This window comes from Chryseobacterium sp. FR048, from assembly GCF_056844665.1.
This window is the reverse complement of sequence record NZ_JBXDSE010000002.1, coordinates 576,714-692,056: the sequence shown is the minus strand read 5'-3', so window position 1 is coordinate 692,056 and position 115,343 is coordinate 576,714. Positions and strand designations below refer to the sequence as shown.

The following is a 115,343-nucleotide window of genomic DNA, read 5'->3' as shown; positions in this document are numbered from 1 at the left end:
AAATTTTATGCCGTACCGGAAAAAACAAAAAATCTCAGCAAGGAAGAACTGCAGTACATTAAAAGTGATCAGGCTGAAAAAGCAGAAGAGAAAACGAAAATTCCTTTATCGGAATTACTCAAATATAAAGTAACATGGTCGTTTGCCATCGGTAAAATGTTAACCGATCCTATCTGGTATTTCTTCATGTTCTGGCTGCCGGCCTATTTCTCGGATGTATTTAAAATGGATTTAACAAAACCATCCCTTCCATTGATTATTATTTATAGTGGAACTACCATAGGGAGTATCGGCGGAGGCTATCTTTCATCATTTCTGATTAAAAAAGGCTGGGCCATCGGAAGAGCCAGAAGCATTACCATGTTATTGTTTGCTTTGATGGTAGTTCCGGTCATGTTCTCAAAATATGTAGATAATATGTGGATGATCACGATCATCATTGCCTTTGCAACAGCTGCACATCAAGGATGGGGAGCCAATCTTATGACTACGGTCGGAGATCAGTTACCCAACAATTATGTCAGTTCTGTCATTGGTTTTGGCGGAATGTTGGGCTCAGCAGCAGGAATCATTTTTCCCCTTTTTATCGGAATTGTTCTCGATGCCTTTAAAAAATCAGGAAATATCAACGGAGGCTACAATATTATATTTTTCATAGCCGGAATATCCTATGTTACAGCCTGGGGATTAATTAAAATAGTCAACCGGAAGAAAACCGCTTAAAATATATAACGATCGGTAAACGATTATAATGATAAATATAAATGCCATTTGCTGAGTATAACGCCTTGGCGAACCTCAAAAAGATAGTCGTTAAAAAATTTGCGGACTTAGCGTTAAAAACAACAACACCTATTCAAAAATATACATTTTAAAAACTATAAAAAAAGAATAACAATGAAACAGAATATAATGAATTTAGCTTTTTTCAGGAATAAAACGAATATACTTGCAGCAGCATTGCTCTCGGTGACTACTATTTCTGCCCAGACTTTCTCAGACTTCAATTACCGTGGAAATGATAAAATATACAATGATAATCCTCTTAAACCAGACGAATTTTATTCCCCGATCCTTCAAGGCTGTTATCCCGATCCCAGTATTACCAGAAAAGGCGAAGATTACTATATCGTAAACTCTTCATTTTCAATGTTTCCAGGAGTTCCTATTTTTACTTCTAGAGATCTTGTGAACTGGAAACAGGTAGGGCACGTTCTGGACAGACCTTCACAGCTTAAGGTTGAAAAATCAGGCGTTTCCCATGGAATTTATGCCCCGGACATCAAATACAATAAGCACAACGATACTTTTTATATGATCACTACCCAGTTTGCAGGTGGGATTGGAAATATGGTCGTAAAAACCAAAGATCCGGCAAAAGGATGGAGCGAAGTTCAGAAACTCAATTTTGAAGGTATTGATCCTGCTATTTTTTTTGATGATGACGGAAAAGCATATATCGTTCATAATGATGCTCCACCACAAGGTACCGAGCAGTACAACGGCCACCGTGTGATTAAGATGTGGGATTATGATCTGGAAAAAGACCAGGTAGTTCCGGGTTCGGATAAAATTATTGTAAACGGAGGGGTAGACCTTTCCCAAAAACCCATCTGGATTGAAGGGCCTCATATTTACAAAAAGAATGGCAAATATTACCTGATGTGTGCAGAAGGAGGGACCGGTGGGAATCACAGTGAAGTTATTTTTATGTCCGATTCTCCCAAAGGACCTTACGTTCCGGCTGATAATAATCCGATCCTGACGCAGCGCTATTTCCCGAAAGACCGAAAAGAAAAAGTAGACTGGGCAGGTCATGCAGATCTGGTAGAAACACCGGAAGGCCAATATTATGGAGTATTTCTGGCAATACGTCCGAACGAGAAAAACAGAGTCAACAAAGGCCGTGAAACATTCATCCTTCCAGTTGACTGGAGCGGAAAATACCCGGTTTTCCAAAACGGGCTGGTTCCGATGAAACCAAAACTGAAATTACCTGCTGGAGTTCAGAATCAAAACGGACAAAACGGATTTTTACCCAATGGAAACTTTACTTATGCTGATAAGCTGACCGATAAAAACCTTGACTACCGATGGATTGCCATGCGCGGACCCCGCGAAAGCTTTATTACGGTTACAAAAAACGGGGTGAAAGTAAACCCTTTTGCAACCAATATCAAAGCATTGGCTCCGGTTTCTGCATTGTTCCACAGATTGCAGCATGAATCTTTTGAAACTTCTGTAACCCTGGATTTTAAGCCTAAATCAGAAAAAGAGCTGGCAGGAATTACCTGTTATCAAAGTGAAACATTCAATTATGTTTTCGGAATTACGAAAAAAGATAAAGATTTCTACATCGTATTGGAAAGAACAGAAAAAGGACAATCAAAGCTGATTGCCAGCGAAAAGATTTCATTATCCAATCCGGTTAAACTGCAGGTTGTTGCCGATAAAGATGAACATAACTTTAATTATTCACTGGATGGCAGGAACTATAAAAACCTTGGCGGACCGGTTTCAGGAGATATACTTTCTACCGATGTAGCGGGAGGTTTTACAGGAAGCCTTATCGGGCTTTACAGCACCTCTTCCAATGATATTGTACCGCAATAGTATAATAGTTTGAAAGAACTGTCATTCTCAATGGAATGAAGTGAAATGAAGAATCTCTTCTTTTACTGACAGTAGAGAAAAAATATTTAGTGACAGCAATTAAGTATTTTAAATTGAAAAACTAAGCGTAAAAACCAAACATCACAGACATTTTGAAAATCAAAAAATCTTATATAGTTTCTTTATTGGGATTTATCGGGCTGAATCTTCTTTCAGCCCAGGTAAATCCTTCCGGAAAACAAAGTACAGCATTTACCAATCCTATCATTTGGGCAGATGCACCGGATTTATCCATTACCAGAAACGGAAACGATTTTTACCTGATCAGTACCACCATGCACCTGATGCCGGGAGCTCCGGTGATGCATTCCAGGGATCTGGTCCATTGGGAAATGTCCGGGTATGTTTTCGATACTTTGAATGACAACTCAAAATATGATTTATTGAACGGAACCGTTTACGGCAGAGGCCAATGGGCTTCTTCAATCCGTTATCATAAAGGGAAATATTACGTTTTATTCTCTCCGAATGATGAACCTTTCAAATCCTATTTCTATGTGACTGATGAACCTGAAAAAGGAAAATGGAAGCTGATCACCAGAACACGGCATTTTCATGATGCTTCACTGTTTTTTGATGACGATAACAGAATATATGTTTTCACTTCCAACAAAGTTTTTGAACTGAGCCCCAATTTTAAAGAAGTGATCGGAAATCCGGATGGAACTGAGGTATTTCAGAAAGATGCTTCGGAAACCGGACTTCTGGAAGGTAACCAGATCATCAAAAGAAACGGGAAATATTATATGATGATGATATCATGGCCCAAAAACGGAAAACGCCGTCAGGTAGTCTACAGGGCAGATAAAGTGACAGGTCCTTACGAGAAAAAAGTCGTTCTGGAAGACAATTTTTTAGGATTTTCTTACGCAGGTCAGGGCGCTTTGATTGATGATAAAAACGAAAACTGGTATTCTCTTATTTTTCAGGACAGAAATGGAGTGGGACGTGTTCCGCTGCTGCTTCCCGTACAATGGGAAAACGACTGGCCGGTACTGGGAGAGAACGGAAAAGTTCCTCTGAAAGGAGAAGTTCCTCTTCCGCCATTCAAAGCCAAAAATTATCTCGTGGAAAGCGATGAGTTCTCTGATAAAAAAATGAAAATTCAATGGCAATGGAATCATAATCCTGTGAATGAAGCGTGGTCTTTATCTGAAAGAAAAGGCTTTCTGAGACTGAAAACCAGCAGAGTGGTAGACAATCTGTACGCGGCTCCCAACACTTTGACCCAGAGAATGGAGGGTCCGACTTCTTCAGCAGTTATAGCAATGGACCTTAAAGGAATGAAAGATGGAGATGTAGCAGGTTTCAGTGCCTTCAACGGGGATTCCGGGATTTTGTCAGTAGTAAAAGAAGGTAAAGAAAAATTCATTGTTTTTTCAACCAATGAAGTAAGCCTGGACAGTAAAACCAAAGCGATTACAGGAGTTAAAAATGAAGAGAAAAAACGGATTCCTCTCAATTCGGATAAGGTTTTTCTCCGTATTGATGCCAATTTCAACCTCGGGAAAGATCTTGCAGACTTTTATTACAGTACCGATCAGAAGAAATGGACCGAAATGGCAAAAGACTACAAAATGATCTTTGATTACCATAGATTTTTTATGGGATCCAAATTCGCAGTTTTCAATTATGCCACTAAAAATAACGGAGGTTTCGTAGATGTTGATTTTTTTAGGATTAATGAAACAGGAAAATAATAATAGAAGCACGGAAAATCTGTGATAAATAAGTAAAAAAATAATACACACTTATTTTTTTTACTGAAATAATAAGTGTTGAAACTACAAATAAAAAATCATGAATAAGTCAGTTGTATTAGCAGTAGGTTTCATGCTGTCAGGAGTTTTTATTTCTGCACAGGCTTTTGAGAAAAAAGTACCACAGGATTTTGATATAGAAAAAAAGGAAATTCCACACGGAAAAATTGATACTATACAGTATTCTTCGGCAACGGTTCGAACTACACGTAAAGCTTTGGTATATACGCCTCCCGGATATAAAAAAGGCGCTCAATATCCCGTTCTATATCTGCTACATGGTATTGGAGGAGATGAAAAAGAGTGGTTTAAAAATGGAACTCCTCAAATTATTTTAGATAATCTGTATGCCAAAGGAAAACTTTCTCCCATGATCGTTGTACTTCCCAACGGCCGGGCGATGAAGGACGACAGGGCAACCGGAGACATCATGGCAAAGGATAAAGTAGAAGCTTTTGCAACCTTTGAAAAAGACTTGCTGAATGATCTGATCCCCTTTGTAGAAAAAAAATATCCGGTTAAAAAAAACAGAACTGACAGAGCAATTGCCGGACTTTCCATGGGTGGTGGACAGACCCTGAATTTCGGACTGGGAAATATCGATAAGTTCGCATGGGTGGGAGCCTTTTCCGCAGCTCCAAATACCAAAGAACCTCAAGTTCTTCTCCCGGATCCATCCAAAGCTAAAGATTTAAAACTTCTCTGGATCTCATGCGGAGACCAGGACAGGCTAATGCCTTTCAGTAAAATAACGAGTGACTATCTTACAGACAATAAAATTCCCCATATTTTTTATGTAGAACCGGGCGGTCACTATTTCAAAGTGTGGAAAAATGATCTGTATCTTTTCTCACAGTTGCTTTTCAAACCTGTCAATCAGGAAGAAGTTAATCGTATTCTGAAGTCACAATAAATACTGGATTAAAGTTTTAAATCCAAATTTCTATGAATATCCGTACAATCCATATAAGTTTCATTGCGCTGATAGGTTTATTTTCAATGGGAACTGCGCAGAACCCTATTATTCAGACCAATTATACTGCAGACCCGGCACCAATGGTGTACAATGACAGGCTGTATGTGTACACGACACACGATGAGGATGATTCCACCTGGTTTACCATGAACGACTGGAAAGTGTATTCCACCAATGATATGGTCAACTGGACAGATCACGGAACAATTCTCTCGTATAAAGATTTCGACTGGGCAAAACGTGATGCCTGGGCCGCACAATGTGTAGAAAGAAACGGAAAGTTTTTTTTATACGTTCCAATGTGGTCCAAAACCAATAACAAAGGCGCTGTAGGGGTTGCCGTTGGCGACAGTCCGTTTGGACCTTTTCATGATCCGCTGGGAAAACCTCTTGTTCAGAGCGAATGGGGAGATATTGATCCAACCGTTTTTGTGGATGATGACGGACAGGCTCATATGTACTGGGGAAATCCTAAATTAAAATACGTAAAGCTGAATGAAGATATGATCTCCTATTCCGGAAATATTACAGAAGTTCCGATGACAGAAGAATCATTTGGCAAAAGGGACGGAAAGCCTAACCCGGAAAGACCCACAAAATACGAGGAAGGCCCGTGGCTGTACAAAAGGAAAAACCTGTATTATCTTTTCTGGCCGGGTGGTCCGCTTCCTGAATTCATAGGATATTCTACAGGTAAAACAGCACAGGGACCATGGAAATATGGAGGAATTGTAATGCCTACTGAAGGGAAATCATTCACCAATCATCCCGGTGTTATTGATTTCCGGGGGAAAACGTATTTCTTTTATCATAATGGTGCATTGCCGGGCGGAAGCGGGTTTACAAGATCAGTAAGTCTTGAAGAGCTTACATTTAATAAAGACGGCTCCATTTCACCATTTAAAATGACTAATGGAATTACAAAAGCTATCGCAGCAGTTAACCCTTATTCGTTCAATCAGGCAGAAATGATTGCCTGGTCGGAAAATGTAAAATCCTATCAGAATAAAGAGTCTGGTGTTTTCATCAAAGCCAAGAAAAAGGGTGCCTATACCAGTGTAAAGAATGTAGATTTCCGGAAAAAAGGAGCCGCTGCCTTCTCTGCAAGAGTAGGAACTACCCATAACAGTGACGTAACAATGACCATTCATCTGGATGCTGTGAACGGCCCGGTTGCTGCAACGGTAAAGGTTCCGATGACGGGTGGAGATGACCGCTGGGAAACCGTAAAAGTTCAGCTTACTGAAAAAATTATCGGTATTCATGATGTGTACTTTGTATTCAATGGAAAAGCCTCAACAGACATTATGTATTTCGATTACTGGACCTTTCTTGAAAATAATTGAGTTATGAGAAAAAAAGTTTTATATATCGTATTCAGCCTGTTTCTGATCAGCAAAAGCTTTGCGCAGGTAGCAGAGATTGCAAGTCCGGACGGACAACTGAAGCTTCATGTTTTTTCAGAGGACGGAAAAGCATCATATAGTGTTATCCTTCAGGGAAAAGGAATGCTTGAAAAATCCCCGCTGGGCCTGGTAACCAATGAGTCCGATTTTTCAAAGGATCTGAAATTTGTGGACAGCAAAAAAGATTTCGTTTCTAAGAAATATACTAACGAAAAAATCAAAAAATCTGAGGTTCATTACAATGCGAATACTTTAACCGTTAATTTCATCAATACAGACCAGCATCAGATCAGCATCGAATTTCAGGTGAGCAACAACAATATTGCTTTTCGCTACAATATTCCACCGATGAAAGAACGGCTGAGTGTTGTGATACAGTCAGAATCCACTGGGTACAGATTTCCGTCACACACGACTACTTTTCTTTCACCTATGATGAAGCCGATGACGGGATTTGCCCGCACAGCGCCAAGTTATGAAATTGGTTATAAAGCTGATGCTGAGCTGGGAATACCATCCGATTATGGATACGTTTTCCCGGGTCTGTTCCATATCGGAAATGAAGGCTGGGTATTACTTTCCGAGACAGGAGTGAATAGTTCGTATTGTGCTTCACACCTTGAAACCACAGCAGAAAAAAGCCTATATAAAGTAGCCTATCCAAATACTGCTGAAAATAATGGTTTCGGAAGTACCGGAGCAGCTGTTTCTCTTCCCGGAAAGACGCCGTGGAGAACAATTACAGTAGGCAGCTCCCTGAAACCCATCGTAGAAACTACCATTCCTTTTGATGTGGTAGATCCGATGTATGAGCCGTCACAGGATTATCAGTTCGGAAAATCTACCTGGAGCTGGATTCTTTGGCAGGATAACAGTATGAACTATGATGATCAGGTGAAATTCATAGACCTTGCTGCTGCGCTGAATTATCAGTTTATTCTTATGGATGCGCTTTGGGATAAGAACATAGGGAAAGACCGCATGAAAGAGCTTATTCAATATGCAAAATCTAAAAATGTCGGGGTATTACTCTGGTATAATTCCAATGGGGCAGCCAATGACGCACCGATGGGACCGAGAAATAAAATGAGCTCATCCGTTGAACTGAAAAAAGAAATGAAATGGCTGAAGGAAGCAGGCGTAAAAGGGCTAAAAGTGGATTTCTTCGGAGGAGACAAACAGGAAACCATGCGTCTTTATGAAGATATTCTTTCGGATGCCAACGATTTTGGACTAACCATTATTTTCCATGGAGCTACTTTACCGAGAGGCTGGGAAGTAATGTACCCTAATTATGCAGGAAGCGAAGCCGTTCTTGCCTCAGAAATGCTCTACTTCTCAGAAGATGTACGGAAAGAGGAAGCTTTTTTTGCCACACTTCATCCTTTCATCAGAAATACGGTGGGCAGTATGGAGTTTGGGGGAACTTTCCTCAACAAATATTTAACAAAATCCAACAGGGATAAAAATAAAAGACATACCACAGATAGCTTTCAGCTGGCTACAGCAGTTCTGTTTCAGAATCCCGTTCAGATGTTTGGTGTAATGCCAAATAACCTGACCGATGCTCCGGAATTTCAGGTCAGGTTGATGAAAGAAGTTCCGACACTTTGGAATGAAACAGTTTTCATAGACGGCTATCCCGGGAAATATGCTGTAGTTGCGAGAAGACATGCGGATCAATGGTATGTGGCTGGTGTAAATGCTGAGAAGCAATCCCAAAAACTGAAAATAAAGCTTCCGATGTTTGCAGGGAAAACAGTTAGATTCATTAATGATGATGCACAGGGAAATTCATCAGAGAAAGAAGTGAAAGTGAATGCAAAAGGTGATTTTACGATTGAAATTCAGCCGAACGGAGGATTTGTATTGAAAAATTAAGGATTGATCAATATCCGGAGAGTTTGAGAAAAAACGAAAAACAGAAAAAATGGGCTTCAAAAACTTATACATCTTTATCATTTCGGGATTTTTGGTTTCCTGCTCTTCCTCACAGAGTCTGCAAAAGCAGTCTTCCAAAGGCCAATGGCTCACTACCTGGGCAACGGCTCCCCAATTGGTGGAACCTAAAAACCTTCCTCCGGAACCGGGGCTTTCAGGAAATACCCTGCGTCAGATTGTCCGTGTATCAGTGGGTGGAAAAAAATTACGGTTACGTTTTTCCAATAAATATTCTGTAGACAGCCTTTTAGTAAAAGCCGTTTCTATTGCTGTGCCGTCAGATAGCAGCAATGTGGATGCAGCCACTATCAGGACATTAACGTTTGAGAATAAAAACAGTTTTAAAATTGCTCCCGGATCTGATATTTATTCTGATGAAGTGAACTTTAATCTCAAATCTAATTCGTTGCTGGCCATTACCATTTCCTATGGAAAAGTAACCCAATCTGTCACCGGACATCCGGGTTCAAGAACAACCTCTTTTATTGTTAAAGGTGAACAGGCCAATGCTGCGATATTTAAAAATCCTGTAAAAACAGATCATTGGTATTCGCTTTTTAACATTGATGTAAAGACCGGTGAACCCTCACATGCGGTGGCTATTATGGGAAATTCCATTACCGACGGAAGAGGTTCAGGAACCAACAGGCAGAATCGCTGGCCGGATATTTTTTCGCAGCGGTTACTGGCAGATCCTTCTACCAGGAATGTAAGTGTTCTTAATTTCGGAATTGGTGGGAATTGCGTAGTGCGTGGCGGTTTGGGGCCTACAGCATTAGACCGTTTTGATTATAACATTCTCAATCAGCAGGGCGTAAAATGGCTGATCATTCTGGAAGGAGTGAATGATCTGGGAGGAATAAGAGATCCTGATGATGCTTCCAAAAGAACAGAAGAACTGATTGCCGCTTACCAGGTGATGATTGATAAGGCACATGCTAACGGAATCAAAGTGTACGGAGCAACTATTCTTCCTTTTGCAAAGTCATTCTACGACAAACCTTTCCGTATCGAGGCCTGGAAAAAAGTAAACGACTGGATCAGGAACAGCGGGAAGTTTGATGCCGTCATCGATTTTGCAAAACAAATGCAAAGTGAAAATCCGGAAGTCATCTTAAACGATATGCACGATCATGATTTTCTTCACCCCAATGAGGCCGGCTACAGGAGAATGGGAGAATTTGTGGATCTGAACTTATTTAAAAATTAAAATCAAAAAGATATAGTATGAATTTTACAAAAAACATTTCGCTGTTTCTTACGTTGTTGTTTATATTTTTTGTAAAAGCAACCGAACCATTTATTTCTTTTGCCAAGACAGAAAGTTCGATGGTATTGAAAGAGCATAATTCAGGTTTGACACTGTTTTCAGATAGCGATTCGGACAAAGGAATTCTGCGTGCCGTTGCGAATCTTCAATCTGATTTTCAAAAAGTAACCGGTGTTCAGCCTAATCTGGTTTCCCAAAACTCCGGAGTAAACGGAATGATCATCATTATTGGTGAAGCAGGTAAAAGCAAAACCATTGATCATTTAATTCGTCAAAAAAAACTGGATGGAAAAGCATTAACAGAGAAAAGAGAAAAATATATCATTCAGAATGTCAGTGATCCATTTCCGGGTGTTTCTGAAGCCATTGTGATTGCAGGAAGTGATAAAAGAGGAACCATTTACGGAGTTTATGAAATGTCTCAGCAGATAGGTGTTTCACCATGGTATTATTGGGCTGACGTTCCGGTTAATAAAAAAGATAATGTATACTTTAAAAAAGGAATATATACTGATGGTGAGCCTGCTGTAGAGTATCGCGGTATTTTCCTTAACGATGAAGAGCCTTCGTTGGGAGGCTGGGCAAGAGCAACTTTTGGCGGAGTTAATTCTAAATTTTACGAAAAAGTTTTTGAACTGATTCTGCGGCTTAAAGGAAACTATATCTGGCCGGCAATGTGGGGGAAAGCATTCTATGACGACGATCCTCTGAGCGGGCCGTTAGCAAATGAAATGGGTATTGTGATGGGAACTTCTCATCATGAGCCTATGGCTTTGGCACAAACCGACTGGCACAGGTATATCAAAAAAAACAACCTCCCGAATGTTTGGGATTATGCTAAAAATGCGGAAGTTTTACAGAAATTCTGGAAATCCGGACTGGAGAGAAGTAAAAACTGGGAAAAACTCGTAACAGTAGGAATGCGGGGTGATGGTGATGAAGCAATGGGAGAAGAAACCAATATTTCCTTGCTCGAGAAAATTGTAAAAGATCAGCGTAAAATCATTACAGATGTTACGGGGAGAAAAGCAGAGAAAACACCGCAGGTCTGGGCATTGTATAAAGAAGTTCAGGACTACTATGATAAAGGAATGAGGGTTCCGGATGACGTGATCTTGCTGTTCTGTGATGATAACTGGGGAAATGTAAGAAAGCTTCCGGACCTCTCAAAACCTTTGCATAAAGGCGGCTATGGAATCTATTACCATTTTGATTATGTAGGAGGTCCGAGAAATTCCAAATGGATCAACATAAGCCCTATCCAGAGAGTATGGGAACAGATGAATCTTTCCTATGAACATAAAGTAGATAAGCTTTGGGTCGTGAATGTAGGAGATTTAAAACCCATGGAGTTTCCGATCAGTTTTTTCCTGGAAATGGCCTGGAATCCGAAGCAGTTTAATGCTAAAAACCTTTTGGAATGTACTGAGAAATGGGCTGCTCAGCAGTTTGGAGAAAAACACGCCAAAGAAATTGCCAGGATGATTAATCTGTATTCCAAATACAACAGGAGAGTAACTCCTGAAACCCTTGACAGCAAAACATACAGCCTTGAAAATTACCATGAATTTGAAACGGTTTTAAATGATTACAGGGCATTAGCCGTAGAAGCTTTACGCTTAAAAGAGCAGATTCCAGCTGAGTACCAGGATGCATATTATCAGCTGGTTTTGTATCCTATCGATGCATGCAGCAATTTGTATGAAATGTACTACGCGGTGGCAAAAAACAGGAAACTCGCAGCTCAATATGACTTAAAAGCAAATTATTACGCTGATAAGGTAAAAGAGTGTTTTGAAAGAAATGCCTATCTGGATCATAAATACAATAATGAGATTGCCGGCGGGAAGTGGCAGCATATGATGGACCAGATGAGAATAGGATACAAAAGCTGGGCAGACGGAAAAGAAAATATAATGCCTGATGTTACCTATGTTTCTGATTCTGAGGTTTCCAAAGAAAAGATATTTCAGGAGAAAAATGGCTATGTTTCCATTGAAGCAGAAAATTTTGCAAGAATGAACGGTTCAGACAGAATCCATTGGGAAGTGATTCCTGATTTCGGAAAAACAAAATCCGGCGTGACAACCTTTCCGCAGAATGCATATCCTAAAAGCGATGAAAATATCTGGCTGGAATATGATAGCAATTTTGAATCAAAAGGGGAGTTTGAAGTCCAGTTATTATTAGCTCCGACTTTAAATTTTAATCATAATAAAGGATTGCGTTACGAAATTTCTTTTGACAACGAAACTCCGCAAATTGTCAACTTCAATGGCCATTACAAAGGAGAATTGGGAAGATGGCAGTCAGAACATATTATTAAATCCGTTACAAAACATTCGGTTCAGCAGGCTGGAAAACATACATTACGTTTCAGAGTGCTGGAACCCGGTATTGTCCTTGAAAAGATACTGATCAACACCGGAGGACTAAAACCCTCTTACCTGGGCGCTCCCGAAAGCGAAATGCTTCACTGATTGGCCCAATACTCATCACAAACAACACTTTAATTATGAAACACTAATCTTAATTCACATTCCAATCTGAAATACAGTCCTCTCACAGAGAATGAAGATAAAGCACAGCGAATGATTTTGTAAGCAACTTTATTTAACAGATCGCTGCCTGATATCATTCAGGGTATTTTCCTGACGGTTTTTGAAAACCAACCGTCTTGATGGGGAATCTATTGCCCTTACATTAATTGTCTTCAACCAAAATCACGACTATCTAAAACTAAACCATTATGAAAAAAAATTTAAGTCTTGTAACCATTCATTCTATAGCTCTGTTTTGCAGCCTGATGCTTCATGGACAGCTTACAACCGTAAAAATTGATAAGAATATTCCTTATCAGAAAATAAAAGGATTCGGAGGATTTGTATGCAGTCCCCAGTTTGCGTATAACCATATGTCTGCATCAGAGATTCAGACGCTTTGGGGAGCTTCCAGTGAAGGTGGATATAATATTATGAGATTATATATTCCCGAAAACAGCAGCAACTGGAGCTCAGTACTGGCCACAGCACAGCTCGCCAAATCTATGGGGCTTACCATTTTTGCTTCGCCCTGGACCATGCCGGCAGCCTGGAAAACCAATAATCATGTCAATGCTGTTTACACTGACACTAACGGAGTACAGCAGGTAGGATATTTAAAGCCGGAAAATTATCAGGATTACGCCCTTTATCTTAACAGCTTTGTTACCTATCTCCAGAACAATGGAGTAGATCTTGATTATATCTCCATTCAAAATGAACCGGATGAAATGGCTCAGTATCAGGGATGCATCTGGACTCCTGCGCAAATTACGACTTTCATCAAGAATTACGGACAGCTTATCAATTGTAAAGTGATTGCCCCGGAAAGTGTGGGATTTACAGATAATTTTGCCAGTGCTTTGCTGGATCCTTCGGCAATGGCTAATTTTGAAGTGTATGGAGGGCATCAATACGGGCTTATGCAGTCTACCTACAAACAATTCCAGAATTACAACAAAGAAATCTGGCAGACTGAATATCTGATCAACTGGAACTCTTCATCCACACAGCCGGCAAGAGATTTCAGCTGGAATACAGATGCATTTACCTTTGCCAGCAGTGTCAACAATGCATTATTGGGTAATGTCAATGCCTGGATTCATTATTCTGCCAAGCGTTATTATGGCTTAATGGGTGACGGAACTTACGGAACTCCTGCAGGTGTAATGACTAAAAGGGGGTATATCCTTTCACATTATGCCAAGTACACAACAGGAAAGACGAGAATAGAAGCCAAATGGGATGACAAAACCGGAGTATTGCAAGGCTCTTCCTATATTTCCCAGGATGGAAATCAGGTTGTTCTTATGGTGATTAATCCTTCTCAGAATACTTATAGTCTGAAGGTTGATCTTCCTTTTTACACGACTTCAGGAACAAAAGTACTGACCAATACGCAATCCAATATGGTCAGCACACCTATCACTATGAGTACGGCAACATTTCGGCCTACTGCTGATATCAGTCCTTCCAGTGTCATGACTTTTGTTTTTAATAAAAGTGGTGACAGGCCTGCTTCTCTCATGACAGGCGGTGATATCCATTATAATAAAATTGAAACTCAGACTGCTACCAGTACAGCTTTTGGGGCAGGATTCAATATCAGCAATACAACGGTGACGTTCTCCAATCCAAGTCCTCTTATCAGCAATAACATGACTGCTACTAACGGATATCTTCAGCTTAATGACCGATACAATAAACTGATTCTGCATGTAAACAGCTATACAACAGCGGGACAAAGCTATTCGGACAATACTACTTTATACTATATCAACAGTCAGGGCATAACAAAATCATATAATTATGGCAAGATTAATTTTCCGCAGGGAGGAAATTTCGATATCACATTCGATATTTCACGACAGGTTCTTACAGACGGATGCAAAGGTATTTTAGGACTGAGAAATTCCAATTACAGCTCTGTGCTTACGCTTAATCTGGGAGATGTTTATTTCAATGTAGGTAATGAAATTGCTTCAAAATTCGGAAGTACCTATTCCGCAAGCGACAGCTATCTGATGGATGCCCTGGAAAATGGCTACTACACTTCTGTAGACTTCAGAAATGCAGCAGGAGTTACTTCCTCCAATAACTGGCAGCCTATGAGCGCTAATTCTAACAGCATTTATTATGTGAATCCAACCGTAAGTTCATCTGCCAATAATGTGATTTCAGGTACAGTTTGTTCAAATCTTGTCCTTTCCGGTCAGGGTATGGATTTTCAGGTACCATTTAACTTTACAGCTAATACAGCTTCTTACAGCCGTACATTTAATGGTTATGATGTGCTGATCTTGCCATTCCAGGCTAATATACCTTCCGGAGTTACTGCTTATCTGATATCTCCGGATGCAGGTAATATCAATTGTACCGCAATTTCAAACGGGATCATTCCTGCAAACACTCCGGTAATCCTCAATGCTACAGGAAATATTACTTTCAACGGCTCAGGAAATGTTTCCACACCCAAAGCAATCACTGTGAATCAGATGAACGGGGTTTATCAGAGCATCAAAGTTCCGGCGAGTGCTTATGTGCTGAAAACAGAAAACGGAGTAACAGGTTTCTATAAAGTAACGGCCGGAAGTGAGCCTGTAATAGGATCTTTCAAAGCATATCTTACAGAAGAAAATGCCTATTCTGCCAACGTTCTTCCTTTAAATTTCGGATCGTTAAGTATCAGAAACATTTCTGCTGAAGCTAGAAAAGAGGGAATAAAAATATATCCTAATCCGGTAAAAGCAGACCTTTTTATTGATTCTGATCTGTCAGAAGCAGCTGCCACCATTTTTGACGGAAGAGGAAGTGTCATCAGTTTCGGATTGAAAATAAACTCAGGAAAAAACCAAATTAATGTAGGAGATTTCCCGGCTGGTATTTACTTTATTGAGGTTACTCAAAAAAATAATACAATAGTGAAACAAAAATTTATCAAAGAGTAAATTGAGTCCAAAGCCATCATGAGCACTGCTTATGGTGGCTTTATTTCTACAATTTGGTTGATGAAAACCAAAAGTAAGTAGGATTTACTATTAATTTAAGTGTATTATTTACATTTATTTAAAATAGAACGTTATATTTGTTTTTCATTGTATTGCTGCTGAATAATACTGGCAATTTGTATAAAATAAGAATGAAAACATAATTATCCGTGAAAATCTGTGAAATCAGTGGGCAGAGAATTGTTAATCACAAAATCAACAGCCATTTTTCGGACTTTATTGAAACCATACTACCTATGAAAAGAATTGTATTAATCCTATGTGCAACACTGGCAGCCCCTTTATTTTTTGCTCAGAATTATTATAAATACCCATTCAGAAACCCGGATCTTCCGGTTAATGAAAGAATAGAGAACCTTCTTTCTTTATTGACCACAGAAGAAAAGATAGGAATGATGATGGATAACTCCCAGGCAGTTCCGCGTCTGGAAATTCCAGCCTACGGATGGTGGAATGAAGCACTTCACGGGGTGGCAAGAGCAGGTACGGCTACTGTTTTTCCTCAGGCAATCGGGATGGCAGCCACATGGGATGTTCCGGAGCATTTTAAAACTTTTAAAATGATTTCCGATGAAGCACGGGCAAAATACAACAGGTCTTTTGATGAAGCTCTGAAAACAGGACGATATGAAGGGTTAACCTTCTGGACACCCAATATCAATATTTTTCGTGATCCAAGATGGGGAAGAGGCCAGGAAACCTATGGTGAAGATCCTTATCTTACCTCCGTTCTTGGGATTGCAGCAGTAAAAGGCCTGCAGGGAAATGACCCGAAATTTTTTAAAACCCACGCCTGCGCCAAACATTTTGCGGTACACAGCGGACCGGAATGGAACCGCCACTCTTATAACGCAGAAATTTCAAAAAGAGATCTGTATGAGACGTATCTGCCCGCTTTCAAAGCATTGGTTCAGGAGGGAAATGTAAGAGAAGTAATGTGTGCTTACAATGCTTTTGACGGACAGCCATGTTGTGCCAATAATACTTTGCTTACTGAAATTCTCCGTGGAAAATGGAAGTATGATGGAATGGTAGTCTCAGATTGCTGGGCACTGGCCGATTTCTTTCAGAAAAAATACCATGGCACTCATCCTGACGAAAAAACAACCGCAGCAGATGCCTTGAAACATTCCACAGATCTGGAATGTGGAGATACCTATAACAATCTGAATAAATCTCTGACAAGCGGACTGATTACCGAAAAAGATATTGATGATTCGATGCGCAGAATCCTGAAGGGATGGTTTGAGCTGGGAATGCTTGATCCGAAATCTTCTGTTCACTGGAATACCATTCCGTATTCTGTAGTAGATTCTGAAGAACATAAAAAGCAGGCACTGAAAATGGCACAAAAGTCTATTGTGCTGATGAAAAACGAAAAGAATGTTCTGCCTCTCAGCAGAAATATTAAAAAAATTGCCGTTGTAGGCCCGAATGCTGATGACGGATTGATGCAGTTAGGAAACTATAACGGAACCCCTTCATCCATTATAACGATTTTAGAAGGAATCAAAACCAAATTTCCAAATGCTGAAATTATCTACGAAAAAGGAAGCGAAGTAACAGATCCTTCGTCCAGAACCTCACTCTATCAGAATTTTATCAGTCAGAAAAACGGCGCGAAAGGAATGAAAGTAGCGTTTTTTAATAACAATGAATTCAAAGGCCAGCCGGCAAACATTTCCGTAAATTCCACTGCAATCAGCTACAACAGCTTTGGAGGTACCCAGCTTGCACCCAATGTAGGAAGAGAAAATACCTCAGCCATCATTTCAGGGATTTTCAAAAGTACCTATACAGGAGAAGTTGTGTTTTCTGCTTCCACTTCCGATATCTATACCCTTTTCGTGGACGGAAAAGAAATCGCAACAAGAAAGGGACCTGATGCAAGACATCCTTCAGAGTTTCCTGTAAAAATGGAAAAAGGAAAAGAATACCAGATAGAACTGCGTCATACACAAAAAGGAAAATATGTGAGCATAACCTTTGAAGTGTACAGAAAAGACCCAGTTAATTTTGCTTCGGTGAGAGAAAAGGTGAAAAGTGCAGACGTCATTATCTTTGCGGGTGGACTTTCTCCAAGCCTGGAAGGTGAAGAGATGATGGTGAATGCAGAAGGCTTCAAAGGAGGTGACAAAACTTCGATTGCCCTTCCTAAAGTCCAGAGGGGCCTGTTGGCGGAGCTTAGAAAAACCGGAAAACCTGTTGTTTTTGTTTTTTGTACCGGAAGCGCTCTGGGATTGGAACAGGATGAAAAAAATTATGATGCCCTGTTGAACGCCTGGTATGGCGGACAGTCCGGAGGAACGGCTGTAGCAGATGTTTTGGCAGGAGATTATAACCCTTCCGGAAAATTACCTATTACCTTTTACAAAAATCTTGAACAGCTGGATAACGCTCTTTCGAAGACAAGCAAACATGAAGGATTTGAAAATTATGATATGCAGGGGAGAACGTACCGTTATATGACGGAAAAACCTCTTTATCCTTTCGGGCATGGCTTGAGCTATTCAAAATTTGTTTACGGTGATTTAAAACTGAGCAAAAATACAATCAGTACCAGCGAAAATGTGACGATCACAATTCCGGTAACCAATGTTTCAGAAAGGGATGGAGAAGAAGTCGTTCAGGTATATATTAAAAGAAATAATGATGCCCAAGCACCGGTAAAAACGCTAAGGGCTTTTGAAAGGACTTTGATCAAATCAAAAGAAACAAAAAATATTCAGCTCAACCTTTCCAAAGATTCATTTACCTTCTATGATGAAAAAGCAGATGATCTGATTTCAAAACCCGGCGATTATACCATTTTTTACGGCGGAACTTCTGATGATGCAGGATTAAAAAACGTTCCGTTAAAAGTAAAATAAAAAACTGATCCGGAACAATTGTAACCATTGCAACGCAACCTTAGCTTTCAAAATATACGATCTATGACAACAAAAAATAAAATATTCTCCATCGCGATTTCCCTTAGTGCTGCTTTTTTTTCGGCTCAGAATAATACGGTCCGTACCTTTAACCTGGATCTGAAAGAAACCTCTGCTCCTGTTAAAATACAGCCCACCATGTATGGGATTTTCTTTGAAGACATCAATTTTGCCGCTGATGGTGGATTGTATGCGGAACTGATTAAAAACCGGAGCTTTGAATTTGATGAACCTTTCACAGGCTGGAAACAGCCCAACACAAAAACGCTTTCTCCTAATCTGGATTCCGGGTTTCTGACCATTTATTCTGATCCTGCCAAAACCAATAAAAATTACGCACGAATTACCGTTCTGAATGATAAAAATTATATTCTGGAGAATGAAGGATTCAGAGGAATAGGTATTCATCAGGGAGAACAATATGATTTCAGTTTTGATCTGGAAAATGTTTCAGGAAATGTTGCTGCGGTAAATGCAAGTCTTGTTGATGAAAACGGGAAGGAAATTTCTTCAGTCTCCACACTCATCAAAGGAAAGGGTTGGCAGAAGTATACAGCCGTTTTCAAAGTACCTCAAACTGTAGAAAAAGCAAAACTGCGGATTACATTTACCGGAAACGGCATCGTGAACATGGATATGATTTCCCTTTTCCCGCAAGACACCTGGAAAGGCAGAAAAGGAGGATTACGAAAAGATCTGGTTCAGAAACTATATGATTTGCAACCTGGATTTTTGAGGTTTCCTGGAGGCTGTATTGTAGAAGGAAGAACATTGGCAGAACGCTATCAGTGGAAAAAAACAATAGGAAATGTGGCAGACCGCGAATATCTTATCAATAAATGGAGTACTGGATTTCCACATAGGCTTACACCGGATTACGGGCAGTCTTTCGGGTTAGGATTTTATGAATATTTCCAGCTTTCCGAAGATCTGGCTGCAGAACCTGTTCCTATTCTGAGCTGCGGAATGGCATGCCAATTCAATACCGCAGAGCTGGTGAAAATGGAAAATCTGGATCCTTATGTTCAGGATGCCCTGGACCTAATTGAATTTGCCAACGGAGATTCCAGCACAAAATGGGGGAGAGTCCGTACTGAAATGGGGCATCCAAAGCCTTTTAATTTAAAATTTATCGGAGTAGGAAATGAGCAGTGGGGAGCGGATTATATTGAACGCTATAAAGTATTTGAAAAAGCCATTCACACAAAATATCCTGACATAAAAATCGTTTCCGGAAGCGGACCGTCACCCGACGGCGAGTTTTTCGAATATGGATGGAAAGAGTTGAAGCAGCTTAACGCACTGATTGTAGATGAACATTATTACAACTCTCCCGAATGGTTTATGAAAAATGCAGGCAGATATGACCAGTATGACCGTTCCGGGCCAAAAGTTTTTGCAGGAGAATATGCAGCCCAGTCTGTAGGCGTGGTAAAACCTGATAATAAAAATAACTGGCTGACGGCCCTTTCAGAAGCTGCTTTTATGACCGGTCTTGAAAGAAATGCAGATGTGGTTTATATGACTTCCTACGCACCGCTTTTTGCCCATGCTGACGGCTGGCAGTGGACGCCCGATCTCATCTGGTTCAATAATCTGAAATCTTACGCGACACCGAATTATTATGTTCAGAAATTATTCTCCAACAATAAAGGAACGGATGTACTGAAAATAGAAAGCAACGGAAAAGCAGTATCCGGACAGGAGAAGTTATATGCTACAGCAGTAAAAGATACCAAAACTCATGACATTATTATTAAAATCGTCAATGCTGATAATCAGGCTAAAACAGTAAATATCAACCCCGGAACTCTGAAAATCGGTAAAAAAGTAACCAAAATTCTTCTGTCTGCGCCGCAGCTTTCCAGTGAAAATAATTTCGATGCTGAACCTGTGAAACCCCAAGAGGAGAATTCAGAAGCTAAAAAAGGTAAAATTTCAACAAAAATTCCGGCCAATTCTTTGGTTGTTTTAAAGGTGAAAATGATTTAACAAACTGTTTTGTAGTATTTTATAAAAAATAAGTGTGTTTTTTACATTTATTTAAAATAGAATCTTATATTTGTTTTTATCTCATCAGGAGAATTTAAAATCTCATAATCAAAAACGTTTCACCACCATGAAAAAATATGTTATCGGGCTGGACTACGGTACAGATTCCGTACGGGCCGTCCTTATTGATACTGAAAACGGTTCCGAAATAACTTCTTCAGTCAGCTACTACCAGAGATGGAAGGAAGGCCGATTCTGTAATCCTTCAACCAACAGTTTCAGACAGCATCCTTCAGATCATATTGAAGGTCTGGAAAAAACCATTTCGGAAGTAGTAAAAAAAAGCGGGGTAGCACCAGGGCAGATCGTCAGTATTTGTATTGATACTACAGGCTCTTCACCGCTTCCGGTTACAAGTGACGGAACAGCCCTGGCGCTGGTTCCGGGATTTGAAGAAAATCCCAATGCCATGATGGTTTTATGGAAAGACCATACCGCTATCCGTGAAGCCGAAGAAATCAATACCCTTGCAAGAACCTGGGGTGGTGAAGATTATACAAAATATGAAGGCGGTATTTACTCTTCAGAATGGTTCTGGGCTAAAATACTGCACATCAGCAGAGAAGATGCAAAAGTAAAAAATGCTGCGTACACCTGGATGGAGCACTGTGATTATCTGACCTATCTTTTATCAGATCATAAAGACCTGACCAGCTTCAAAAGAAGCCGTTGTGCTGCCGGCCACAAAGCCATGTGGCATGAATCATGGGATGGTCTGCCTTCGGAAGAATTCCTCAACAGGCTTGATCCTTCTCTGGGAGCGCTCAGAGCAAGATTATACCGTGAAACCTATACTTCAGATGAAATTGCAGGCTGCCTGAATGAAGAATGGGCCGCGAAAACAGGTCTTACCACCCAAACGATTATTACGGTAGGAACTTTTGATGCCCATTCAGGCGCAGTAGGAGCAAGAGTGGAAGAAAATACACTGATCAGGATCATGGGAACTTCCACCTGTGATATTATGGTAGCCTCACAGGAAGCCATTGGGGATGCAACCGTAAAAGGAATCTGCGGACAGGTTGACGGCTCCGTAATTCCAGGACTGATAGGGCTTGAAGCAGGACAGTCAGCCTTTGGAGATGTGCTGGCATGGTATAAAGATATTCTGATGTGGCCGGTTCATCAGGTGATGATGCATTCCGAAAGTATTTCAGAGGAGCAGAAAATAAAGCTCGCTGAAGAAATGGAGGACGGACTTATCAGAAAATTAACCCTTGAAGCAGAAAAAGTTCCTCTCTCAGATAGTGTTCCGATTGCATTGGACTGGGTAAACGGAAGAAGAACACCGGATGCAGACCAGGAACTTAAGGCGGCGATCAGCCAGCTTTCTCTGGGAACAAAAGCTCCTCATATTTTCAAAGCTTTGGTGAATGCCATTTGTTTCGGAGCTAAAAAGATCGTTGACCGTTTTGAAGAGGAAGGTGTGAAAATCAATAAAGTGATCGGAATCGGAGGAGTCGCAAGGAAATCGCCGTTTATCATGCAGACCCTTGCTAATGTTCTGGATATGCCGATTGTTGTTGCCGCTTCAGACCAGACTCCTGCTTTGGGAGCTGCTGTTTATGCGGCCGTGTCAGCAGGAATTTATCCGACCGTTCAGGAAGCAAGCATGAAAATGGGCTCCGCATTTGAAGCGGAATATCAGCCGAAAGCCGAAGATGTACAGCACTACAGAGAATTAATGCAGCAATACCAGAAGCTCGCTGATTTTGTAGAATACAATACCAAACTGAAAAACAACAGGAAAGAACTTCAGAACTCCTGATTTTCCATTTTAACCTTTGAATGATACTCAAAATGAATACCTATAAAGAACTCCAAAGAGAATGTTATGAAGCGAATATGCAGCTGGATGCCCTGAAGCTGGTGGTCTATACTTTCGGGAATGTAAGTGCTGTAGACCGTGATAAAGGCATTTTTGCCATTAAACCAAGCGGTGTTCCCTATGGAATTTTAAAGCCGGAAGATATGGTGATTTTAGACTTTGATGCCAATGTCATTGAAGGCAGACTCAGACCTTCTTCCGATACCAAGACCCATGCTTATCTGTATAAAAACTGGGAAAATATCGGTGGAATTGCGCATACTCATGCGATCTATTCCGTAGCGTGGGCACAGGCACAAATGGACATTCCTGTTTTCGGGACCACCCATGCAGACCATCTTACAACAGATATTCCCTGCGCTCCGCCTATGCGGGATGAACTGATTGAAGGAAACTATGAATACAATACAGGAATACAGATTCTGGAATGCTTTAAAGAAAAACAGCTCTCTCCGGAAGAAGTAGAAATGGTTCTTATCGGCAATCACGGTCCGTTTACCTGGGGGAAAAACGCAGAGAAGGCAGTTTACAACAGCAAAGTACTGGAGACCATTGCCGAAATGGCTTATCTCACCAGGCAGATAAACCCTGATGCGGAACGACTGAAAGACTCACTCATCAAAAAACATTATGAACGTAAGCACGGCAAAAATGCTTATTACGGACAGGAATTTAAACACTAAACACTTTAAGATAAACAACTATTAACGATCAACAAAACTATGTTAACACCTCTCAATACCAAAGAAGTCTGGTTCATCACAGGAAGTCAGCATTTATACGGACCTGAAACACTTGCCCAGGTGGCAGAACATTCACAGAAAATTGTGGCAGAACTTGAAAAATCTTCTTTCATTCCGGTAAAAGTCATTGTAAAGCCAACGATAAAAACTACCGAAGAGATATTTGAAACCATTGCTGCAGCTAATCATGCAGAAAACTGTATAGGAGTAATTACGTGGATGCATACTTTTTCACCCGCTAAAATGTGGATCAGAGGATTAAAAATTTTACAGAAACCTCTTCTGCATCTGCATACCCAATTCAACAGAGATATTCCGTGGTCTACCATGGATATGGATTTTATGAATCTCAATCAGGCGGCTCATGGAGACCGTGAATTTGGTTTTATGGTAAGCAGGCTCCGAAAGAACAGAAAAGTTGTGGTAGGACACTGGTCAGAAGAAAGAGTTCAGAAGCAGATCGGTGACTGGAGCCGTGTTGCTGCAGGCTGGGACGACTGGCAGGGAGCTAAATTTGCACGTTTCGGAGATAATATGCGGTTTGTAGCCGTAACAGATGGAGATAAAGTGGAAGCTGAAACCCAGTTTGGCTTTTCAGTCAATACCTGGGGAATCGGTGATCTTGTAGGCGTTATCAATTCTGTAAGTGAAGGAGAAATAAAAAGTCTGATGGAAGAATATGAATCTTCTTATCACATGGCAGCATCCCTTTTGCAAGGAGGAGCCAACAGAAGTTCACTTCATACCGCTGCAAAAATTGAATTAGGACTTGAAAAATTTTTAAAAGACGGAGGATTTAAAGGATTTTCAGATACCTTTGAAGACCTTCACGGCCTGGAACAGCTGCCGGGAATTGCCGTTCAGCGCTTGATGCAGAAAGGATACGGATTTGCCGGGGAAGGAGACTGGAAAACAGCAGCACTCGTACGTGCCATGAAAACAATGGGGCAGGGCCTTGAAGGTGGAAATGCTTTTATGGAAGATTATACCTATCATTTAGACCCTTCCAACCCTTCTATTCTGGGCTCTCATATGCTTGAAGTAGATCCTGTGCTGGCTGCCGGGAAACCATCATGTGAGATCCATCCGTTGGGAATCGGAGGAAAAGCAGATCCTGTTCGTCTTGTTTTTAACTCCAGAGGAAATATTGATTCTCTGAACGCCGCTCTGATGGACTTTGGAAACCATTTCAGACTGCTGATCAACAGAACCAGAGCATTGGAAATTACAGAAGAGCTGCCAAAACTTCCGGTAGCAAGAGTCTTATGGAAACCTCTTCCTGATTTATATACCGCCGCAGAAGCCTGGATACTCGCAGGTGGTGCGCACCATACATGTTACAGTGAAAATATTTCAGCAGAACAGCTGGAGGATTTTGCTGAGATAGCAGGAATTGAATCATTAGTCATTAATGAAGATACCAGAATGCGTGATTTTAAAAATACACTTCGTTGGAATGAAATGTATTATCGTTAATTAATTTAAAAAAATATGTAAATAATTATGAAAAAAACAACATATAATGGCATTTTTATTTTGTTATTTTTAATTATTTTCGGCTGTAAAAAAGAAAATAATAAACAGGATATTTCAGGAAAAATGGAGAATGTTCATACTTCAGACTACGGAGTGACGCCCAAAGGCGATTCTATTAAAAAATACACATTAAGCAATAAAAACGGGATGAAAGTTGAGGTCATCAACTTCGGCGGGATTATCACTTCTTTAACCGCTCCTGATAAGAACGGGAAATATGAGGATGTAGTCCTTGGCTTTACAAAACCTGAAGGATATTTCGATGGTAATCCTTATTATTTCGGGGCTTTGATCGGAAGATACGGCAACAGAATTGCCAACGCTAAATTCACACTGGATGGTAAAGCATACGAAATCGATAAAAATGATGGACCCAATAGCCTTCACGGAGGAAAAGAAGGGTTTCATACCAGATTCTGGAATATTGAGGCAGTAAAAGATGCAAAATTTCCTACATTGAAATTGTCCTACACCAGCGAACACGGTGAAGAAGGATACCCGGGAAAACTGACAACAACTGTTTTCTACACCCTTACAGACGACGATGCTTTGGAAATTTCGTATGAAGCTGAAACCGATAAGCCTACAGTGGTGAATCTTACCCAGCATTCCTATTTTAACCTGTCAGGGAATTTCACTAAAACAATTACTGATCATGAACTGCAGATTAATGCAGATCAATTCCTTCCGGTCAATGAAACTCTGATTCCTACGGGTGAACGGAAAGCTGTAAAAGGAACTCCTTTTGATTTCATGGTTTCAAAACTGATTGGAAAAGATATTAGTGCAGACGACGATCAGCTGAAAAAAGGAAAAGGATATGACCATAACTGGATCCTGAATGGAAAAGGTTTGAGAAGTATCGCCAAAGTGTATCACCAGGGAACAGGAAGATTAATGGAAGTCTTCACAGATGAACCCGGTGTGCAGTTTTATTCCGGAAATTTTCTTGACGGAAAGTTTGATACCAAAACAGGAGGTAAAAATGAATTCAGAACAGGGTTCTGCTTAGAGACACAACACTTCCCGGATTCACCGAATCAGCCTTCTTTTCCTTCCACAGAACTGAAGCCCGGACAGAAATACCAGTCGAAAACCATCTATAAATTCTCCGTAAAAAAGTAAACTATGGGAAAATTAGCAACTATTGATATCATTATATTCCTGATCTATTTTGTAGTGGTAGCTTCTTACGGATTATGGATCTATAAAAAGAAAAAATCTGAATCCACAGGAAGTAAGGACTATTTCCTTGCGGAAGGATCTTTGACCTGGTGGGCGATCGGAGCCAGCTTAATTGCCTCCAATATTTCTGCTGAACAGTTTATCGGAATGAGCGGTGAAGGTTTCTTTGTCGGAATCGCTGTTGCCGCTTACGAATGGATCGCTGCCGTTGCGCTGATCATCATTGCGGTCTGGTTTATTCCGATCTATCTTAAAAATAAGATCTATACCATGCCCCAGTTTCTGGAAAGAAGGTATAACAAGTCTGTTTCGCTGATTATGGCAGTATTCTGGCTGTTTCTGTATGTTATTGTGAATCTTACTTCCATTCTTTACCTTGGTGCTCTTGCCATCGATACTTTACTGGGAGGAGAACATCTTCACGGTATTATGATCGCTCTTCTGCTTATGGCCCTTCTGATTGGTCTCGGAGGAATGAAAGTAATTGGATATACAGACGTTATACAGGTGGCAGTCCTTATTATCGGAGGTTTTGCAACAGTGTATATGGCGTTGCAGATTGTAGACCAGAGAATCAACGGAGCCGCTGTAGGAAATGCGCTGGCAGGATTCAATACCTTGATCAATGAAGCTCCGCAGCACTTTAAGCTGATTCTTCAAAAACCAACCACAACCACAACTACGCTGGCAATGCCTCAGAACCTTGATGTACAGAAGTATGTTGTGCTACCAGGTTTGGCCATGTATTTTGCCGGTCAGTGGATTGTTAACCTGAACTATTGGGGCTGTAATCAGTACATCACCCAAAGAGCTTTGGGAGCAGATCTGAAAACAGCAAGAACAGGAATTCTGTTTGCAGGTTTTCTGAAATTATTCATGCCTGTGATCGTAATGCTTCCGGGAATCGCTGCTTATGTTTTATATTCCAAAGGACACCTTCCTGGATTCAATGGAGTGAAGGACGGAGCATACTCTGCAATATTGGGGTTTTTACCTGTTGGACTTAAAGGATTGGCCATTGCAGCGTTGACAGCAGCAATTGTAGCTTCACTGGCAGGAAAAGTAAACAGTATCTCAACCATTTTTACGCTGGATATCTATAAAAAATACCTTAAAACAGACGCCACCGAAATCCAGATGGTGAGAACAGGCCGCTGGGTAATCATTATTGCGATGATGGCTGCATTAGCCTTTACCTGGACCGATGTATTAGGAATTGGTGGTGAAGGAGGTTTCACATTTATCCAGAAATATACAGGCTTTATCAGTCCGGGAGTTTTTGCCATGTTCCTTCTGGGAATGTTCTGGAAAAGAACGACTGGTACAGCCGCTTTGGTAGGAGTGATTTTAGGATTTGTCCTGGCAATCTTCTTCAACAGCTTTGCCGTTGAAATTTTTGGGAAAGAGACGTGGATGTATACCGCATTCACTTATGAAAAGCTGGAGAATGGTGTAGTTCATACCATTACCGAGATTCCTTTCCTGATCAATATGGGATGGTCATTCTTTATCACCATCATCGCCATGATCCTGATCAGTATTGCAGGTCCGAAAATTAATCCTAAAGCCTTCGCTATTGATGTAGCAATGTTTAAAGTAGACAACAGGACATTAGTTTTGATCGTGATGACACTGCTTTTACTGACCGCCTTGTATGTAAGATTTTGGTAAGTGAATGGTCAATAGTGAATTCGTTTCACTGTCAATTTTAAAAATTCACCATTGACTTGCAAAGCAAATTGACTTTTCACATAAAAAAATAGGATGCTGGAAAAAGCATCCTATTTTTTTATTTCAGAATTAATTATATGCACTTTATGCATCTGTATGGCACTTAGTTTAATCGTTTGATATTGTTTTTAAGACTATTCTATACGTAAGTTTTTGTAAACGTTGATTATATGAAAAAAGTGAAAGGTCAATAATGAATTCGCTTTATTGTCAATTTTTAAAAATTCACCATTGACTTACGAAGCAAAATTGACTTTTCACATACAATAAAAAAACAGGATGCTTTTTAAGCATCCTATTTTTTTATTGATATCAGTTCATCCCAATATATTTGAACTTGAACAATTGACATGAAGTACCGTAATAATCCCAAAGGTGTAAGTTTGAATTGCCATCCATGGTACAGTTGGGAATATCCCAGCCACGTGTAGGGTTCACCTTGGACAGGATTTTATAATAACCATTGGAGACAGCAACTACCTGCCAGGCTTGTGCATCATTACCATAGTTCTGCCAAAGCCTGATCGAGGTTCCCAGTGTATTGCTGTTACTGTCTAAGTCAATGCAGCGATTGGTTGCACTCGCTTTGGATACAAAACGCCAGTAACCATTGCCGGCGTCAATTGCAACCCAGCGCTGTGCAGCAGCACCATTCCTTGTCCATGGTCTTAATACTGCGCCATTGGCATCCTCGCCGGATTTTAGATCAACTACTTTATTGGCATCGGTCTGAAACTCGATCTCATAAATGCCATTATTAACCAGGCTGCTGGTTGTATTACAGTTTCCAACAGGATAATTGGAGGATGCATATTGCTGGAACCACTGTTTAACTGGTGCGGCGCAGGCTTCCCAATCGTTGTTGTAGGCTGTTCCTGCATTAGGATCGCCTTTGTGGAGGAGATTATCCGGGGCAAGAACATTCCAGCTTACATTGCCTGACTGATCCACGATATATTTTAAATTGGCGCCAAATCCGCTTCCGCCTGCGGTACCTGTTGTACCGATGCCAAAGGTACCATAGCCCTGAGGTGCCCAGTCGGTCTCGGTAATGGCAATTGGTGCAATGTCTGCGATTGGTTTAACATTGATATTCCATGCGTTCTGAAAGGATTGATAGTTGCTGAGACCACCCCAGTAACCTGGATAGATATGAACAGCATAACCAATATTACCACCCGTAATCTGGTTATTGACATAGCCTTGATAATGGGATTGCCATCCTGTGCCCGGTATCCAGCAAACATTATTGGCTCCATTGTTGCGAATGATGTTAACCAGTGGCTGGAAGAAGTTTTTAAGTGCTGCAAAGTGCTCGTTTCCTGTCGATCCCCATGTGCCATTTGTGCCCAGAATCTCAACAGGTTCGTTGGCTAATTCGAACATCACATTGTCAGCGTTCTTTAGCCCCGGGTGTTGTGACAAAAAGGTCCATACGGTTTTAAGATAGCTATGATAGGCATCGTTCACAGCAATACGATTTGGACATACACCTGGCGGACGTAGGATGACATACATTCCCAGGCTGCGGGCATGGTTAATCAGAGGGATTATCACCTGATCTGTATAAGTTACCAGGCGGTTATAATTGAATCTTGAGATATCGTTTTCAGGGATAGCCGGTCCGGGATCATTGGTCCAATACGGATCAATATAGAGGCGGATGTAATTGAGATACCAGCCATCAGCAGCGCTGGTGAGCTTGTTCATGACAGCTTTATTATAGTTCAGAGCGCCCTGTACATTGTAATTATCCCAGGTACAGTAGCCGGAATTAGCCCCATACTGACAACCATTGAACCAGGGGCTGGGAGTTATGGCGACACCATGTAAGACAACATTATTGTCACAGGGATCTTTAAGGTATCTTCCTCCAACATGCAGCATTGGTGTTGCTGCCAACGCTCTTGCGCTAACGACGGCACTTAAGTTGGTGTCAGGGTCTTCTAGTAAATTTTTTTCATCCATCGTAGAACAGCTGGAAAGAATGATTAACAGAAAGGCCAGAAAAAGCCACATTTTGTTTGTTTTCATAATGATATATTTAAAGGTTTGGTCTTATTTTTTAGCCGTCAATATTTTGATTCTTCATACTGCGCAGGATAATTACGCAGATAAGTAAAACTTCTTAATTTTTATTAACGGGGGATTTGAATAAGGATTGATTTCAGATTACTAAACTGTTTAACCTGTTTGTCCCCATATTTCCTTACCTGATTTTTCAATACTGGTTTCGAAAACTGGAATTATTTCTATTCAGTTTGCAATTTGAAAATCTTTTTCTCTATTTTTTCTGGTTCCCACGAAGTTAAGTTCGGGGTTTGTGAAAATTTGAGTCTTTAATAAATATGGTTATTAGTTTTTTATAAAAATACATATAATATTAAATATAAATCAATATTTTATTAAAAATTAACAAAAAAATTACATATCATAAATGAGATTATAAACCATATAATTATAATGCATTGTGTGGTAGGAGAAAAGAAAAAACCTTATCATAAATTTTTGATATGATCATTCTGAAAAAAAGACAAAATAGCTTTTTGGCTTGCTTGAAATTTCCGCAGGAACACAAAAAAAATGAGGCTGTCTCAAAAGGTAAACTAATGCTCTGAGAATCTCCTAAATGACAAAATTTGTCAGACAGGAGTCCGAGAGAGGGGGCACTTTTGAGACAGCCTCATTTTAATAAGAGTATGCTGAATTTTCTATCATTCTAAATTGTTAATTTCCGGAATACTTTTTCCAAAATTAAACAGATTGATATATCAGATTTTAAACATAAATCCCTGTGAGATTTTTTTATTGTATTTTTTTTCGTCAAACCGGTAAAGAAAAGACCCTTTTCTGGATGAAGTCATATCCTTTTTATTCGTATTCACAAGGATATCCATACTGTTGATCTTGCTGGTAAAATTCCGCTTGTCAAATTTTTCATTAAAAATAGCTTCATAAAGATTCTGAAGATCTTTCATTGTGAACTTTTCAGGAAGAAGCTCAAATCCTATAGGTCCTGTGGAAGCTCTTCTCCTCAGCCTGGCTACAGCATCCTTTACCATTTCGTTATGATCGAAAATAAGGTCAGGAGCTTTCTGAAGTTCCACCCATTTTGCACTGTACTGCTCATTGATCTGGATATCTTTCTCAATATTGATCAGTGCATAATAGGAGATAGACATGATTCTGGCCGTCGGCTCACGGTTAATTTCCGTATAACATTTCAGCTGTTCAAGATAAATATTTTCAAGACCGGTCAATGTATACAGAACTCTGTTAGCCGCCTCATCAGAGGTTTCCTCACTGCCAACGAAGCCACCCATCAATGACCATTCGCCCATTTGAGGTTCAAAATTTCTTTTTACCAAAAGGATTTTAAGATTTTCGCCGTCAAAACCGAAAATGATACAGTCAACAGCAACAAGGTGTTTGGGATATTGGGAGTAATCCTCAGTCATCTTTTATATTTTACTACAAAGGTAAAGCTTTTATGAATATGATAATATAAATGTGATTCATACACTTTTTTAATCCGGATGATTTATTTCATTAAAATTATTCTTAAAGCATATTTTGGGAGCCTGATCAGTCAGCAAAACTTAAAATTATCACTGAAATCAGGTTAATCATGCATGAATTGAATGTTAAAATTATGTTAAAATACAAATTAATATTGATAATAATTAATAAACAGGACTTAACGTTAAAAATACGATAAGGTATTTGCTGTATTGTTGAATTTTCTGCCAAAACATATCCTGAAGTCATTTTCATAGGGAATCGCATAATTTCAGCGCTTTGTTTTTTTGGGATCTGATTATCTTATTTTTTATGATAAGGTAATGTGTTTTCTGTTATTTTTAGGGCTTTACCGGAAGTTTTAAATGAAAAAATAATGGATTCAGTCTCCGGATATGTTTCGTATATAGATTCTTTCTGTTATTTTAGAAATGTTGAATTAACATTTATCCATGACCCCAAAACTTTCGGTTATTTTATTGTGTTTTGCTTCATTTGCCTCCGCGCAGATGAATAAGAAAATTCATTATTTCCCTTTGGAAACTGTAAAGTTATCAGAGAGTGTTTTCAATAAAGCTATGATGGCAGACCGTCAATATCTCATGGCTATGGAACCTGACAGGCTGCTGGCTCCTTATCTTAAAGAAGCGGGGCTGAAACCCAAGGCAGATAATTATCCCAATTGGGAAAATACAGGGTTGGACGGCCACATAGGAGGACATTACATTTCAGCATTATCCCTTATGTATGCTTCTACAGGAGATCCTGCAATACAACAGAGGATTGATTATATGATCAGTGAACTGGAACAGTGCCAGAAAACCTCTCCGGACGGATACATTTCAGGAATTCCCAACGGAAAAAGAATCTGGAAAGAAATAAAACAGAGAAATATTCGTGCTTCAGGCTTCGGTTTGAACGACCGATGGGTACCTTTATATAATATTCATAAGCTGTACTCAGGATTATGCGATGCATATTGGTATGCCAAAAATGAAAAAGCAAAAACAATACTGATCAGACTTACGGATTGGATGATGAATGAAGTATCAGTCCTTTCCGATGAGCAGATACAGGATATGCTGCGCAGTGAACATGGAGGGCTCAACGAAGTTTTTGCAGATGTTTACGATATCACTCATGACCGGAAATATCTGAAACTGGCCCACCGATTTTCCCATCAGGCTATTCTTACACCGCTTTTATCAAGGGAAGATAAGCTTACAGGGCTTCATGCCAATACACAGATTCCAAAAGTAATCGGATACAAACGGATTGCTGATCTTGAAAATAACGAGTCATGGAGTAATGCCGCTGATTTTTTCTGGCATAACGTTACCGAGAAAAGATCATCGGTTATTGGAGGGAACAGTGTCAGTGAGCACTTTAACCCTGTCAATGATTTCAGCAGCATGATCAAAAGTATTGAAGGTCCCGAAACCTGCAATACCTATAATATGCTGAAGCTGACCAAAGAGCTTTATGCAACGCAGCCTGAATCTTACTATATCGATTATTACGAAAAAGCACTATACAATCATATCCTTTCCACAGAAAATCATGACAAAGGGGGCTTTGTTTACTTTACGCCAATGCGTCCCGGACATTACCGTGTGTATTCACAGCCTCAGACCAGCTTCTGGTGTTGTGTAGGATCCGGAATGGAAAATCATGCCAAATATGGGGAAATGATTTATGCCCGGTCGGATAAGGATTTATATGTAAACCTTTTTATCCCTTCAACATTGACATGGAAAGAGCAAAATGTAGTTATCCGTCAGGTAAACAATTTCCCGGAAGTTCCTGAAACGAAATTGATCTTTGATGCTGCAGGAAAATCAGAATTTGATGTAAAACTAAGATGCCCGGAATGGACGACACCTTCGGAAGTAAAAATTCTGGTCAACGGAAAACAGGAAAAAGCACAGCGTGGTTCCGACGGCTATTTTACACTGACTAAAAAATGGAAAAAAGGTGATGTTGTGAAAATGACCTTGCCGATGCAACTTTCTGCAGAACAACTTCCTGACCATTCCAATTATTATGCATTTAAATACGGACCTGTAGTGCTTGCCGCAAAATACGGTACCGAAAACCAACAGGGACTTCTTGCGGACGATAGCAGAGGCGGCCATATTGCTCATGGTCCGCAGATCCCTTTAAACGAAATTCCCGTTATCCTCGGAAATTCTTCAGAAGTTGTCAGTCATGTTGTGCCTTTGAACAATAAACCGCTCAACTTTGCCGTTACAGGGCTTTATCCGTCTGAAAAATTCGGGAAAGGTTTAGATCTTGTGCCGTTTTACACTATTCAGGCAGAAAGATATATTCTGTACTGGCCTCAGGCTGACAAAAACGAAATAGAGAATACATTGAAGCAAAGGGCAAAAGAAGAAGCAGAAACCAGAAAGCTGGATATGATCACCGCAGATAAGATCCAGCTGGGCGAACAACAGCCGGAATCAGATCATTTTATAGAAAGCAAAGACTCTGGTACAGGATATATGGAAGACCGCCATTTCCGTGATGCCAAAGGCTGGTTCAGTTACCAGATGAAAAATAACGGCAAAAATGCTTCATACCTTTACCTGCTTTATTTTGATGCGAATGCCAACCGCACGCTGAATATTGAGATCAACGGAAAAAAAATAATAACTCAAAATCTGGAAGGAAAGTCCGGAAGTTTACCTCAATATCTGATTGTTCCGATTCCGGATTCAGAAAAGAATAAAGAAAATCTTAGTGTAAAATTCCTTGCAGATGAAAAACTCATGACTGCTAAAGTCATTGAAGTCCGGTTACTGATAGAAAATTACGAAAAGAAATAAAGCTGAACCAACATTAAAAACAGATTTTTTCCATGAAGAACAGAACTCTATATTTATTATTTTTTCTTGCAGCTATTTGCAGTTTTCATGCAAAGGTAAGGCTTCCCGCATTGGTTTCAGACGGAATGATCCTTCAGAGAAATCAGGATCTTAAAATCTGGGGATATGCAGATGCAGGAGAAAAAATTACAATTAAGTTTATCAATAAAACGTATCGTGCCACAGCAGACCAAAGTGGAAACTGGGCTCTTGTGCTTCCAAAGCTTAATGCCGGAGGCCCATATACCATGATGATTAATGAGATCACCCTTAAAGATATTCTTATTGGTGATGTGTGGGTAGCTTCAGGACAATCCAATATGGAACTTCCGATGCGCAGGCTGACACCTTTGTATGAAAATGAAATTAAAAACGCCAATAATCAGAATATAAGATTCTTCACCGTTCCGCAGAAATACAATTTTAAAGCTCCGCAAAATGATCTTGACGGAGGGAAGTGGGAAAGTACCAATCCTCAGACTATTCTTGATTTTTCGGGAGTTGCTTATTTTTTTGCGAAAGAACTGAATGAAAAAAATAAAGTTCCTGTAGGAATCATTCATACAAGTCTGGGAGGCTCTCCGGTTCAAGCCTGGATGGATAAAAAATCACTGAAAAAATATCCGGAATATCTCGCTGAAGCAGAAAAATGGAAAAATGATGACTTGATACAATCTACAGAATCCCAGGAAAGATCATTAAGCAAAGCATGGTATGCAGAGCTGGATCAGAGTGATATTGGGTTCAATCAGCACTGGGAAAAAGATAACGGAAATGATGAAGGATGGAAAACCATAATGCTGCCTGGATCATGGGAAGATCAGGAAGGCTCGTTTGACGGTTCGGTATGGTTCCGCAAAGAAATTATTCTTCCAAAAGGAGTGGATCAGAAAGCAGCATTTTTAAATCTGGGAAGAATAAAAGATGCTGATGTTACTTACATCAACGGAATCAAAGTAGGAAATGTAACCTATGAATATCCGCCACGCTGGTATGACATTCCCAAAGGCGTTTTAAAAGAAGGAAAGAATATCATTACCGTTAGAGTCATCAATGGCAGCGGAAAAGGACAGTTTATTGCTGATAAACCGTATTACTTAGAAATTGACGGACAAAAAACAGACCTTAAAGGCGAGTGGAAATATAAAATAGGAGCAAAAATGGAAAAAATGGCTCCCGGACAGACATTTATCCGCTGGAAGCCGGTAGGGCTTTACAATGCCATGATTAATCCGCTGATCAATTATAAAATCAAAGGATTTATCTGGTACCAGGGCGAAAGCAATACCGGAAAACCAAAAGAATACGGAGATTTATTGTCAACCATGATCTCAGACTGGCGTGCAAAATGGAACAAGAAAGATCTGCCGTTCTTCATTGTACAGCTGGCTAATTTCATGGAGAAAAAAGATGAACCAATTGAAAGTAACTGGGCTGAGCTGAGAGAACAGCAGAGACAGGTTTCTCTCAATGTTCCTTATTCAGGACTTGCGGTAACGATTGATGTGGGAGAATGGAATGATATTCATCCGCTCAATAAAAAAGCAGTAGGTGACAGACTGGCTTTACAGGCCCTGAAAATCGGGGAAGGCAAAAAAATCATAGCTGATGGACCTGTTTATCAGTCGATGAAGACAGAAGGCAATACCATCATTCTATCATTTAAAACCGGAACAGATGATCTTGTACAGGGAGAACTGAAAGGATTTGCCATACAGCAGAAAGACGGCCGCTACCAATGGGCAAAAGCAGAAGCAAAAGGAAATAAAGTTAGGGTATGGAGTGATCAGGTCACCAGTCCTGTTAATGTACGTTACGACTGGGCAGACAACCCGGACGGCAATCTTAAAAATAAAAGCGGACTTCCGGCTTCACCTTTTACAACAGAAAAAAATTAATTTAACATAGAAAACCTTATTACAATCAATGGATCATCAGCCACAAAAAATATCGGTAATAGAAAAAGTAGGGTATAGCATGGGAGATCTTGCAGCCAACCTTGTTTTTCAGACCTTAGTCACCTACCTGACCTATTTTTATACAGATATTTACGGACTCAAAGCAGAAGATGCTTCTGTTATCACCCTTACGGTAGGATTAATTGCCGGGTTTGGTTTTAACCCGCTTATCGGAGCGCTGGCAGACCGTACAAGCTCACGATGGGGGAAATTCCGTCCATGGATTTTATTTACCGCTGTACCGCTTGGTATTGCAGCCTTGTTAGCCTTCAGTACGCCTCACTTTTCCTATCAGGGTAAAATGATCTATGCTGCAGTTACTTATTCATTATTATTGTTATTATATGCATCCAATAACTTACCATATGCTGCTCTGAGCGGTGTTATCACGGGAGATATGGGAGAAAGAAACAGTATTTCTTCATACCGTTTTGTAGCAGTAATGTTTGCACAGTTCTTTGTACAGGTATTCATGCTTCCTATCATTCTGTATGTAGGACACGGAGATAAAGCACAGGGAATTGAGACCGTTATGGCTTGGCTGGCAGTGATCGGATCCATCATGCTTTTGATTACTTTTTTTACGACCAAAGAAAGAATTATTCCCAAGCCGGAGCAGAAATCTAGTCTGAAAGAGGATTTAAAAGATTTATTCCAGAACAGACCGTGGATTATTATGCTTACCGTGACTGCATTTATATTTATCACGCTGGCCATGAAAGGAGGATCTTATGTCTATTATTTTAACAACTATGTAGACGAGAGTGCTCTCAAAAGTTTTATTTCACCCATTACTGCATTTTTTAATTCTGCCGGGATGAATTTCTTCGGAGAAGATCCAAAGTCTGCAGGATTCGGATTATTTAATGCAGGAGGAATTGTGATGATGATTGTAGGGATTACCTTCTCTAAAAAACTGGCAGACAGATTTGGAAAAAGAGATACTTTTATTGCGTCATTATTCATTTCCACACTGTTTATCCTCGCTTTTATATTTTATCCTCCGAAAGCAGTGGGAATTATGTTCCTGTCGCAGATTGTACACGGATTCTTTTACGGAATCAGCACTCCGCTTTTGTGGGCTATGATTGCTGATGTAGCCGATTATTCGGAATGGAAGAACAACCGCAGAGCTACGGCTATTATCTTTTCTGCCATGATGGTAGGATTGAAAGTTGGTCTCAGCATCGGAAGCTCTCTGGTAGCTTTGATCATTGGAAAATACGGATACATTTCCGTACACGGAAGTGAGCAGGTTATTCAGCCTGAAACAGTGGCAGCAGGAGCGAAGATGCTCGTGAGTATATTCCCGTCCATTCCGTTTTTCATTGCGTGCGGACTGCTTTTATTTTACAAAATCAATAAAAAAATGGAAGTTCAGATTGAAAAAGATCTGGCTGAAAGAAGAAAATAAAAAAATTACTATGAAACGTATTTTAATTGGTTTGGCGGCTCTTACCGCTTCCGGGCTGTCGGCGCAGAAATCCTATGGTACTTTAAAAAAAGCATTTCAGGATAAATTCTACATCGGAACGGCGATGAGTCTTCCTCAGATTGACGGGACAGATCAGAAAGCAGCAGCGATTATCAAAAAACAATTCAGCTCTGTTGTTGCTGAAAACTGTATGAAATCGATGTTTTTGCAGCCTCAGGAAGGCAAGTTCTTCTTTGATGATGCCGATAAATTTGTTGATTTCGGACTGAAAAATAATATGTTCATCATCGGGCATACATTAATCTGGCATTCACAGCTTCCAAAATGGTTCTTTTTAGACAGTAACGGAAAGGATGTTTCTCCGGAACTGTTGAAACAACGCATGAAAAACCACATTACAACCGTAGTTTCCCGCTACAAAGGAAAAGTAAAAGGATGGGATGTGGTGAATGAAGCCATTCTTGAAGACGGAACCTACAGAAAAAGTAAATTTTACGAAATCCTGGGTGAAGATTTTATTCCTTTGGCATTTCAGTATGCACAGGAAGCCGATCCCAATGCAGAATTATATTACAACGATTATAATGAATGGTATCCTGAAAAGGTAAAAACAGTCATTGCAATGGTTGAAAAACTTAAATCAAGAGGAATCCGTATTGATGGAGTAGGAATGCAGGCCCATGTCGGAATGGATATCCCTTCTATCGATGAATATGAAAAAGCAATTCTGGCCTATTCCAATGCCGGAGTTAAGGTCAATATCACAGAACTGGAAATCAGTGCACTGCCTTCTCCATGGGGAAGCTCTGCCAATGTTTCGGATACGGTTGCCTATCAGAAAGAAATGAATCCTTATACCAAAGGACTTCCCAGGGAAGTAGAAGCGAAATGGGAAAAGCGTTACCTCGATTTCTTTAGCTTGTTTTTAAAACATAAAGATAAAATAAGAAGAGTAACCTTATGGGGAGTTACTGATAAACAATCATGGAAAAACGATTTCCCGGTAAAAGGAAGAACAGATTACCCGTTATTGTTTGACAGGAAAGATCAGGAGAAACCTGTGGTACAAAAAATAATAAAATTGGCAGAAAAAAATTAAAATCAATAGAATTTTTACTTAATGAAAAAATCAAAATATTTATTCCCGGAAGATTATATGGCAGACCCTTCCGTTCACGTTTTTGAAGATAAAATCTATATCTATCCCTCTCACGACCGCGAAAGCGGAATTGAAGAAAACGATAACGGAGACCATTTTGATATGAATGATTACCATGTTTTTTCAATGGATGATGTGGACGGCGGAGAAATTAAAGATCATGGCGTAGTCCTTTCGGTAAAAGATATTCCATGGGCTGGAAGACAGCTTTGGGATTGCGATGTTGCCTTCAAAGACGGGAAGTATTATATGTACTTTCCCCTGAAAGACCAAAATGATATCTTCAGAATCGGTGTTGCAGTAAGTGATAAACCTTACGGACCTTTCATTCCTGAAAAACATCCGATGATGGGAAGTTACAGCATCGATCCCTGCATTTTTGAAGATAAAGGAAAATATTATATGTATTTCGGAGGAATCTGGGGCGGACAATTGCAACGTTATAGAGATAATAAAGCACTTGAATCCGCTGTAATTCCTGAAAATAATGAACCCGCAATCCATTCAAAGGTAGCTTTGCTAAGCGATAATATGCTTCAGTTTGCGGAAGCTCCTAAAGACGTTGTCATCATTGATGAAAACGGAAAACCACTGCTTCATGGTGATAAGCACCGCTTTTTTGAAGCATCATGGATGCATCAGTACAACGGTACATATTATTTTTCTTATTCAACAGGAGACACCCACCTGATTTGCTATGCAACCGGAGATAATCCTTACGGTCCGTTTACTTTTCAGGGGGAAATTCTTACTCCGGTGGTAGGATGGACAACCCATCATAGTATTGTGGAATTCAAAGGGAAGTGGTATCTGTTTTTCCATGATTCTGTTCCGAGTGGTGGTAAAACATGGCTGAGAAGTATGAAAGTCATTGAACTGGAATACGATCATGAAGGTAAAATCAAGACGATTGAAGGTCTGGAAGACCAGTCATAGTCATCTTTAACAAATTAAAATTTTTCAATGCGATATCTGAGATTCAATATTCTATTTTTTCTGATCATTCCGTTACTGGCCTTCGCGGAGGACGGAAGTCAGCTATGGCTTCGGTTTCCTGCAAAAAATGGGATATCGGCAGATAAAATTATTTCCAAAGGCAGCAGCCCAACCCTTAACATCGCCAGAAAAGAGCTGAGCAGCCACTGGCAGGGACAGGCGGTGGAACTTCGTACAGAAAACAAAGAGAAAAATCTGAAAGACGGCTACAAAATTGTTTCTACCCCTGAAAAAATTGTTATTTCTGCAGGTAAAGAAATAGGACTGTTGTATGGAGTCTATCATATCTTACGATTACAGCAGACAAAAGCCAATCAGTCTCATTTAAATACTGTAGAAAAACCATCATACGATGTAAGAGTTCTGGACCATTGGGATAATCTGGATGGAAGTATTGAAAGAGGATATGCCGGAAGATCACTCTGGAAATGGGAAGATCTGCCGGGGAGAATTTCTCCGCGTTATGAAGAATATGCAAGAGCAAATGCTTCTGTAGGAATCAATTCTGTTGTTTTAAATAATGTGAATGCATCGCCCAATATGCTTAGAGAAGACTATCTTAAAAAAGTAAAGGTTTTGGCCGATATTTTCAGACCTTATGGCATTAAGGTATATCTTTCCGTGAATTTTTCTTCACCTAAAGTGCTGGGCGGATTACAAAATTCAGATCCATTGAATAAGGATGTACAAAAATGGTGGAAGGATAAAGCGGCTGAAATTTACAGATTAATTCCTGATTTTGGTGGATTTTTGGTGAAAGCCAATTCCGAAGGGCAACCGGGACCTCAGGATTACGGAAGAACCCATGCAGACGGAGCCAATATGATGGCCGATGCCTTGAAACCTTACAACGGAATTGTCATGTGGAGAGCCTTTGTCTACAGCCCGAGCAAAGACGACAGAGCCAAACAGGCTTATCTCGAATTTGTTCCTCTGGATGGTAAATTCAGGGATAACGTAATTATTCAGATCAAAAACGGACCTGTTGATTTCCAGCCGCGAGAAGCTTTTAATCCTCTTTTCGGTGCTTTAAGAAAAACTTCCGAAATGGTAGAATTTCAGATTACACAGGAATATCTGGGCTTTTCAAATCATTTGGTTTTTCTGGCCCCATTATTCAAGGAAACATTGGATAGTGATACTTATTCTGACGGTAAGGGATCTACGATTGCTAAAATAACAGACGGTACTTTAAGACCTGCAAAATTGACAGCCATTTCTGCCGTTGCCAATATCGGGGAAGATACCAACTGGACGGGGCATCATTTTGCACAGGCCAATTGGTATGCATTCGGGAGATTAGCATGGAATCATCAGCTGAGTTCAGAGCAGATTGCCGATGAATGGATAAAAATGACCTTCACAGACGATCATAACTTCCTGAATCCGGTAAAAGAGATCATGCTTTCTTCCAGAGAAACCGCTGTGGATTATATGATGCCATTAGGGTTACACCATATCTTTGCGGGAGGGCATCACTATGGACCTGAGCCATGGGGCGATTATAAAGGCGGAAGACCGGACTGGTCACCTGTTTATTACCACCAGGCTGATGCTCAAGGATTGGGCTTTAACAGAACAAAAACAGGAAGTAACGCTGTTTCACAATATTTTCCACCATTGAATGAAAGATATGGGAATATCTCAACCTGCCCGGAAAATCTTATCCTGTGGTTTTATCATGTTGCGTGGGATTATACAATGAAAGACGGGAAAACTCTGTGGGATGAGCTGTGCTATACGTATGATTTCGGGGTGAAAAAGGTAAGGGATTATCAGAAAACCTGGGATAAAATGGAACCTTATATAGACAAACAGAGGTTTGCAGATGTTCAGTCAAAGCTCAGAATTCAGTCAAAAGATGCGGTATGGTGGAAAGATGCCTGTTTGCTGTATTTCCAGACTTTTTCCAAAAAGCCGATTCCTTATGATATAGAACGTCCTGTTCATGAACTGGAAGATCTGAAGAAGATTAAACTGGACATGGGGCATCACAATTAAAAAATGAGGCAGCTCTTTTTCCTGATCGGAAATGGAGCTGCCTCAAAACAATAAACTGTAAGTAAAATTTTAATCCAAATAATTTGGAATGATCGATATGTCAATCTATCTGTATATATTCCTGTTTATCGGATAGAAATTATCTTATTAAAAACATTTCCATTCTCTTCAACCTGGATGATGTATTGGTCTGCGGTTTTAGGATCAAGATCAAAAGTGATATCCACTTTGCCGTCAGCATATTTTTTGTTTGAAGTATAATACATTGTATTGGAAAGATCATATACTGAAATGCTTACAGATCCTTTCGCATCAGACATGTGAAGCTTTGCCATATGTCCTGAAATAGTATATTCAGGCTTATGCACAGCGCTTACAGGTGTTTTTTCCACCTCCATTACATTATCAGCATTGATTTTGATTTTGTATTTCTCTATCTTCATTTCTGATTCTGCTACCAGATAATAGGTTCCTGGCGTAAAACTCTGAAAATCATAAGACTTTATGAGGTGATCTCCATCTGCAAGATTTTCGGAAAACAGCTCGTCATGTGCAGTGTTATAAACAAAAACAGAAACACTTTTAGCATTTGAAAGCTCAAAGTTCAAAGTTTTGTTTTGTACGTTTCCAAAGGAAAGGGAAAAATCTCTGTCCTTACTCATTACATTTGCTGAGAACAATAAGGCTCCTGCAAAAAATACGGCTTTTAACAATGTGCTCATGGGTTAAGGTTTTTTAGAATTATTATTGCAAAGCTATGACAACAATACTTCTCAGGCTATAATTAAATTTTCATGTTTGTGTACTATATTAACTTTGTTTGATCTTATTGATGTATTATTTGTTAATTTTGCATATGAAATTATTTGTTTTTGATCTATGAAACATGTAAATCCTTCTTTTGAAGCAATAAGGCCAACGATAGGGAGTAGTTTTACCAGTCTGAAATTTCTCACTAATGAGAATATAAAATCCCATGTCTGGCATTACCATCCTGAGGTTGAGCTTATTTTTGTGTGCAAAGGTTCCGGGAAAAGGCAGATCGGAAGCAGTATCTCTTATTTTTCAGATGGTGATCTTGTCCTGATAGGAAGTAATCTTCCGCATTGCGGACTGACCAATGAAAATACACGTAATGCGTATGAAATGGTGATTCAGTTCAAGCCTGATTTCTTGGGAGAACCTATTTGGGACCTACCGGAGATGCAAAGGATTTCTGCTCTGCTTGAAAAATCAAAAGCAGGAATCGTGTTCGGGGAAGAGGTGAAGAAAACAATCGGGAAAGAGATTGTTGAGATGCACGAAGCTTCTTCTTTGGACAAGCTGTGCAGATTTCTGAAAATATTGGATGAACTGTCTGTGACTCATGATTACAGGATTTTAAATGCAGGAAAATATTACCTTCAGACGCAGATTGAAGACAATGAAAGAATCAATCTTATATTTAATTACGTTAAAGATCATTTCAAAGAAGCCATAACCCTCGAAGAAATGGCTGATCTTGCCAATATGAAAGTACCGTCTTTTTGCCGTTACTTTAAAAAAATCACCAATAAAACTTTTACGCAGTTTGTTAACGAGTACAGAATTACTCATGCCCTCAAACTACTTGCGGAACAGCCTTTAAGCATCACAGAAGTTTGCTTTGAATCAGGGTTTAATAACTTCAGCTACTTTAACAGGACTTTTAAAGAATACATCCAAAAGAGCCCTTCTCAATACCGGAAAGAATTTAATTACTTTATGGAATAATTTTTATAGAAATCTGAAAATTCTCCTCCGGATTATGATTTATTAAAATATAAGTGTAAATTTAACACTTATAAATAAAAGTCATAACTATGAAATTTTTTATTGATACTGCCAATCTGGCGATGATAGAGGAAGCCAGTGCCTTAGGAGTTCTGGACGGAGTAACCACCAATCCTTCGCTGATGGCGAAAGAAGGTATTTCGGGAAAGCATAATATCCATAATCACTATTTGGATATCTGTAAAATTGCTGATGGAGATATAAGCGCGGAAGTACTCGGAATTACTTTTGAAGAAATGATTAGAGAAGGGGAAGAGCTTGCTGCATTACACCCGCGGATTGTCGTAAAAGTTCCTGTAACCAAGGACGGAATTAAAGCGATCAGGTACTTTTCTGAAAAGGGAATAAAAACCAACTGTACTCTTGTTTTCTCAGCCGGTCAGGCCTTGTTGGCAGCAAAAGCTGGGGCTACTTATGTTTCTCCGTTTCTGGGAAGACTCGATGATGTTTCTACAGATGGTCTTCATCTGATCTCAGAAATCACAGAGATTTATGACAATTATGCTTTTGATACTCAGATACTGGCTGCCTCAGTCCGACACAGTATGCATATTATCAATTGTGCAAAATTGGGAGCTGATGTCGTGACCTGTCCGCTGGCTCCGATACTATCTTTACTCAAACATCCGCTGACAGATTCAGGATTAGACCAGTTTATTAAAGATTCACAAAAAATGAAATAAGATTGGGCAGAAAAGTATAACTTCTCTGTTATAAATTCAGTAGTTTTATACTTTAGATGACCCCAGATTTATTGATCAGATAAGATTGATATGCAGGAACAGTTAATCAACCCAATCATACAAAAGTTTAGGACCGAATTCAAAGCAGAACCTGAACACATCTTCCTTTCTCCCGGGAGAATTAATATTATCGGTGAGCATGTAGACTATAGCGACGGTTTTGTATTGCCTGCTGCTATAGACAAATACATTTGTTTTGCTGTACGCAAGCTGCCACAGTCTAATTTTTGTACCATCGTAGCCAAAGACCTCGGAGAAGAATATACATTTGATGTCACAATTGAGGTAAAACCCGTTCAGCAGATGTGGATGAACTATATTCTGGGCGTTTTCAGCCAGTTGCAAAAGCCTGAAACTCACTTTTGCGGAATGGAAATTGTTTTCAGCAGTAGCATTCCGATGGGATCCGGGCTTTCTTCTTCGGCAGCCCTTGAATGTGGTTTTGCGTATATCCTCAATGAACTTTTTGACCTTCATCTCACCAAAAAAGAAATTGTGGTGATCGGGCAAAAATCAGAACATGCTTTTGCAGGAGTTCAGTGCGGAATTATGGATCAGTTTGCCTCCGTTTTCGGAAAGGAAAATAAGGTAATGATGCTCGACTGTAATTCTCTGGAGCATCAATATTTTGATGCTGACCTTAAAGGATACAGCCTGCTGCTTTTTGACAGCTGTGTAAAGCATAGTCATCTGACATCCGGCTATAACGAAAGACGGAGAGATGTAGAATATGGTAAAAAAGTCTTATGGAAAAATTTTCCTGAAATTGAAAAATTCCGGGATTTTACATTGCCTATGCTTGATCATACAAAGGAAGAAATGGGAGATATTTCATTCAAAAGATGTCTCTATCTGTTGAAAGAAATCCAAAGAGTAGAAATGGCGGCCAAAGCTATTTCAGAAGGTAATATTGAATACCTGGGAACACTTCTCACGGAAACCCATGCCGGGTTGTCCACTGAATTTGAGGTCAGTTGCAATGAGCTTGATTTTTTGGTTGAAAACACATTGCTGCAGGAAGGGGTGCTGGGAGCAAGAATCATGGGAGGTGGCTTTGGAGGCTGCAGCATCAATCTGATTCAGGAAAACAGAGCTGAAGAAGTGATTAAAGCTATTAGTGAAAAATATCTTGAACATTTTAATATTCGGATGAAAGTTTACCAGGTTAAAATTTCAGACGGGATAAAAGAATACACCAATGAATACATCATTTGACCCTAAAAAACATCCCCACAGAAGATACAATCCTCTTTTGGATGAATGGTTATTGGTTTCTCCACAACGGGCAAACCGCCCATGGCAGGGGCAGAGAGAAGAAACAGCAGAAGAAGACCGTCCCGAATACGATCCGGACTGCTATCTCTGTTCAGGAAATATTCGTGCTAACGGAGACCGAAACCCTGCATACCAGGGAACCTATGTCTTTAACAATGACTTTGGAGCATTGTTGAATGAAGAAGTTGAATTTTCCGAGAAACAGTCAGGATTTTTTACCCTTTTTCCGGAACGCGGAATCAACAGGGTGGTTTGTTTTTCTGAAAATCACAGCCTTACCTTACCGGAAATGTCTGTGGAACACATCAAAAATGTAGTGGATGTATGGCAGGAGCAGTTCAATGAGCTGGCGGCTCTGGACCCTATCAATTATGTTCAGATTTTTGAAAATAAAGGAAGCATCATGGGCTGCAGCAACCCTCATCCGCACGGCCAGATTTGGGCACAATCGTCCATTCCGGCAATGGTTCAGAAAACCCAGGATCAGCTGAAATTGTATTTTGAAAAAATAAAAGAACATTGGTGGAAGACTATCTTGAGCAGGAAATCACGGCTGGTGAGCGCATCGTCACAGAAAATGAACACTTTGCCGCATTGGTGCCGTTTTGGGCGTCGTGGCCTTATGAAACAATGATTATCAGTAAACAGAAAAGAGAAAATATTGCGGGATTTTCTGAAGAGGAAAAAAAATCTTTTGCAGCTGTACTCAAGGATCTGACCACAATATATGACAATCTTTTTGAAACGTCATTTCCTTATTCTGCGGGAATTCATCAATCGCCTACAGATGGCAAAGAACATCCGGAATGGCATTTTCATATGCACTTTTATCCGCCGTTACTCAGAAGTGCTGACGTTAAAAAATTTATGGTAGGATACGAAATGCTGGCCGAGCCTCAGCGGGATATTACCCCGGAACAAAGTGCAGCAATATTAAGAAATCTTCCCACCATTCATTACAAGAAAAAATAATAAATCAATATCTTTGAAAAGAATAAGCAAATGATGATTCTGCTGCAAACAGAATATTGCTTTTCCCAATAAAATTATGGAACAGATTAAATTAATTGTGACGGACATGGATGGGACATTTCTCAATTCCAGCCATGAAATGAGCCCTGAGTTTTCGGATGTTTACCAGGAACTGAAAAAAAGAAATATTGTTTTTGTGCCTGCAAGCGGAAGACAGATGCCGGGCATTACCCATTATTTCGGAGAAATAGAAAGTGAGATTGGTTTTATAGCTGAAAACGGCGGCTATGTTATCTATAAAGACCAGGAACTTTTTGCTGATATACTGGAATACAGATATATTGTTGAGATCATCAAAGCTGTTCGTGAAATACCGGGAGCCAAGGCTGTACTGTCTGCTAAAAAGATGGCTTATTACGAAACCGATGATCAGCAGTTTGTAGATTTTTTTTCCAAATACTATACTGAAAATATGAAGAAGGATGATCTGACAGAACAAATTGATGATACCACCTTTAAAATAGCAGTATATCATCCTGAAGGTTCCGAAAAATATCTTTATCCGGCCCTTAAAAGATTTGAAGAATTCGGTCTTGAAGTGGTCGTTTCCGGGGAGTATTGGCTGGACGTTATGAATAAGGATATCAATAAAGGAAACGCTTTGAAAATCCTTCAGAAATCATTGGGGATTTCTCCAGAAAATACGATGGCTTTCGGAGATTATATGAACGATATAGAAATGCTGAAGAATGCAAGATATTCCTACGCCATGAAAAATGCCCATCCGAATGTAAAAGAGGTAGCTAATTTTGAAGCATGTACCAATGACAGCTTTGGAGTTCTTAAAACGATTAAGGACTATCTGAATTTGAATTAATTCATCCGTACACCAAAATTTCATTATACTTTGAATACCAATTAAAACTAATAATATGAAAACATCAACCGATAGAAAGCCAGCCAAAACATGCTATGAGCATATCGGCGGAAAATTAGGTCAGCTTCTTTTAGAACAATTTGTAGAGAAAGGCTGGATTGCTAAGGATAGTCCTGCTGACCGTAACTATTATATTACAGATAAAGGACAGGAAGAGTTTACAAAACTAGGCATTGATCTGTCACAAATAAAAGCAGAATAGAGCCCGTCCCAATCGCTTTTCAATCCATTTTTCAGTCCACTGCTGACCCTTTCTTTCATCTTATAAATGCTTGTGTTATCTAAATGATATCTGTAATAGAAAAAACGTATCACTATATTTTACTTTAAGAACTCTTTAAAAATAAATTTGCATTCCTTTTTTCACCTTTGAACATAAGACAACTAAAAGCAATAAAATAATTTATGATTAATAACCAGTTTATTACTGAAAAGTTTGGGTTTCTTGGACTGGATTTTATACGTGAACTTGAAAAATGCTGCATAATCACTGATATAAATCTAAAATGGAGATTGTGAGTCCCGGACAGAGAATTCATTCTGTACCTATCCTCATTAAAGGGTCTGTAAAAGTTTTTACTTTTAATGAAGGAAGAGAACTTTTATACTATTATATGAAACCTGGTGAAAGCTGTATCATGACTTTTGCTTCCATATTTAAAAACTGTATAAGTTCTGTATATGCCTGTGCTGAGGAATCATCCAAAGCTTTGCTGATTCCTGTTTCCAGCCTGCTTAAGCTGATGAACAGCTTTCCGGGGATGAATAATTTTTTCTACAATGAATATGACAGCCGGTTTACTGCATTGATGAATATGGTAAATGATGCTGTTTTTAATAAACTGGATACCAGAGTGCTTAATTATATCAATCAACGTGCTGTTGTTACCGGAAATAATCCTGTAAAAATCACCCATAAAGATATTGCATCAGCTTTGGGAACATCCAGAGAAGTGATAAGCCGTGTTCTTAAAAAGCTCGTTAATGAAGGCCGGATTATCCAACACAAAACGGCTATTGAGATAATAGCCGGGACCAACGTAAGTGAACCATTGTTTAATTAGTTTTTCAAATGCTTCTTTAAAAAAGCAAGACTGCCTTCAGCCAGCTCCTGAGCATCATAAGGCGATTTTTGCCATAATGAAACCTTTTCCTGCATTCCGGGAATTGAGGAGCTGAAATTTTCAAGAACCAGATTCCCTTCAAAATTGATTTTTTTCAATGCTGAAAAAAACTCTTCCCAATTGATTGTTCCTTCTCCCAGCATACCGCGGTGAGATTCTGTAACATGAATATGCTTAAGCATTTTCCCGGAATTGATGATCGGGTCATAAAAATTATTTTCTTCAATATTCATATGAAAGGTATCAAGATGAAGGAAGAGATTATTTTTGCCTGTTTTTTTTATAAGCTCCAGGACATTTTCTGCGGTATTGCAAACATACGATTCATAGCGGTTTATAGGTTCTATGGCGATATCTATACTTCTGTTCTGGGCGTAATCTGCCACATTGCACCATACTTCAGCAATGATTTCTTTTTCATTTTCTGTGAGTGGTTTTCCGGTAAAGACACCTATCCCGCTGTGTAAAACTCCTGCCAGCAGGTTGATCTCCAGCTCAGCAGTTTTATCAATTGCTTTTTTGATAAGCTTTTCTGCGGCTTCAGGATAAAACGCAATATGGGCATCTTTGGGAAGGTTCAGCGAGCATACAACCTCCAGATGATTTTCTTTCAGCTGTTTTTTTACTGTTCCGGCATGAAAATCCATTGAGCCCGGAAGCAGTATTTCGATGAGATCAAACCCTGCCTGAGCGGTTTTTTCTATAGCATATTTTCCTGATTCTGCATTCCATAACGGAGTAATCCAGGAGAGTAGGGAAGCTCCAAACTTTATATTCATTATATTTTATTTATTTAATTTTAAAAAATCCACCATTCTGTGCGTATTCCGAAATATGTACCGAATCTTTTGGCTCCTGACTGTTGTAAAAATGGTGAATAAAGACTATTCATAGCCTGATCATTATATCTTGATATTTCAGCAATAAAGCGGATGTGAGGTCTTGCCCAGACACTGCGTTCCGCTGTAGGAACAATGGTGGGAGCCAAAACCAGTTTCATCATTGATGCTGCATCCTGGGTTCCGTTTTTTCTTGTTGCATAATGGAATTCAGAAAGAATATGAAACCAGTTGTTAAAATAGTAAGTGGCTCTGATTCCTGTATTAAATTCTGTTTTCCTGTTGAAAATTTCACGGCTATAATAATCCGGAGCTTTATCATTACTGGCTGATCCTCCCTTACTCTTGGTGAAGACGGCATAAGGATTAAGCGACCAACGGTTTGAGATATTCCAGAGGAAATGTTCAACAACAGTAAAAGAGTATGCTCCTTTGTATGTTTTTGTAGTTTCATCAGGTGCTCCATAGGTACGCCAGGTCTGTGTATTCCCATTATCGCCTCCATTAGCAATTCCGGTCCCGTATCTTACAGAAAACTGATTGAATGAACCCGGAATTTTTGTTGCAATATCTGTATTTAATTTAGCCCCAAAAACCCAACCCTGATCTGACGGATATTGCTCTACGGAATTTTCTCCCGATTTTTCTACATAATGAAATTCTGCTAGTAATTTGAGTTTATGTTTTGTATTTTTAAATGGCAGTGCCTGTTCCAGAACAAAAACTTCTCTTTGCCTGTAGATAAGGTTTTTTGATCCGCTGATGACATTGGTGTATGAGTATGGAGTGGAGTTGCTAGCCGCAGTATCAATAGCTGCCGGGAAAAACATTGAAAACCTGGTGTTTTTATGTCTCAGTCCCCAACCGGTTGCCGAATGGTCATCAAAATAAAAGTAATCTGCAATGTGAATATCATCATATCTCAGCCATCTTGATCCGGCCCAGACATCCCAGTCACTTCCCATAATATTTCTGGCCTCAACAAATGCTTCAGGTAAGGCCACAATCATTCCCTGATTGGATTTTGAATCTACATTTCCCAGAAAAGTTCCGCCTGAATAAAAGCTCAGTCTTGCCTGCATATCGATCCTTGTACTTTTTGTACTGTCACCGTTTACCACCGGACTAAAGTGAAAAGCTGGCAAGAAATCAACATAATCTCCCTGATCCATTCTGCCTCCTAAAGATCCCTGATTGTTCAGATTCAGTTGTCTCCCGGTTTTGCCGTCCGCATTAGGAGAATACCCAGCTCCGATTCTGCCGGTTGTACCAAAGGAGAATTTTTTATTGGTTATTACGATCTGGGCATAAATTCCACTGCCGGCGCATACAAGTAAAATGCACCAAGCTAATAAAAGCTTTGTTTTCATAGGAATTATTTAAGTGTTTTGGGCTTATAGAATTTTAATGCAAATAATAAAATAACTACATAGCATAGAATAGGAAGGAGATAAGCATGGGCAATATCTTTTTCAGCAATTCTCCCCATGATCGGAGGGAAAACAGCGCCTCCAAACATTGCCATAACCAGAAATGATGAAGCCTGCTGAACTTTTGATCCTAATCTTTTAAGCCCAAGACTGAAGATGGTAGGATACATCACACTCAGGAACAGGTTGAGCAAAATAAGGCTGATAAATGAAGCCCATCCGAAACTCTGGGAAATAATCAGGCACAGAATGATATTACATGAGGTAAAGATAGCCAGCAGTTTGTTGGGAGCAATGAATCTCATCAGGAAAGTGCCGATAAATCTTCCAATCATCATCATTGCCATGCTCAAAGAAAAATAGTAGGAAGCCTGTATCTCCGGAAGATGCATTTTCTCGACACCGTAATTGATAAAATAAGCCCATGTTCCGCCCTGCGCGGCAATATTGAAAAACTGGGCAATCACTGCAAATATAAAATGCCTCTGCTTGTAGAGCGGTGCGTGTGGATCTGATACAGACTGGTCTTCTCCTTTTTCATTTTCTGAAATAATGATATCTTCTGCATGAGGATCTTTGAGATCCGGGACTTTGATAAAGCTGAAAATAATGGTAATTGCCAGAATGACAATCCCAATCCATGTATAAAGATTTTTTACAGAATCCAGAGATCCTGTTCCTGAATCAGGGGCTCCAAAAATGAAATATCCACCAAGCAGAGGACCGATGATAGCCCCTAAACCATTAAATGACTGAGCAAAGTTGACCCTCTGATCACTCGTTCTTTCATCACCAAGAGCTGCTACAAAAGGATGGGCTACCGTTTCAAGAGTTGCCATTCCCATAGCAAGTACAAAAAGAGCCAACCTGAAAAAGTCAAATGAAGAAGTATTAGCTGCCGGAATGAACAAGAAGGATCCCAGTGCAAATAGTGAAAGTCCCAGAATTACCCCCAATTTATAACCAAATCTTTTCATAAAAAGCCCGGCCGGAATTCCCATAAGTGCGTATGCACCAAAAATGGAAAGCTGTACCAGCCCGGATTTGGATTTTGAAATATGAAGAACGTTCTGGAAATGTTTATTCAATACATCACCCATGGTAAGCGCAATGGCCCAGAAGAAAAATAATGACGTAACAAAAGACAGGATGATATAATATTTCTTATCTGTAAATTTTGGAGTATTCATATAGTATATTTTTAAGAGGTTTTACAGCTGTTTTTTTCTCTGAATGTCTTGAATTCTTCATAGGTATAATCCGGACATGCTCCAGCTTTCGATGTGATAAAAGCTCCCAATGACGTTGCTTGTTTCATAATCTCTTCCGGGGATCTGCCCTGAATTCTTTTAGACAGGAACCCGGCAAGAAAAGAATCCCCGCTTCCCACAGTATCTGCAATTTCAATATGAACCGCCGGGAAATTATAAGCAGTATCACCTGTAAAGTATCTTGCACCTTTGCTTCCTTTGGTAAGAACAATTTCATTCAAATTGAAATATGCCTGAAGATGTCTGATACTGGTATCTTCATCAATATAATCTTCACCGAGATATTCAAGAATGGTTCTGAGTTCTGCCTTGTTCATTTTAACAAGGTCAGCCTTATGCAATAACTTTTTGATGAATTGAAAATCAATAAAAGGAGGACGGAAATTGACATCAAAAACCCTGAATTTTGAATATTCCAAAAGTTCTAGCAGAGTAGCTTGGGATGTTTTGTTCCTTGTAATCAGGCTTCCAAAAACGAAAGCTTCTGCGTTCTCAATCAATTTCTTATGTTCTGGCAGCGGTTGAATAAAATCCCATGCTGCTTCCTGCACAATTTCATATATAGCCTCTCCGTGTTGATCAAAATCAGCAAGCACTGTTCCTGTGGCCTTTTCCTGGTCTACCTGTATGAAATCTGTTGTTATTCCCCAGTTCTGAATTTGATTAAGAAGATGGTGTCCTAGTTCATCGTTTCCAATTCTGCTTAGCATTTTGGTATCGATTCCCATTTTGAAAAGGTTATAGGCAACATTAAATGGTGCACCGCCAGCTCTGGATCCGCTAGGGAAGATGTCCCACAGAACCTCTCCAAAACAAACGACATGGTTTAATTTATTTTTTATCATAATAGGTTAAACGTTTAAGTTATTGTTTAAAAAAAATGTTTTATGTTACATTAAATTATTTTAAAGAGGCTTTGTCAACCAGTTTTGCAGATAATGTAACCCTTTTTCCTGTCGCTGCATAATCATTGATCTGTCCGTCCAGTAGCTTGATAGCCTCTTCAGCCATTTCTTCAATAGGCTGCTGGATGTAGGTGATCTCCGTAGGGAACAGATCATAGGAATCGGTTTCATCAAATGCAACTACAGAAACCTGCTCCGGAACTTTTATATTGTTTTTAACGAGGTAGGAAAGTCCCGCTACCGCAAGTTTATTACTGGAAAAATATAATGCTGTATTTTGAGGGTTTTTTCCAAAGCTATTTTCAAGCTGACAATGTACCTCTTGTGCTATATTTTCCAATCCCACCAGAATATATTGTATTTCAGCTGTTTTGTTGGAAGAGTTTATTGCTTTTTCAAAACCATGCTGTCGGTCCAGCAGATGTGGAAGTTCAGTTTTGTAACCAATGTAGATTATTTTATCAAAATCCTTATTAAGAAGCAGGCTGGTTGTACTTTCGGCTATCTCCTGATTATCAATGGTAATTCCAGGAACAGAAACTCCTTTAAGATACCTGTCAATAGTTACAAAAGGGTATTTAATGTTGATAAGATTTTCAAGTGTCTTTTCTGACCCTGCTACCGGAGCAACGATCATTCCGTCAACCTGCTGCTGTGAAAATAGTTCGGTAAGTTTTTTAAATTTTTCTGCATTTTCGTCAGAACTGCCAATAATCAGGGTATAGCCTAATTTTAAAGCTTTATCTTCCAGATTCCTTGCCATATGAGAATAGAAGTCATTGGAGATGTCTGCAACGATCAATCCCAGAAGCTTTGTTTTATTAGTTTTAAGGCTTTTTGCTATCTTATTGGGAGTATAGTTAATCGTTTCAGCGATTTCAAAAATTTTTTTCCGGGTCTCCTCGCTGATCCGCTGTCCTTCCTTTCTGTTGAGAACATAAGATACTGTGGCTACAGAAACTCCTGCCAGTTTAGCAATATCTTTTATAGAAGACCTTTTCATTTTATTTTATTAATGCACAAAAATATTTCATAAAATAGTAAAAAAACAATAGCTGTCTTTTTTGGCAGTTTCAGAAAAAAGTGTAATTTCGTGCATTTTTTTGAAAATATAATAAGTATTTAACTTTCAGTATTTTAAGTAATAAGGGTTTATTTTAATATGAACAAATTGTTAACTTATTTATTACGATGATTAAATTTGGTTAAACGTTTATCCAGTAATTTTTTTAAAATTCATATTTTCTGTATGCTATCAACAGAAGTTTTCAAAATGGCAATACAAATCTTTTCACAGAGCTGCAAAACTTTCGACAGTTATGGAGAAGCATTAGTCCTTAATAATAATGAAACTGAAGCTGTAAAAATGTATCAAAAATCGGTGGAATTTAATCCTGAAAATGAAAATGGAAAGAAAGTTTTAAAAAGTTATTAAGTCATAACAAATAGTAATTTATATGGAACCTGTTTAAACTTTTATTTTTCTTAGAAACAAAATAGAGAAAGCTAAATAATGTAGATTTATCCACGTTACATTTAGTGTTTCAAACCTTATTAATAAAGCTTTGAAACTATCCAGCCATGCATTTGCTTTTTCTATTTTGAATCTTCTTTTATATAACTCATTATCAAAGTACTTTTCATTCTTTGTATCCCCGTTACGGGGATTTTCCTTGATATTTCCGATAATTTCTTTTTTATACAGAATATCTCTAAGTTTTTTACTGTCAAAACCGGAGTCTGCATTGAGAAATAATCCTTTAACCTCTATATCAGCAGCATCCAAAAGACCGACAATCTCTTCTAAAGTTTCTTCAATATTATAAAGATCATGATGGTCTCCACTTATTGGCTTTCCCATTGAAAGCATTTGTCCTCGATTGTCACAGAGAAAAATACAATTAGTCGTATTGGATGATTTTCTTCCCTGATAACCTACCGATTCTCCTCCTGTTTTACTTCGGGTATGGCTTCCATCCAGCTGGATACTGGAGAGATCTAATTTGCTTTTATTATTTTGGAGAAGAGAGATCTAAATTCGTATGAAAGAACCATCTTTACTCCATTTACTGAAATAATAATAGATAAGTTGCCAGCTTATTGCTTCTTTTGAAAAGTATTCTTTAAGGCTTAATTCTCGCCATTGGCAGCCCGTTTTTAATCGTTTTATAATGAGTTTAAAGATTTTTCCTAAATCAAATCTCGTAGAAAATCCTCGTTTGCCTTTGCTTAAATGAGGTAAAATCCATTTTTCCAATTTATCTTTGCTTATGAGTTCCAGATTTTAGTTCTTTTTTTTTTGCAACTCTAAATTGCTAATTTTCTGGAAACTCTTTTTCTAATAAAGTTTAAACAGGCTTATAATATAGATTTTCTTTATTTTTAAGAAAGAGGCTGTCTCAAAAGGTAAACTAATGCTCTGAGAATCTCCTAAATGACAAAATTTGTCAGACAGGAGTCCGAGAGTGGGGGTACTATTGAGACAGCCTCTTTCATATATCATATGAAAATATTCTCAATAGAAAACGGGTAAAAAGGCAGCTAAGGTATTGTTGTCAGCCATTTCTTAAGCCACCAAAAGACTACGGCATAAACGGATTCCTTCCTAAAAGGTACCTTCCAATTATTCCGTTTCCTTTTGGTATTGTGTCGTTGTCAACCCTTCATATCTGCTTTCTTTTTTCCTGTTTTTCTTTTGAAAAATATTTAGCGAAGCTTTGATAGGTTTTGGAGATTCGGAGGAAGAGAAGCTATGTAAATGTATAGTCACAATATGGTACGGGAAATATAAGTCTCTGCCGTATACAGAGCAAACAAAATGAATTATAATATTGTTAATGAAATAAAACTGAGTTATTCACGAAAAGGGAATTGTGAGCGAGTTATTGAAAACTCGATGGATGCAGTGCAGGTTTTTCGTGAGCATTTTGATAGTGATGTAATAGACTACCGGGAATCATTTTTCACATTATATCTGAATCAGGCTCATAAAGTTTTGGGAATAAAAAAGATTTCAGAATCAGGTATTTCCTGCACTATCGTTGATGTAAGAATTATTATGCAAACAGCACTTTTATGTAATGCATCAGCCATAATTCTTGCGCATAATCATCCGTCAGGGAATTTAAAGCCTTCTGCGGAAGATTTGAGAATTACACAGAATATTAAGGAAGCAGCAAAGTTTTTGAATATCCAATTGTTGGATCACTTTATTTTAACATCTGAAAGTTATCTGTCCTTAGGAGAAGAAGGTAAAATGTAATAGTAAGTAATTAATAAAACGGTAATTGTAGTTGCCGTTTTATTAGTTTTTGGTCAAAAAGACAAACCCGATCTGATCGGGATCATCTTTTTGACAGTCTAAATTGCTGCAGCAATTTTGTTTGAAATTAGAAGCCTGCTTTGCATTTCATCAAAAGTGTTGCGATTGATAAGCGGGGCGGTATCATACCGCCCATAAGTGAGATACATCAAAGGCTATTTCTTATGAAATAGCCTGATATATGGTTTTATTGTAAAACTCTTTATGGTACTCCAGCATTTTGAGGGTTAAATTGAAAACTGAGTTTTTGCTGGTTGCCCATATTATCAGCAACCCAAATATCGAAACTTTGAGATACTGTTGATTCTGAAGTGTAATATAGTCTGAATTCTTTTTCCTGTAATGGATACAGATCATTTGGCTTCATGGCCGGATCATTAAAGATCCGTAAACTGCCTTTTCCGTCAGACTGAAAATATCGGATCGAATACGAGGTACCACTATAACTTCCGCTGGTGGTGATATGGCACCTGATTTCTACTGTTTCTCCGTTTGCAATATCTTTTTGAACTGGCATTACTATAATTTCAAAAGGGAAGTTCTGTGTAATTGCCAGTTCGTCTTCTGAACATGACGATAAACATAATTCGATTAAAAATAGGGTTGCAAATGCATAAAAAATGCTTAACCCCCGTTTGGTGATATTGATTAGTTTTTTCATAATTTTTGTTTAAAGATTAATACGTAGTCCAATTCCTATAGAACTCACCAGTTGATCTTGTGAATTTTTGAATAAGAGTCTTGCTCTGGTTGAAGCAATGATGGCAATATGGTCTGAAAGATAGGTCTCAAGACTGAGTTTGGCACTCATACCATAGATAAACGAAGATTTATTCAGTAATTTTGCTCCATCATAAAGTAGATCTTCTCCCTGATTAATATACTCGTAGCCACCCATTGCTGATAGGTTTGTATTGACCATAAAACTTTTCGTCCGGTTTGCGAGTATATTGAAGCTGTAACCAACTTCAGCAGTATAATTTTCAACAGGAATTTTTATGGACTTATAGGGCACTAAAGTTTTACTATATTCCAAACTGTAAAGCATGTAATTTCCTTTTTTGGAGAAAATGACTAGGCCAGTGTTGATAAAATAGCTTTCTGAATCCTTTTTAATAAAAAGCCCTGAATTAATTTCTATACTTTTTTGCTTAGGGATCATTCTTTGACCATAAACACTGTAACTGAGATAAAAAATCATTATAGTTATTAATATACTTTTCATCTTATTCTAATTTTAAATGTATATCGTCAACTGTTTTCGCATGAACCAGATCAGGATTCTCAATCTGAATCTTCTGATGACGCGCACTATCTTTTTCGATTAACTCAATTTCCAAAACCTGATCTTCTAAAAGGGTAAACTGATTCAGGAGGAATAGAAATTCACCGGTAGATTGATAATTTACTGGCGAAAGCATGGGATAGGTTCTAAGAGGTGACAGTATTTTGTCCTGGATAACCGTACGTTTAAGATTCTTTTTATCTACGATCTTAAAGTTGACAAAATCGATATGGTAAGAAAGGTTGCTTTTATTTTTTATATGTATTATAAAATAAAACTTTCCTTCATTTACATACAGAGATTTTAACAGAAACTGAATTCCCAAACTTTTTGAACCAATATGCCTGATCGTTCTTTTGGGAATTTCATACAGCGTTTTTATCATTAATTCAGTCAATGATGAAGATTCTCCCTTAAGTTCTTCAAACAGGACATCTGTAGAGTATTCTTTTTCCTGATTTCGTTGTAATTTCATAAGGTCATAATTCAGAGTGTCTGGGTAAGAACTGTAAAAAACATCAAAATTGTAAAATTTACCATCCTCAGTAATGACCGAAAAGTTTGTTTCTTCTTCGAAATCTCTTACTGAGGATTTTATTCTGAGAACATTCGCTATATCTTCCGCTTTATTGGCAATCAAATTTTCGCTTCCCAGATCCACGTATCGTATGGGAGATGGAAATAATAAATGTGTTGTTTTATTGTAGGTAACTTCCATCTTGTAAGCTTCCAGTTTGGCCTGAGAAAGAGATGCGAAACCTGAATTTTCCTGAGCTGCTAATCTGTAGACACCGAAGAGTATCAACAGAACAGAGAAAAATATATTAAGTCGTATTTTCATTAATTTTAATTTAAAGATTAATTATTTTTTTGAAACTAAAAGCACCTGATGCCCTGCCTTAACAGTAACTTTAGGCTGTCTTACTTTCTTTTGAAAGTATCCTGAAAATCCCTGAACCAAACCTCTGGTGAGATCGGCAGCAACCTGTTGTCCTGCAGATGGGGTCATCATAATATTGGTGCCGGAATTCTGGCTCATGTTGGATGCTATATCCTTAATAGCGGTCTGTTCTGAAGAATAGGGAATGTAAAGCCCCAACTGCCCATCATTGTCATGAATATTAATCTCGACAGGGGTTATAGTGCCTTTGTATTCAATGCTTGAAATTGCGAGTAACAGTCTTCCTCCCTGAAATTTTCCTGCTGCTTTTAACACCGTACCTGAAGGAATGGTTGTCTTTCCAAGGAGCAAACCTTGTGTTAGTCGTAAGGGCACCATACTTTCATTTACCAATGTCATGGTTTCATGTATTACTGCATGGATACTGTTGTTATTTTGGGATACAGTATTTTCCTGTTCATTCTGTAACCCCGCAAATCGATTATGACTGATGGATGCTGAAAACGTACTGTCTGAAGGTTCTCGGTACAAACTGGATACGACGTTGCGTTTTTGAAGTTGTACTGCCGTTATTTTAACTTGGTTTTCTTCAGGCTTTGCCTCAGAGGTTTTCTTTGGTTCAGGTTCTTCCTGCTGTTTTGGCGCAGGTAGATATTTTGCAGCCATCTGATAAGACTTTTCCATCAATTCTAACTGATCATTAATTCCTACAGTACTTGGAACTGCATCCTTCTGTGAAATTTCATTCTTAAGCCTGTTAATTTCCCTTTTTAATTGAGTAACCTCATGGTCGTCTTTGCTGTAAAATGAGCTTAATGTTTGTTGTGCATTACGGTAGCTGTTTAAAGCATTCTGATCTGCGTTCGTATTGTTATAAGATTCTGGAGATAGAGCGGTCAGCTGATTCGAGCCGTTTGATTCACTCCAATAATCTGAGAGGCTTGTCATAGCATTTCTTTTTTCTTCATTTTTCTGCTCCAACAATTCTAGCTCATACGCCTTCTGCTTATCTGCTTGTAATTTGTCATCCGCGGCTTGTGGCACTTCAGCATTTAAACCTACCTCTTGATTAGTTGTTTTATGATCTTTTGGTTTAAAAATAAGATACAAGGATCCTATACAAGCAATGAACATTAAAAAGTAAACGATCGGCTTTTTAAATTTTTCCCACCTTGGCTTACGATCCAAAGGTTTATTTTCGTCTGAGGAATGTATACTTCCCTCAGTGATTCTGATTTGACTTGTCTCTTTCATGGGGATGTTTTATGGGGTGAATAATTAGCTGGGTTTTCAAGCGGCTGATGTTGCATCTTTATCTCCTTTGGAATGTTATTGATATGTCCAACTGAAAGAATGGTTCGGCTTTTTGAATCTTTTGACCATAGATGAATAACCGTTAAAATCGTCATTATCGCATACGCTGCAAAAAATATCTTGGTCAAAGAGCGTTGTCGTTTAGTAGATAAGGATTTCCATTTCAGTTCTGCTTTTTTAACGAATTCCTCTATTTTTAATCTTATTTTTTTCATATAACTGTTTTTATCGGTTAACAGTTTCAACATCTTTGTTCTCAATGACATTGAATTTTTCAATCGTAAACCCCTGAGGGTTGCTGTCTGACCTCACGGAATTGACCAGTTGACAATTCGTAACAAGATTTCGGATCGTTAAATTACTTGAACGGATAATGAATTGCTTCCCATAAGTCTTTACAGCATAGGGATAGTTGTTAAAATCTGCTACTACACTGTCAATTTCAACGCGTTGTTGAATATTTCCGCTGATGATCCTGTTGTAATACCCTTTCTCAGAGAGATCCTTATAGTAATTGAATGCAGATTGGTCGGCCATATTAAAAGCTCTTTTTACATTGCTCTCAATAGCACTTTTATCAGGAGCTACTGTAAAAAAGAGTTCGTGAAAACGTCTTACATGTTCTCTGGCTTCTACAGGCCTGTTGATAGACATGTCCTGGGATAGGGCAACCATCAGTGATTTACCATTGTCAAGGACATATATCTTTTGTCTTTGTTCTTCTGCAAAACTGTACGATTTGTACACAACAATGCCGACAACTCCAAAACAAAGGATGGCAAAAACAAAGGTGAACAATCTGATTTGCTTAAAACTGTTCTCTATATTTCTTAAGGTTTTAAATTCCATTTTTTTGTTTTTTGATTATTTAAGGAGTTGTCCTGATATATTACCTGCCGCTGCGCCAGCAGTAGCACCCGCGACATTTCCTGACTTTTGTGCCATCTGGGTAACATTACGCATAAAGTTTCCGGCTCCGCCCGCCTGAATGATCCAGCCTGTAACGGTAGGCACAGTGAAATATCCAATGATTCCAATAATCATGTAGATAATGTAGACCGTATTGGAAGTATCTGGAATAAAGTTGGGATCTGCCAGCATTTCAATATCCCTTTCTATAATAAGGGATTGAATCTTTGCCAGGATAGCACTGAACATATCAGCCACCGGTAACCATAGGTATACACTAATGTATCTGGTCAGCCATTGGGTAAGCGTAGACTGAAAACCATCCCAAACCGATATGGCAAATGCAATAGGACCAAGGATCGAAAGCACAATGAGAAAGAAAGTTCTGATTGTATCAATCACCAATGCCGCTGACTGAAAGAGTATTTCCAGAAACTCTCTGAAACCGTCTCTGATATCTTTTTTAATGGCAAACATTTCGCGCTCTATATACATTCCAGACATCGTCATCAAATCAGAAGGTGACCATCCCAGTTCTTCCAATTTTTTGTCAAATTCTTCATCAGAAATGAGATATGCCATTTCAGGATTTCGAAGCATAGCCTCCCTTTCCAGCAGATCTTTTTTCTGGTGGAGTTCATTAAGATCTAATACCTGACCCTCCAGCATGGAGTGGCTGCCCTGAACGACCGGACTTAATACTCCGTTGATGCTGCCCAAGACAATTGTTGAAAAGAACATAATGCAGATTCCGATGGCAAATGGTCTGAGCATAGGAAACAGATCAATCGGTTCGGCACGACTTAATGCCTGCCAAACCTTTACGGCCACATAGAATAATGCTCCCAGTCCTGCAACTCCTTTTGCTACTGCTGCCATGTCAGCACACATCGGCATCATCTCTTCATACACGGAACGAAGCACCTCATGTAAATTAGTAGGTTCCATTTTACCAGTATTTTTGATTAACAGTACCATACAGGTTGAGAACTCTCTGCGCGTTGTTCTGCTTTTTAGCTCTCAGATAACTGACAGAGATATTCTTATTGGTGTAATATCTTACCAGATTATGATAATCTTTCACCTCTTTATATACTCTGTCAATAATTTCCATTCTTTCCTTATCATTCAATGATAGATTGGTAGAAGTGACAATCTGCTTTAGTTCTTTAAGCAGTTCAGTGCTTTCGTTCAATAGTGTTGAATAACCGTTAGCGATAGCGGTCAACTCCTGAGCATTGAAATTGGGATCATTCAGCATCTTTCCGAAATTATTGACATACATTTCGGAAACATCACCCACCAATAAAACAGTCTGCTGAACTTTACGGGCATCTTTTACTAAATTGTTTACTGCTTTCAGTTTGTCATAATATTCCTTACCCTGCTCATACACCTTTTTAACTTCATTGAAGTTCTTAACTACATTCGAAACAGTCGATGAGGTCTGTACAATTTCATTGGCGGAGTTGAGTATTCCTGAAGCCAGATTAGCCGGATCCGTAACCACAAATTGTGCTTTTGCAAATGATGTTATAGCTAATACAATAACCATAACTGTTGTAATGATTGAATTTTTCATTGTTGTAAAATTTTAATGATTTAAGTTTCTTTTGTATTCGATTTGATTCTCTTAAGAGAAATCCTCTTGATGGCATGCTCTACATTGCCATCAACAGAGGCTAGCTGCATAACTTCCATTTTCTCCGTTTCTTCTGTGGTATAAGCCAGATATTCTTCTGTAGAAACTTCTGTAGCATATACTGCGGAATGTGTTCCTCCCAATCCAATCCAGACCTCCTTATAAAGCCTTTTAGAATAATTATTCATATTGATGGACAGAACCTGTGCTTTTTCTTTGTCTGTAAGACCCAGCATTGCCTGAATGTCATCAAACTTGTTCATGTATTTTCGCTGATCCAACAGGATCTTACAGTCTGAATTGTTGATGATGCTTTCCTTAACGATAGGAGACTGAATAATGTCATCAACCTCCTGTGTGACGACGATGGCTTCTCCAAAGAATTTTCTGACAGTCTTGAAGAGATATTTAATGTATTCAGCCATTCCTTCTTTCGCAATTGCTTTCCAGGCTTCTTCGATCAGGATCAGTTTTCTGATTCCTTTCAGTCTTCGCATTTTGTTGATGAAAACCTCCATAATGATTATCGTTACAATGGGAAAAAGGATTTTATGATCCTTGATTGCGTCAATTTCGAAAACAATAAACCTCTTGGACAAAAGATCAAGCTGTTGATCAGAATTTAGCAGGTAATCATATTCACCTCCTTTGTAGTAAGGTTCCAGTACATTCAGGAAGTTGGCAATATCAAAGTCTTTTTCCCTGACTTTTTTTTGCTCTAATACTTTTTGATAATCATTTTTTACATATTCATAGAATCCGTTGAAAGAGGGATTTTGATTATTATTTTTGATCTTCTCAATATACCCACTGACCGCATTCGATAAGGCAACTTCCTCAGAGCGGGTCGGGGGCTCGTCATCTCTTTTCCAAAGTGTTAGGATGAGTGTTTTAATGCTCTCTCTTTTTTCTATATCAAAAACTCCATCATCAGTATAGAATGGATTGAAAGCAATCGGATTGTCTTCTGTATAAGTAAAGTAAACTCCATCTTCACCCTTTGTTTTACCTTTGATCAGTTCGCATAACCCCTGATAGGAATTTCCGGTGTCGACTAACAGAACATGGGCTCCCTGCTCATAATACTGCCTCACCATATGGTTGGTGAAAAAAGACTTCCCACTCCCCGAAGGTCCCAAAATGAACTTGTTTCGATTGGTAATGATTCCCTGTTTCATCGGAAGATCTGAAATATCCAGATGGATAGGTTTTCCCGTCAATCGGTCTGCCATCTTTATCCCAAAAGGTGAAGGGGAATCCTGATAATTGGTTTCTTCAGTGAATAAACATAAGGCAGGTTCTATAAACGTGTAGAAACTTTCTTCACTCGGAAAATCTCCTGCATTCCCGGGAATTCCTGCCCAGTACAATGTTGCAGTATCTGTTGTGTTATGACGGGGTTTACACTCCATCAATGCCAAGGCACTTCCGGTATCATTTTTTAGCTGTTTAAGCTCAGCAGGATTATCAGACCAACACATAATATTGAAATGGGCACGAATCGACTGCAGTCCGAAAGAATGTGCTTGATTGAGATATTTCTCAATCCATTCTTTGTTGATTTGATTGGCTCTACTGTATCTCGACAACGAATGCATATTCCTGGCTGATTTTTCAAACTTAGTAAGGTTGTCATCGCTATTGTCAATAAACAGATATTGATTGTAGATGTGATTACAGCTTAGAAGCAATCCAACCGGAGATGCAAATGAAAGCAGGCAGTCACTTCTGTCAGTACTTAACTTTTCGTATCTGCTGTGTGAAGAAACTGTGCCCGGAAGATCATCCGTATCTGACAGGGTATGCATGCTGATGCGGTTGTTACCAATACGCATTTCCTCTGCTCCTAAGTTGAGATCCTGAAGTGATGGATTGGTTTCTCTGGACAAAGTAAGATACTGCTCTAATAATCCCGACTGTTCTGCTGTCCCCGTAATCTCATCAGACGTCATTTTTTCTAAGAAAATAAATCCACTGTCGTTCATAATCCTTTCAAACTGATCAACGGCTTCCATGAATTTGCCGATCAATTCTTTATCCCTGATCTCTTTGGGAATCAAAACTCCTTTACAGAGTGATGAGAAATTACTCTGCATCCTCATCCTTTCCTTCGTAGTTTTGGTAAGAAACAGATAGCAATAATGAGTAAGGAAAGGTCTTTCGTTAAAGTGTCTTTCAAAAGACTTGGACAGAAAACTTTGACCTTCTTTCAATAAATCCGGACTGTAATTTTCCTTGATAAACCAATCCTGTTTGTGAACGATGCTGTAATCCGGTAGCGTTTTAATTGCTTTGAACCATGCCGAATGAATGGCATCATATTCTGCAGATGCAACGGTAAACAGTTCGGGAAGCCTTACCTTAAAACAAACAGTAACATCTGCATCTTTTGAAACAATACAGTTCTCTTCAACGCCAATCAGTGGAAACTTGCTTTCCAATGTTGCTGCTTTTGATTGATTTCTCATGATACAGCATTTTTGACGTTCGATTTTAGATACCTATAGATTGACTTTCTGCTGATGATATATTTAGGATGCTTCTTTCTGGCACCTAGTTTCATCAGACCATGCTCGCCATATTTATTGTTCAATGAGAAGGTCTGCCAGATCAGAAGACCCGAACCTGTCCCACCAAGAAATAAGCAGAGATAGGTATTGACTTCTGCCATGTACATGATCATTATGAATATCAATATTCCCAATAATCCGCCTGCAAATATGAACAGATAATGTGCTTTCAATCCTTTGAACTCTACCGTTCTTCCGATTCCTTTGTTGATATGATAGCTAACCATAACCGATGTTTTAAAGGAAGAATGAACGCAGGATTGTTGCGGCAACAATTAAGAAGATACACGCTCCAAACCAGCTGGCAGCAGTTTTACTGGTATCAGGATCACCACTGCTGAACTTGTTGTACACCTTGACCCCTCCAATAAGACCTACAACAGCTCCGATGGCATAAATAAGCTTAGTAGCAGGATCAAAATACGAGGTGACCATCTGCGTAGCTTCAGTGATTCCGGCGGAACCATTTCCTTGGGCATTCATACTCAATTCGATTAACAGAAGCAATGTTGTTAATACGATTTTTTTTCTTTGTCTTTTCATAGTGAATAGATTTTAATGATTATGAAAACCCGCGCTTTACGGGCTTTGAGACAAAGGTGTAGAGATGGAGAGTGCTTTCCGGGAATTATGTGTTTTCAGGAATTGTTTGGCTCTGTTATGCTTCAGAGAGAATATTTTTATTACTCTACAAAAAAATTACTTAAGCTTGAAAGAGTAATCAAAAAGAGGTCATCAAATACTAAAGAGTTTGGTAGATTATAAAAAAGAATAGAGGATTTTACATAAAATCCTCTATTTCTAAATCGCTGAGATTGCTTTTCCGCATAATGGAAGAACCGGTATTTTCTGCATGATCAAAACTCTTATCTAACAGTTGTGTGATTTCATAGGAAGCATTTTCCATAGAATTTTCAAGTAAGGTATATAATTCAGTTCCATATGTTTTCTGAACGATTGCTGCTGCTGTTTCCTTTTGAGATGGGGTAAAACTATTTTGTTTCGCAAACATCTCCACAGTTCTTAGTTCTTCAAAGGTAACCCCTTGGGCAAAACTGTTATCCTCACCAATGATTCTATATTTTTTCCATTCTTCTTCCTCGTCAATAAAATCAGGGATACTATTAAAACCACCCGGTTCTTCCTGCGGATTTGATAGATTGACATTTTCGCTGATGTCATATTCTATCTCTAAATTAGAGGGATTAAAATCAAGTTCATTTTCTTGTCTTTCGGAGGACGTGATTGTCATAGAATGGAATGAGGTTTTTGCTTCTCCCATAATATTGGCTTGTCTTTTATCATCTGTTTGTTTCTCAGTTTTATGATAAGGAACTTGTTTTTGGATAATTTTGTCATGAAATAATAACAAGATTATAATCAGGAGACATATAATAATGAGATTTTCCATAGTTTATAAGATTGGTTTAAAGTGATTGTTAAAGTATTCAGTAATCTCGCTTCCGTATTCCTGAAAATGCTGTTCAAGTATATTGTCGATATAGGAATACAGGGTTGTCCTTTCTTCTCTGGAAAGTTGTACTAATCGTAATAATCTTTCATGGTACTCTGGACGTATGTAAACCACCTTACCATTACGTCCTGAAGGAAAACGATTCGTTAAAAAGGTGTCTTCATAGTGTAGCTTTTTAGAAGTATTTGTTTTTGTTTTTTCTTTAGACTTTTGAACGGCTTGCTGGGCTGTATGATTTTGTTTATCAAGAACCGTTTGTTCACCACTGATTACCTGCATTAAATATTCTTCATCAATAGTAGGCTTTTCTAAATCGTTATTATCATTCTTTGTAGCCATCTTTCTGGTTTTATAGATTTGTGATTCTTAGAAACTCTTCAATAAATAGATTCATTCTTGTCGCTTTTAAAAGCGGATATTCTGCTGGTAACAGTGTCGATCTGAAAATATTATTTCCGATGTGATCGGATTCCTTACGAAATCGCTTACTGTCCATGATTCGCGTATCCATTATATTCATCTGAAGAGTCACAATCGCTTTTTCGTAGATCTCGTATAACCCAGTCTTTTCCCGGCCATCAATCTGATTCCAGAATAGCCACAACGCTTGTTTTGTAAGATCATGCTCACCGGAAGGAAGAGCTATAAAAGCCTTGGTAAATCCTAATGTACTTTCTACAACTAAACGGTCAGCAGTCATTGGGGCAAAAATAAAATCCATGGATTTCAAAGTCGTCAGAACCCCTTTGGTATTGGCGGTACCAGGCAGATCAAAAAAGATAATGTCCGGGACTGTGGTAGTTTGGTTACAATATTGGATTGATTCCTCTATTGCATTTTCAGCCTTACAGCGTATGATCGGATATGCTTTTTTGCTAATCAGTTGGAATTGTTTCATAGCAGCCTTTTTATGGTACTCATTCAACATGATTGCTTTTTTATCACGTTCCCTCATATTGCTTATACTATATTGTGGAAAATCACAATCCATGATTAAAACATTATATCCCAATCGGTAATGCAATACGCTGGCAAGTAATGTCGTAATGGTCGATTTTCCCACACCTCCTTTTTGAGTGGAGAAACTAACTTTTAAAGTTTTTTTTGTTGCTTTCATGATGTATGTATTTATTGTTGTTTTATAATTCCTATTGGTAAGAATCTGTATAGGTTGATTTATATATCGGAGTACTCCTATATTATCTTAAATATCTAAAGCTGTATACATTTACATCATTTTTACAGGGCATATCTGTAACTGCTCTTCTGCTTTTGCGCTTTTATAGTTTTAAAACTTTACATTTTTATGATTTACCCGTTTCATCATCAACTTTATATGTTGCTGTAAAGGAAACAATCTTCAAAACGAGTGTGGATTTTCAGGTAATTGCTGGTGTTATTTGGCTGCAATTGGAAGGGGGTAGAATTGTATATATCTGGTTGTTTCTGTTTACATTGTTGTATTGATTTTTTAGAGAGAGTTGGCTGTTTAGTACAACATCTGAAATATATTGTCGCTTGTTACGATAGTTTTTTTAATGCGGTAAATAGTGTATTCACCAGAACACGGCAAGTTGTGTTTTGAGTGCCTCATAACTGTTTTTTGTGCCTCAAAACAACTTGCCTTGCCGGGAGCTTTGAAACACTCTCCGAAGTCGAGGTTTATAATTTTAAATGGATACCTAATGAGTGATCATAAAAATAATTATAGAAATAAAGGAGGGCGAAAACCAAAATCAGACCCATGTGTTCACCGTTATGTTTTTCGGTTGAATGAAGAAGACAATAGCAAATTTTTGTCTCTGTTTGAAGTCTCAGGGATGGACAATAAAGCTAAATTTATAACGTCAGTATTGTTTTCAAAAGAAATAAAAACAGTAAAAATAGATAAAGGAACAGTTGATTTCTATATGAGACTGACTTCATTTTATTCCCAGTTCAGAGCAGTGGGCGTAAATTACAATCAGGTAGTTAAATTATTATATACCCATTTTACCGAGAAAAAAGCTGCTGCATTTCTGTATAAGCTGGAGAAACATACCGCTGAACTTTCAGTTTTATGCCGGAAAATTATTGAATTGGCTAATACGTTTAATAATGGAAATGTTGAAAAATAATAATCCGATGATTGCAAAAATTGGTAGAAGCAGTAATTTATATAGTGCCTTAGCCTATAATCATCATAAAGTTGAAAAGGGGCAAGGACAAATTTTGTTGATGAATAAAATGGTGCAATCTTCAGACGGGATGTATACAATACCCCAACTAATGAAATCTTTCGATCCTTATCTGGCTTCCAATCTAAAGACGGAAAAGCATACTTTACATATATCGCTTAATCCCGATCCGAATGATAAAGTAAGTGATGAAGGATTTGTAAAGATAGCAGAAGACTATATGAATGGGATGGGCTATGAAGAGCAGCCCTATATGGTATTTAAACACACTGATATCGATCGTACCCATATTCATATTGTTTCAGTATGTGTTGATGAAAATGGCAGGAAAATATCAGATCAATTTGAGAAAAGGCGGTCGATGAATATATGCAGACAACTCGAAAATACCTATAATTTATTGCCAGCCGCAAAACGAAAGAATTTTAAAAATAATTTGGTTTTCAAACCTGTTGATTATCAGATCGGAAATGTTAAACATCAGATAGCCTCTGTGATCCGGAATATAGCTGAGGTATATTCTTTTAAAACTCTTGGAGAGTACAATGCTCTGCTTTCAATATTCAATATAGCGGTTGAAAAAATTGAAGGTGAATTGCATGGAAAACCACAGCGGGGGTTGGTGTATTTTGCATTGGATACAAACAAACATAAAATTGGAAATCCATTAAAAGCTTCAAGGATTGGAAGAGCGGCACGGTTGCCTGCACTGGAATCTCACTTTTTAAAAAGTAAAGAATCTATTCTTCAATCGAATAAAACTGAAATGAAGGGCTGGATTGATAATGCCCTCAAACTGAGTATTCATGAAAAAGATTTTGTAGAGAAATTAAGGTCTGTGGGTATTAATACGGTAATCCGTAGAAATGAAGCCGGACGTATTTATGGAATGACATTTATCGATCACAATTCCAAAACAGTATGGAATGGTTCAAATTTGGGAAAAGAATATTCCGCTGCTGTTTTTAATGATTTATGGAAGGATCAGGAGTATTTAAAAAGACGCTCTAATGAAAAGCAGGCAGAAACGGAATCACTCCCAGTAAATCAGATTTTACCTCGTCAGCTACATCCTCTATTTGAGTTTTTAAATGATAATAATGATTATATATATGATATTGGATTAATGGATTCATTTCCCGGACTGTTACCAACAGTGCAGGGAAAGGACTATGAAGAACAGGTTTTTTCGCAGCAAATGCGGAAGCGGAAAAAAAGAAGAAAAAGATAGTCTGATGATTTCTTACCCTTAACCTTTTTTTTGCATAATAGCTTGTATTTTTTGCTGCAATTCCTTTTTATCAGGTAAATACAACTGGTATTTGGAAACAAATATTTTATTAGAAATACCACCTGTTGCATATTCGACCAATACTTCATCTTTTTCGGCGGAAAGGATAATTCCTATGGGCTCGTTATCATCCACTACATTTTCTTCAGATTTAAAGTAGTTCAGGTATAAATTCATTTGCCCTATATCATTGTGCTCGACCTGTTTTATTTTTAAATCAATCAACACAAAACATTTTAAGATACGGTGATAGAATACGAGATCAATATAAAAATGCCGGTTACGAAGTGATATTTTATACTGTCTTCCTACAAATGTAAAACCTTTCCCCAGTTCTAAAAGAAACATCTGCAGGTTGTCAATAATTTTCTGTTCCAATGCTTTTTCGGTAACACGATGACTTTGAGGTAATTTAAGAAAGTCCAGTACATAAGGATCTTTTATAGCCTCTGTGGAATCGGTTATGATGTGACCTTTTTCAGCCAGTTGCAATACTCCTTTTTTGTCTTTGCTCAATGCCAGTCTTTCAAAAAGGGAAGAGTTGATCTGCCTTTCCAGTTCGCGATAGCCCCAATTTTCAAGTACGGCCTGTTTTTCATAAAACTTCCTTGCCGTATCATCAGAAATACCCAATAAAGTAACCAGGTGAGTCCAGCTTAATTTGGCAGGCACTGCCTGCCATTTTTGATAAGCCAGATAAAATCTGCGCATATCTAAAATATTACGCCTGCCAAATCCTTTACCGTAACGCTGCCTAAGGTCTTTGGAAAGTGTTGCCAGTAAGTTACTTCCGTATTCCGCACGTTCTTCACCATGCTGCTCATATTCTACGATATGCCTGCCAATTTCCCAGTTGGCTTTCACCAGTTCAGTGTTAACTGCCTTAACCGCATTTTGTCTTGCAACCTCAATAGCAGATCCGATACTGTCCAGTAATTCAGTGTATGTTGATTGTACAGGTTTCATTGATATTTTGTTATAGGACAAATGTAAAAAATTCCTTGGTCAACAACTGCTATGATTCATGAGAAAGTAAGTTTCAGTATTGTGCCAAACGCTTCCTTATAACGCCTGATACTGCCAGTGTAGAAAGCAGACTTCTGTTACCCGATAAATTCATCATCCTAACTCTAAAAATAAATGATATGCAGGGTGAAGATGATCTACGGGGCTTAGCTAAAATTATGGCTTTTATGCGTGCTGTCAGTATTTTAATAGTACTGATGCATTATTACTGGTATTGTTATCCCTTTTTTCATGAAAAAGGATGGACATTGGAAGTCATTAACAGAATACTGCAGAATTTCCAAAAAACGGCAGGCTTGTTTTCTCACAGTCTCTATACAAAAGTTTTTACCATTGTATTACTCTCTTTAAGCTGCCTGGGAATAAAAGGAGTGAAAGACGAGAGGATAAGCTGGTCTCAAATTATGGGGTTTCTGGCAGCCGGTATTGTACTTTTTTTCTTCAATACTATTTTACTGAGATGGAATGAGGCAGGCATTCTTTTATATATGCTTTCAATGTCGGTAGGATATATTCTCCTCATGATGGCAGGGGTATGGATGAGCCGCTTGTTAAAGCATAATCTGATGGATGATGTATTCAATAATGAGAATGAAAGTTTTATGCAGGAAACCCAATTGATGGAAAATGAATACTCTGTCAATCTTCCGACTAAATTCTATTATAAAGGCAAATGGAATCAAGGTTGGATCAATATTGTCAATCCATTCAGAGCGACCATTGTACTGGGGACACCTGGATCAGGAAAGTCATATGCTATTGTCAATAATTATATCAAGCAGCAGATTGAGAAGGGTTTCTCCATGTATATCTATGATTTTAAGTTTGATGACCTTTCTATGATTGCTTATAATCATGTCTTAAAACATCAGGATAAATACAAAGTAAAACCAAAATTTTATGTTATTAATTTTGATGATCCCCGAAGAAGTCATCGATGTAATCCTTTAAATCCTGATTTTATGACGGATATTTCAGATGCCTATGAAGCAGCTTATACCATCATGCTCAATTTAAACAGAACCTGGATTCAAAAACAGGGGGACTTCTTCGTGGAATCTCCCATTATTCTTTTAGCTGCTATTATCTGGTTCCTGAAAATATATGAAAATGGCAAATACTGTACTTTTCCTCATGCCATTGAACTACTCAATAAAAAATATTCTGAGGTTTTCACGATTCTAACTTCTTATTCTGATCTTGAGAATTATCTTTCTCCTTTTATGGATGCATGGCAGGGTGGTGCACAGGACCAGCTTCAGGGGCAAATCGCTTCTGCTAAGATCCCTTTATCACGAATGATATCTCCTCAGCTATACTGGGTGATGACAGGTGATGATTTTTCTTTGGATATTAACAACCCGAAAGAACCGAAGATATTATGTGTAGGTAATAACCCGGATCGGCAGAATATCTATTCAGCAGCGTTGGGTCTCTATAATTCAAGAATCGTAAAACTTATCAATAAAAAAGGGCAACTCAAAAGTTCAGTAATTATTGATGAATTACCCACGATTTATTTCCGGGGATTGGATAATCTGATTGCAACTGCTAGAAGTAATAAAGTAGCAGTATGTCTGGGGTTTCAGGATTTTTCTCAGCTAGCAAGAGACTACGGAGATAAAGAAAGTAAAGTGATTCAGAATACAGTGGGGAATATATTTAGTGGTCAGGTGGTTGGAGACACTGCTAAAAATCTTTCAGAACGTTTTGGAAAAGTCTTGCAGAAAAGACAAAGTATAACCATCAACAGAAATGATACATCCACTTCTATATCCACTCAGCTGGATAATCTGATACCGGCTTCTAAAATTTCAACATTAAGCCAAGGAATGTTTGTAGGAGCTGTATCTGATAATTTTGATGAAAGGATTGAACAGAAGATGTTTCATGCAGAAATTGTGGTCGATAATGAGAAAGTAGCTGAGGAAACTAAATCTTATCAGAGGATACCGGAGATTTTATCATTTGTAGATGAAAATGGAGAAGACCGGTTCACATCAATGATTGAAGAGAATTATAGAAATGTTAAGCAGGATGTTATGAGGATTATTGAAAATGAAATTGAGCGTATTAAAGCTGATCCTGAGTTAAAGCATTTAATCCCAAAAGAATAAAGCAAAAATCCCCGAATACCGGGGATAAAAACTAATAACCATGAAAACTCAAATTAAACATGAGAATCAGATGCAAATTTACCGTAAATAAGTTTTTTTTACAATTCATATCATCTATAAGTTGTATCGTAAATACAGTTTGCTTCGTTTAAATAGAGTGAAAATTACTGACCTATTGGCTTTTTTCAAATTCAAATGAGACTTCAGCTTTGTCATTCAGTATAATATGAGCGTTAAAAATTTTTCCTGATTTACTTTTCATTCCTTTTATTAATGAAGTTTTACGTGTGTTAACGAGTCTTTCGATGTCATTTAATGAGATTTGTATACCGCAGATATTTCTAAACAGCAACCAATTGCAACGAGTATCAGGACACTTCACAATATGGTCATGAATAACCAAATGCTGCGTTTTGCATTTAGGGCATATAATCTTGGGAATATGTGGCTTTTCAATGTGGATCTGCAGTAATTCCTTGGTGACAGATGTTGTATAATTTTCGATTTGTTTTTGAAATTCGGATGCATTACATTCATTATTTTCTATACGTTGCATTTTTAATTCCCATTCTGCAGTCAAGGAAACATCGGCTATTTTTTTATCTTTTACCAGATCATATACTTTTAATCCTTTATCCGTTGGGATAAGTGATTTATTTTCTCTTTTGATATAATCCCGATGAATCAATGTTTCAATAATAGATGCCCGTGTGGCAGGTGTACCAATACCTATATTTTTTAATATTTTTCGCTGTTCTGCTTCTTCAACATCTTTCCCTGCATTTTCCATTGCAGACAATAGGCTTCCTTCAGTATAAAGACCAAGAGCTTGGGTTTTCTTTTCAAGAATAATAATCTCTTTAATTTTGAGCTCTTCACCTTCTCTGAACTCTGGAAACTCCTGAACATTCTCAAAATCATTTGAAGAAATAGGGGTGATATTACGCCAACCCTTTTGTAAGAATTTACATCCTTGGGCTACAAAGTCGAAATGAAGCAACTGCAAATTAATGTCTGTAATTTCTTTAATGCAAGGTTGCGAAACAGCCTCCAATAATCGGAAAGCTATTAACTCATAAATAGCATTTTCTTTTGCCGTTAGTGCTGAAGGAATTTTTTCAGTAGTGAGCAATCCATGATGATCGGTAACTTTTAGATCATTGACAATTCTTTTATTAAAGTTTCCCCAAGGAAGTGAATCCGCTGCATTTTTATAAGGCTCTTTTTCCTGAAGAATTCTTATAAGATGAGGTATTTCTGACCACAGATCTTCCGGGATGTATTGACTTCCCGTTCGGGGATAGGTAATAAATTTATTCTCATAGAGACTTTGAGTAATATTTAGCGTTTCCTCTGCACTGAAATTTAATCTTTTGTTTGCCTCTTTCTGCAGGCTTGTCAAATCAAACAGGAGAGGAGCCTGCTCTTTTACCATTTTTACATCAATGGCAGTGATTTTTGCTGTTGTGGGGCTTCTTTCCAATGATTTGACAATATCTTCAGCTTGTTTTCTTTCTGTGAATTTTAGTGTTCCAAGACTATTGAATTTAATAAAGTCCTTTTGATGGCGTAGTTCAATCTGCCAGTATTTCTGGCTGATGAATTCTTTGTGCATCTGATAACGTTTGCAGATTAAAACCAGTGTCGGAGTCTGAACTCTTCCCAATGAATATAATCCATTCTCTGCGGCTATTGTCAAGGCCTGAGTGGTATTAATTCCTAGTAACCAGTCAGCTCTGCTTCTGCACTGACCCGCATGGAACAATCCCTCATATTGACCTCCCGGTTTTAAATTTTGAAAACCGTTTTTAATAGATTTTTCCGTTAAGGAACTGATCCATAGCCTTTCAAACGGTTTTTTGCAATGCAGGTATTCATAGATATACCGAAAGATAAGTTCTCCTTCTCTTCCTGCATCTGTTGCCACAATAATACTGTCGCATACAGCAAATAGTCTTTCAATGATTTTCAGTTGTTTGGATGCTTCCGGATCCACTATAAACTGTCTGCCTTTTTTTACTTTTCTGATGGTTAATTTGAAAGGTGCGGGTAGAATAGGTAATGCCTGTTGACTAAAGTTTGAAATTCCGTAATCTTCAGGCATAGCCAATGCCAATAAATGACCAAAAGACCAGGTAACGGCATAGCCATTACCTGTTAAATATCCATCGTTCTTTTCAGTTGCTCCCATGACCATCGCTATTTCTCGAGCGACACTGGGCTTTTCTGCTAATATTACTTTCATATTGATTATTATTGAAGAGTTTATATTAGATGGTTCGTCTTCTTGTGCGAGACTGAGGTTTATCCTGCTGACTGTTATCTTTAGGGGATTGTTGTCCTTTCAGTAATGGCTCTTTTACATTCTTAGTGGTTTCATTGGTTTTACCTTCCGAATTAACCTCAGTTTGGATTTTGTATTCCTCCGTAGGTTTTGCTTGTTCTCTCACTTTGTTTGGATTTTGAAAGGAGAAATCAACTTTTCCTGTTTCCTGATTAAGGGTAATATAGCCCTCATAAGGCTGACCTTTTTTATCCACCAGTTCATCCAGATAGATGGTTTGTCCTCCTTTAAATTTCTCATACTGTTCCTCGTTTAAGTCCTTACCTCTGAATGTTCTTGGAACTTCCGAATGAGATTGTTGCTGATGCTCTTTATGATCGAACAGAAATTCCACATATTTTTTATCAGCATTAAACTGGACATGTGCATTAAAGGGTTCTCCTTTGGTAGAGATCATGCCTTCAAGATATAATGCCTGGCCTTCTATCAGCGTTTGTTTTTGCTGTTCATTTAATTTGATGCCTTTAATTTCATTGGGAATTTTTATATTCTCAACTTTATAAGCAACCAGTTCATTTGTCAGACGATCTCTGCTGATAACGGAAGGAATAATTTCATCGTTTTTTGGATTGATAAGATCCACAACGCGTCCCATATTGCCATTTTCCATTAAATTTTTCTTGTCTTCTGTGGTAAACTCATGACCCAGAAACTTAAAATTGAAATTGGGTTCTTTTCTTATTCCATGAATATTGATGACCACATCACCCTCATCATTGGTATTCAGTGAAAGCCGGGCATCCATTCTTGTAAGAGCTGTTCCGAGATTGATGGTAACAGGAACAAGTCCATTGGTTTTGAATCCTTTTAACATTGGATCTAAAGCATTTTCTTTTTCTAATTTTTCTTGAGTTAAGCCAAATTTTGACATCATATTCCAGTCGATTTGATCAGCGGAATACTGATATTCTTTTTCTGATAAGGGGTTTGTACTCATCGTATTGGTTTTTGGAGTTAATATTTTGTGGGTATTTAGAAATTCTTCACCCTCAGTACTGGGATGGGTAAGGTGGTGTTGGATCTGTTTTCCAATTTTTTCTGATTCTTTGAGTGGCGATTTAAAAAAGTTGAACAAAGTAGGATCTTTGAGCTGACTCAAAAAATTGGAGAAAAAGTTGGAGAATAAATCGCCCTGCTTATCAATCTTTAGAAATTGATTCTGATTCTTTTGAGTGTTAGGTACTGTTTTCAGGTCTCCTTTTTCATCTATTGTTTTTACAGCTTCAATCTTGTTGGTTTTGGGATTTAAAACCAATAGAATGTTGATTAAAGAAGGATCTTGATTTTGAGTGTTTTGAATGTCTTCCATGATGCTAAATATTTATTTAACATCGAAGGTAGGGTGGCAGAATCAGACTGGCTAAAGATGGCAGTAAATGGGGAAATTTGGCGTAGAGTGGCTGTTACTACTTGGAAAATTTTGATTTTTCAACAGACTTTTGTTGTAATGAGTCGAAAAATAAGTAATTTTAAAAAGTCTCTATCTGGAGACATTTTTTTCATCATTTGTGTTTTTATCCTGTTTTATTATATAAAACAGGATTTTTATTCATTCCTGAAGCTTTTAATAGATGTTCAGAAAGAATTATTCTCAAAAAGATTCATACCAATAATTTTATCACGGGCAGTGTCATAGATAAGCTCCACTGAAAAGGTTGAAACTTTATACAAAACATATTTTGATTGGTTAACTTCTCTTACAGAGATGATACGTCCATGAGTAAGAACAAAATTATATTGTGTCTGACGATCGGGCAGGTTTTGAAAATCGTAATAAGAAATGATCATATTGATAATAGATGGTATAGAGTAAATTTTTTAATTAGTCTTTGAAAACTTTTCATCGAGTATCTGAATGTTTTTTCGAATCTCAAGGAACATTTCTTTTATATTATAATTTTCAAGGTGCTCTGGTTCAAAATCCTCCGGAAATATTCCTGAAGCATACTGCCAGACTTCAACAATTTCTTCTAAGGGAATATCATAAGGTTCATAGAACGGATTATCTGCCGCTACAGTAATAGATTTACTTTGCCGGGCAGTGAATCTCTTGTAAGAAATCCCATCATTGAGGGTCACAAATATGTAGCTTTTATCAGGTTTAAGATCGTCTATATTTTCAACATATTTGCCGATAATGTAAGATCCATCCTTGAAAGGAGGCATGGAATCTCCATGGGCTGGAAAAGCCCGGTACTTTCCATTCGTTAAAAAAGGAAGTGAGATTCTTTGCAGATTTTCAATATATTCCGGATCACTGTAGCCGGATAAATAGCCCATCGATGCTTTTTGTGGGATGATTTCAATGCTGTTGTTCCCTAACTGATCCACAACAACAGGTAGGATAATTCTATTATCCGGAAGTTTCAAGATATCCTCCAATGGATACTTTCGGATATCAACGGTGAGGAGCAGATCAATACTCAAATTGAAATACTTTGAAATTCTGATCAGTATTTCATAAGGCGCTTCTGAACGTCCATCCTCATATTTTGAATACCGGACTCTACTCAGCAGAATTTTATCCGCAAGTTCCTGCTGGGATATCTTTTTCTGAGTTCTTAAAAACCTGATATTATCTGAAAAAATTGACATTGATACAAATTGTATCTGCAAATATAGTTAAAAAGATACAATATGTATCTAATTTTGTAACATGAACCGTTCGATTGTACATATGGATCTGGATACATTCTTTGTATCCTGTGAGAGGCGTAATAATTCTAAGCTTAACGGAATTCCTCTGATTATAGGAGGTGGTGACCGTGGAGTGGTAGCATCATGCTCCTATGAAGCAAGAAAATTCGGAGTGCGATCTGCTATGTCCATTCGAATGGCACTCAGGTTATGTCCGGATGCAAAAGTTATCCGGGGAGACCATGAACTGTATTCCAATTTATCTCATATGGTGACTGAAATTATTCAGGAAAAAGTTCCGGTAATGGAAAAGGCAAGCATTGATGAATTTTATCTGGATCTTTCAGGCATGGACAAATTTTTCGGCTGTTATCAGTGGACAAAAGAAATTGCATCCGCTGTTACTAAGGAAGCAGGACTTCCTATCAGTTTTGCTTTGTCAGCCAATAAGACCGTTTCAAAAATAGGGACAGGAGAATCAAAGCCTGTTGGCAGATTGGAAATCAAAGATTTGGAAATCAAACCTTTTTTAAATCCACTATCTATTAAAAAGATTCCGATGGTGGGAGACAAAACGTTTCAGTTATTATCAAGAATTGGAATTCGTACCATACATACCCTATCTGAAATGCCCGTGCTGGTTTTACAGCAAATGATCGGTGTAAACGGAAAAGAGCTGTGGAAAAAAGCCAACGGTATTGACGAGAACCCGGTAGTACCTTATTCGGAAAGAAAATCCATTTCTACGGAAAGGACCTTTACCAATGATACGATGGATGTGTCAGAACTGAAAAGGCTGATATCCGGAATGGCGGAACAGCTGGCTTATCAGCTAAGACAGGAAAAATGGCTGACCTCAACAGTGGTTGTAAAAATCCGTTATGCCAATTTTGATACGGAAACCAAACAATGCAAGGTTTCTTACACTTCTGCAGATCATACTCTATCAAGAGTGGCTTTGGAATTATTCAATAAAGCATATACCAGAAGAATGCGGCTTCGCCTCGTAGGATTGCGATTTACAGGGCTTGTTCATGGGAACCATCAGATGAATCTGTTTGAAGATACAGAACAGCAGATGAATTTATATCAGACCATGGATTACCTGAAGAATCGCTTTGGAATGGGAGCCCTGGGTAGAGCTTCAGGTTTTGATTTTGAAAAATAGAACTTTAAACTTTCAACAATGTTTTTAAATTGTCATTCTTTTCACAGTCTTCGCTATGGAACCTTATCCATAGAAAAATTGGTGAAACAGGCTAATGAACTAGATATTACAGAACTGGTGCTGACAGATATCAACACTATTACCGGAATTTATGATTTTAAAAAAGAATGTGAAAGGGTTGGTATTAAACCTATTGCAGGAATTGAGATTCGAAATGAAGGTAAACTCCTTTATATTGCTATTGCTAAAGAGTTTTCAGGGATAGGTGAAGTGAATACTGTTATTACTGAGCATAACTGTGAGGGGAAAGAACTCTCAGAAGTTGCACCGGGATTTGAAAATGTATTGGTAATCTATCCTATGAGTAATATTCCTGCTGAGTTGAAGGAAAATGAGTGGATAGGAGTCAGAATAGAAGAATTGAACTTTCTAATAAGACCTGAATATCAAAAACTGATTTTCAAAATGGTTGTACTGCATCCTGTTACCTTCAGAACGAATGAAGAATATGAACTGCACAAAATTCTCAGAGCCATTGACCAGAATACCTTATTGTCAAAACTGACCAAAAGAGAAGTTTGCAGAAAATCAGAATATTTGATTAATGAACAGTCTATAGCGGAAGTATTTGAAAGATATCCCCAGATCCTTAAAAACACAAAGAAAATTTTAGCAGAATGCAGTTTTGAATTTGATTTTAAAAAAGTAAAGAATAAGCAGTTTTATACAAAATCAAAAGCCAATGATGTAAAATTACTTAAGAGATTGGCGTATTCAGGATTGGAAAAAAGATATGGAAACGATCATGAAGTGGCCAGAAAAAGGGTGGAAAAAGAACTGAAAGTAATTGATGAACTTAATTTCTGTTCCTACTTTCTTATAACCTGGGATATTATCCGCTACAGCAACAGCATGGGGTTTATGCATGTTGGAAGAGGGAGTGGAGCCAATTCTATTGTAAGCTATTGTCTGGGAATAACTGATATATGTCCATTGGAGCTTGACCTGTATTTTGAACGTTTTTTAAATCTTAACCGAAAATCTCCACCTGATTTTGATATCGACTGGAGTTGGCAGAATAGAGATGCCATATTGGAATATATTTTTGACAGATATGGAAAGGAACATGTTGCCTTCTGCGGAACCAACGTGGAATTTAAATACAAGTCAATTTTCCGGGAAGTGGGAAAAGTGTTTGGACTTCCTAAGGATGAGTTGGATGAACTTGCCAAAAAGCCTATGATACAGCATGACCAAAATGAAGTGGTACAATGGGTACATAAATATGGAATGCTCTTGGAGAAATTTCCCAATCAGAGAAGTATGCATTCGTGTGGGATTCTAATTTCTGAAGATCCCATTACCCATTATACAGCCCTCGAAATGCCCCCAAAAGGATTTCCGATTGTTCAGTTTGATATGAATGTGGCGGAAGATATAGGGCTGGAAAAATTTGATATTCTTTCCCAAAGAGGTTTAGGAACTATTAATGATACAGTATCTCTTATTAAGAAAACAAAAGGAATTGTAGTGGATATCCGGGACACGTCTTTGTCAAAAGATGAAGAAAAGACCAATAACTATCTGGCCATAGGAAGAACAATCGGCTGTTTCTATATAGAATCTCCGGCCATGCGTGGCCTTTTAAGAAGATTGAAATGTGATAATTACAGAACGCTGGTCGCAGCTTCCTCTATCATCAGGCCCGGAGTGGCACAAAGCGGAATGATGCGCGAATATATCTTCAGGCATAACCATCCCGACCAGTTTGAATATTTTCATCCGGTATTTGAAGAACACCTGAAGGAAACTTATGGAATTATGGTATATCAGGAGGATGTCATTAAAATTGCCCAGTATTTTGGAGGCTTATCTCTGGCTGATGGTGATATTTTACGAAGAGCGATGAGTGGGAAAGGAAGATCCATTAAAAAGCTTCAGGAAGTTAAAACCAATTTTTTTGCATCCTGTAAAGAAAAAGGACATTCAGAAATAATAACAGCTGAAGCATACCGGCAGATTGAATCTTTCGCGGGATATTCTTTTTGCAAGGCCCATTCAGCATCATATGCGGTAGAAAGTTATCAGAGCTTGTATTTAAAGGTATACTATCCTTTGGAGTTTATGGTTTCCGTTATCAATAACCAAGGTGGGTTTTACCGGACTGAAGTCTATATTCATGAAGCAAAAATGTCAGGTGGAAATATCCAGGTTCCCTGTATTAATAGCAGTGAGTATCAAACAACCTTGAAAGGAGCGGATATTTACCTTGGTTTAATGCTTCTGGAAGGGTTAGAAACAAGAATCGCTCACGGTATTGTTGAGGAACGGGAAACGAACGGACTATATACCTCTTTGGAAAATTTTATAAGACGTATTCCCATTGGTATTGAGACAGTACAGATCCTGATTTTTATAGGTGCATTCCGATTTACAGGAAAACCTAAAAATGAACTGCTTGTAGAAGCAAGAGTTCTACTGATCAATTTTAAGCCTGAAAACAGAGGGCTTATGCTGATTGAAGAACCCGTTCAAGAGTTTAAACTGCCTGAATTAAAACGGGAACACTTTGAGGATGCCTTTGATGAAATTGAACTCATAGGTTTTCCTGTTTCATGCAGTCCTTTTGATCTTTTAAAGACCTCATATAGAGGTTCTGTTTTTGTAAAAGATTTATTGAAGTTTCACAAACAGCAGGTTAAAATGCTGGCTTATCTGATTTCAAGGAAGCATGTCCCTACAAAGAAAGGTACCATGTATTTCGGAACCTGGATTGATGTGAACGGAGATTATTTCGATACAGCCCATTTTCCGGATAGCCTGAAACAATATGATTTTCAGGGGGGCGGGTGCTACTTGCTTCTGGGGACTGTAGAAGTCGATTTTCATTTTCCTACCGTTACCATTCATAAAATGGCAAAGATGCCCATGATTCCTGATCCAAGGTATGCGTATGATAAACAAAAGCAGTATGATATTCACAGACAGATTAGAGAAGATGTAAGCATGACCTATAGAAAGCCTTATCCGCAGTCTCATGAAATCGGATTGCCAAGGCATAAAATGAAGTAATAATTATAGAATATTGAAAGAATGATGAATCAGTTGAGTTTATTTGATACAGAAGAGTTTTATGAATTTCCGAAAGATCTTTTGGAATATAGAGCGCATTTTTTAAGTAAGACAGAAGCCGATCAGTTAAAAGCCAAGCTGCTTAATACTGCTCCATGGGAGCAGCATACACAGAAGATGTATGATAAAACAGTTCTGACTCCACGGCTAACCGCCTGGTATGGAGAGCCCAAATATGATAGGTCTGAAGAAGAGAAGAAGCCGACGAATCCATGGACGCCTGAACTTTTTGCTATAAAGGAAGGGATTGAGAAAGAGTTTGGATACCAGTTTAATGGAGTTTTATTAAATCTTTATAGGAATCATAATGATTCCGTAGCTTGGCATAGGGATAAGGAAAGCCGTTATGGTAAGCGGCCAGTGATTGCATCCATAAGTTTAGGACAGACCAGAAATTTTGATTTCAGGAAAAAAGACCACCATGCTAGTAAATATAGTTTACCCCTTCCGCACGGTTCGCTGCTTATTATGAAAGGTGATTTACAGGAAAACTGGGAACATAGAATTGCTAAGTCCATCGTGCCAATGAAGGAGCGTATTAATCTTACTTTTCGTTTGATTATAAGCTAGATGAAGTTTTTTTTCAGGTTTTTATATAAATAACAATACTGTTTATCAGCTAAAGCTAGGTACAATATTCTTATTGAAAAATAGCATATTATTTGTTGCTCTTAAAAAAAGAAGAAAATGGAAAAAGTAGCTAAAAAAAAGATTCGCCCCTTACAGCAACAAAACCGACCAGGATCAGAAACAAATATGAATCCGGTTCCGGAGACAGCGCCATTGAAATATCCGAAAGAAGGAAAATTAAAAAATAAGGTAGCATTAATTACTGGAGGAGACAGTGGAATAGGAAAGGCGGTAGCTTTGTTATTTGCAAAAGAAGGTGCTGATATCATTATTGCTTATCTAAGCGAAACAAAAGATGCCAAGCAGACCAAAAAAGAAGTGGAAGCATTCTCCAGAACATGTACTTTGATTAAAGGGGATTTAGGAAAAGAAAACCACTGCAAAAAAGTAATTCAAAACAGTATTAAAACCCATAAGAAAATTGATATCATAGTCAATAATGCAGGGCTCCATTGGGAAGCAGAATCTATTGAAAAAATTAGCACAGAACAATTGCTAACGACTTTTCAAAATAATTTCTTCTCCTATTTCTGGATTACAAAATATGCAATGTCTTATCTTAAGAAAGGAGCAAATATCATTAACACTTCTTCAGTTACTGCTTACAGAGGAAGCCCCAAACTGATCGATTACTCCGCAACCAAAGGAGCAATCATTTCTTTTACCCGAAGTTTAGCTGCAAATCTTATAGAAAAAGGAATAAGGGTAAATGCTGTGGCACCCGGACCGGTTTGGACCCCATTAATTACTTCCTCGTTTAAACCTAAAAAAAATTCTGAGTTCGGAAGTGATTCACCTATGAAACGAGCAGGAATGCCCAACGAAATTGCACCTTGTTTTTTGTTTTTGGCCTGTGATGATTCACGTTTTATAAGCGGTCAGGTTCTGCATCCTAATGGTGGAGAAATTGTAAACGGCTAAATTGTTAAGCAAATTTTTCAGGTAGATATTAAGTATCTTATTTCTTTTAAGATAAAAGCTCTGGAAGATAACTTATGATCGTAATCATAAATTTTGATATTGTCTTTATCTATTTTTGAAGCTCAATAAAGAAACGTTATTGTTGAGTTAGTAAACGTTTACATAACTGTCCAGAATGCAATTTTAATGTTTTCGTTTTATATGAATTAATAATAAAACTTTTAGCCTTCAAAAATGATATTTAATGAAGAACTTTTGCTTTCATTAGAATCGGAAATGCAGACTTATAAAACAAATGAGGTAATATAGAAGATGGACAGCCTAATTATTTTATCAAATAATACACGGAAGCGTAATGCTGAATAATTACCATGAATATGTCAGAGAATTTATTCTTAGCGTTCCTTTCCAAGGGCATTGTTTCGGAGAAACGTTTTTATTTTCAGAAGTTGCATATCTTAGATTTCCCAAATTGAAATTTCTTGATTAAAAAAAGTTTCATGTCTTCATAGGAGTTGTATAAATATACAACAGTGAGAATGTATTATAGATATTCTACTTAATAATCTTCGTTAAGCAGTCCCTTCTATCGGGTGAAACTTAAAAACCTGTCATCGGTGAGAAGAACCTTTTTCCTATCAGATTCCTTTTACAAAACACCAATTGACTTCATTAAGCGGGTTAAGAATGGAGACTGTAGTAAAAATGAAGCCCAATACTTATAATGAAGAAGGCAATGAGTTTATTCACAATATTCTTAGGAAAAAGCAAAGTTTTAGTGATTCCTTTCTTTTTATGTATAAGAAATATCCTATGAATGCGATCTGCTTATCTCAGACATAAATCATAAGACTTCCAAAAAATAACTTTATGAAATTGCTGGAAAAGTATCCGCATATTTCAATGGAAATGAATCATTGTTTGTCTCAGCGATTATATTATAAGCTGGTGATGATTCAGAATATGGCTTTACTAAACCCTTCCGTAAGATTAAAAGGGCTATTGGACTTTCTCAGAAGTTTTTCATGATGAGGACTGTGCGCATTGCTTCTCGGTAGAGCTTACCAGACAACAGATTGCAAATTTGATAGGTCTCCGTGTAGAGATAGTGATCAGAGCCTTGAAAAAAATGGAAGAGGAAGGTAAAATTAAAATAGAAAACAGTAAAATTTTATACTAATAATTATTCAAGATGATTTGAGTCATAAATAAGTAAACCATTAAGCTGTACATTTGAATTATAAATTATTCTAAACCCTGTTTGAGGGATCATTTTACGAGGCAATGCTTCGGTGTTCAATATTAAATAAATTCAACTCATTGCTGTCTAATACTAGTCACGGCCAGCAATAGTCATCACTAAATATTAATTATAAAAATTCAGTTATGAACACTAGAAATTCAAAAAATCGAAGTTCAAGAGGACGGTCATCCAGTAATCTTGAAGAAGTATATCAATTAGGATATGACCATGGATATAACGATGCATCAAGAGATGAAGATTATGATGATGACTTTGCGGAATATGAAGATTATTTTGACGAAGATGATGATGACGATGACAATTATCATAATAGCTATGACAATGATTATGACGACGATGATTATGATGATGACGAGGATGATGACGATTACAACGATAATAGACGCCGTGGCAGAGGAAATAGCGGAAACCAACAAAGAGACAGCCAAGGAAGATTTACTTCCGGCGGCGGAGGTAACTCCCGTGGACGTTCTAATTCCGGTTCGGGATCAAGATCAGATAACAGAGGCAGGTCTTCCGGCAATTCAAATTCCGGCTCTGGTTCAGGAAGATCAGGAAATGGAAGAAGTTCCAATTCAAGATCAGGAAGCAGCAATAGTTCCGGTAGAAGCTCTAATTCAGGCTCAGGCACATCAAAAAGAGGATTTGCTTCAATGAGTAAAGCAGAACGTACAAGAATCGCAAGAATGGGCGGACAGGCATCCCACGGAGGTGGAAGAACCTCAGGCCGTTCAGGATTCGGAGGCAGACGTAATTCATAATTCTTTTTCCTGGATTACCTCTTTAAATATTTATAAAGGGGTAATCTTTTTAAAAATAAACACCATTCACACCATGCCCAATAAAATATTAGAAACGAACAGTACTGTTCCTGCTGCCAAGAAAGGTACGGGAGATAAGTCAATCATCAACAAAGATGAGATGAAGAATGCTCCGCTTCACAAATTCTTCGTGAGTGCCCTTAAAGATATTTACTATGCGGAAAATGCCATTCTTGAAGCATTGGAAAAGATGCAGGAAGCCGCTACAACAGAAGAACTGAAGGATGCTTTTGAAGATCATCATCTTCAGACCCAAAAACACGTTAAGCGTCTGGAAAAAGTCTTTCAGCTCGTTGACGAAAAGCCTGAAAAGAAAGAATGCAAAGCGATTAAAGGAATCATCGAAGAAGGTGAAGAGGTTATCAAAGCCACAGAAGATGGCTCTGCAACAAGAGACGTAGCATTAATTATTGCCGCACAAAAAGTAGAACACTACGAAATTGCCACTTACGGCGGGTTGGCTCAGCTAGCCATAACGATGGGGCATGACAAGGCTGCAGATCTTCTTGAAAGAACCCTTCAGGAAGAAGAAGATACAGATTCTCATCTTACGGATATTGCGGAGACATCCATCAATTTTGATGCAGAACAAGAAGACTAAACTATACAATAAGCCATGTAGTTTGTTCTACCTGGCTTATTTTAATCATGAAATCAAAATATATGGACTGTCAGAAGATTATAAGAACACTGAAACACAAAAATTTTGTAAAAGTAGCCCATACGGGAAAGTGTTTCGAGGATGGAGCTGCAATTTATGCCAAAGAGATCAGAGAAAATATCTTCCTTTTATTTATCATTCTCAAAGATATTGATATCGAAAATATACAGGCGTTAATTGCTCATTTCGACTGTTTCAGCAGTATTGGATTAAAAGAACCGGAACAAATCATGTTTTATTTATCCATAAAAGATAAAAATGACCTTCATTATTTTGAACAATATCTGAGAGCTTCCAATAACTAATACCATTTTTTGAATATGACATTTGAAAACGACACTTTGCAACATTCCGGTTTAAATGATAAAAACAATGCAATAGAGAATGAGTCTCTGTTTCCGCCTATCATCAACTCTTACGGAGTTACAGCTTTTCTGATCAAATCATTGGAAAAGATTAAAAACAATGCTACCTGTGAAGTTCTGAAAGGAGCAATAGATACTTATCTGGAAGAATATATACTTAATATCCTTGAGTTTCATTCTAAAAACACAACAGAAACTACAGATATGGATGCTGAAATAAGATTTGAATCCCCAGCCTTTACTTTGTACGCTAAAACAGCTTATTATAAAGTTTTGAAAGAAGAAGAGTGTATCAACAGGCTTCTTCAAATTCTGGAAAGCAAAGCAGATTAGTTCCGCAGTTCTCTTATTAACTGCTTTAACAATACATCAACCACAAAAAGATTATGAATATGAAAACCAATGAACCTAATCAAAAAGCAGAGCAGCTGGATGTACACAGTACTTCCAATGAAAATGAAAAGCTCACAACTAATCAGGGATTAAAAATTAATAACAATCAGGATTCTTTAAAAGCCGGAGAGAGTGGGCCTTCATTGCTGGAGGACTTTATTCTGAGAGAAAAGATTACTCATTTTGATCATGAAAGAATTCCTGAAAGAGTAGTTCATGCAAGAGGTTCCGGAGCTCATGGTTTTTTTAAACTTAACAAAAGTCTTGCAGGCTACACCAAAGCCAGATTTTTAACAGAGCTTGGAAAAGAAACTCCGGTTTTCGTGAGATTTTCAACCGTTGCGGGAAGTAAAGGAAGTACGGACCTGGCAAGAGATGTAAGAGGTTTCGCAGTAAAATTTTATACTGAAGAAGGAAACTATGACCTTGTAGCCAATAATATGCCTGTATTTTTTATTCAGGATGCCATCAAATTTCCTGATCTGATACACGCTGTAAAACCCGAGCCCGATAATGAAATTCCACAGGCTGCTTCCGCTCATGATACATTTTGGGACTTTATTTCACTGATGCCCGAAAGTATGCACATGATTATGTGGGTAATGAGTGACAGAGCCATTCCGAGAAGCCTCAGAATGATGGAAGGCTTTGGTGTACACTCTTTTAAATTCATCAATGAAGAAGGAAAAGTTCATTTTGTGAAATTTCATTTTAAACCCAGATTAGGAGTGCACTCCGTAGCCTGGAATGAAGCCCAGATTCTTTCAGGAGTAGATTCTGATTTTCATAAAAGAGACCTATGGGAAGCCATCGAAAATGGTGATTACCCTGAATGGGATTTCGGAGTACAGCTGATCCCTGAAGAAGATGAACATCAATTTGATTTTGACCTTCTTGATCCTACCAAATTGATTCCTGAAGAAGAAGTTCCTGTAGAAATCGTTGGAACTTTAACGCTTAACAGAAATCCGGATAATTTCTTTGCCGAAACAGAACAGGTTGCTTTTCATCCGGGACATATTATTCCGGGAATTGATTTTACCAATGATCCACTGCTGCAGGGAAGACTGTTTTCATATACAGATACTCAGCTTTCGAGACTGGGATCTCCCAATTTTCATGAAATACCTATCAACAGATCCATCAATACCATTCATAACAACCAGAGAGATGGTCACATGAGGCAGCAGATTGTCAAAGGAAAAAGCAGTTATGAGCCTAATTCTATTGGCGGAGGCTGCCCTTTCCAGGCCATGATGTCTGAAGGTGGATTTACTTCCCAGCAGGAAAGAATTTCCGGAGAGAAAGTGAGAGAAAGAAGCAAAAGTTTTGTAGATCATTATTCACAGGCTAAACTATTTTACAACAGCCAGTCAATACCAGAAAAATTACACTTGCAGAATGCTCTGATTTTTGAATTGTCTAAAGTCACACGTCCTGAAATCAGAGAAAGAATGGTAGGGCAATTGGGTTACGTTGATATGTTCCTTGCATGGAGAGTGGCAGAAAAAGTAGGCGTGGAAGTTAAAAAACTGGAATGGCCTAATCAGAGCCTTCCGGCAGACAGCAATATTATTGATCTTCAGAGTGAGGAAAGAGAACCTAAAATAAAGATTTCCGAAGCTCTGAGTATGCAGAATACGGTTAAAAACACGATTCAAAGCAGAAAGATTGGGTTTATCATTGCTGGAGGTGTAGAGGCAGGAGCAACTAATGATTTGAAAGTAAAATTAGAAGGAGAAGGGGCGAGGGTGGAACTTATTGCTCCGAGTTTAGCGCCTGTGCGAACTAACGATGGCTCAACTTTACTTCCGAAACATTCGCTGACGAGTACGGCAGGTGTTTGCTTTGATGCTTTATACATTGCAGGGGGAGAAGACGCTATTAAAGAATTATTAATCCCGGAAAACAGACATTTGGTACTACATTTTATCAATGAAGCCTATAAACATTGTAAAGCCATTTATTTCGGGACAGATACTCAGGTTCTTTATCATAATTCCAATGTATCAGCGAAACAGCATGACGACCCGGGAATTATCACATGGGAAGACGGGGACCAGACAGATAAATTCATTAACGCCATAGCCAAACACAGAGTTTGGGACCTTGAAATGGAGAGAAACGCTTAAATCATACACATCCTTCATACCACACACAATCACTTTAAATATTTTAATATGAAAGCAATGCTGCAATCTATTCATTCAGCAATTTTTTTAAGCTTTCTTTTTTTTAACCTCATTAAAAATATACTATTATGGATTTTCAACAGAATCTTCTTGAATATATAAGTCAGTCACTTATGACCATCGGTGAGAGCATTTCCATTGCAGAAAGTGTTACGTCAGGATGTTTGCAGCTGGCTTTTTCACAGATGCCCAATGCTTCAATGTTCTATAAAGGAGGAATGACAACCTATTCCTTACCTGAAAAAGTGAGACTGTTAAAGGTCAACAGGAGGGAAGCAGAAGAATGCGACTGTGTTTCTGAAAATATTGCAGAAACAATGGCATTGAATGTAGCAAAATTGTATGAGTCTGACTGGGCTATTGCCACAACGGGCTATTGTACACCCATCAGGAATTCCGGTTATAAAATTTTCGCTTATTTCTCATTTTCCTATAAAGGTGAGATTATTATGACTAAAAAACTGGAACTGCACCCTAAAACTCAGGCCCTGAATGCTCAGCTATACTACACCGAATTTATTCTGGGGTGTTTTAAAAGCGAATTAAACAGGCTTTTAATCTTAAAATAAAATCTGTAAATAAAACAATCAATTGAGTATGGACCGCTCATAGAATGAAATACATGCCGAAATCTACACACATAAAAAGAATAAAAAGATTTTGAAATGGGAAAATTAGATACCAGATCTGTTTTGATTACCGGAGCCGACAGCGGAATAGGTAAGGCTGTAGCGCTTCTTTTTGCATTGGAAGGAGCAGATATTGCCATTATTTATCATTCAAGTGATAACGATGCTGAAAAAACAAAAAGAGAAATTGAAAATCTGAATAGAAAATGCATCATCTTTCAAGGTGATATCAATGATTATGATTTTTGTAAAAAAACGGTCAAAGAAGTTATTTCAGGATTCGGAAAAATTGATGTTCTCATCAATAATGCCGGGGTTCAGTTTCCTGCAGACAGTATTGAGCAGCTTGAAGAAAAAAAGATCAGACAGACCTTTGATTCTAACATTGTGGGAATGATTCTATTAACGAAAGTAGTATTTCCCTATCTGAAAGAAGGAAGCTGCGTGATTAATACCACTTCCGTTTCTGCATATCAGGGACACCCTGAACTCCTTGATTATTCTGCCACAAAAGGAGCTATTGTTTCTTTCACCCGTTCATTGGCATTACAGGCTAAACCAAAAGGAATCCGTATTAATGCCGTTGCTCCAGGACCTGTGACTACGCCACTTACTGAAGAAACATTTGATGAAAAAGAAGAAAATCCCAATAAACCTCCTTTGGAGAGAAATGCAACTCCGGAAGAAATAGCCTTCAGCTTCCTGTTTTTGGCAGGTTCAGATGCCTCACAAATAACAGGGCAGGTACTTCATCCCAATGGTGGATTGATTGTAAATGGTTAAAAGTAATAGTGCCGGTAGAACAGATCTTTCTGAAAATGACACATTGAGTATCAGATAAATTAACAATTAAAATATTCTTATTATGTACAGAGACGGTGCAAGAAAAAGTATATGGCAGGAAGAGGTCAGGAAATTTTCTATAGAAACTGATCTCAACTCATTATTTGATGTTGCCATAATAGGGGGTGGAATTACAGGAGTTTCAACAGCACTGAAACTTCAGGAATCCGGAAAAAAATGTATTATTCTGGAAGCTTCCAACATTGGTTTTGGAACAACTGGTGGAACAACGGCTCATTTAAATGATTTCTTTGATACTACCTTTACACAAGCTATCAGTGATTTTGGTTTTGATAATGCTAAACTCTATGCAGAATCCGGAAGAGATGCTATTGAAATCATTGAAGATCATATTAACAGATACAGGATCAGTTGTGATTTTACCAGAAAATCAGCCTACCTCTTTGCATTGGATGAAAATCAGGAAGAGCGGTTGAAAAGTATCGTTGAAGGAGCTGAAAATGTTGGCCATGAAATGAGTTATGTCAATGAAATTCCTTTTCCGATTCCCTTCAGAGAAGCAGTCCTTATTCCCGGACAAGGACATTTTCATCCCATAAAATATATCAAAGGACTTTGTGAGGCTTTTATCAGCCTGGGTGGTTCCATTCAGGAAAATTGTCTTTGTGAAGGTCATGATGAACAGGAAGATCATGTTATTTTAAAAACTTCAAAAGGAGAAATAAAAGCACGAAATATTGTTTATGCCACTCACATTCCTCCCGGAGTTAATCTTCTGCACTTTACCAATGCACCTTACAGAAGCTATGTTATGGCATTTACCATGAAAAATTATAAATATCCTTGGGAGTTAGGTTATGATCTCTGTGAACCTTATCATTATTACCGAATTCAGAATATTGATGGTGAAAATTTATTGATTGCGGGAGGTGAAGATCACAAGACAGGACATGCGGAAGATACCGGAGAATGTTTTTCAAGACTTGAAAATTATGTAAGGAAATACTTTGACGTTGAAACCGTATTTTACAGCTGGTCCAGTCAATATTATGAACCTGTGGATGGGCTTCCTTATATTGGAAAACTGCCGGGAGCTAAAGAAAGAATTTTTGTGGCTACAGGCTTCGGAGGAAACGGAATGATATTCGGGACACTTTCATCGCAAATAATACATGATCTAATCATTACCGGGAAAAGTAAATATGGAGACTTATTTAATCCTTCAAGAATCAAACCTATTGCAGGATTTTCAGATTTTGTGAAGGAAGCAGCAACTGTGGCCTTTGATTTTGTGAAAGATAAAGTTTTCAAAGATACAATTGAATCTTTTTCAGAAGTTGGAGAAGGTGAAGCAAAAGTAATCCGCTACGATTCAGAATCCTACGCTCTTTACAAAGAAATTGACGGAACTTTACATTTGTTGCGGAGTACATGTCCACACGCGGGATGTGAAGTTCGGTGGAATAGTGCAGAACTAAGCTGGGACTGCCCATGTCATGGTTCCCGATTCAATATCAACGGAAAAATCCTTACGGGACCTACCACAAAGAATCTGCAGAAAGTATTTCCTTATCAAAAACGTGATTCATAAATATTTAACTGTCAGTTTTAAAGCCGGAAATATGTCACACCCAAGTTTCTTTTATCGCAACAGCTTAAGTATTGTATTGCTTACTCTGATGATTATCTTTCTTACAGGGCAGTTTTTTACGGGTTTGAAAACTGAAAACAAAGAATTGATTGAAAACGGGCAGGCAGCTTTAAAAATCAATGAATACATTCAGAGTGGACATTTTATGCAGGCTACTTTTGAAAACTGGGAAAGTGAATTTCTTCAGATGATGCTGTATGTTTTACTAACGGTATCTCTCAGGCAAAAAGGTTCCAGTGAGTCGAAATCTATGGAGGATAAAGAAGAGGTTGACAGAGAGCCTTTGGCACATTCCAAAGCACCATGGCCTGTGAAAAAAGGAGGAATATGGTTGAAACTCTATAAACATTCCCTCTCACTTGTTTTTGCCATCCTTTTTCTGGCAAGCTTTATTTTACATTTCTATGGCAGTCTTACAGCTTTTAATGATGAACAGATGATGAAAAGTAAGCCGGCTGTAACAGCATTACAGTATATTTCAGAATCAAGGTTCTGGTTTGAATCTTTTCAGAACTGGCAGAGTGAATTTTTAGCTGTGGCATCCATAGTAATTTTATCAATATGGCTCAGAGAAAAAGGTTCTCCGGAATCTAAACCGGTTGATATGCCTTATGACGAAAATTAAAAATGAAACCTATGAAACCTAAAGAAATGTTCGGTGTTCCCATTCAGAAGAAAGGAAGTTACCACGACACGGAATCTAAGAAAAAGTATGTTGCCCCTGAGCGTGTTGATCAGGTTTTCAACACACTGAGAGAAAGACTCATGTTAATCAACAATTGGAAAAGCTACTGTGGTGAAGGGTTTGCAGATTTTAAACTTTTCGACTCGGATGGTGAAATGATTAATAGATACCCTTTAATCGGGGATTATATCAGGATAGATATTCCGGGACCGGGAACCGTAGAAGCCAAGGGTTTCGACTGGGTTGAAATTGTAGATCTGTTTGAAGAGCAGACCCATGGTATTTGTCTTGATTTTGTAATGATGACTTGTAGACCTTCAAAAAGCCCTCAGGACAGAGCATCAGAGCATATTCTACATTTTTATTCTGATCAGGCCACCTCTACATTTGGAATCTTTAAAGGAAGAGATTTTATTCAGGCAGGAATATACGGGAGAAATGAAACACCTAATATGGATGCTCAGTTTTTGGACAAAGCCAGAAACCTGTTGATTGCAGCCGGTGGAATGATTGGGGTTTCAAAAATTGAATGGAAAACACTGGTGAATGGTTTACTTGATTTTTAATGATTTGAAAATAAGGATGTTAAATTACTTATAAAAATATCCCAATAAATACTATTTAGATCAATTTGGAAAAGGTTTTGTACTCTAACAGCTAAAAAAAAAATATGAGAGCGATCTGGAATGGAGCAATAGGTTTTGGATTGGTAAATATACCGATCAAGCTGTACTCGGCCAGTGAATCGAGTACATTAGATCTGGATATGCTGGATAAAAAAGATCTCAGCAATATCAAATACAAAAGGGTAAATGAAAATACCCACAAAGAAGTAGCCTGGGAAAATATAGTAAAAGGGTATAAAATAGAAGATAAATACATTGTATTGGAAGATGAAGATTTTCAGGCGGTAAGTCCTGAAAAATCAAAAATTCTCAGCATTTTGCAGTTTGTAAAAGAAGAAGAAGTGGATCCCGCTCTTTTTGAAACCCCTTATTTTTTAGAACCTCAAAAAAATGGAGAAGCTGCCTATAAATTATTGCTGAAAGCCTTAATGAAAACAAAAATGGCAGGCATAGGTTCCTTTATTTTGAGAGAAAGGGAAATTCTTTGCATGATTCGTCCTTATCAAGATGAAATTCTCATGGTCAACAGAATGCGGTATCCGGAAGAAATGAGAATGTATGATGACCTGAAAATTCCATCAGGAAAAGCACCGAAAGCTGAAGAACTTAAAATGGCGGAAACATTAATTAAATCTTTAGCAGAAACTTTCGATCCTTCAAAATATAGAGATACATACAATGAAGACCTTTTGAAAATTATAAAACAGAAAGCAAAAGGTAAAATAAAAAAAGTTAAAGAAACAAAACAGCCTGCGGGAAAAGCAACTGACCTTATGGCAATGCTGAAAGCCAGTCTGGAATCCGGAAAAAGAAAAGCAGGATAAGACTTTAATCAGATAATAATTTTTCGTTCAACTTTAAATTTTTGTAAGATGCCATTAGAAGAATATCATAAAAAGAGAGATTTTAAGGCGACTTCCGAACCGGAAGGCAAAGAAAAAGAAAGTAAAGCAAAACTGAGATTTGTGATTCAGCGTCACGCAGCAACACGTTTGCATTATGATTTTCGACTGGAAATGGAAGGAGTTCTTAAAAGCTGGGCCGTTCCGAAAGGCCCTTCCCTTAATCCTTCAGATAAAAGACTGGCAATGATGGTGGAAGATCATCCTTATGAATATCGCACATTCGAAGGCACCATTCCCAAAGGAAATTACGGTGCTGGCGAAGTGGAAATCTGGGATGAGGGAACCTATGAACCTTTAGAAAAAATAGACGGGAAAAGTGATGATCTGGTGATGCGTTCGGAACTGCATAAGCAATCCCTTAAGTTTATTTTACATGGTAAAAAATTGAAAGGTGAGTTTGCTTTGGTGAAAATTAAAAATTCAACAGAGGAAAATGCATGGCTTCTTATCAAACATAAAGACCGCTATGCTGTTGCAGAAGATTATGATGCCGAAGAACATACTTCAAAAAATTCTAAAGTCACAGCTTATCTCCAGGAGAAAAGCAGTAAAAAAAAAAATAATACCGCCGAAAGCTTAAAGCATTATAAAAACTATACACCAGCACTTTCTGGAGAGAGAAAACTTCCCGATTTTATAAAGCCCATGCTCTGTAAAACAAGCGAAAGACCGTTTGACGACAAAGATTGGGCTTTTGAAATAAAATGGGATGGATATAGAGCGATTGCCGATACCAGAAAGGGTGAAATCCGGCTATATTCCAGAAACGGACTGGATTTTTCAAAATCATTTAAAAAAGTTGCAGATGCACTCAAAATTCAAAGTCACGAAATGGTTCTGGATGGTGAAATCCTTGCGTATGATGATAAAGGAAAACCTAATTTCCAATGGCTTCAGAGAATAGCAGAACAAAATACAGACCTGGTTCTCATCTACCAGGTATTCGATTTGTTATGGCTGAACGGACATTCCACAGAAAACCTTTCTTACCTTCAGCGAAAAGAACTGCTTAAAGATGCTCTGATTGAAGATGATGTCATCAGGTATCACGACCATGTTCTTCAAAACGGAAAGGATTTCTTCCAGGCCGCCGAAAATATGGGACTGGAAGGAATTATCGCTAAAAAAGCTGACAGTGAATACAAAGAAAACATCAGAAGCTCCGAATGGCTGAAAATAAAAATCCATAAAAGTGACGAAGCACTGATCTGTGGTTTTACTGCTCCAAAAGGCTCAAGAAAATACTTCGGATCCCTTATTTTAGGGAAATACCTGAATGGGGAACTCCTATTTTGCGGACATACAGGAACAGGATTTACAGAGCAAAGTCTTAAAGAGATTCACCAGAAATTACAACCTCTGGTGGTGAAGCAATCGGCATTTAAAATTACCCCTAAAACGAATTCCAAAGCAACATGGCTGAAGCCTGAACTGGTAGCTGAGATAAAATATACAGAACTTACGAAAGATCATATCTATCGGCATCCGGTTTTTTTAAGATTAAGAGAAGACATTGATAATAGAGATGTAAAATTTGATAATGATTCACCTCAAAAACAGCCCGAAATGAAAGCTAAATCAACGACAAAAAAAACAGCGGATAAAGTCAGGAAAATCGGAAAACAGCATGTTACCCTTACCAATCAGAATAAAATATATTTTCCTGCGGACGGAATTACAAAAGGAGACATTATAGACTATTATCAGAGTGTTTCCAAATTTATTTTGCCCCATCTGAAAAACCGTCCCCAGTCACTCAACCGTTTTCCAAATGGGATCGAAGGGCTGAGCTTCTATCAGAAAGATGCGGATGAACATACGCCGGACTGGGTGAATCTGCAAAAAATATTCTCTGAAAGTAATGACAAATACATCAATTATATCATTTGTAATGATAAAGAAACGTTGGCCTATCTGAATAATCTAGGCTGTATTGAACTGAATGTCTGGACAAGCCATATACCAAAGGCCGATTTTCCAGATTATTTGGTACTTGACCTTGATCCTTCTGAAAAAAATACATTTGAAGATGTGATAGAAACTGCATTGGCTGTTAAAGAGGTTCTGGATAAAGCAGGTATTACCGGCTATCCAAAAACCTCAGGAAGTTCTGGTATACATATATATATTCCTATGGGAGCGAAGTATACCTATGATCAGGTGAAAGATTTTGGACATGTGCTTATGCAGCTGGTTCATCACGAACTTCCGGAGGTTACGACACTGGAAAGAAGCCTTCAAAAAAGAGATAAAAATAAAATTTATCTGGATTATTTACAGAACAGGCGAGCGCAGACCTTAGCAAGTGTATACAGCGTACGCCCGAAACCCAGAGCCCCTGTTTCTGCACCATTAGAATGGAATGAAGTAAAAAAAGGCCTTCACCCAACCGATTTTACTATCCAAAACATGGTAGAACGTTTACAGGAAAAGGGAGATCTCTTCAAGCCAATTTTGGGAAAAGGAATAGATCTTTTAAAGGCTATCAATGGATTAGGAAATGTATAGTGGTTATTCAAGGTTTAGAGGATGAGTATTTATAAAATCAAAGACTCATAAGTGAATAAATAGTACAGTTTTTCTTTGGCTTTCATCAATGAAATATATTTTAATTTTAACATCGATTCGGTATGAAAAAACATATTGTCATTGTAGGTGGAGGATTCGCAGGGATTAATCTTATAAAATCTTTGGTAAATGATAACAGATTTATAATAACATTGGTAGATAAGAACAATTACCATTTTTTTCCGCCGCTTATCTACCAGGTTGCCACTTCTTTTATTGAAGCATCTAATATTAGTTATCCGTTCAGAAAGTTATTTTCAAACTATAAAAACGTACGGTTTTACATGGGAAGTTTAGTGAGGGTGATTCCTGAAACCAAAACGATAGAAACAGACAATGGAGAACTTCAATATGATGAGCTCGTTTTAGCGATGGGAACAGAATCTAACTTCTTTGGAATGGAGAATGTACAGAAATGCGCCCTGCCTATGAAAACTATTGATGAAGCAATTTATGTAAGAAATTATATGCTGTTGACTATGGAAGAAGCAGCAAGAAATAAGAACGTGAAAGACTCACCGAAGTTGCAGAATATCGTGATTGCAGGAGGTGGTCCTACAGGAGTAGAACTGGCGGGTATGATTGCTGAAATGGGACAATATATAGCAGAGAAAGAATATCCCGAAATCAATCGGAGTTTTTCTCATATTTATCTTATCGATGCACTTCCTTCTTTACTTTCTCCCATGAGTAAGATGGCTCAGGAAGCAGCTTATGATAAATTAGATAAGCTTGGGGTTAAAATTATTTTAAATGTTGCAGTAAAAGATTATGTAGATTCAAAAGTCATACTGGCAGATGGAAAATCTATTGAAACAGAAACATTAATATGGACATCAGGAGTCATTGGCCGGGAAGTAAAAGGGTTACCTCAGGAAAGTATAGGAAAAGGGAGAAGGATTTTAGTAGACGAATACAATAGAGTTAAAGAAACAGATCATATTTATGCTTTGGGAGATATATGCTTGCAGACCACGGAAGAAAAATACCCCAAAGGCCATCCTCAATTAGCACAGGTTGCTATTCAGCAAGGTAAAAATTTAGGGAAGAATTTTAAAAGAATTGAAGATGAAAAAATCCAATCTCCATTTATATATAAAGATAAAGGAACAATGGCCATCATTTCAAAATTCAATGCAGTAGTAGATCTTCCAGGGTTTTCATTTAAGGGAGTTACAGCCTGGCTGACCTGGCTGTTTATTCATATTATTCCTTTAGTAGGTTTTCGGAATAAGCTCCGTTTAGCGCTGGATTGGCTACGATTATTTATAACAAATAATCCTTCAATAAGGCTAATCCTTCGACCCAAAAAAATAATTGGCAGAGCAATATTAAATGATTGTACTCTGTGTGATACTAAAAACCCCTCTCAGAGGGGATAAATAATGCTGGAAATAAATATGGATGATGGTTGTGTAAAGCTAATTAAAGAATAGAATTTTGTTTATGGCATGAATCATAAATAAAACATTTTTAAAGAGATACCTTTGGGTAGATGAGGTCCCAAGAGATAGGTAATAAGACTATTTTTATTGTATAACTTTAATTTTTTTGTTATGAGAAGTTTATTATGGTTAGTAGCAGTTATTTGTATCGTGGTATGGCTTTTAGGAATTTTAGGAATCATACCAGGGATTAGTACAGGATATTTAGTACATGTTCTATTGGTAATCGCATTTATTGTGGTTCTTTATAATATTATTACCGGAAAAAAGCCACTTGATTAGATTAACAAGGATTCAAAAATCACTTAAAATGTAATTATATGAAAAATTTAATATTAACACTTTTGTCAGTCTTTGCTGTCATGGCCTGCACAAAAAAGGAAAAAATAATTGAGCGCCAATCTACGGACACTACGGTCGTAGCAGTACCTACAGACTCTGTGATGACAGTTACTGATTCTATCACGATGTCCAATACAAAAGATGTCCAAAAATTAGTCAGTGATCAAGATCGGAAATTTGCAGAAAATGCAGCGAGAGGTGGTACTATGGAAGTGATGATGGGTAAACTTGCCATTGATAACGGAGGAAATGCCGTTGTAAAAGAATTAGGAACAATGATGGTTACTGATCATACCAATGCTAATAAAGAACTTATAAAATGGGCTTCAGAAGCAGCATTTACACTGCCAACAGATTTAGATGCTGAAAAGCAAAAAAAATATGATGAGCTGAAGTTAAAAAAAGGGGCCGAGTTTGATAAGATGTACACAGATTTTATGGTGAGTGATCATAAGGAAGATATAAAAGAATTTAAAAAAGAAGTTTCAGATGGGGCTAACTCTGCACTAAAGTCATTTGCTGAGAAGACAATTCCTACCTTAGAGCATCATTTGAAGGAATCTGAAAAAACAAAAGATATAGTTAAATAATATTCTATAAACTATTATCATTCTAAGTTGTATTCGGGAAATGAGATATTTTAAAAAGTGTCTTTTCTCTGAATTATTTTCACTAAAGCATTAATTAATAATGTTTTGTAAATAAATAGAATAAATATTAGAAAATGAAAAAGTGAGAAATGTCAAAACATTTGAGTTTAGAAAATATTTCAGAATTATCAGGAATATTTAGTAATCAATTAATTTTCACAAGGGTTAATTTGCTGTATTTGCACATAAATATGTCTTAAGGTATAACTGAGATTATTTGCTCTATCTGAAAAATTTATGTTGTGAATCTTAAATTTAAATCACACATTTTTATAAAGATTATCAAAAAATTGTATATTTGCCCATCAAAAAAAGAAAATGATATTATCTAACTTAAAAAAAGGAAAGAAACAGTACTTACGCCCAGGGCCGTGAGTCATTTTCCTATTGGTTAGAAATTAAATAAACAGGGAGCTTGTCATCACGACAGGCTCTTTTTTTTGATAATAATTTAACAGTTTAATATAGTATGAAAGTATTGAAATTTGGGGGGACTTCAGTAGGAAGTCCGGAGCGCATCGAACAATTATTACCAATCATCAGATCTCAGGAATCAGATAAGCATCTGGTGGTTTTATCAGCTGTTTCAGGTACCACAAATGATTTGGTGAAATTATCAGAGTTTTATGAAAGTAAGGATATTGAATCAGCCTATAAGCATATTGACGGACTATATCAGAAATATATAAAATTTGTAAATGAATTGTTTAAAACAGAAAGCGGAATCTTAGAAGCTTCAACATTTATTGACAAAATTTTTGATCTCTTTTATCAGTTTAAACATAAAAATTTTACCTCCAGTGCAGAACGTATTATTCTTGCTCAGGGAGAGATTATTTCAACAACCCTGTTTCATTTATATTTAAAGGAAAAAGAAGTTTTTTCCGTATTATTATCAGCATTAGATTTCATGGTAATTGATGAAGATAAGGAACCCAATATGAATGAGATTAGGAAGCAGGCAAATATTGAAATTGCAAAATATCCGGAAGATACTTTATTTATTACTCAAGGGTATATATGTAGAAATGCTAAGGGGGAAATTGATAATCTGCAAAGGGGAGGGTCTGATTATACCGCTTCTTTACTGGGAGCAGCATTGCAGGTAGAAGAAATCCAGATATGGACAGATATCGATGGATTTCACAATAATGATCCGAGATATGTCCAAAATACGAAGTCTATAGCCAGAATGAGTTTTGACGAAGCAGCAGAGCTGTCGTATTTTGGAGCTAAAATCCTTCATCCTCAAAGTGTTTTTCCCGCCAGAAAATATAATGTTCCTGTGAGGTTACTAGATACTCTGAATCCTTCTGCTATAGGAACATTGATTTCGGGAAAAATAACCAATCAGAATCAAATTGTGGCAATAGCTGCTAAAGACGGAATTACAGCAATCCGGATTCAATCCTCTCGCATGCTGATGGCCTATGGTTTTCTGAGAAAGGTTTTTGAAGTTTTTGAACGGTATAAAACTCCCATAGATATGATTACTACTTCAGAAGTAGCAGTTTCCCTTACCATTGATCAAACGGATAATCTTTCTGAAATTGTAAAAGAACTGAGTGTATTCTCAGCAGTTGAAATTGATAGCGAACAGTCTATTGTATGCATTGTCGGAGATTTCAGGAAAAATAATAACGGATATGCAACCATTGTATCTGAAGCTGTAAAGCATATTCCAATCAGAATGATCTCCTATGGAGGAAGTGAAAATAATATCTCATTATTAGTTCCCTCTGTTTTTAAGATAGAAGCTTTGAGGTCACTGCATAACAGATTTTTTTAGAAAATCTATAGGTAATTAAGAATGTAAATGATAGTTATAGAGAACCCGCTTTAAAAGCGGGTTTTAAATGATTATTATTCATTGTAGATTATCTAATTTATTACCATAACTAATGAGAGTTTATAGGGTTAAATTCAATTTCAATTTAAATATAACAACATAAAACCTTTTCAAGGTTTTTAAGCTTGGTGTTGACATATTATTAAAATTTTGTTTTGAAATATATAATAATAGCCTAGTTTTTTCTCTGAATAATTTGGAAAAAGCTGTCTTCAAAGGACAGCCTTTTTGATAACTCAGAGAATTAACATCCTTATTAAATTTATAATAAGGGAAGAAATCAATAAAAAAAATAATTCTTTTGTAAAATTGTTTTTTTTCTTATAAACATAGTCTAACCCAAAAGATATTCCTAAAAACAATAACCCAATAACTACTAATACAATTTTTCTTGTAATAAGGGCAGGGATAAATTCATCTTTAACAATTTGATCCCAGTTTTCTTCTGTTCCAATCCAGAGATTTGACAGGAATATCAAACTCAGAAATCCAATTGAGTATATTATAATTTTTAAAAAGATATATTTCTTATTTTTATTTATGTGTTCCATCTTGGTTATATATTATATCATCATCAATTCTCATAAAACTAGTCTTATTTGGCGTTGATGCACTATCTTGTGAAGTCCAACTTTTAGTCTTTCCATTTACAGTTCCTATATTTTTTACCGTTTTTACTGTTTTAAATCCTGAACCTGTTTAAAAACTCCTTTTGTTCTTGTACTTCCGTGAATATATATTGCTCCAAGCCCAGAATCAACTACTCCAAATTTATCTACACCCTTAATTTTTTTATTTCCTGTTAATACATCACCATCGTAAACGAGTTGATATGTTTCAGGTTCTTTTGGCGTGGTAAACTCATCTCCTTCATCTGAAGAAAGATGAACTATACTGCTTACTTTATAATCTTTATCCAAAAGATACCTTGCCACTCCAGCTCCATAAGCAGATCCTTCGCTATGTGTTACTATTTTAAATGTTTCTCCTTTTGCCATATTGGAGGTAAGCTCATCAATATGATCCTTAGCATATTTATACCCGGCATCATATCGGTCTTGCCCACTCATATCTCCTCCTATGAATGAGGATCCATTAATAAAGTTTGAAGCTTTTATCTCTGCAAAATCATCAAAGAAAACCTTAGCTTGGAAAGGAAATCCATTACCCCAATAATCTTCTCCTGGTTTATCTGATCCTAAAATGTATCTTCCCAAGTAGGTGCGTTGATAATGACCATTAACAAATAATATTTTCTTTCCATCTGGATCAATAGCATTTACAGGGTTATTTGCTACATAAGAATAAGGTGAAATTGTCTCATATTTATTCATTAAAGGGTCAAGCACTCCCCATCTTCCTAAGTCAGGCATATACATTCTCGCATCATAATCATACATTCCTGTTTCCTGAAGTTCTTTTCCGTTATATTTACTATTATAAGGTATATCGAAATCTTTAAGATTATCAAAATCATTATATCCCTGATGTAATAATCCGAAAGGATAATAATTATTTTCTTTTAAATAAAACCATCCTCCACCATCAGCAGCACCAAATGTAAGCCTAATATTTCCTAAATGATCTTTATGGTCATATAAATAATGTTCTCTCTCTGTGCATATACCTATCATAGGCGTTACAGCTAGAAATGTGCTGGGTGAAAAAGAAAAGTGTATTGAAGCCGGAATGAATGACTTCCTTCCCCAACCTATAAAATAGGCCGACCTTCTTGAAGTACTCAAAAAATATATTAGTGTTTAGGTCTTATTAAAAAATGAGGCTCGTTTTTCTGTTAATTTACCTAAAAAGCTATTTATTATCAGACTTGATTGTATTGTAGAGAAAAAAATTATCAGTAATTTGAATACTGTTAATCCTTATTAAACAATCAGTCAGAAAAAGCGTAAGATATTCCGCTTTTTTACCACAATGAGATTTTTCGGAAACAACGATGAATAATTAAAAACATAGGTTTTCAATCATTACGGATAACCACATTTTATCGATGATTGAGATATAATGATAAAAGTAAATGTAAAGGCTGCTATTTGATTTTTTAAACAGTGGGCTTTTAAATCTTAATGGAGGGCTAAGAATTTATTATGCTTATCACAGGCCTCACGGCTGTACGTATCCACCTTTTGATCCTCTGCATTATTATTCGTTTAACGGAAGTCTCAATGATATAGTAAACGGACATGGGATGACGAGTACTCTTCCTCCTGTTTACCAAAATAATATGCGCTGTGGGCAAGGGTTGGGAACAACGGATGATCAATCCAAATATAGTCTTACAGGTGAAATCAAAAAAATAAATGGAAAGACACCCGCACCATTACCCTTAATCATAGTATTTCATTTTGGGCTGGGGGATAATACAGAGTTTGACTGGGCTCCTAATACATCGTCTTTATTTGAACACTATCTCATTAGGAATAAGGATGGATTAATGGAAGTATTTAAAAATGGTCAACTAATGGTCAATGGAGGAGCTAATTTTTATTTTGACCTGAATTCTTTTGAGGCTATTATCAATCTGGTGGGGAATAACATCTCCAATATTGTTACCTTGGATCGGGCACAGATTGATGAATTGATTGTATATGATAAAGCCTTGACATGGGAAGAAATAAAAATCTTATATGATTCTTATAACTGGAACGTCAGTGGTCCATCATCTGTCCCGGGTGCAATGTCCCAAACTGATTTAAAAGAGGATATAATAGTAAAAGTTTCTCCTAATCCTACCACAGGTACTGTCAGTTTAGAGGGGAATGTGGATTTGGAGAAGTAAGAAGCTTTCATCAGTAATCTCTCCGGCAAAGAAGTATACCGTACTAAACTGATTTCAAAGTCTTTTAATATTCCTTCTTATCTGCCTGTAGGGATGTATTTTATTCTTATTAAAACCAGAAGTGAAAAAGTATATAATCGTAAAATTATTCTCAACAGATAATCTTTTTTATAAGTTATTAAAAAGAAGCCTATGGAGGGAAAGATAATGGCGATTAGGCTACTATAATGCAACAATCCTATCTAATGGTTCATCGAGGTCTGTGGCTTATAGTGAAATTTTAATGGGTTGCGAGACAGAGGTTATTGCTTTTTAGGTGATAAATAATGATTTTATTTCAGGGGTTTCTTGAAAATATTTTTTTAGTAAGGTTAGAAGGGAATTATCAAAATTCATCTGAATATAATTAAAATAGCAATACCTTTGGAATCATTTAATTTTGAGCCAGAAAACATGCAGGGAAATGAGACTTCGTATCAGATATATTCTCCAGGGTCAGTACTGGGACTGTTTAGTAATGCATTGAAGATTAATGCAACGGTTAATCTTATTTACTTAAAAGGTAGATATGCTTATGGGGATGGTAAGGCGTATGGTAGCTACTATTACGACAATTTGTTTTCAGAATCGGGTAATATTTCAATTGGTGTTAGAATTTCGGCATTGCTGAGAACGAGAATTGTCAATAATGAGGTGTATACCTTAAAGGGATATATTGAAAAAAGCATCAAAAACTCTTCTGTGGAGTTAAGGTTTGTTGTTGATGAAATTATACAGCAGGAGGAGAAGATGATCTCAGAAGAGGAATTATAACGGTATGAACTTATACAGAACAAACTGGAAAAAGGATCAACGGATCTGGAAATGGTCATCAGAAATAAAATTCTAAAAGAAGAGCCCATCAGAATGGCCAATATTTATGGTAATAATGCAATTGTTCAAAGAGACTTTGCTGAAGGACTGGATGTATCACAGAAATATTTTGAGATTTCAGACTATACCTGTAATATAACTTCATCCACTTCTATCATTTCTAAAATTGAAGAGGTAGCAGAATCAGATTATGATATTATTGCACTTGTAAGAGGTGGAGGAGATCGTCAGAGTATGGAAGCATTTAATGATATCGCACTATCAAAACTCTTTATTAGTTTACCAGCCGTAACGGTAACAGCTATTGGACATACAGTAGATGAAACTTTACTGGATAAGCTGGCAGATAAACGTTTTTATTTGCCTCATAAATATGGGGCAGGACTGCATACTATTGTTGAAAAGCTTTCACATGAAAAATCAAATTCACGGGCATTACTGATTGATGAGGTTAAAAAAGATGTAGGTAAGCAGTTTGCAGAACAAGTATTAACACTTGAAAAGCAGCTTAAAAAGAAAGATGATGAATTTACCGAAGCTCAGAAGATCTTTAAGGAGCAGTCAGAAAATCAGGTAAAGACTTTTACTGAACAGCTTAAAGTTTGTAATGAAGAGGTAGAGAAGCTAAAGAAAGATCTCTCGGAGAAACATGGAGAACAGATCAAGACTTTGACAGAACAGCTTTCAAAAAGAACGGAGGAATTTCAGAAGTTTCAGGAATCATCATCTAAACAGCTTCAGGAAATGCAAAAGAACTTTTCTGAACAACAAAAGTTGAGAGAGCAGGAAATGGATAGTTACAAAAAGGAGCTTGCTGTTTTATATGAAAAAAATATACAATCAGCTATTAATGAGAAGACTGCTTCTCTAAAGGCTGGAATGGAATCTTTACAGCAGGAAAATCTTAGATTGAATGTTGAGGTGAATAATACTAAAACAGATTATATGAAGATTGTTATTGCTGGTATTATTGCGTTAGTGCTAGGTTTTGTGATAGCGAAAGTTGTATAACATATAAAGTTGTAAAACATATGATGTATATTTTTTCTATATACAGGTTGCTGTCATTATGTTTTACGCTAATTTAAAAGTTTTATTTTTTGATATTTGTTTTGTTACTAGCCATGTGGTAGTACCCGCAGATTAGATACCACATCTGCGTCAATACTGAGCTGATGGTCTAAATTTTGTACTCAAAAATCATTAATTTTTACTAAGAATTTTCATTGTACAACCATATCAAAAAATAAAAGTATGATCATCGATGAGAATCTTTTGCTCGAAAATGGAGCTGTTTATGGAGATTATCCCGCAAAGGAAATGATCTTTCAAATGGGCGATATACCACATTTTTATTTCCAGATTGTAAGGGGGACAGTTGAATTGAACAATTACCATGAGGATGGAAAGGAATTTACCTTAAATATTCTCAGGGAAGGACAAAGTATTGGAGAATCACTGCTATTCAGTGAAAAGAACTATCCGATGAATGCAATAGCTAAAACTGATTGTACGCTATTGAAACTCTCAAAATCTAATTTTTTTAAACTGGTATCTGAAAATCGTGATTTTATGTTTCAGATTTTTAGAAATCTTTCTGATCGATTATTTTATAAGTATGTAATGCTTTTTGGTAATTCAGCATCAGAACCAAGCGCTAAAATTATGTCTTTAATGGATTACTTTAAAGAATGTGCACATCAACAGGAGCGGTACAGTTATGAAGTCCCTTTAACAAGGCAGCAGATTGCTAATTTGACAGGTTTGTGTGTCGAAACCGTTATTCGAACTGTCAAAAAAATGGAGCAGGAAGAACTTGTTAAAATTAATGGCCGTCATATCATGTATTAAATTCCCAGATGTGCCCTAAATAAAACAATAAGCCTTCTATAGATAGAAGGCTTATTGTTTGACCCTATTATTCATTTGAATCATTCTGAATTTGTTAATTTTCAACGTCATGTAGTAGTTAACCTTTAGTGTTGTGATGTATAGAGCTCTTGGTGGTGGCAGGTATAAATATCTATCTACTTATTCAGAAGTTATTTTTAATTAATATTTTACTGTAAATAACAGTGATTATAATTAATTACAACTAAGAAAAAACTTTCATAAATCCTTTTTTTTATCAACTCCTATAAAATTTAACAATTATTTAATTCTCATATAAGTGACCAGATAAGTCTGTATTTTTTTTATTTATCTTTGCAAAAAACTTAACCAAGTGAATCTTCCACGAGAAAGAATTAAAAAAAGATTGTTTCTTATTCAATCACCAAGGCTTTAATAATCCTCTAATTATAAAGTCCAATGTTTCCAAACCTACTTTTTATATCCATTTTAAATTAAAAGATGATCTCTGCATCAAATATTTATATAAAGGATCTGACTGTTGAGTATTGGAGCTTGAAAATTTTACTCAAGTATCCTTACAATAAATGAAAAAAGCCTTTAATGTTTTGACTTTCTAATGCTTATCTTAATCCACTTTCGTATGCTTCTGAAGAAAAACAGATATCATTAAAACGATTCGTGCCTATTTTGCTTATGAGTGCTTATGAGCAGGATAAGAGAATCAAAGAATTACAAAAAGAAATACAGAAACTGAAAAAGTAATCTGTATTCACATTACTTCTAGGCTAATTTCAAACAATCATTTCTTTAAAACTAAAGTATTTAAACATTTAATTATGCAAAAAAATATTACAATTTTATCTGCTCTTTTATTATCGGTGGCGGCATTAGGTCAGATCGGGGTTAATACACCGGATCCCAAGGCAACGCTTGATATTGCAGCATCACCGTCAGATCTTACTAAAGTAGATGGGGTATTAGCACCAAGATTAACAGGTAACGAGTTGAAGGCCAAAGATGGATTATATCTTGCTGCACAAACAGGTTCTATAGTATATGTAACAGCCGCAGCAGTACCTACAACCACTAAAACTGTAAATATAACCACAGGGGGGTACTATTATTTTGATGGAGCAGTTTGGCAGAAATTAGCGAATGGGGTAGCAGCAGAGCCCTGGAACGTAGAAGGTACTACAAATCCGGCAACAGCAAATTCAGAAAATATATACCAGACCGGTAATGTAGCTATAGGTACCCCATACCCCACTACAGGGGTTAGCCTGGATGTAAGAGGAGCCGTTCATTTGGGATCCGGCCATTCTGCAAGTGCCACAATAGGTTTACATTCTCTAGTATCAGGATCGAATAATATTGCTGAGACGGAGTTTTCTGCAATTTTAGGAGGAAGCGGTAATAAGACCATTAAAAATCCTAATAGTTCAAATGCTGTGAGGTCTAATTTTATTATAGGTGGAACTTCTAATGAATCACAAGCACAAGGAGCGGGTGTTATAGGTGGTATTTATAATAAAGCAATTGGCGCACATTCTATTGTTCTGGGAGGAAGCTTTAACGAAACTCTAAATGCTCATTCGGTTGCTGCAGGTACTTCAAATACAGCAAATGGATATAGTGAATTTGTAGCCGGTATGTTTTCTACTAATTATACATACACAAGTTTGGTTGGAGATGAAGGAAAAAACCGTCTTTTTAATATAGGTAAAGGTAATAGCGTATCAAGGGCAGATGCTTTTACTGTTCTGGGGCATGGTAAAGTAGGTATCGGTTTTAATAATTTTGAGACCCGCTACACAGGCGAGCTGCTACAAGTTAATGGTAATGCGCAATTGGTTGGTTTACCAACCCAGGGAGCTAACATAGCTACAGATAAAGTGGTAATGGTAGATAATACAGGGGTATTAAAAAGTGTTGAAACAACAAGCCTCATACCATCTAACCCAAATGCATGGTTATATACAGGTAATACAGCAACTGCAACATATTTTATAGGAACACTGAATGACGTACCCCTTACTTTAAAAATAAACAATCAACATGCCGGACAAATATCCAATGAAAATGCTTCATACGGACACACAGCATTACAAAATAATACAACGGGAGTTTATAATAACGCTTTTGGTAAATCAGCTTTGTCAGCAAATACAACAGGATTTGGAAACCATGCTTTTGGTCGAGACGCTTTAACCACAAATACTACAGGGGAATTTAACAATGCCTTTGGATATAAAGCTTTATCATCTAACACCACAGCACATTATAATAATGCTTTTGGGAATAATACCCTGGCTGTTAATACCACAGGATGGAGAAACAGTGCTTTCGGACAATATACTTTAGCTTCTAATACGGTAGGAAATAGCAATAGTGGGTTTGGAGATGGTGCTTTGTCCTATAATACCACAGGATCTTATAATACAGCTATGGGAGGAGGTAGCTTAGCTTATTCCACAGGTAATAATAATACAGCTATAGGATATGACTCCGGCCCTGTTGGAAGTCAAGTTAATTTGTCAACGATTAGCAACAGTACAGCCATAGGTTATCGTGCAAAAGTACAAACCAGTAACAGTATGGTATTAGGAGCTTCTAACAGTCCAGATGAAATTAATGTAGGTATCAACACTACTGCACCACAAGCTAAACTGCATATTATTAAAAATGCAAGTCAGTTAACACCTGCTATTATAGAAGGCTGTAACGTATACGCAGATAATGCAGCTGCAATAGCAGCAGGCTTACCTGTCGGAGCTTTATACAGAACAGCTATAGGGGTACTAATGGTAAGGTACTGATACTTGTCTTTGATTTACTTCTTTGATAAAGTTTACAAAGAAGTTGTTAAAAAAACACGCAACAAAATTAAACCAACAATTATGAAACTAAAACAATATTTATTTCCTTAATTGTTGGTTTAGTATTGGCTAATCTTTTTAAATAATTTTTTCTTTAGTGAGGAGAACTGCTAATTGAAATAATGTTTTTGCCTGATATTGTTTAGAGATTGTATTTAATCGTTTTTCAATTAAACTTTTACTGATGGTGATAGAGTGATAAGTAATGAGTTGTTCCCTGATTTCTGTTATCTTATAACCTTCTGACAAGTATTTTATAATGAGTAGATCTCTCTTTTCCATGGTTTAAAGATAATGATTTTCAATTTGGATGTTGGAATCAATTGATGTATGGGAACTGAAATAAGATGTATATAGGGATGGCTGATTAATTATTGTTCAGACCAGAATTATTTAACGGTCATAATAGGAGGATGCTTTGTTGTTTTCTGATGAGCTGCTTTAATCAGCTTAACGGAATCTTCTATATAAAACGTTTTTAGATTTTTGTTATTTGAAATATCCAGTTCCTTTATGGATGTTTCCAGCAGATACAATTGTACGAGTTCTTTATTTTTTTTATAAATTTAGATTGACAAGTGATTTACATCCGTCAAGATTAAGGGTGTGAAGTGCTGGAAATTTACTGGTCTCAAAGTTGGTAAATAAGTTATCCTGTAAATGGATATACATTATATGTTGTGAGTTTAAATGTATTTTGGTTAATCCTAATCTGAAAGCGTAAATATCTTTCAAATTAACCAAATCGCTTAAATCCAGAGTTCCAATTTTATTGTTGTCGCCAATATAAAGAGTTTCGAGCTTTGTAAGGTTGTTGATCAGGGTGAAATCTGAAATATTATTCTTGTGCAGATTAAGTTCTGTCACATTCTGAAAGTACTCAATACCGCTTAGATCGGAAATATTCTTTTCGTCCAGTTTCAGATTGGTTACAGTGTTAATTTCTGAAAGCTCCAGTTTTCCGTTATGGTTTTGATCGAATTGCTGTAATAAAGCCGTTTTGAGATTATGGTCTTTTATGGATATTTCTTGCGCAGCGATGCCTATGGATAGTATAACTGCAAGGGTGGATATAATTTTAGTCATTTAGTTGCTGACAGTCTTTTTTAGACCAGTAAAATTAATGCATTCTAACGGCTTAACAAATTTTAGATCTAAATATCTCATTTATTGCACTAATCTATCTATTATCTTCTCTATAACGTTTTTTTGTTGATCTTTTGTTTTCAAAGTAAAGCTTTTAAAATGCGAAGATTGCTCCCTGCTATTTGCAAGGAAAAGGTAAACTGGCTAGCTTTTTTATAGAGAATCTATTTACAAATCTTTTATAGATAGAATATAAATCTGATTGTAAGAGTAGACTGGTTAAAATGTACCACAAAAGTGCAGTTTTCCATAAACAGTGATGTATATGGCATGGGCATTGTAACTGTTTAAAAAGGTTTTTAAAAGAAAACTTGTTTAACACCACATCACTTTACTTATAATTCATTTTGAACTTTTGCCTTCCTATTGACACGGGAGGCTTTTTTATAACAATTTCATTGAGTATTTAAACACGCTAAGTACTCCCTGAATTTAAGAGATATTACGGATAACCGTATTATATTGATGACTAGGGCATATATTTTTGCAATAAATAATATATCGTACAATGAAAAAAATAATTCTATTATTAGCTTTTGCTATTATATCAGTGTCTTGTGATGGCAATTCAGGATGTTCTTATAATGGTCATACTTTACATGTGGGTGATAAAGGAGGTTGTTATTATACCAATTCATCCGGTAATAAAGTATATGTTGATAAAAGCAAATGTAAAGGCTGCTATTAGATTTAACCTGTTAGAGATCCTGGGATTTTTTGTATTTGTATACTTGAATTATTCAAGTTTCTACTGATTTTATGAAGGACCTCCTTTGGGAGGCTCTTTTTATATACTAAGGATACTAAGGCTATTCAAAGCCAATTACAGCCTTTTAGCTCCTGTTGCTATAAGAGAGTTGTCCGGTATTGTAATTTGAAATCTGCATAATTGAGAACGTTATGGATACAGAGACAAATGAAGAGCCGGATATCATTAAAAAGAAAGCAGAAACTTTACTGGTGTTACATCTTAAAACAGGTACTGTGGGGATTGTTCAGGGGTTGGGTGAGGATGGTGAATTGCATAGCGTACATCCCAGGGAACTGAACAATGCAGAAATAGTAAGTATTGATTCTAATGAGAATTGTTTTGCGGAGTTTTATGCTGGATTTTATCATCAGCTTAAAGAGCCTGGGGAGTTTTCATTTTTTAAGGTAACGGAATATGAAGCCGGGCAGACAGCTTTACAGTTACAGAATTATATTGATGACAGTTCTGATGAAGGAAGAAGGGAATTAAAAAACTATGAAATTTCTATTGAGAGTGTCGAGGCTTATAGAAGGGCTGGAGGAGAAATGAAAGGTAAATTAGAGGACGCTTCTAATAATTACTTATATAAGCCTGAGCAGGTGAACTGAAAGATGATAGAGACGCTGGGGCTGAATAAAGAGATATTGCAGGAGCTTGGAGTTTTGGAATCTATGCTGAAAGGCTATAAAACGGATAAGTTAGTTCCGGTTCATATTGATGTGGGAACAGTAGCGGCTACCATTGAAGCAAGGCTTTCTTTAAAGGCTAATGATTTTGTTGAAGTGGAACTTATGTTTCATCCTGTAAGAACGATGCCTGATTTTTCTATACCTTTCTTTGGACATACATTTTCAGATGAAGATAAAAGAAATCTTATGATTAATGGGAATATGGGAAGGGTGGTAGACTTGGTCCATAGGATTACAGGAGAGAAAGTGCCTTCACTTATTAGCAGGGACAGACTGACTAATGAGTTGATTCAGGTCAGGGCTGAGTGTATCAGGATTCCACTGGTGATTAAAGGAGTGACGTTGGATGAACAGCAGAGAAAAATACTAAGGGAAGGAAAACCTCTGTATCTTGAAAATATGCTTTCTGCCAGAGGAACATTGTTTAATGCTGCGGTTCAGTATAATGCGGATAAAAGGTATGTGGAGTTTTTGCTGGACAAAAATGTAAGGAGATTGGGAGTGGAAGATTTTAGACCGGTTCCGGAGGTGTTCAGAGGGAAGAAACTAAGGAAGTGGCAGATGGAGAAACTTAAGGTGGGGGAAGTGGCGTATGTGGATGGGCTGGTGGATAAGAATGGGAAAAGGTATCAGGGATATTTGAGGTTTGATAAGAGGATGGGGAAGTTTGAGTTTTCTTTTAAGAATGTGTGGAAGGGGGAGCAGAAACAGGAGCAAGGGAAGAATAGGAAGAGAGGGAGGGGGATCTAAAGGAAGATTATAGATACAATATTAGAAATGTGGTGTTTTTTGCTGGATTTATGGGAGGTTAGAATATACCTATCTGTGTGAGAATTGAGGATACCCGTAAAATCTCATGTCGTTTTTTTCCTATATTTGCCCAAACTTTAATCATGAAAAAACTATGGAAAAAGAAAATTTATTTGAACTTATCAGAAGAGAGGAAGTGATAATTTGGGCAGGTGCGGGAATGTCTCTTAATTCAGGATATCCTTCAGGAAGAGAACTTTGTAATTTATTATATGAAAACTTAACAGTTTCAGAAAAAAAATTGTTTGAAAATAATTATAATCTATTAGATATTTCAGAGCAAATATTTAGAGTAAGAGGGCACAATAAAAACTATATCATTAAAACATTAAAAGATGTATTTGATAAAGAGCCGGAAAATATCAAAACTCACAAAATAATTTCGGAAATACCTCATTTTAAAACTATTATAACAACCAATTATGATAGACTATTTGAAATTGCTTATAAATCCACAGCGGATCTTATATTATCAAGTTCTAATTTGGGATACATTAGCAAAAATAAAACTCAAATATTCAAAATCCACGGTGATTTGAACGATCCTGACAGTATAATTATTACACAGTCTGATTATAATAACTTTTTTAAATCAAATAGTGAATATAGTACATATTGGTCTGTTTTAAAAGAACGACTTTCAACAAATTCAGTTCTCTTTTTAGGGTATAACTTAGAAGATCCAAATGTGTCAGTTATATTTGAAAGAATAACAGATAATTTGAAATCTAATCGAAAAGAATGCTTTTTAGTGGCTCCTAATTTACCTATTCATAAAATAAATGATCTCACACTAAAAGGCATTAAATACATTGATTCTACCGCAGAAAAATTACTAGAAGAATTAGTTAAAGTTTTAAAAGATAATATAGTAAAGGATTTAGAAAATAATAAAGTTTCTGCAAATTCATTTAAGCAATTTGTACAAAATTTTAATATTCTCCCAAAGTTAGATTCTTCAAAAGATAATTTCAAAGTGGAAGGTTTCAAAAGTCTAAATGGAACGCCTGCAGAAGGTATGTTAAGTTTAACATTATCAAATGAGAATGATTTTTTGATTGAGTTTAGAGATTTTATACAAGGAAAAAGTTTTGGCGAATTTGAAATTTCTGAAAATATTATAAAAAATGCTGAAATATCATTCGAAGGTATTAAGTTATCTAATTATACGGAGGGAGTGAAATTTAATTTTAAATCTCATGCCATATATGATGATACTGTAAATATTCGATTTGCGAATGGAGAAGAATTTTTTGAATTTCCAGTAAAACTTTACGGAAACGAATCTTTGATAGAGGTACATTCTAAGTTGAAATCATGTAAAATGATTTTTAAAATTAATTTTAAAAATTTTCCTAGTTGTGACTTTAATTTTAAATATACTCGAGAAGAAATCTGTTTAAATACTCGTAATGCACTTGAAATGTATAATTTTTTGAGAAATTTCGCAGAGGGTTATGAATTCACTATATTTTTGAAAAGCGGACAAAAAATTTCAAAATCTTTACAAAAGTTCCCAGAGCTTATAGATCACTCTTTATTTTATATTCAGTATTTTCAAAAATTACAGATAATTGAGAAGAAGTATAACGTTCAATTTTCAAATTTTAGTTTTAGCCAAATTAATCAAGATTCTCTTAAACTTGTTGATGAGTTAATTGATCTTATTCAAAATGGATTCATACTTTATGATTACAATGATGGATTACAGATGGAACTAATACCTAATTGTTCTCAAGAAACAATTGAAGCGTTAAAAGAAATTGGAGGAGAAGGCTCTCCAATTGTTGGTGCTGAAAATAATTTTTCCACTGAAATTTTACATGGACAAAAAATTAATTTAGGATATAAAAAAGTTGAGATTTTAGATCCAATAATCATAAATATTAATGATATCATCAATAGGACTACAAATATTGCATTAGCTGAAAGTAAATCTAAAACTATGCGTATGACATATGAAGACTCCCCCTTTACAAGCGAATTGTAAAAACCTTTTAGTTGTATTACTAACA

97 protein-coding genes (1 of these 97 only partly in view) are annotated in these 115,343 nt (G+C 37.4%); 65 read left to right on the top strand and 32 right to left on the bottom strand.

Going from position 1 to position 115,343, the window contains the following annotated elements:
• From AC106K_RS08065 to AC106K_RS07990, 16 genes are all read left to right on the top strand, one after another.
• Positions 1-723: the 3' portion of an MFS transporter gene (locus AC106K_RS08065; protein ID WP_482444355.1), read on the top strand. The gene continues 552 nt to the left of window position 1, outside the view; only the last 723 of its 1,275 coding nucleotides appear in the window; its start codon lies off the left edge, out of view; the stop codon is at positions 721-723.
• 174 nt (positions 724-897) lie between these two features.
• Entirely contained in the window at positions 898-2,613 is a 1,716-nt protein-coding gene (locus AC106K_RS08060) for a glycoside hydrolase family 43 protein (protein ID WP_482444354.1), read from the top strand.
• A 152-nt stretch (positions 2,614-2,765) separates the two neighbouring features.
• Entirely contained in the window at positions 2,766-4,373 is a 1,608-nt protein-coding gene (locus tag AC106K_RS08055; RefSeq protein WP_482444352.1) for a glycoside hydrolase family 43 protein, read from the top strand.
• 100 nt (positions 4,374-4,473) lie between these two features.
• Positions 4,474-5,346, top strand: a complete 873-nt coding sequence (locus tag AC106K_RS08050; protein WP_482444350.1) for an alpha/beta hydrolase — start codon at positions 4,474-4,476, stop codon at positions 5,344-5,346.
• Positions 5,347-5,378: 32 nt separating this feature from the next.
• Entirely contained in the window at positions 5,379-6,755 is a 1,377-nt protein-coding gene (locus tag AC106K_RS08045) for a glycoside hydrolase family 43 protein (RefSeq protein ID WP_482444348.1), read from the top strand.
• 3 nt (positions 6,756-6,758) lie between these two features.
• Positions 6,759-8,696 carry a glycoside hydrolase family 97 protein gene (locus AC106K_RS08040; protein ID WP_482444346.1) on the top strand — a complete coding sequence of 646 codons (1,938 nt, stop codon included), beginning with the start codon at positions 6,759-6,761 and terminating at the stop codon, positions 8,694-8,696.
• A 49-nt stretch (positions 8,697-8,745) separates the two neighbouring features.
• Positions 8,746-9,966: an SGNH/GDSL hydrolase family protein gene (locus AC106K_RS08035; RefSeq protein ID WP_482444344.1), complete on the top strand. Its 1,221-nt coding sequence runs from the start codon at positions 8,746-8,748 to the stop codon at positions 9,964-9,966.
• 17 nt (positions 9,967-9,983) lie between these two features.
• On the top strand, positions 9,984-12,506 hold the full coding sequence (locus tag AC106K_RS08030) for a glycosyl hydrolase 115 family protein (RefSeq protein ID WP_482444343.1): 2,523 nt from the start codon (positions 9,984-9,986) through the stop codon (positions 12,504-12,506).
• A gap of 269 nt (positions 12,507-12,775) precedes the next feature.
• The gene (locus tag AC106K_RS08025; RefSeq protein ID WP_482444341.1) at positions 12,776-15,514 is read left to right on the top strand and encodes a T9SS type A sorting domain-containing protein; all 2,739 of its coding nucleotides are present in this window, start codon (positions 12,776-12,778) and stop codon (positions 15,512-15,514) included.
• Between the two features lie 296 nt (positions 15,515-15,810).
• Entirely contained in the window at positions 15,811-18,444 is a 2,634-nt protein-coding gene (locus tag AC106K_RS08020) for a beta-glucosidase (protein ID WP_482444339.1), read from the top strand.
• A gap of 63 nt (positions 18,445-18,507) precedes the next feature.
• Entirely contained in the window at positions 18,508-20,496 is a 1,989-nt protein-coding gene (locus tag AC106K_RS08015; protein WP_482444337.1) for an alpha-L-arabinofuranosidase C-terminal domain-containing protein, read from the top strand.
• A gap of 127 nt (positions 20,497-20,623) precedes the next feature.
• Positions 20,624-22,324 (top strand): ribulokinase, encoded by a 1,701-nt coding sequence (locus AC106K_RS08010; protein ID WP_482444335.1) that lies wholly within the window; start codon positions 20,624-20,626, stop codon positions 22,322-22,324.
• Between the two features lie 32 nt (positions 22,325-22,356).
• Positions 22,357-23,067 carry an L-ribulose-5-phosphate 4-epimerase gene (locus AC106K_RS08005; RefSeq protein ID WP_313000847.1) on the top strand — a complete coding sequence of 237 codons (711 nt, stop codon included), beginning with the start codon at positions 22,357-22,359 and terminating at the stop codon, positions 23,065-23,067.
• 39 nt (positions 23,068-23,106) lie between these two features.
• Complete coding sequence (araA, locus tag AC106K_RS08000) at positions 23,107-24,603, top strand: L-arabinose isomerase (protein ID WP_482444334.1); 1,497 nt, start codon at positions 23,107-23,109, stop codon at positions 24,601-24,603.
• 27 nt (positions 24,604-24,630) lie between these two features.
• Entirely contained in the window at positions 24,631-25,788 is a 1,158-nt protein-coding gene (locus AC106K_RS07995) for an aldose epimerase family protein (protein WP_482444332.1), read from the top strand.
• A 3-nt stretch (positions 25,789-25,791) separates the two neighbouring features.
• On the top strand, positions 25,792-27,519 hold the full coding sequence (locus tag AC106K_RS07990; protein ID WP_482444330.1) for a sodium:solute symporter family transporter: 1,728 nt from the start codon (positions 25,792-25,794) through the stop codon (positions 27,517-27,519).
• A 372-nt stretch (positions 27,520-27,891) separates the two neighbouring features.
• Here the strand turns inward: AC106K_RS07990 and AC106K_RS07985 are convergent, their stop codons facing one another.
• A complete protein-coding gene (locus AC106K_RS07985; protein ID WP_482444329.1) occupies positions 27,892-29,466 on the bottom strand; it encodes an RICIN domain-containing protein in 1,575 nt (524 codons plus the stop codon).
• An 884-nt stretch (positions 29,467-30,350) separates the two neighbouring features.
• Entirely contained in the window at positions 30,351-31,037 is a 687-nt protein-coding gene (locus AC106K_RS07980; RefSeq protein WP_482444328.1) for an NUDIX hydrolase, read from the bottom strand.
• A gap of 513 nt (positions 31,038-31,550) precedes the next feature.
• Here AC106K_RS07980 and AC106K_RS07975 point away from each other — a divergent pair.
• Genes AC106K_RS07975 through AC106K_RS07950 form a run of 6 tightly spaced genes read left to right on the top strand, consistent with a single transcriptional unit; the run spans position 31,551 to position 41,514 of the window.
• Positions 31,551-33,926, top strand: coding sequence for a beta-L-arabinofuranosidase domain-containing protein (locus AC106K_RS07975; protein WP_482444326.1), 2,376 nt, complete (start codon positions 31,551-31,553; stop codon positions 33,924-33,926).
• 32 nt (positions 33,927-33,958) lie between these two features.
• The gene (locus tag AC106K_RS07970; RefSeq protein WP_482444325.1) at positions 33,959-35,863 is read left to right on the top strand and encodes a sialate O-acetylesterase; all 1,905 of its coding nucleotides are present in this window, start codon (positions 33,959-33,961) and stop codon (positions 35,861-35,863) included.
• 28 nt (positions 35,864-35,891) lie between these two features.
• Positions 35,892-37,337, top strand: coding sequence for an MFS transporter (locus AC106K_RS07965; protein WP_482444323.1), 1,446 nt, complete (start codon positions 35,892-35,894; stop codon positions 37,335-37,337).
• Between the two features lie 10 nt (positions 37,338-37,347).
• Positions 37,348-38,457 carry an endo-1,4-beta-xylanase gene (locus tag AC106K_RS07960; protein WP_482444321.1) on the top strand — a complete coding sequence of 370 codons (1,110 nt, stop codon included), beginning with the start codon at positions 37,348-37,350 and terminating at the stop codon, positions 38,455-38,457.
• A 21-nt stretch (positions 38,458-38,478) separates the two neighbouring features.
• A complete protein-coding gene (locus tag AC106K_RS07955; protein WP_482444319.1) occupies positions 38,479-39,453 on the top strand; it encodes a glycoside hydrolase family 43 protein in 975 nt (324 codons plus the stop codon).
• 27 nt (positions 39,454-39,480) lie between these two features.
• Positions 39,481-41,514 carry an alpha-glucuronidase gene (locus AC106K_RS07950; RefSeq protein WP_482444317.1) on the top strand — a complete coding sequence of 678 codons (2,034 nt, stop codon included), beginning with the start codon at positions 39,481-39,483 and terminating at the stop codon, positions 41,512-41,514.
• A gap of 125 nt (positions 41,515-41,639) precedes the next feature.
• Here AC106K_RS07950 and AC106K_RS07945 read toward each other — a convergent pair whose 3' ends face one another.
• Positions 41,640-42,236 carry a hypothetical protein gene (locus tag AC106K_RS07945; RefSeq protein WP_482444316.1) on the bottom strand — a complete coding sequence of 199 codons (597 nt, stop codon included), beginning with the start codon at positions 42,234-42,236 and terminating at the stop codon, positions 41,640-41,642.
• A 157-nt stretch (positions 42,237-42,393) separates the two neighbouring features.
• Between AC106K_RS07945 and AC106K_RS07940 the strand changes: the two genes are divergently transcribed.
• From AC106K_RS07940 to AC106K_RS07905, 8 genes are all read left to right on the top strand, one after another.
• Entirely contained in the window at positions 42,394-43,266 is an 873-nt protein-coding gene (locus tag AC106K_RS07940; protein ID WP_482444314.1) for an AraC family transcriptional regulator, read from the top strand.
• 89 nt (positions 43,267-43,355) lie between these two features.
• A complete protein-coding gene (fsa, locus tag AC106K_RS07935) occupies positions 43,356-44,009 on the top strand; it encodes a fructose-6-phosphate aldolase (protein WP_482444312.1) in 654 nt (217 codons plus the stop codon).
• 90 nt (positions 44,010-44,099) lie between these two features.
• Positions 44,100-45,284, top strand: coding sequence for a galactokinase (gene galK / locus AC106K_RS07930; protein ID WP_482444310.1), 1,185 nt, complete (start codon positions 44,100-44,102; stop codon positions 45,282-45,284).
• Complete coding sequence (gene galT / locus AC106K_RS07925) at positions 45,268-45,978, top strand: galactose-1-phosphate uridylyltransferase (RefSeq protein WP_482444309.1); 711 nt, start codon at positions 45,268-45,270, stop codon at positions 45,976-45,978. Before galK ends, galT (AC106K_RS07925) begins: the two co-directional genes overlap by 17 nt.
• Positions 45,867-46,316, top strand: coding sequence for a galactose-1-phosphate uridylyltransferase (gene galT / locus AC106K_RS07920; protein WP_482444307.1), 450 nt, complete (start codon positions 45,867-45,869; stop codon positions 46,314-46,316). Before galT (AC106K_RS07925) ends, galT (AC106K_RS07920) begins: the two co-directional genes overlap by 112 nt.
• A 76-nt stretch (positions 46,317-46,392) precedes the next feature.
• The gene (locus AC106K_RS07915) at positions 46,393-47,193 is read left to right on the top strand and encodes an HAD family hydrolase (RefSeq protein WP_482444305.1); all 801 of its coding nucleotides are present in this window, start codon (positions 46,393-46,395) and stop codon (positions 47,191-47,193) included.
• 55 nt (positions 47,194-47,248) lie between these two features.
• A complete protein-coding gene (locus AC106K_RS07910; protein ID WP_482444303.1) occupies positions 47,249-47,455 on the top strand; it encodes an ArsR family transcriptional regulator in 207 nt (68 codons plus the stop codon).
• Positions 47,456-47,759: 304 nt separating this feature from the next.
• Positions 47,760-48,317 carry a Crp/Fnr family transcriptional regulator gene (locus AC106K_RS07905; protein ID WP_482444301.1) on the top strand — a complete coding sequence of 186 codons (558 nt, stop codon included), beginning with the start codon at positions 47,760-47,762 and terminating at the stop codon, positions 48,315-48,317.
• On the opposite strand, the gene AC106K_RS07900 is transcribed toward AC106K_RS07905, so the two are convergent.
• The 5 genes from AC106K_RS07900 to AC106K_RS07880 are packed head-to-tail and all read right to left on the bottom strand — an operon-like array spanning position 48,314 to position 53,825.
• Positions 48,314-49,156 carry a sugar phosphate isomerase/epimerase family protein gene (locus tag AC106K_RS07900; protein ID WP_482444299.1) on the bottom strand — a complete coding sequence of 281 codons (843 nt, stop codon included), beginning with the start codon at positions 49,154-49,156 and terminating at the stop codon, positions 48,314-48,316. The genes AC106K_RS07905 and AC106K_RS07900 overlap by 4 nt on opposite strands.
• A 20-nt stretch (positions 49,157-49,176) precedes the next feature.
• Positions 49,177-50,586 (bottom strand): carbohydrate porin, encoded by a 1,410-nt coding sequence (locus AC106K_RS07895; RefSeq protein ID WP_482444297.1) that lies wholly within the window; start codon positions 50,584-50,586, stop codon positions 49,177-49,179.
• 5 nt (positions 50,587-50,591) lie between these two features.
• Positions 50,592-51,836, bottom strand: a complete 1,245-nt coding sequence (locus AC106K_RS07890; RefSeq protein ID WP_482444295.1) for a sugar MFS transporter — start codon at positions 51,834-51,836, stop codon at positions 50,592-50,594.
• Positions 51,837-51,847: 11 nt separating this feature from the next.
• On the bottom strand, positions 51,848-52,762 hold the full coding sequence (locus AC106K_RS07885) for a carbohydrate kinase family protein (protein WP_482444294.1): 915 nt from the start codon (positions 52,760-52,762) through the stop codon (positions 51,848-51,850).
• Between the two features lie 55 nt (positions 52,763-52,817).
• On the bottom strand, positions 52,818-53,825 hold the full coding sequence (locus AC106K_RS07880; RefSeq protein WP_482444292.1) for a LacI family DNA-binding transcriptional regulator: 1,008 nt from the start codon (positions 53,823-53,825) through the stop codon (positions 52,818-52,820).
• 246 nt (positions 53,826-54,071) lie between these two features.
• Between AC106K_RS07880 and AC106K_RS07875 the strand changes: the two genes are divergently transcribed.
• On the top strand, positions 54,072-54,257 hold the full coding sequence (locus AC106K_RS07875) for a hypothetical protein (RefSeq protein ID WP_482444290.1): 186 nt from the start codon (positions 54,072-54,074) through the stop codon (positions 54,255-54,257).
• Between the two features lie 33 nt (positions 54,258-54,290).
• On the opposite strand, the gene AC106K_RS07870 is transcribed toward AC106K_RS07875, so the two are convergent.
• The gene (locus AC106K_RS07870) at positions 54,291-54,803 is read right to left on the bottom strand and encodes a transposase (protein WP_482444754.1); all 513 of its coding nucleotides are present in this window, start codon (positions 54,801-54,803) and stop codon (positions 54,291-54,293) included.
• A gap of 51 nt (positions 54,804-54,854) precedes the next feature.
• A complete protein-coding gene (locus AC106K_RS07865; RefSeq protein ID WP_482444288.1) occupies positions 54,855-55,079 on the bottom strand; it encodes a transposase in 225 nt (74 codons plus the stop codon).
• A 561-nt stretch (positions 55,080-55,640) separates the two neighbouring features.
• Here AC106K_RS07865 and AC106K_RS07860 point away from each other — a divergent pair.
• Entirely contained in the window at positions 55,641-56,084 is a 444-nt protein-coding gene (locus tag AC106K_RS07860) for a JAB domain-containing protein (protein WP_482444286.1), read from the top strand.
• Positions 56,085-56,346: 262 nt separating this feature from the next.
• On the opposite strand, the gene AC106K_RS07855 is transcribed toward AC106K_RS07860, so the two are convergent.
• The 14 genes from AC106K_RS07855 to AC106K_RS07790 form a co-directional block, all read right to left on the bottom strand.
• Complete coding sequence (locus AC106K_RS07855) at positions 56,347-56,805, bottom strand: DUF3872 domain-containing protein (RefSeq protein WP_482444284.1); 459 nt, start codon at positions 56,803-56,805, stop codon at positions 56,347-56,349.
• Positions 56,806-56,814: 9 nt separating this feature from the next.
• A complete protein-coding gene (locus AC106K_RS07850; protein ID WP_482444282.1) occupies positions 56,815-57,306 on the bottom strand; it encodes a conjugal transfer protein TraO in 492 nt (163 codons plus the stop codon).
• A gap of 64 nt (positions 57,307-57,370) precedes the next feature.
• Positions 57,371-58,270 (bottom strand): conjugative transposon protein TraN, encoded by a 900-nt coding sequence (gene traN, locus AC106K_RS07845; protein WP_482444280.1) that lies wholly within the window; start codon positions 58,268-58,270, stop codon positions 57,371-57,373.
• A gap of 21 nt (positions 58,271-58,291) precedes the next feature.
• Complete coding sequence (traM, locus tag AC106K_RS07840) at positions 58,292-59,584, bottom strand: conjugative transposon protein TraM (RefSeq protein ID WP_482444278.1); 1,293 nt, start codon at positions 59,582-59,584, stop codon at positions 58,292-58,294.
• Complete coding sequence (locus tag AC106K_RS07835) at positions 59,581-59,859, bottom strand: hypothetical protein (RefSeq protein WP_482444277.1); 279 nt, start codon at positions 59,857-59,859, stop codon at positions 59,581-59,583. The genes traM and AC106K_RS07835 overlap by 4 nt, the downstream gene beginning before the upstream one ends.
• A 10-nt stretch (positions 59,860-59,869) precedes the next feature.
• Positions 59,870-60,493 (bottom strand): conjugative transposon protein TraK, encoded by a 624-nt coding sequence (traK, locus tag AC106K_RS07830; RefSeq protein WP_446105525.1) that lies wholly within the window; start codon positions 60,491-60,493, stop codon positions 59,870-59,872.
• 15 nt (positions 60,494-60,508) lie between these two features.
• On the bottom strand, positions 60,509-61,501 hold the full coding sequence (traJ, locus tag AC106K_RS07825; RefSeq protein ID WP_482444275.1) for a conjugative transposon protein TraJ: 993 nt from the start codon (positions 61,499-61,501) through the stop codon (positions 60,509-60,511).
• A gap of 1 nt (position 61,502) precedes the next feature.
• Entirely contained in the window at positions 61,503-62,135 is a 633-nt protein-coding gene (locus tag AC106K_RS07820; RefSeq protein WP_115929550.1) for a DUF4141 domain-containing protein, read from the bottom strand.
• A gap of 20 nt (positions 62,136-62,155) precedes the next feature.
• Entirely contained in the window at positions 62,156-64,663 is a 2,508-nt protein-coding gene (locus AC106K_RS07815; RefSeq protein WP_482444273.1) for a TraG family conjugative transposon ATPase, read from the bottom strand.
• Positions 64,660-64,992, bottom strand: coding sequence for a DUF4133 domain-containing protein (locus AC106K_RS07810; RefSeq protein WP_482444271.1), 333 nt, complete (start codon positions 64,990-64,992; stop codon positions 64,660-64,662). The genes AC106K_RS07815 and AC106K_RS07810 overlap by 4 nt, the downstream gene beginning before the upstream one ends.
• A gap of 10 nt (positions 64,993-65,002) precedes the next feature.
• On the bottom strand, positions 65,003-65,308 hold the full coding sequence (locus tag AC106K_RS07805; protein WP_482444269.1) for a DUF4134 domain-containing protein: 306 nt from the start codon (positions 65,306-65,308) through the stop codon (positions 65,003-65,005).
• A 238-nt stretch (positions 65,309-65,546) separates the two neighbouring features.
• Complete coding sequence (locus AC106K_RS07800) at positions 65,547-66,176, bottom strand: conjugal transfer protein TraD (protein WP_482444267.1); 630 nt, start codon at positions 66,174-66,176, stop codon at positions 65,547-65,549.
• 3 nt (positions 66,177-66,179) lie between these two features.
• Entirely contained in the window at positions 66,180-66,578 is a 399-nt protein-coding gene (locus AC106K_RS07795) for a DUF3408 domain-containing protein (protein WP_482444265.1), read from the bottom strand.
• A gap of 10 nt (positions 66,579-66,588) precedes the next feature.
• Positions 66,589-67,356 (bottom strand): ParA family protein, encoded by a 768-nt coding sequence (locus AC106K_RS07790; protein ID WP_482444263.1) that lies wholly within the window; start codon positions 67,354-67,356, stop codon positions 66,589-66,591.
• Between the two features lie 568 nt (positions 67,357-67,924).
• Here AC106K_RS07790 and mobA point away from each other — a divergent pair.
• Entirely contained in the window at positions 67,925-68,356 is a 432-nt protein-coding gene (mobA, locus tag AC106K_RS07785; protein WP_482444261.1) for a conjugal transfer protein MobA, read from the top strand.
• Between the two features lie 7 nt (positions 68,357-68,363).
• Positions 68,364-69,647, top strand: a complete 1,284-nt coding sequence (gene mobB / locus AC106K_RS07780) for a conjugal transfer protein MobB (protein ID WP_482444259.1) — start codon at positions 68,364-68,366, stop codon at positions 69,645-69,647.
• A gap of 18 nt (positions 69,648-69,665) precedes the next feature.
• On the opposite strand, the gene AC106K_RS07775 is transcribed toward mobB, so the two are convergent.
• Complete coding sequence (locus tag AC106K_RS07775) at positions 69,666-70,673, bottom strand: PDDEXK nuclease domain-containing protein (RefSeq protein WP_482444258.1); 1,008 nt, start codon at positions 70,671-70,673, stop codon at positions 69,666-69,668.
• Positions 70,674-70,852: 179 nt separating this feature from the next.
• Here AC106K_RS07775 and mobC point away from each other — a divergent pair, with 179 nt between their 5' ends.
• Positions 70,853-72,850, top strand: a complete 1,998-nt coding sequence (mobC, locus tag AC106K_RS07770) for a conjugal transfer protein MobC (RefSeq protein ID WP_482444256.1) — start codon at positions 70,853-70,855, stop codon at positions 72,848-72,850.
• Between the two features lie 172 nt (positions 72,851-73,022).
• Here mobC and AC106K_RS07765 read toward each other — a convergent pair whose 3' ends face one another.
• From AC106K_RS07765 to AC106K_RS07755, 3 genes are all read right to left on the bottom strand, one after another.
• Positions 73,023-75,095 (bottom strand): type IA DNA topoisomerase, encoded by a 2,073-nt coding sequence (locus tag AC106K_RS07765; RefSeq protein WP_482444254.1) that lies wholly within the window; start codon positions 75,093-75,095, stop codon positions 73,023-73,025.
• Between the two features lie 25 nt (positions 75,096-75,120).
• On the bottom strand, positions 75,121-76,503 hold the full coding sequence (locus AC106K_RS07760; RefSeq protein WP_482444253.1) for a DUF3945 domain-containing protein: 1,383 nt from the start codon (positions 76,501-76,503) through the stop codon (positions 75,121-75,123).
• 509 nt (positions 76,504-77,012) lie between these two features.
• Entirely contained in the window at positions 77,013-77,789 is a 777-nt protein-coding gene (locus AC106K_RS07755) for an XRE family transcriptional regulator (RefSeq protein WP_482444251.1), read from the bottom strand.
• Between the two features lie 61 nt (positions 77,790-77,850).
• On the opposite strand from AC106K_RS07755, the gene dinB reads away from it, so the two are divergent.
• The 21 genes from dinB to AC106K_RS07650 all read left to right on the top strand — a co-directional run bounded on the left by dinB (position 77,851) and on the right by AC106K_RS07650 (position 101,472).
• Complete coding sequence (gene dinB / locus AC106K_RS07750; RefSeq protein WP_482444249.1) at positions 77,851-78,999, top strand: DNA polymerase IV; 1,149 nt, start codon at positions 77,851-77,853, stop codon at positions 78,997-78,999.
• Between the two features lie 18 nt (positions 79,000-79,017).
• Positions 79,018-82,071 (top strand): DNA polymerase III subunit alpha, encoded by a 3,054-nt coding sequence (locus tag AC106K_RS07745; protein ID WP_482444248.1) that lies wholly within the window; start codon positions 79,018-79,020, stop codon positions 82,069-82,071.
• A 21-nt stretch (positions 82,072-82,092) separates the two neighbouring features.
• Positions 82,093-82,701: an alpha-ketoglutarate-dependent dioxygenase AlkB family protein gene (locus AC106K_RS07740; protein WP_482444246.1), complete on the top strand. Its 609-nt coding sequence runs from the start codon at positions 82,093-82,095 to the stop codon at positions 82,699-82,701.
• Positions 82,702-82,818: 117 nt separating this feature from the next.
• A complete protein-coding gene (locus AC106K_RS07735; RefSeq protein ID WP_482444245.1) occupies positions 82,819-83,682 on the top strand; it encodes an SDR family oxidoreductase in 864 nt (287 codons plus the stop codon).
• Positions 83,683-84,766: 1,084 nt separating this feature from the next.
• Positions 84,767-84,862, top strand: a complete 96-nt coding sequence (locus AC106K_RS07730) for a hypothetical protein (RefSeq protein ID WP_482444243.1) — start codon at positions 84,767-84,769, stop codon at positions 84,860-84,862.
• A 206-nt stretch (positions 84,863-85,068) separates the two neighbouring features.
• The gene (locus AC106K_RS07725) at positions 85,069-85,707 is read left to right on the top strand and encodes a KGG domain-containing protein (RefSeq protein ID WP_482444241.1); all 639 of its coding nucleotides are present in this window, start codon (positions 85,069-85,071) and stop codon (positions 85,705-85,707) included.
• Between the two features lie 73 nt (positions 85,708-85,780).
• Entirely contained in the window at positions 85,781-86,368 is a 588-nt protein-coding gene (locus tag AC106K_RS07720; RefSeq protein ID WP_482444240.1) for a ferritin-like domain-containing protein, read from the top strand.
• Positions 86,369-86,415: 47 nt separating this feature from the next.
• Positions 86,416-86,733: a hypothetical protein gene (locus AC106K_RS07715; protein ID WP_482444238.1), complete on the top strand. Its 318-nt coding sequence runs from the start codon at positions 86,416-86,418 to the stop codon at positions 86,731-86,733.
• A gap of 15 nt (positions 86,734-86,748) precedes the next feature.
• Entirely contained in the window at positions 86,749-87,126 is a 378-nt protein-coding gene (locus AC106K_RS07710; protein ID WP_482444237.1) for a hypothetical protein, read from the top strand.
• A gap of 53 nt (positions 87,127-87,179) precedes the next feature.
• Positions 87,180-89,318 carry a catalase gene (locus AC106K_RS07705; RefSeq protein WP_482444235.1) on the top strand — a complete coding sequence of 713 codons (2,139 nt, stop codon included), beginning with the start codon at positions 87,180-87,182 and terminating at the stop codon, positions 89,316-89,318.
• 128 nt (positions 89,319-89,446) lie between these two features.
• Complete coding sequence (locus tag AC106K_RS07700) at positions 89,447-89,947, top strand: CinA family protein (RefSeq protein WP_482444233.1); 501 nt, start codon at positions 89,447-89,449, stop codon at positions 89,945-89,947.
• Between the two features lie 96 nt (positions 89,948-90,043).
• Positions 90,044-90,790: an SDR family oxidoreductase gene (locus tag AC106K_RS07695; RefSeq protein ID WP_482444231.1), complete on the top strand. Its 747-nt coding sequence runs from the start codon at positions 90,044-90,046 to the stop codon at positions 90,788-90,790.
• Positions 90,791-90,872: 82 nt separating this feature from the next.
• Positions 90,873-92,402: an FAD-dependent oxidoreductase gene (locus AC106K_RS07690; RefSeq protein ID WP_482444229.1), complete on the top strand. Its 1,530-nt coding sequence runs from the start codon at positions 90,873-90,875 to the stop codon at positions 92,400-92,402.
• A gap of 31 nt (positions 92,403-92,433) precedes the next feature.
• Positions 92,434-93,087 carry a DUF6766 family protein gene (locus tag AC106K_RS07685; protein ID WP_482444228.1) on the top strand — a complete coding sequence of 218 codons (654 nt, stop codon included), beginning with the start codon at positions 92,434-92,436 and terminating at the stop codon, positions 93,085-93,087.
• 11 nt (positions 93,088-93,098) lie between these two features.
• Positions 93,099-93,713 carry a hypothetical protein gene (locus tag AC106K_RS07680; protein WP_482444226.1) on the top strand — a complete coding sequence of 205 codons (615 nt, stop codon included), beginning with the start codon at positions 93,099-93,101 and terminating at the stop codon, positions 93,711-93,713.
• A 104-nt stretch (positions 93,714-93,817) separates the two neighbouring features.
• Complete coding sequence (ku, locus tag AC106K_RS07675) at positions 93,818-94,597, top strand: non-homologous end joining protein Ku (RefSeq protein WP_482444224.1); 780 nt, start codon at positions 93,818-93,820, stop codon at positions 94,595-94,597.
• A gap of 48 nt (positions 94,598-94,645) precedes the next feature.
• Positions 94,646-97,186, top strand: coding sequence for a DNA ligase D (gene ligD, locus AC106K_RS07670; protein ID WP_482444223.1), 2,541 nt, complete (start codon positions 94,646-94,648; stop codon positions 97,184-97,186).
• A gap of 122 nt (positions 97,187-97,308) precedes the next feature.
• Positions 97,309-98,628 carry an NAD(P)/FAD-dependent oxidoreductase gene (locus AC106K_RS07665; RefSeq protein WP_482444222.1) on the top strand — a complete coding sequence of 440 codons (1,320 nt, stop codon included), beginning with the start codon at positions 97,309-97,311 and terminating at the stop codon, positions 98,626-98,628.
• Between the two features lie 174 nt (positions 98,629-98,802).
• On the top strand, positions 98,803-98,973 hold the full coding sequence (locus AC106K_RS07660) for a lmo0937 family membrane protein (RefSeq protein WP_482444220.1): 171 nt from the start codon (positions 98,803-98,805) through the stop codon (positions 98,971-98,973).
• Positions 98,974-99,011: 38 nt separating this feature from the next.
• Positions 99,012-99,623 (top strand): DUF4142 domain-containing protein, encoded by a 612-nt coding sequence (locus AC106K_RS07655; protein WP_482444219.1) that lies wholly within the window; start codon positions 99,012-99,014, stop codon positions 99,621-99,623.
• A gap of 529 nt (positions 99,624-100,152) precedes the next feature.
• The gene (locus tag AC106K_RS07650; RefSeq protein ID WP_482444218.1) at positions 100,153-101,472 is read left to right on the top strand and encodes an aspartate kinase; all 1,320 of its coding nucleotides are present in this window, start codon (positions 100,153-100,155) and stop codon (positions 101,470-101,472) included.
• Positions 101,473-101,768: 296 nt separating this feature from the next.
• On the opposite strand, the gene AC106K_RS07645 is transcribed toward AC106K_RS07650, so the two are convergent.
• Both AC106K_RS07645 and AC106K_RS07640 read right to left on the bottom strand, forming a co-directional pair.
• Positions 101,769-102,083, bottom strand: a complete 315-nt coding sequence (locus tag AC106K_RS07645; RefSeq protein ID WP_482444216.1) for a hypothetical protein — start codon at positions 102,081-102,083, stop codon at positions 101,769-101,771.
• Between the two features lie 123 nt (positions 102,084-102,206).
• Positions 102,207-103,277: an RHS repeat domain-containing protein gene (locus tag AC106K_RS07640; RefSeq protein ID WP_482444214.1), complete on the bottom strand. Its 1,071-nt coding sequence runs from the start codon at positions 103,275-103,277 to the stop codon at positions 102,207-102,209.
• Positions 103,278-103,738: 461 nt separating this feature from the next.
• On the opposite strand from AC106K_RS07640, the gene AC106K_RS07635 reads away from it, so the two are divergent.
• The 6 genes from AC106K_RS07635 to AC106K_RS07610 all read left to right on the top strand — a co-directional run bounded on the left by AC106K_RS07635 (position 103,739) and on the right by AC106K_RS07610 (position 109,872).
• The gene (locus AC106K_RS07635; protein WP_482444212.1) at positions 103,739-104,329 is read left to right on the top strand and encodes a hypothetical protein; all 591 of its coding nucleotides are present in this window, start codon (positions 103,739-103,741) and stop codon (positions 104,327-104,329) included.
• 9 nt (positions 104,330-104,338) lie between these two features.
• On the top strand, positions 104,339-104,491 hold the full coding sequence (locus AC106K_RS07630) for a T9SS type A sorting domain-containing protein (protein ID WP_482444753.1): 153 nt from the start codon (positions 104,339-104,341) through the stop codon (positions 104,489-104,491).
• Between the two features lie 261 nt (positions 104,492-104,752).
• Positions 104,753-105,142, top strand: coding sequence for a hypothetical protein (locus AC106K_RS07625; RefSeq protein WP_482444210.1), 390 nt, complete (start codon positions 104,753-104,755; stop codon positions 105,140-105,142).
• Positions 105,143-105,193: 51 nt separating this feature from the next.
• Positions 105,194-106,213 carry an exodeoxyribonuclease VII large subunit gene (locus tag AC106K_RS07620; protein WP_482444208.1) on the top strand — a complete coding sequence of 340 codons (1,020 nt, stop codon included), beginning with the start codon at positions 105,194-105,196 and terminating at the stop codon, positions 106,211-106,213.
• A 243-nt stretch (positions 106,214-106,456) separates the two neighbouring features.
• Positions 106,457-107,053 (top strand): Crp/Fnr family transcriptional regulator, encoded by a 597-nt coding sequence (locus AC106K_RS07615; RefSeq protein WP_482444207.1) that lies wholly within the window; start codon positions 106,457-106,459, stop codon positions 107,051-107,053.
• A gap of 881 nt (positions 107,054-107,934) precedes the next feature.
• Positions 107,935-109,872, top strand: coding sequence for a hypothetical protein (locus AC106K_RS07610; protein WP_482444205.1), 1,938 nt, complete (start codon positions 107,935-107,937; stop codon positions 109,870-109,872).
• 138 nt (positions 109,873-110,010) lie between these two features.
• Here AC106K_RS07610 and AC106K_RS07605 read toward each other — a convergent pair whose 3' ends face one another.
• The gene (locus AC106K_RS07605; RefSeq protein WP_076550517.1) at positions 110,011-110,214 is read right to left on the bottom strand and encodes a hypothetical protein; all 204 of its coding nucleotides are present in this window, start codon (positions 110,212-110,214) and stop codon (positions 110,011-110,013) included.
• Positions 110,215-110,490: 276 nt separating this feature from the next.
• The gene (locus AC106K_RS07600) at positions 110,491-111,018 is read right to left on the bottom strand and encodes a leucine-rich repeat domain-containing protein (protein WP_482444203.1); all 528 of its coding nucleotides are present in this window, start codon (positions 111,016-111,018) and stop codon (positions 110,491-110,493) included.
• 960 nt (positions 111,019-111,978) lie between these two features.
• Between AC106K_RS07600 and AC106K_RS07595 the strand changes: the two genes are divergently transcribed.
• From AC106K_RS07595 to AC106K_RS07585, 3 genes are all read left to right on the top strand, one after another.
• Positions 111,979-112,437, top strand: a complete 459-nt coding sequence (locus AC106K_RS07595; RefSeq protein ID WP_482444202.1) for a hypothetical protein — start codon at positions 111,979-111,981, stop codon at positions 112,435-112,437.
• 3 nt (positions 112,438-112,440) lie between these two features.
• Positions 112,441-113,268, top strand: coding sequence for a DUF3945 domain-containing protein (locus tag AC106K_RS07590; RefSeq protein WP_482444200.1), 828 nt, complete (start codon positions 112,441-112,443; stop codon positions 113,266-113,268).
• A gap of 154 nt (positions 113,269-113,422) precedes the next feature.
• Complete coding sequence (locus AC106K_RS07585) at positions 113,423-115,318, top strand: SIR2 family protein (RefSeq protein ID WP_482444198.1); 1,896 nt, start codon at positions 113,423-113,425, stop codon at positions 115,316-115,318.
• Positions 115,319-115,343: the final 25 nt, after the last annotated feature.

Excerpts from the sequence above, each read along its gene's own strand:
- mobA (WP_482444261.1), top strand. The coding sequence starts at position 67,925 with ATGAGTGATCATAAAAATAATTATAGAAATAAAGGAGGGCGAAAACCA.
- AC106K_RS08040 (WP_482444346.1), top strand. The coding sequence starts at position 6,759 with ATGAGAAAAAAAGTTTTATATATCGTATTCAGCCTGTTTCTGATCAGC.
- AC106K_RS07620 (WP_482444208.1), top strand. The coding sequence starts at position 105,194 with ATGGTCATCAGAAATAAAATTCTAAAAGAAGAGCCCATCAGAATGGCC.
- AC106K_RS08030 (WP_482444343.1), top strand. The coding sequence starts at position 9,984 with ATGAATTTTACAAAAAACATTTCGCTGTTTCTTACGTTGTTGTTTATA.
- AC106K_RS07975 (WP_482444326.1), top strand. The coding sequence starts at position 31,551 with ATGACCCCAAAACTTTCGGTTATTTTATTGTGTTTTGCTTCATTTGCC.
- mobB (WP_482444259.1), top strand. The coding sequence starts at position 68,364 with ATGATTGCAAAAATTGGTAGAAGCAGTAATTTATATAGTGCCTTAGCC.
- AC106K_RS07915 (WP_482444305.1), top strand. The coding sequence starts at position 46,393 with ATGGAACAGATTAAATTAATTGTGACGGACATGGATGGGACATTTCTC.
- AC106K_RS07815 (WP_482444273.1), bottom strand. The coding sequence starts at position 64,663 with ATGAGAAATCAATCAAAAGCAGCAACATTGGAAAGCAAGTTTCCACTG.
- AC106K_RS08005 (WP_313000847.1), top strand. The coding sequence starts at position 22,357 with ATGAATACCTATAAAGAACTCCAAAGAGAATGTTATGAAGCGAATATG.
- AC106K_RS07955 (WP_482444319.1), top strand. The coding sequence starts at position 38,479 with ATGAAAAAATCAAAATATTTATTCCCGGAAGATTATATGGCAGACCCT.
- AC106K_RS07795 (WP_482444265.1), bottom strand. The coding sequence starts at position 66,578 with ATGGCTACAAAGAATGATAATAACGATTTAGAAAAGCCTACTATTGAT.
- AC106K_RS07735 (WP_482444245.1), top strand. The coding sequence starts at position 82,819 with ATGGAAAAAGTAGCTAAAAAAAAGATTCGCCCCTTACAGCAACAAAAC.
- AC106K_RS07880 (WP_482444292.1), bottom strand. The coding sequence starts at position 53,825 with ATGAAAAGGTCTTCTATAAAAGATATTGCTAAACTGGCAGGAGTTTCT.
- AC106K_RS07710 (WP_482444237.1), top strand. The coding sequence starts at position 86,749 with ATGACATTTGAAAACGACACTTTGCAACATTCCGGTTTAAATGATAAA.
- AC106K_RS08035 (WP_482444344.1), top strand. The coding sequence starts at position 8,746 with ATGGGCTTCAAAAACTTATACATCTTTATCATTTCGGGATTTTTGGTT.
- AC106K_RS07600 (WP_482444203.1), bottom strand. The coding sequence starts at position 111,018 with ATGACTAAAATTATATCCACCCTTGCAGTTATACTATCCATAGGCATC.
- galK (WP_482444310.1), top strand. The coding sequence starts at position 44,100 with ATGCAGGAACAGTTAATCAACCCAATCATACAAAAGTTTAGGACCGAA.
- AC106K_RS07900 (WP_482444299.1), bottom strand. The coding sequence starts at position 49,156 with ATGAATATAAAGTTTGGAGCTTCCCTACTCTCCTGGATTACTCCGTTA.
- AC106K_RS07835 (WP_482444277.1), bottom strand. The coding sequence starts at position 59,859 with ATGAAAAAAATAAGATTAAAAATAGAGGAATTCGTTAAAAAAGCAGAA.
- AC106K_RS08020 (WP_482444339.1), top strand. The coding sequence starts at position 15,811 with ATGAAAAGAATTGTATTAATCCTATGTGCAACACTGGCAGCCCCTTTA.
- AC106K_RS07995 (WP_482444332.1), top strand. The coding sequence starts at position 24,631 with ATGAAAAAAACAACATATAATGGCATTTTTATTTTGTTATTTTTAATT.
- AC106K_RS08060 (WP_482444354.1), top strand. The coding sequence starts at position 898 with ATGAAACAGAATATAATGAATTTAGCTTTTTTCAGGAATAAAACGAAT.
- traK (WP_446105525.1), bottom strand. The coding sequence starts at position 60,493 with ATGGAATTTAAAACCTTAAGAAATATAGAGAACAGTTTTAAGCAAATC.
- fsa (WP_482444312.1), top strand. The coding sequence starts at position 43,356 with ATGAAATTTTTTATTGATACTGCCAATCTGGCGATGATAGAGGAAGCC.
- AC106K_RS07820 (WP_115929550.1), bottom strand. The coding sequence starts at position 62,135 with ATGAAAAATTCAATCATTACAACAGTTATGGTTATTGTATTAGCTATA.
- AC106K_RS07615 (WP_482444207.1), top strand. The coding sequence starts at position 106,457 with ATGATCATCGATGAGAATCTTTTGCTCGAAAATGGAGCTGTTTATGGA.
- araA (WP_482444334.1), top strand. The coding sequence starts at position 23,107 with ATGTTAACACCTCTCAATACCAAAGAAGTCTGGTTCATCACAGGAAGT.
- AC106K_RS07905 (WP_482444301.1), top strand. The coding sequence starts at position 47,760 with ATGGAGATTGTGAGTCCCGGACAGAGAATTCATTCTGTACCTATCCTC.
- AC106K_RS07685 (WP_482444228.1), top strand. The coding sequence starts at position 92,434 with ATGTCACACCCAAGTTTCTTTTATCGCAACAGCTTAAGTATTGTATTG.
- AC106K_RS07745 (WP_482444248.1), top strand. The coding sequence starts at position 79,018 with ATGTTTTTAAATTGTCATTCTTTTCACAGTCTTCGCTATGGAACCTTA.
- ligD (WP_482444223.1), top strand. The coding sequence starts at position 94,646 with ATGCCATTAGAAGAATATCATAAAAAGAGAGATTTTAAGGCGACTTCC.
- AC106K_RS07990 (WP_482444330.1), top strand. The coding sequence starts at position 25,792 with ATGGGAAAATTAGCAACTATTGATATCATTATATTCCTGATCTATTTT.
- AC106K_RS07590 (WP_482444200.1), top strand. The coding sequence starts at position 112,441 with ATGATAGAGACGCTGGGGCTGAATAAAGAGATATTGCAGGAGCTTGGA.
- AC106K_RS07970 (WP_482444325.1), top strand. The coding sequence starts at position 33,959 with ATGAAGAACAGAACTCTATATTTATTATTTTTTCTTGCAGCTATTTGC.
- AC106K_RS07635 (WP_482444212.1), top strand. The coding sequence starts at position 103,739 with ATGACGAGTACTCTTCCTCCTGTTTACCAAAATAATATGCGCTGTGGG.
- AC106K_RS07655 (WP_482444219.1), top strand. The coding sequence starts at position 99,012 with ATGAAAAATTTAATATTAACACTTTTGTCAGTCTTTGCTGTCATGGCC.
- AC106K_RS07775 (WP_482444258.1), bottom strand. The coding sequence starts at position 70,673 with ATGAAACCTGTACAATCAACATACACTGAATTACTGGACAGTATCGGA.
- AC106K_RS07605 (WP_076550517.1), bottom strand. The coding sequence starts at position 110,214 with ATGGAAAAGAGAGATCTACTCATTATAAAATACTTGTCAGAAGGTTAT.
- AC106K_RS07965 (WP_482444323.1), top strand. The coding sequence starts at position 35,892 with ATGGATCATCAGCCACAAAAAATATCGGTAATAGAAAAAGTAGGGTAT.
- AC106K_RS07645 (WP_482444216.1), bottom strand. The coding sequence starts at position 102,083 with ATGGAACACATAAATAAAAATAAGAAATATATCTTTTTAAAAATTATA.
- AC106K_RS07850 (WP_482444282.1), bottom strand. The coding sequence starts at position 57,306 with ATGATCCCTAAGCAAAAAAGTATAGAAATTAATTCAGGGCTTTTTATT.
- AC106K_RS07980 (WP_482444328.1), bottom strand. The coding sequence starts at position 31,037 with ATGACTGAGGATTACTCCCAATATCCCAAACACCTTGTTGCTGTTGAC.
- AC106K_RS07725 (WP_482444241.1), top strand. The coding sequence starts at position 85,069 with ATGAACACTAGAAATTCAAAAAATCGAAGTTCAAGAGGACGGTCATCC.
- AC106K_RS08025 (WP_482444341.1), top strand. The coding sequence starts at position 12,776 with ATGAAAAAAAATTTAAGTCTTGTAACCATTCATTCTATAGCTCTGTTT.
- AC106K_RS07875 (WP_482444290.1), top strand. The coding sequence starts at position 54,072 with ATGCTATCAACAGAAGTTTTCAAAATGGCAATACAAATCTTTTCACAG.
- AC106K_RS07695 (WP_482444231.1), top strand. The coding sequence starts at position 90,044 with ATGGGAAAATTAGATACCAGATCTGTTTTGATTACCGGAGCCGACAGC.
- AC106K_RS07940 (WP_482444314.1), top strand. The coding sequence starts at position 42,394 with ATGAAACATGTAAATCCTTCTTTTGAAGCAATAAGGCCAACGATAGGG.
- AC106K_RS07895 (WP_482444297.1), bottom strand. The coding sequence starts at position 50,586 with ATGAAAACAAAGCTTTTATTAGCTTGGTGCATTTTACTTGTATGCGCC.
- AC106K_RS08010 (WP_482444335.1), top strand. The coding sequence starts at position 20,624 with ATGAAAAAATATGTTATCGGGCTGGACTACGGTACAGATTCCGTACGG.
- AC106K_RS08045 (WP_482444348.1), top strand. The coding sequence starts at position 5,379 with ATGAATATCCGTACAATCCATATAAGTTTCATTGCGCTGATAGGTTTA.
- ku (WP_482444224.1), top strand. The coding sequence starts at position 93,818 with ATGAGAGCGATCTGGAATGGAGCAATAGGTTTTGGATTGGTAAATATA.
- AC106K_RS07860 (WP_482444286.1), top strand. The coding sequence starts at position 55,641 with ATGAATTATAATATTGTTAATGAAATAAAACTGAGTTATTCACGAAAA.
- AC106K_RS07810 (WP_482444271.1), bottom strand. The coding sequence starts at position 64,992 with ATGGTTAGCTATCATATCAACAAAGGAATCGGAAGAACGGTAGAGTTC.
- AC106K_RS07680 (WP_482444226.1), top strand. The coding sequence starts at position 93,099 with ATGAAACCTAAAGAAATGTTCGGTGTTCCCATTCAGAAGAAAGGAAGT.
- AC106K_RS07720 (WP_482444240.1), top strand. The coding sequence starts at position 85,781 with ATGCCCAATAAAATATTAGAAACGAACAGTACTGTTCCTGCTGCCAAG.
- traJ (WP_482444275.1), bottom strand. The coding sequence starts at position 61,501 with ATGGAACCTACTAATTTACATGAGGTGCTTCGTTCCGTGTATGAAGAG.
- AC106K_RS07585 (WP_482444198.1), top strand. The coding sequence starts at position 113,423 with ATGGAAAAAGAAAATTTATTTGAACTTATCAGAAGAGAGGAAGTGATA.
- AC106K_RS07910 (WP_482444303.1), top strand. The coding sequence starts at position 47,249 with ATGAAAACATCAACCGATAGAAAGCCAGCCAAAACATGCTATGAGCAT.
- AC106K_RS07740 (WP_482444246.1), top strand. The coding sequence starts at position 82,093 with ATGATGAATCAGTTGAGTTTATTTGATACAGAAGAGTTTTATGAATTT.
- AC106K_RS07665 (WP_482444222.1), top strand. The coding sequence starts at position 97,309 with ATGAAAAAACATATTGTCATTGTAGGTGGAGGATTCGCAGGGATTAAT.
- traN (WP_482444280.1), bottom strand. The coding sequence starts at position 58,270 with ATGAAAATACGACTTAATATATTTTTCTCTGTTCTGTTGATACTCTTC.
- AC106K_RS07760 (WP_482444253.1), bottom strand. The coding sequence starts at position 76,503 with ATGGAAGACATTCAAAACACTCAAAATCAAGATCCTTCTTTAATCAAC.
- AC106K_RS07885 (WP_482444294.1), bottom strand. The coding sequence starts at position 52,762 with ATGATAAAAAATAAATTAAACCATGTCGTTTGTTTTGGAGAGGTTCTG.
- AC106K_RS08015 (WP_482444337.1), top strand. The coding sequence starts at position 18,508 with ATGACAACAAAAAATAAAATATTCTCCATCGCGATTTCCCTTAGTGCT.
- AC106K_RS07715 (WP_482444238.1), top strand. The coding sequence starts at position 86,416 with ATGAAATCAAAATATATGGACTGTCAGAAGATTATAAGAACACTGAAA.
- AC106K_RS07890 (WP_482444295.1), bottom strand. The coding sequence starts at position 51,836 with ATGAATACTCCAAAATTTACAGATAAGAAATATTATATCATCCTGTCT.
- AC106K_RS07705 (WP_482444235.1), top strand. The coding sequence starts at position 87,180 with ATGAATATGAAAACCAATGAACCTAATCAAAAAGCAGAGCAGCTGGAT.
- traM (WP_482444278.1), bottom strand. The coding sequence starts at position 59,584 with ATGAAAGAGACAAGTCAAATCAGAATCACTGAGGGAAGTATACATTCC.
- AC106K_RS07595 (WP_482444202.1), top strand. The coding sequence starts at position 111,979 with ATGGATACAGAGACAAATGAAGAGCCGGATATCATTAAAAAGAAAGCA.
- AC106K_RS07950 (WP_482444317.1), top strand. The coding sequence starts at position 39,481 with ATGCGATATCTGAGATTCAATATTCTATTTTTTCTGATCATTCCGTTA.
- AC106K_RS07985 (WP_482444329.1), bottom strand. The coding sequence starts at position 29,466 with ATGCTGCATGTTGGAGGAAGATACCTTAAAGATCCCTGTGACAATAAT.
- AC106K_RS08050 (WP_482444350.1), top strand. The coding sequence starts at position 4,474 with ATGAATAAGTCAGTTGTATTAGCAGTAGGTTTCATGCTGTCAGGAGTT.
- AC106K_RS07800 (WP_482444267.1), bottom strand. The coding sequence starts at position 66,176 with ATGGAAAATCTCATTATTATATGTCTCCTGATTATAATCTTGTTATTA.
- AC106K_RS07660 (WP_482444220.1), top strand. The coding sequence starts at position 98,803 with ATGAGAAGTTTATTATGGTTAGTAGCAGTTATTTGTATCGTGGTATGG.
- AC106K_RS07700 (WP_482444233.1), top strand. The coding sequence starts at position 89,447 with ATGGATTTTCAACAGAATCTTCTTGAATATATAAGTCAGTCACTTATG.
- AC106K_RS07650 (WP_482444218.1), top strand. The coding sequence starts at position 100,153 with ATGAAAGTATTGAAATTTGGGGGGACTTCAGTAGGAAGTCCGGAGCGC.
- mobC (WP_482444256.1), top strand. The coding sequence starts at position 70,853 with ATGCAGGGTGAAGATGATCTACGGGGCTTAGCTAAAATTATGGCTTTT.
- AC106K_RS07855 (WP_482444284.1), bottom strand. The coding sequence starts at position 56,805 with ATGAAAAAACTAATCAATATCACCAAACGGGGGTTAAGCATTTTTTAT.
- AC106K_RS07690 (WP_482444229.1), top strand. The coding sequence starts at position 90,873 with ATGTACAGAGACGGTGCAAGAAAAAGTATATGGCAGGAAGAGGTCAGG.
- AC106K_RS07755 (WP_482444251.1), bottom strand. The coding sequence starts at position 77,789 with ATGTCAATTTTTTCAGATAATATCAGGTTTTTAAGAACTCAGAAAAAG.
- AC106K_RS07805 (WP_482444269.1), bottom strand. The coding sequence starts at position 65,308 with ATGAAAAGACAAAGAAAAAAAATCGTATTAACAACATTGCTTCTGTTA.
- galT (WP_482444309.1), top strand. The coding sequence starts at position 45,268 with ATGAATACATCATTTGACCCTAAAAAACATCCCCACAGAAGATACAAT.
- AC106K_RS07960 (WP_482444321.1), top strand. The coding sequence starts at position 37,348 with ATGAAACGTATTTTAATTGGTTTGGCGGCTCTTACCGCTTCCGGGCTG.
- AC106K_RS07790 (WP_482444263.1), bottom strand. The coding sequence starts at position 67,356 with ATGAAAGCAACAAAAAAAACTTTAAAAGTTAGTTTCTCCACTCAAAAA.
- dinB (WP_482444249.1), top strand. The coding sequence starts at position 77,851 with ATGAACCGTTCGATTGTACATATGGATCTGGATACATTCTTTGTATCC.
- AC106K_RS07765 (WP_482444254.1), bottom strand. The coding sequence starts at position 75,095 with ATGAAAGTAATATTAGCAGAAAAGCCCAGTGTCGCTCGAGAAATAGCG.
- AC106K_RS07945 (WP_482444316.1), bottom strand. The coding sequence starts at position 42,236 with ATGAGCACATTGTTAAAAGCCGTATTTTTTGCAGGAGCCTTATTGTTC.